The following is a 114,145-nucleotide window of genomic DNA, read 5'->3' as shown; positions in this document are numbered from 1 at the left end:
GTTAACTAAATGCCTAAGACATTTTTGCTATAACCGAAACGCATTTATATGCATTGGCTATATCAAAGCGTTTTTTGCTCAGTTTCTGACCATTTGCCTACATTGGCGCATAAATACGGCACCTTGCGCTGATGTAAGCAGGCTACTCTGAAGCCGCCCGCAGCCCTTTCGACACGCTGTCTGACATAAAAAGTGAGCCCGGCATGACTCAGCCTCTTTTATCCAAGCGGCTTGCTCTGCGTTTAATCTGTTTGCTGGTGATCATGTTCATCTGCGGATTTGCATTGCCGTCGCTCTATGCTTTGCTGACCGGGCATGACAGAAACGGCGACCAGGACGCTTCGCGGCAGAACGAGGTGCAGTTCACCGCGACAAACTCTGCCGGAATGGTCTGGGCGTTCTACCCGCGCGCCAGCCAGATGCAAATCAACCCTGGTGCGGTCAACGAGATGATTTTCGTGGCGCAGAACCCTACTGACAAACCGATGAAAGCCCAGGCTGTACCGGGCATTTCGCCGGGGAAGGCGGCAGAGTGGTTTCACAAGACCGAATGTTTCTGCTTCACCCAACAGACCTTACAGCCGGGTGAGCGTATCGAGATGCCCGTGCGCTTCATCGTTGATCGCGACCTGCCCGCAGAGGTGAAACGCCTGACGCTGGCCTATACGCTGTTCGATGTCACTGCGCCCTAGGCGCTCGAAGCCATATAGGCCATCATCCCTGGCCGCATGCCGATCACTACTCGCGTTGATGCCATGACCCGTACCCAGAAAACAGTTTTTATCGCTGCCGCCATTGTTGCCCTCGTTCTGGGCCTGATCCTCAGCCAGTTGCTGCCGGGCAGCGGGTCTGAGGATCAGGCGGCACTTAACGATGCAGGTATTGTGCTGCTACCGAAAAGTCGCCAGTTGCCAGCCTTGAGCATGTCGGACCAGAACGGCGCAGCGGTGGCCCTTGATGACTTGAAAGGCAAATGGACGCTGATGTTCTTCGGCTACACCTTCTGCCCGGACATCTGCCCCACTACCCTGGCGCAGATAAAGCAGATCAGGACCGAGCTGCCTGAAAAGGTGGTCGAGCGCATGCGTGTGGTGCTGGTCAGCGTCGACCCTGACCGCGACACGCCGCAGCAGCTCAAGCAATATCTGGGTTATTTCGACAAGCAGTACATCGGCCTCACGTCACCTGTCGCTGATATCCAGAAGCTGGCCAACGCAGTGAGCATCCCGTTCATTCCGGCCGATACCAGCAAACCGAACTACTTTGTCGACCACAGCGGCAACCTGGCTTTGATCGGGCCGGACGGCACCCAGCGAGGCTTTATCCGCGCGCCGCTGAACAACCAGAAGCTGGTGAAGCAATTGCCTGGGTTGCTGGAGAGGGATTAGTCAGTGCACTGACACGAAGTCGCCGAGGACGCGGAGCGTACTGAAGGGCGCTACCACGCGATAGGGTTGTGTCTGGCGCGGGAATGCAGCCCCCAATGCTCTGCGTCGCAAGGGACACAGAGCATAGGCTCGAGAACCACAAGGTGCGATCAGATCAGAACGCCGGAACCACAGCGCCTTTGTATTTCTCGGCCAGGAAGGTTTTCACTTCAGGACTCTGCAGGGCCGCTACCAGCTTTTTCATTGCGTCTGAATCCTTGTTGTCCGGGCGGGCAACCAGAATGTTCGCGTAGGGCGAATCGGCACCTTCGATGATCAGTGCGTCCTTGGTCGGCTCAAGCTTGGCGCTCAAGGCATAATTGGTATTGATCAGCGCCAGATCGACCTGAGTCAGTACGCGCGGCAACGTAGCTGCTTCCAGCTCACGGAACTTGAGGTCTTTCGGGTTATTCACGACATCCGAAGGCTTGGACAGGATATTGGTCGGATCCTTCAAGGTAATCAGACCTGCCTTGGCCAGCAGCAGCAAGGCACGGCCTTCATTGGTGGCGTCGTTTGGCAGGGCAACGTTGGCACCATTGGGCAGTTCTTCCAGCTTCTTGAACTTGTCCGAGTACGCACCGAACGGTTCTACGTGAACTTTGGCTACGGCCACCAGATCTGTGCCCTTGCCCTTGTTGAACTCATCCAGATACGGCTGGTGCTGGAAGAAGTTCGCGTCCATACGGTTCTGCGACACCTGCACGTTAGGCTGAATGTAGTCATTGAACACCTTGATGTTCAAATCCACGCCTTCTTTGGCCAGGGTCGGTTTGACGAACTCGAGGATCTCGGCGTGCGGCACGGCAGAGGCCGCGACGGTCAGGGTTTCGTTGGCTTGCGCGGACAAGGCGGTGACAGCGGCGAATATGGCCAATAGCTTCTTCATGCAACAACTCCTTCGGGCCCGCACAGGCGGGCCAATACCAACGGATTCGATCAACGATGTGTGAAATGCGCGACCAGTCTGTCGCCGATGGTCTGCAGAATCTGCACCAGCACCAGCAACAATACGACCGTCACGAACATCACATCGTTCTGGAAGCGTTGATAACCATAACGAATCGCCAGGTCGCCCAGCCCGCCAGCGCCTACCGCACCGGCCATGGCCGTGAACGATACCAGCGCAATGGCGGTCACCGTGATCGCCGCCAGAATGCCGGGGCGCGCCTCAGGCAGCAGCGCCTTGACGATGATCTGCCGGGTCGTCGCGCCCATGGCCTGCGTGGCTTCGATGATGCCGCGATCCACTTCGCGCAATGCTGTCTCTACCAGACGCGCAAAGAACGGCGTGGCGCCAGCGATCAGCGGCGGCAACGTGCCGAGAATGCCCAGTGACGTGCCGGTAATGATTTCTGTGAGCGGCATCATCACGATCAGCAGGATGATGAACGGCAACGCACGCAGCATGTTCACAATCAACCCGACCGTGGCGTACAGCTGCTTGTGTTCCAGCAACTGCCGCGGCGAAGTGAGGAACATCAGCACACCCAGCGGCAGGCCAAGCAGGATGGTGAAGCCCAGCGAAACACCGAGCATGATCAACGTGTCGCCGGTGGCGACCCAGATCTCGTACCAGTCGACATTGGAAAACAGGTTCAGAAAAGCGTCCATCAGCGCAGCACCTCCATATGAACGTCGGCGGCGGTGAAGCGCGCAAAAGCAGCGTCCATATCGCCGCCCGTGATGGCCAGCGTCAACTGCCCGTAAGGGGTGTCCTTGATGCGGTCGATGCGTCCGGCAAGGATGCTGTAGTCGACGCCGGTTTCGCGGGCCACGGTGCCCAGCAGAGGCGCATACGTCGCATCGCCCTGAAAGGTCAGGCGCACGATACGGCCTTGAACATGAGCGAAATCGTCACGCTGTTCATTTTCATCGATCTGGTCATCTTCCTGCACAAAACGCCTGGTCGTCGGGTGCTGCGGATGCAGAAACACATCGGCGACCTTGCCTTGCTCGACAATCACGCCAGCGTCCATGACCGCCACCTGGTCACAGACGCGACGAATCACGTCCATTTCATGGGTGATGAGCACGATGGTCAGCTTCAGTTCGCGATTGATCTCGGCCAACAATTGCAAAACCGACGCAGTGGTCTGCGGGTCCAGCGCGCTGGTGGCTTCATCGCACAGCAGGATTTTCGGCTTGGTGGCCAGGGCGCGGGCGATGCCGACGCGCTGCTTTTGGCCGCCGGACAATTGCGCCGGGTATTTTTTCGCATGATCGGACAATCCAACCCGCTTCAGCAGCTCAGCCACGCGCTGGTCGATCTGCTTGCGGGACATGTCACCCGCCAGCGTCAGCGGCATCGCAACATTGTCGGCCACGGTTTTGGAGGCCAGCAGATTGAAGTGCTGGAAGATCATCCCGACTTGTTGGCGGAAGCGGCGCAGGCCATTGGCATCAAGCGCCGTGACGTCTTCACCGTCAACCACGATCTGTCCACCGCTCGGGGTCTCCAGACGGTTGATCAGGCGCAGCAAGGTACTTTTGCCAGCGCCGGAATGGCCGATGATGCCGAACACCTGGCCGCCGTCGACGCGCAGGCTGGTAGGGTGCAGGGCCGGTATTTCCTTGCCTGCCACCCGATAGGTTTTGTGGACGTTATGAAACTCGATCACGGAGCGAACCTTGTGGGGCGCGTTAAAAAATCAGCGCAGTGGCAGGACGCCACCTGCTTCGTTACCTCGGCCGGGTAAAGCCGGGCGCGCATTTTAGCCTGTCCGGCCCGCTGTGCTTAGCATTTATTTGCAGGCTGCCCTGCGCAACAGGCATAACGCGACCGTTGGTAAAGATGTGCGACAAATAAAGGGAACGGCTGTTTTAGGCCTCGGTCACTTCTTGGATACCGTGATTTCCCGCTTACGCCAGGGAAGTCGTATTCAGCGAACCCAACTCAATGATTGGGGCGAGATAAGGAGTCTCTGATGGCTAGCAAGAACGCACCACCTGTAACCGCAACGCCCAAGAGCGAATTGGCAGGTACCGACACCCTGGACCGTGGCAATACCAACGACAAGCTGGAAAGCCTTGAGCAGTTCCGCTCGGACGCGACCCAGCAGGCCCTGCGCACCAATCACGGTGTCAAGATTTCCGATAACCAGAACACACTGAAAGTCGGCAGCCGCGGCCCATCGCTGCTCGAAGACTTCATCATGCGTGAAAAGATCACGCACTTTGACCATGAGCGTATTCCGGAGCGTATCGTTCACGCCCGCGGCACCGCGGCACATGGTTATTTCCAGACTTATGAAGACCATGGCGCGCTGAGTAAAGCGGGTTTCCTGCGTGATCCTGGCAAGAAGACCCCGGTGTTCGTGCGCTTCTCTACCGTTCAGGGCCCGCGCGGCTCGGGCGATACCGTGCGCGACGTGCGTGGCTTTGCGGTCAAGCTCTACACCGAAGAAGGCAACTTCGATCTGGTCGGCAACAACATGCCGATCTTTTTCATTCAGGACGCCATCAAGTTTCCTGACTTCGTGCACGCGGTAAAACCAGAGCCACATAACGAAATCCCGACCGGGGGCTCGGCTCACGACACCTTCTGGGACTTCGTTTCGCTGGTGCCGGAATCTGCACACATGGTGCTGTGGACCATGTCCGACCGTGCCATTCCGAAAAGCCTGCGCACCATGCAGGGCTTTGGTATCCACACCTTCCGCTTTATCAACACCGAAGGTAAGTCCAGCTTCGTGAAGTTTCACTGGAAGCCCAAGTTCGGCGTGTGCTCGCTGGTCTGGGACGAAGCGCAGAAGCTCGCTGGCAAGGACACCGATTTCCACCGCCGCGACCTGTGGGAATCCATCGAGATGGGCGACTACCCGGAATGGGAACTGGGCGTGCAGATCGTTGCCGAGGAAGACGAGCACAAGTTCGACTTCGACCTGCTCGATCCGACCAAGATCATTCCCGAAGAACTGGTACCGGTCACTCCGCTGGGCAAGATGGTCTTGAACCGTAACCCGGACAACTATTTCGCCGAGACTGAGCAGGTTGCCTTCTGCCCGGGCCACATCGTGCCAGGTATCGACTTCTCCAATGACCCGCTGCTGCAAGGTCGCCTGTTCTCCTACACCGACACGCAGATCAGCCGTCTGGGTGGGCCGAACTTCCACGAAATCCCGATCAACCGTCCGATTGCGCCGAACCACAACGGTCAGCGTGACGCACAGCATCGCACCACTATCGACAAGGGCCGCGCTTCTTACGAGCCGAACTCGATCGATGGCGGCTGGCCGAAAGAAACCCCTGCCGGCCCTGTAGATGGCGGCTTCGAGACCTACCCTGAGCGCGTTGAAGCGCACAAGGTTCGTGAGCGCAGCGAATCGTTTGGCGACCACTTCTCGCAGGCCACCCTGTTCTTCCAGAGCATGAGCCATCACGAGAAAGAGCACATCATCGCGGCCTATAGCTTCGAGTTGGGCAAGGTCGAGCGCGAGTACATTCGTGCCCGTCAGGTCAACGAGATTCTGGCCAATATCGACCTGGAACTGGCCAGCCGCGTAGCCGCCAATCTGGGCTTGCCAGCACCGACTGCCGGGACCGTGCCAGTGCGTCAGACTTCGGTAAAAGAGTCGCCGGCGCTGAGCCAGGTCAACCTGCTTTCTGGCGATATCGTTTCACGCAAGGTTGCCATTCTTGTGGCAGACGGCGTGGACGGCAAAGCGGTCGAAGCCATGAAAGCTGCACTGACTGCCGAAGGCGCACACGCCAAGGTATTGGGCCCGACCTCCGCACCGGTCAAGACCGCTGACGGCCAGAGCCTGCCAGTGGACGCATCGGCTGAAGGCCTGCCTTCGGTAGCGTTCGACGCAGTCTTCGTGCCGGGTGGCAAGGCTTCGATCGAAGCGCTGAAAGGCGACGGCGTGGCACTGCACTTCATCCTGGAAGCCTACAAGCACCTCAAGGCCATCTCCTTTGCCGGGGAGGCCAAAGAGCTGTTGAGCCTGCTACGCCTGGAAGAAGATGCGGGCCTGCTGGAGGTATCCGATAGCAAATCGTTCAAAGCGTTCTTCAACGCGATTGCTCAGCACCGTGTATGGGATCGTGAAGTGAAAGCCAAGGCTGTTCCGGCTTGATCTGACGTGCTAGATCGCTCCCACGCTCCGGCGTGGGAGCGCCTTTCTGAACCTTCTCGCCCCCCACATAGACTCCCCGACACTTCTCGTTCCTCACGCTCCGCGTGGGAATGCAGTTCTGTACGATCTGCGTCCGCTTTGAAGGATCGACTCAGGACTTCGCTGGCGTCAGGATGATCTGCGCTTTTTCATTGCGCTCGATCTCGCGACGCAATTGCAGCTCGAAATCCGGATTGGCCTTGACCACCCGTTTGGTCAGCAACGTGGCCAGCCACGGATAGTCTTCGGTGCGCGGCACTACCATCAGCACTTCACAGTTGAACGCTACGGTATCCGCTGCGATATCGTCCAGTTGACGACGCAATGCACGCATATCGCCGATCTTGAGTTCAATTGTCGTGCTTTCTGCCGACGGATCGATGAGCTTGGCAACCCTTCTGGCTTCGGCCGCCTTCAAATCAGCTTCGGCTTTCTCCAGCTCGGCCTTGCGCGCATGAGCGATAGCGCCGTTGACGCCACTGGTCAGTGCCGGTGCCTTGGGCATCAGCGCGCGCGCACGAGTGAGTGCGTTGGCCGCCGCATTCATATCACCCTTCTGCAGGCTGATCTGGCTGCGACTCAGATAGGCTTCGGCCAGACGACGCTGAAAAGGCTCGAGGCGGATATCGGCAGGATTGGCGGCCTGCAACGCGGCCAGTTGATCCTCGGCCGTCGCCAGCTCATTGCTGACGATGTTCTGCTCAAGCTGAGCGAACGCGTCAGGCTGAACGTCGGAGGCAGGCGTCTCGGCAGTGGGCGCACTTTGGCAGGCACCCAGCAGGATGGAAAATGCGACAAGCAGCAGATAGCGTGGGGCGAACGGCTTCATTCCTGCGATTCTCTAGTTTGCGCAAAAAACGAGCAAGTCTACACCGCTCGCCTGGGTAGAACAAAGCTGAGCAAAAACAACGCTGCAGCGGATACCACTATAGACGGTCCTGCCGGGGTGTCCTTGAACCATGACAATGATAGCCCGACACACACGGCTATCACGCCTAACAGGCTTGCACCCAGCGCCATCTGCTCCGGCGAGCGGGCGTGACGCTGCGCCGCAGCGGCGGGAATGATCAGCAGCGACGTGATCAGCAGAACGCCGACGATCTTCATCGCCACAGCGATCACCACGGCGATCAGCAGCATCAGCGCCATGCGCAATGCCGCGACGGGCAGGCCTTCGACCCGCGCCAGCTCTTCATGCACGGTGATTGCCAGCAGCGGGCGCCACAGCGCAACAATCAATACCAGCACCAGCGCGCTGCCGCCCAGGATCCAGGTCAGATCAGCCGGGCTGATGGCAAGCAGGTCGCCAAACAGATAAGCCATCAGGTCGATACGCACTTCATGCATGAAGCTGAGCACCACCAGGCCGAGCGACAGCGTGCTCGGTGCGAGGATCCCCAGTAGCGTGTCCGAGGCCAGCGGCTGGCGCTGTTGCAGCGTGACCAGCAGCACCGCCAGCAGCAGGCAGCCGACCGTCACTGCAATGGTCGGGCTGATATCCAGCAGGAAGCCAAGCGCCACACCGAGCAATGCTGCGTGGGAAAGCGTATCGCCAAAGTACGCCATGCGCCGCCAGACCACGAACGACCCGAGCGGGCCTGCGACGACAGCCAGAGCAACGCCTGCGAGCAAGGCATACAGTAAAAAATCAGCCATGCTTGCAGTGGTCTCCGTGAACATGAGTGTGAGTATGTGAGGAAGTCGCCGGTGCATCATTCACCACAGCGCCATGCAGATCGTGGGCGTGGTCGTGATGGTGGTGATAGATCGCCAGGCTTTGCGCGTTTTTGCCGAACAGCTCGACAAACGCCGGATCATGGCTGACGTGCTCGGGATGCCCGGAGCAGCAAACATGGCGGTTCAGACAGACCACCTGATCGGTCGTGCTCATGACCAGATGCAAATCATGAGACACCATCAGCACGCCGCACTGGTGGCGGTCGCGCAACCGGGTAATAAGGCCGTACAGCTCGGCCTGACCTGCCACGTCGACACCCTGCACCGGCTCATCGAGCACCAGCAATTCAGGCTTGCGCAACAAGGCTCGGGCCAGCAGAACGCGCTGCATCTCGCCACCGGAAATACCTTGAATCGGGCTATCGATGACCTTCTCGGCCCCGACTTCTTCCAGGGCAGACTCTGCAGCCATGCGGTCCACACCGGGCACCAGACGCAAAAAGCGCAGCACCGACAGCGGCAGCGTCTGATCCACATGCAGTTTTTGCGGCATGTAACCGACACGCAGCTTCGGCTTGCGCCAGACGGTTCCGGAGTCGGGCTTGAGCAGCCCCAGCACTGCACGCACCAGCGTGGTCTTGCCAGCGCCGTTAGGGCCGATCAGCGTAACGATTTCGCCCGGCTTTACGCTCAACTGGATGTTGTCCAGAACGCTTTGCCCGGACAGCGTTACAGCGACCTGCTCCAGACGTATCAATGCATCCGTCATCAAGCCGCCTTGCAGCCGGCGCATACACCAACGATCTCGACCGTCTGGCCTTCGACCGCGAAGCCAACGCCTGCAGCGGCATCGATGATGGCATTGCTGATGGCTGGGTGCTGCAGCTCGATCGCCGCGTGACACAGGCGGCAAATCAGAAACTGCCCCTGATGCGCATGAGTGGGGTGATTGCAGCCGGTGAACGCGTTAAGTGAGGCGATGCGGTGCACCAGACCGTTTTCCAGCAGGAAATCCAGTGCACGATAAACGGTTGGCGGCGCAGCGCGACGACCGTCTTCATCACTCAGCACCGCGAGGATGTCGTAGGCACCCAGCGGTTTGTGGCTTTGCCAGACCAGTTCCAGCACGCGACGGCGCAAGTTGGTCAGGCGCAGACCCTGTTTGGCGCACAGCGCATCGGCTTCAGCGAGGGCCGAATGCACGCAGTGAGAGTGGTCATGGGGGCGACTGGCCAGGGGAGTATTGGGCATGAGCAGCGACGATATTGGCTAGAGACGTTATTATGTTACCTGTTCCTGGCTTATATGAGTGATTCGAGTGCGCCGTCTTTTAAATCTTGTTGCTGTTTTGTGGGTCAGTCTGCTGGTCATTTCCCCTGTTCAGGCCGAGGTCCGGGTGCTGACCAGTATCAAGCCATTGCAGCTGATTGCAGCGGCTGTGCAGGATGGCGTCGGTACACCGGAAGTGCTTCTGCCACCGGGTGCCTCACCGCATAACTACGCGCTGCGTCCATCCGACGTACGGCGCGTGCAGGAAGTAGAGTTGCTCTACTGGATCGGCCCGGACATGGAAGCTTTCCTGCCACGCGTCATTCAGGGCCGCAAACTGCCTGCGGTTGCCGTGCAGTCGCTGCCGGGCATGCACTTGCGTCACTTTGGCGAAGACAATGCCTCGCATGATGACCACGAGCATGATCACGACAACGACGCAGACGAACATGACCACGACCACCGGCCCGGCAGCCTGGATTCACACCTGTGGCTGTCGACCGTCAACGCGCGGGTGATTGCCGCGAAAATGGCCACAGACCTGAGCGCTGCCGACCCTGCCAATGCAGCTCGTTATGCGAGTAACGCTGCCGCATTCAGCAAACGCCTTGACGCGCTGGATGCTCGTATCAAGGGTCGGGTCAGTGCAGTGGCAGGCAAGCCTTACTTCGTCTTCCACGAGGCCTTCGATTATTTCGAAGAGGCCTATGGGCTCAAACACGCCGGGGTATTCGCCATCGCCGCCGAGATCCAGCCCGGTGCGCAGCATGTCGCCGCCATGCGTGAACGCCTGAAGGCTGCGGGCAAAACCTGTGTATTCAGTGAACCACCACTGCGCCCGCGTCTGGCTGAAACCTTGAGCGCAGGCCTGCCGGTCAAGCTGGCGGAGCTGGATGGACTGGGCGGCTACACCCCGGCCACCGCGCAGGGTTACGAGCAGGTATTGCAGAAGCTGGCTGATGACCTGGCAGGTTGCCTGAGCAGTCTCTGACTGCCACCGCCCACATCGCAGCACTGCTGTGTGACGCTGAGCGTCACGAACTGCATTCCCACGCTGGAGCGTGAGGAACGATAGTCGTCAGGGATAACACTATCGTGCCCATGCTCCGCGTGGGCATGCCGGTCTGGACGCTTCGCGTCCTCTTGCGACGCGGAGCGTCACGCACTGCATTCCCACGCGGAGCATGGGAACGAGAGTCAACCGTCCGACTGGTTCAGACGCGCGGAGACAGGTCTGGTCTCAGAGCGCAAACGGCAAGGCTATGTGCGCTTCCTGGCGCTCAGCCAGACGGCGTTCGAACTCCGCGGGATCATGAATCAGCACGTCCTGACCGGCGAAGGTTTCGGCGGCGATCAGGCGAGACAGCCAGAAACGCACGCAGGCGATGCGCAACATGGTCGTCCAGAGCTTCGACTCCGCCGCAGTGAATGGTCGCAAACCTGCATAAGCCCCCAGCAGCGCACGAGCACGGACGGCATCGAGCTGGCCGTTTTCACGTGAGCACCAGTCATTGAGGGCAATCGCCAGGTCGTAGAGCATCGGCCCGGAACAGGCGTTATAGAAGTCGATCAGCCCGGTCAGGTGCGTGCCTTCAAACAACACGTTGTCACGAAACAGGTCCGCGTGCAGGTTGGCGCGCGGCAACGCCATGATCTGTGGCTTGAAGTCTTCGATCTCTTGAAGGCTCTTTTCCAGCAAGGCTCGCTGGGTTTCGCCCAGATGCGACAGAAAATTGCGCCCCTCACTCAGCATCCAGTCCAGACCTCGATCGGTCTTGCGCTCAAGCACCTGCTCACGGGTCGCCAGATGCAGGTTGGCCAATAGCTCGCCAATCTGCACGCAGTGCTGGGTATTGGGCTCGCTGATGTGCTTGCCTGGCAAACGTGGCTGCAGAAGCGCCGGTTTGTCCGCCAATTGCCGCAGGGCCTCACCGTCGGTGGTGCGCAATGCGTACGGCACCGGCAAATCGGCATCGTGCAGCACGTCGAGCAGCTCGATGAAGAATGGCATCTCCTGCACCGGGCCGCGTTCGACCAGCGTCAGAACGAATTCGCCCTGCTCCAGACTGATGAAGTAGTTGGTGTTTTCGCTACCGGCGGCAATGCCCTGATAGTCAAGCAAACGGCCGAGCCCATAAGGGGCGAGAAATGCTTCCAGCTCGGGCCGGGCCAACGGGGTAAAAACGGACATGTCAGAACTGCCAGCAATTAAAGTGAATGTAGGTGGCTACCATTCGAATATTTTCCACTCCGGGATCAGCATGTCCGGTTGGTCCGAACGGATAAAATTGGGACTTGTACCATCGGATCGCACCAGAAAATAGGGCTTGCCGTGTTTGGGGGTAATCTTCACAGCATACAGAAAGCCGTTCTGGCGGTATTCCTGAATGGTTTTGTCCCCGTCGGTGCGGATAGTAACGTCCGGTGCAGCCGAAGGTGGGTCCTCTGCTGAAACTGCGAGCAAAGGACAAAATGCCAACAGGCCGGTCAATATCAGTCGATTTACCTTGCACATGATAACCTTGTCCCTTTGTCGTCAATGGTCCGCGCATTCTAGCGCCGGCCCCGCCGAAAAGGTTGATTCTGCTCATGACCCAAGCGCCGCTCGTCCTGATAGACGGTTCCTCTTACCTCTATCGCGCCTTCCACGCACTGCCACCACTGACCACGTCCAAAGGATTGCCGACGGGTGCCGTCAAGGGCGTGCTCAACATGCTCAAAAGCCTGCGTCGCCAGTACCCGGACAGCCCGTTTGCGGTGGTCTTCGATGCCAAGGGCGGGACTTTCCGCGACGCGCTGTATACCGATTACAAAGCCAATCGGCCCAGCATGCCGGATGACCTGCGCGTGCAGGTCGATCTGCTGCATGCTTGCGTCAAGGGCATGGGCTATCCGCTGCTATGCGTGGAAGGCGTTGAAGCAGACGACGTGATCGGCACCCTGGCGCGCAGCAGCGCAGCGGCGGACCGTCCGGTGATCATCTCCACCGGTGACAAGGACATGGCGCAACTGGTCGACGGACACATCACCCTGGTCAACACCATGACCGGCAGCGCCCTGGACGTGGCTGGCGTGAAAGAGAAGTTCGGCGTCGGTCCGGAGCACATCATCGACTACCTCGCACTGATGGGCGACAAGGTCGACAACATACCTGGCGTCCCCGGCGTCGGCGAAAAGACTGCCGTCGGCTTGCTGGTTGGCGTGGGCGGCGGGATCAAGGAGCTTTACGAGCGCCTCGAAACGGTCGCGACCCTGCCTATTCGTGGGGCCAAGACCCTGGCGGCGAAGCTTGAAGAGCATCGTGCGATGGCCTTCCTGTCCTATGAACTGGCAACTATCAAGATCGACGTGCCACTGGACATCGAACTGGACCAGTTGCATTGCGGCGAGCCGGACCGCGACAAATTGATGGAGCTGTACGCCGAGCTGGAATTCAAAAGCTGGATCGAAGACCTGCAACGTGATGCCAAACGCGCCGGGCAGGAGCTGGCCGTCGAAGAGCCAACCGTCGAGGCAAAAGAAGCCGCCTATGAAGTCATTCTCGAGCAGAGCCAGTTCGACGCGTGGCTGAAGAAGCTCAACGCCGCGCCGCTGTTCGCCTTTGTGATCCAGAGCAACGGCACCGACGCCCAGCGCGCGCAACTGGTAGGTTTGTCTTTTGCCATTCAAACCCATGAAGCCGCCTACATTCCGCTGACCCACTCCTACATGGGGGTGCCGCAGCAACTGGACCGAGACACAGTACTCAAGGCGCTCAAGCCGCTGCTTGAAGACCCGGATAAAACCAAGGTCGGTCAACACGCCAAGTTCGCTATCAACCTGCTTGCCAACTGCGCGCTCGACGGCGATCAGACACAAGGCATCGACCTGCAGGGCGTCAGGTTCGACACCATTCTGGAATCCTACGTTCTGGATTCCACTGCCACCCGCCACGACCGTGACAGCCTGGTGGCCAAGTACCTGACGCACACGCCGATCAACTTCCAGGAGATCGCCGGCAAAGGTGCCAAGCAGCTGACCTTCGACCAGATCGCCATCGAGCAGGCTGGTGATTATGCTGCCGAAGAAGCCGACCTGACCCTGCGCCTGCATGAAGTCTTCGAAGCGCGTCTGGCCGCAATTCCAACCTTGCAGCCGGTCTTGAACGACATCGAGATGCCGCTGGTGCCCGTCCTTGCAGGCATCGAACGCCAGGGCGCACTGGTCGATGCCAACCTGCTGGGCATCCAGAGCGTCGAACTGGGCGACAAGATGACCGCGCTGGAGCGCGAAGCCTTTGCTATTGCCGGTGAAGAGTTCAACCTGGGCTCGCCCAAGCAGCTCGGCGTGATTCTCTACGAAAAGCTCGGTATGCCGATCCTCAGCAAGACCGCTACCGGCCAGGCATCGACTGCCGAGGCCGTGCTGGCCGAACTCGCCGAGCAGGACTTCCCGCTGCCCAAGGTACTGATGCAATACCGCTCGATGAGCAAGCTCAAGAGCACTTACACCGACCGCCTGCCGGAGCAGATCAACCCGCGCACCGGACGCATTCACACCTCCTATCACCAGGCAGTGGCGGTGACCGGGCGCTTGTCATCCAGCGATCCGAACCTGCAGAACATCCCGATCCGTACTGCTGAAGGCCGACGCATCCGTCAGGCGTTCGTGGCCCCCAAGGGCTACAAGCTGCTGGCGGCAGACTATTCGCAGATCGAACTGCGCATCATGGCGCATCTGGCACAGGACGAAGGCTTGCTGCATGCCTTCCGCAACGACCTGGACGTTCACCGCGCGACGGCAGCGGAAGTCTTCGGCGTCGAGCTGGAAAACGTCACCACGGACATGCGCCGCAGCGCCAAGGCGATCAACTTCGGCCTGATCTACGGCATGAGCGCGTTTGGCCTGGCCAAACAGATTGGCGTGGACCGCAAGCAGTCACAGGCTTATGTCGACCGTTACTTCGCCCGCTACCCCGGCGTGCTGGATTACATGGAGCGCACACGTGCGCAGGCCGCCGAGCAGGGTTTTGTCGAGACCATTTTCGGCCGTCGCCTGTACTTGCCGGACATCAACGCCAAGAACCAGTCCCTGCGCAAAGGTGCCGAACGCATGGCGATCAACGCGCCGATGCAAGGCACTGCGGCGGACATCATCAAGAAAGCCATGGTGGCCGTGAATGGCTGGCTGGAAGAATCCGGTCTGGATGCGCGGGTCATTCTGCAGGTGCATGACGAACTGGTGCTGGAGGTGCGCGAAGACCTGGTCGATCAGATCAGTGAACAGATCCGCCCACACATGAGTGGCGCAGCAGAATTGGCAGTGCCGCTGCTGGTGGAAGTCGGGGTCGGCAACAACTGGGACGAGGCGCACTGACTCTGAAAGGGCGAACCTGTCAGCAGGTTCGTCAAACATTGTAGGAAATGTGAACTTTTCTTCATTGCTGGAACTTAACCGTTTGGATAGGAGTCAGAGGTCTCGATTGGTTGAAAAATCGATCGTGCTCCTAGTTGTGTTAAGTGTTGGCAGTTATCCAGATCCCACCCTAAGGTCTGGACCTTAAGCCCCGGAACTTCCCCCTCCCCATGCGAAGTCCGGGGTCTTTTTTGCCTGCGATTTACTCCGCAGGCGCCTTGTCTTCCAGTTCCATCCAGTCGGCCAGCACGGTGTAAGCCTCCTCCAGCCCCATGCGCTTGGGAGCCGAGAACAACTGGATGCTCACTGCATCGCCCCAGCCTTTGCGAATTTCGGTCTGAACCTTGAGCAGCGTGTTCTTCGCAGCGCCATAGGTCAGCTTGTCGGCCTTGGTCAGCAGAATGTGCATCGGCATGTTGCTGGCGATGGCCCAGTCCAGCATCAACAGGTCGAAATCGGTCATTGGATGACGGATATCCATCATCAGGATCAGACCCTTCAGGCTTTCGCGGCTGCCCAGATAGGCTTCAAGGTGGCGCTGCCAGTGCAGTTTGAGCGGGATAGGCACTTTGGCGTAGCCGTAGCCTGGCAAGTCGACCAGACGTCGATCTTCATCAAGCCCGAAGAAGTTCAGCAGTTGAGTGCGCCCCGGTGTCTTGGAGGTGCGCGCCAGGCTGGCATGGGTCAGCGTGTTCAGCGCGCTCGATTTGCCTGCATTGGAACGACCGGCAAAAGCGACTTCAAACCCTTCGTCGTCGGGGCATTGGTCGACCTTGGCGGCGCTGAGCATGAACGTGGCCTGTTGGCACAGACCGAGGATGGGGTTTTTGAGTTGCATGTGATTTCCGGTGAAGGCCCTGCCTGCAAAGGGAGCGGCAAGAGGTGTCGGTTTCGTTTGAATGCGTAGGCATATAATGACACACCTGTCCCCCGGCCCACACTGGCACTGTATCGGGCCGCTCTGGCTGGCGGCTGGAACATTCAGACATGACCTGCTTCACTACTTATGCAAAAAGGCCGTCCGTGGTCACCCATTTTTACAACCTCAGCGTTACACTAACGAACTCAGGCTTTCGCGTTCGGTCGAAACCACCGTCGCTTGAAGGCGATTCAATCTGCTTAGGAGTAAAGCATGCGTAATCTGATCATCAGCGCCGCTCTGGTTGCCGCCAGTCTGTTCGGTATGTCCGCCCAGGCTGCCACGCCCATCGAGGCAGGCAAGCAATACGTCGAGCTGGCGAGCGCTGTGCCTGTTGCCGAGCCAGGCAAGATCGAAGTCGTCGAGCTGTTCTGGTATGGCTGCCCGCACTGCTACGCGTTCGAGCCAACGATCAATCCGTGGATTGAAAAACTGCCGTCCGACGTCAAGTTCGTACGCATCCCTGCCATGTTCGGCGGCCCGTGGGATGCACACGGCCAGCTGTTCATCACCCTCGACACCATGGGCGTCGAGCACAAGGTTCACGCGGCCGTATTCGAAGCCATCCAGAAAGGCGGCAAGCGTCTGACCGACAAGAATGACATGGCTGACTTCGTCGCCACACAGGGCGTGAACAAGGAAGACTTCCTGAAAACGTTCGACTCTTTCGCAGTCAAGGGCAAGATCGCCCAGTACAAGGAACTGGCCAAGAAGTATGAGGTGACTGGCGTTCCGACCATGATCGTCAATGGCAAGTACCGCTTTGACCTGGGCTCTGCCGGCGGTCCGGAAAAGACTCTGGAAGTTGCCGATCAATTGATTGCCAAAGAGCGAGCGGCTGCTACAGCCGCCAAGTAAGCGCCCGCCATGCGCCGCTGGGGCAAGGGCAGCACCCGTATCGTTGGCCTGCATGATCCGCAGGTCAACGAACATCATCTGACGCAAAACGGCCTGCCGGAAGACGGCAGGCTGCGTTTGCTCAGTTTCAATATCCAGGTGGGTATCAGTACCCAACGCTACCACCACTACCTGACGCGCAGCTGGCAGCATCTGCTGCCACATGGCGGCAGGGCAGGCAACCTGCAGAAAATCGGCGATCTGATCAACGATTTCGATCTGGTGGCGTTGCAGGAAGTCGATGGCGGCAGCATGCGCTCCGGCTTCGTCAATCAGGTCGAGCACCTTGCTCAACTGGGTGGCTTTCCGTACTGGTATCAACAGCTCAATCGCAATCTCGGTCGCCTCGCCCAGCACAGCAATGGTGTGCTAAGTCGCTTGCGCCCGACCAAGATCGAGGATCATCCGCTGCCGGGTCCGGCCGGGCGCGGGGCAATTCTTGTCCGCTTCGGCGAAGGCGAAGATGCGCTTGTGGTGGTCATGATGCACCTGGCTCTGGGCACTCGTACCAGAACCCGGCAACTGGCTTACATTCGCGACCTGATCGGCGGTTATCGCCATCAGGTGCTGATGGGCGACATGAATACCCACGCCAATGACCTGCTGGAGCACTCGCCGCTACGCGATCTGGGCCTTTTGGCACCGCAAATCGAAGCGACCTTTCCAAGCTGGCGACCACAACGCTGCCTTGACCACATTCTGCTCAGCCCGACCCTCACACTTGAACGCGTACAGGTACTGGCGCAGCCCATTTCCGATCACCTGCCGGTTGCTGTCGAGATTCGCCTGCCAGACTCACTGCGTGGGGACTCACTGCCTGTGCCCTCTGGTGGAAGCCTTGCATGAGCGACGACGCGGAGCGTTGGAAAGAGAAGTACCTCAAGGGAATCGAGCAACAGGATAAGCTCGAAAAGCGCTGGGATGCGCGGCTCGACTTGCTGCGCCGCGGTCTGGTGCGCAGCAGCCTGGCAGCAGAAGGCTCTGACCGCGCCGTCGATGAATGCATGAAGGAAATGCGCGAAATTGTCCGCAAGGACGATATGGACGCCGGTCTGGCAGCCTTGATTCCGCGCCTCGAAAAAGCCGTACTGGACTCCGAGCATCGCCGTGAAGTACGGGTCGGGCAAATTGGCTCGGCACTGACCGCACTGGTTGCACAACTGCAAGCGCTACCGTTGCCACGAGAGGTACGCAAGCCACTCAAGCGCTTTGCCAAGGACCTTGAAGAACGTGCATCGCAGGCGCGCGAGCTGCCTTTGCTGCTCAGCGAGTTGAGTGGTTTGCAGGGCCAGGCCCTGACCCTGCTCGAAAAGCACGAAGAGGGCCCACGCCAAGGGCTTCTGCAGCGTTTGTTCGGTTCGCGGGACGAACATGGCAATGAGCGCCCTCCCGAGGCTGCCCACCCCGAAAACGCCCCTTCTGCTCAGGAAACGCATGAGACGCACGTGCAACCTGAGGCCGCGAACGCTCAAGCGCCGATAGACGTTGCCGCAGCGGAAGTAGAAGCTGCCATTGCCCCCGACATCGTCAACCAGAAGACAAAGGACGCACACACACTGCCGCCACAGGTTTCAGAAGCCGAAACCGCTATCGTTACGGCACCTGAAACACCTGTGCCATCGCCAGCCGCAGCAGCCCTTGCTCCAGCCCTGGCCGAAACAGTCACCGAACCTGCGGTTGTCCCTGTCGAGCCTATCGATTTCACTGACCTGCTGGGCCCCGTTCCTTCAGTGCCCTACCAGCAACGGCCTGCTCCAATCATCCAGGCACTGGAACAGCCGCAAGAGGATGCCGAATCAGAAACCGAAACGGTGGAAGGCGAAGAGGGTTATTCGCTGCCCTCCTCGCCAGAACCCAGCTACAGCTCGGTGGCGGCACACATTGAGGAAACCCTGCTGGGCCTGCTCGATGACCTGACCTTGTCGGAGCACTTCCGCCCGCAGGTCGAGGACATGCAGTTACGCTTGAAACATGGGCTCAACTGGTACGAACTGCTACCGATCCTCGACGATCTGGCAGTTCTGATGCTGGCAATCAACAACGGCGGCCAACAGGAATTCAGCACCTACCTCAAACAACTCAATGAGCGGCTCGAATCGTTTCAGAGCCATTTGCAGGCTGCCAGTGAAGATCATGCCGAGGATCAGTCCACAGCCCGCGACCTGAACGAGCAGTTGCGCGAACAGGTGGGCGGCCTGCAGATCAGCGTTCAGGACGCTTCCGACCTGACCAGTCTCAAGCAGGTGCTCGACAACCGCTTTGAAGGCTTGCTCAGCACCATGGACCACTACCAGCTCAAGCGTGACGCACGCGAGCGGGAAGTTGCCTCGCGGCTGCAAGGCCTTTCGGCCCGCGTTGCGAGCATGGAGCAGGAAGCGCTGGGTTTCAGGACTCACCTGGAAGAACAGCGCCAAAAGGCCTTGATCGACCCGCTCACCGGCCTGCCCAATCGCGCAGCCTGGGGCGAGCGCCTCGAACAGGAGATGAGCAAGTGGCAACACGAGAAAAACAGCCTGCTGGTGTGCATTCTGGACTTGGACCACTTCAAGCGCATCAATGACGGATATGGCCACCTGGCAGGCGATAAAGTGCTGAAGATCGTCGCCAACGTTTTCAGGAAACGCCTGCGCAGCGACGATTTTCTCGCCCGGTTTGGCGGTGAGGAATTTGTCATGCTGTTGCCTGCTACGCCTCCCGGCACCGGGCTGACGTTGCTCGACGAACTTCGAGCTGCGGTGGAGTCATGCCCGTTTCACTTCAAGGGCGAGCGCGTGACGATCACCGTATCTATTGGAGTGACGGCTTTTCGAACGGCTGAACGCAGTGACACTGCGATCAAGCGCGCCGATCAGGCGCTGTACAGGGCCAAGGAAAATGGCCGAAACAGGGTCGAACAAGGCTGACTGAAATATTTTGACCTGAACGAGCACGTCAATGCCGAAGCTATTTGTACGCATGTTGTTATGATATTGCATTTCCCGCTGACGCTGCCGATCCCATGAAACTGTATTTCTCTGCCTTTCTGCTGCTCATCCTCACTGCCTGCGCCAGTGGCCCCAGGCTGGACACCAGCCATCCATCGGTGAATTTCGATGGCCGGGTTCAGTACGTGATCATGCATTACACCTCCACCTCGATGGAGAAATCCCTCCAGCTTCTGACCCATGGCGAGGTCAGCAGCCACTATCTGATTGGCGATGACAGCAAGGCCACTATCTACAAGCTGGTCGATGAAAGCGCCCGCGCCTGGCATGCTGGCGAAAGCGAATGGGAAGGCCGTACCTGGCTTAATTCCAGCTCGATCGGCATCGAGATCGTCAACCCCGGCTTCAAGGACACACCGGCAGGCCGGTTGTGGTACCCCTACACCGAAGCACAGATCCAGTCGATCACAGTACTGCTCAAAGACATTGTCAAACGCAACAAAATCGATCCAAAACACATCATCGGCCACAGCGACATAGCGCCGACGCGCAAACAGGACCCTGGCCCGCTGTTCCCCTGGAAGCGCCTTGCTGCCGAAGGGCTCGGCATCTGGCCTGACGAACGTCTCGTTGCCCAGCATCAGGCATTGCTGGCAACCAACCTGCCAAGTATTAGCTGGTTCCAGCAACAACTGGCACGTCTGGGTTACAGCACCCCGCAGACCGGAGAGCTCGACACCGCCACGCGTCAGGTGCTGGCGGCATTCCAGATGCACTACCGCCCCGCGCGCTTCGACGGCGAACCCGATGCACAGAGCGCAGCCATCTTGCAGGTGCTTAACCGCGTCAATTAATCAGGGCACAACCTGATATTTGATGCTCTTATGAAGGGTATACAGGCAGCACTTTCAAGGCAGTGCCGTCAAAGCGGCAACGCCATATAGAACTGCGTGCCCTGCCCCGGCCTTGAATAGACCCCCATGCGCCCGCCGTGCAGCTGGACGATCTCCTTGCACAGCGCCAGCCCGAGTCCGGCACCGCCTTTTTTGCGACCGACCTGCACGAAGGGTTCGAAGATTCGTCCCTGCTGCCCGTAGGCAATGCCCTCACCGTTGTCTTCAACGCTGATGATCGCCCGCTCGCCATGACGCCTGGCCTGCAGACGAATCAGACCGTTCTGCGGCGTGTGCCGCAGCGCATTGTCCAGCAGGTTGTCCAGCACCCGCTCCAGCTGGGACTGATCGGCATGCAGGCGCGGCATGGGTTCCTGCATATCCAGCATCAGTACGATGTCCTGCTCAAGGGCCTTGTCCTCGAATCGCGCTCTGGCTTCTTCGAGCAAGGTTTCGATGGAGCACGGTGCCAGTTTGAGTTTCTGCAGACCGTTCTGGTAACGCGAGAAATTCAGCAGGTCATTGATGAGCTGCATAAGGCGCTGCATTTCTTCGGTGACCGTATTGAGCAGATCGGCCTCACGGGTTTCGGGGGCGAAATGCAGGCGCTCCTGGAGAAGACCGAATGCCATGTGCATACCCGTGACAGGCGTACGCAGCTCATGCGACGCGCGCAGGACGAACTCACTGCGCACCCTCTCGAAAGCACGCTGTTCGGTGACGTCATGCAGCACCATCACCGCGCCGAGGATATGGCCTTTGGTATGACTGACCGGCGTCATGCTGTAGGTCAGCAGGCGCGATTCACCGTCGATTTCGATGGCCAGGTCTTCCGGCGCACGCTCCAGCGTCCCGCCACGCAGTACCAGATGCAATTGCTCATCCAGCTCAGGTCGGCCCAACGCATCTCCAAGGCTCTGCCCGAGGCGACTCTCGTCCCAGCCGAGTTGACGCTGGGCCACCGGGTTCAAGTGCTCCAGATGCCCTTGGCGATCAATCATCAGCAGGCCATCGTCGATACTGTCGAGAACCGCTTGCAGACGCTGCTGGCCAGCCAGTAATTCATCAATATTGGTCGCCTGATGCTGACGCAGGGCTTCGGCCATGATGCCGAATCGCCGGGTCAGCAGGTTCATCTCGGCGGCCGACGAAATAGGCAGCGTGACTTCGTAGTCCCCTTCTCCGATGCGATCGGCAGCCTTGGCCAGCGCCTCGATCGGCGCACCGAAACGCCGGGCGATACCGTGCGCAGTCACAAAGCCGATACATAGCACCGCCAGCCCGACCAGCCCCAGCAAACCCGCGATCCATAGTGCACGATCACGGGAGTTGATTTCGGCGCTGCTGATGTTCTCCAGCGCCTTGCGATGTACAGCCAGCAAGCCATTACGCAGGTTGTCGAAGCTGTCACTCAGCTGCGGTACGCCGCGTATGCCTCGCGCATCGTTGCCGTATTGCTTCCAGGTATCGATGAATTGCCGGTAATCGCCCTTGGTCTTTTCGAAACCATTGCGTACGTTTTGCTGGGTATCCTGTACCGAGCCCTCCTCCAGCAGCTCTTCAAACTGACTCTGGATTCTTTCCAGCTCAGCCTGATCGCGCTTGGCACCTGTCATCAACACCAGTTGATCACCCAGGTTCTGGCGCAGCTTCAAGCCCAGATCCAGAATGGCGAAGTTATGCTGGATCAGTGATTCCTGGGTCCGGGCCATTTGCATGACGCTGACGAGCCCCAGCAGCAGTCCGAGCAAAGCAACGGTGATCAGTGCCGAGATACTCAGAAAGAGGCGGGTGCGCAGTTTCATGGCCAGCTTCATTTGAGGCCTTTCACAGGTTGTACTGTTTACGTTTGCGGTAAAGCGTCGACGCATCGATACCCAGCGTCTTGGCGGCCTGGTCAAGTGTTTCGCTGGTCGCCAGCACGGCTCCGATGTGTGCTTTTTCAAGCTCGTCCAGGCTCAAGGCGGCGCCGACACGCGGCGCATTGTTCGTCGGCTGCTCGGCCATACCCAAGTGGCTGATCTCCACACGTTCCTGCGGACAAATGATGCTGGCACGCTCGATGACGTTGCGCAGTTCACGAATGTTGCCAGGCCAGCGGTAGTTGAGCAGCGCTGCACGGGCCTCTTCACTGAACCCTCGAGCCGGGCGAGCGTACTCCTTGACGAAGCGCGCCAAAAACCGGTCCGCCAGGGTCAGGATGTCTTCGCTGCGCTCACGCAGGGCTGGCAGGTGCAGAGTGATCACGTTCAGGCGGTACAGCAAATCCTCACGGAAGCGCCCGCTGCGCACCATGTCTTCCAGATTCAGGTTGGTGGCGGCCAGGATACGTACATCGGCACGTCGGGTAACCGGGTCACCCACACGCTCGTATTCCTTGTCCTGAATGAAGCGCAGCAGCTTGGGTTGCAGCGTCAGCGGGAAATCGCCGATCTCGTCGAGGAACAGTGTGCCGCCGTCCGCCTGATTCACACGGCCCAGAGTGCTCTCACTGGCACCCGTGAAGGCCCCGCGACTGTGGCCGAACAGTTCGCTTTCCATCAGTTCTGCGGTGAGCGATGGGCAGTTGATCGTGACGCAGGACTTCTTTGCCCGCTTGCTCCAGCCGTGAATCGCCCGTGCCAGCTCGCCTTTACCGGTCCCCGATTCACCCAGAATCAGAATGTTGGCATCGGTCACGGCAACCTGGCGGGCAGTTTCCAGAATGGCCATCATCGAAGGACTGTGGGAATCCAGTCCGTCTTTGGGCTTGCGAACCTCGCCTTCCAGTGCCTCAAGGCGAGCAGACAGTTGGCGCACTTCAAGCTGTTTGGCGGTAGCAAGACGCAGCTGATCGGGGCTGCACGGCTTTACCAGATAGTCGGCTGCGCCCGCCTGAATGGCATCAACAGCCGTATCGACCGCAGAGTGTGCAGTCACGATGACCACACGCATCCACGGTGCCTGAATACGCATCTGCGCCAGTACATCCAGGCCGTTATCTTCACCCAGACGCAAATCGAGAAAGCACAGGTCGAAAACCTGGCGCTGCATGAGCGTGTCAGCCTGGGCTGCGCTGTTGGCAGTGGCGACACTGTAACCTTCGTCTTCCAGACAGTACCGGAAAGTGCGGAGGATGGCGGACTCATCGTCCACAAGCAGAATACGGCCCTGATTCTCAGTGGCTGCTTCCATTTTTCCTACGCTCCTTAATGAATTGTCTCAGTTAGTCTCGGAATCATCGGGCAAGTTGCATGGTCAATTCTGATTGATTCTTCGGCATGCATGGTAGCTTTCTGAACGCCCAATGGCGAACAGCCTGATTAATCCGCGTTTATGTCGTTAAAGCCGTCCACTCGGAGACGAAATCCCATCGCAAAAGGAACGCTCATATGTTTTCACTGAAAAAGATTGCTCTGATCACCGCCGCCGCTGCGCTGCTTGGCAGCGGCCCGGTACTCGCCCAACCTGATTTGCCCACCCAACTCGCCGAGGCGCGTCAGGAAGGTTCGATCTGGACAGCTTTCGCGCTGAACAAACATCTGAGCCCGTTCAAGATCGATGTAAACGTCGACCAGGGCACTGCGACTCTAAAGGGCAAGGTTGAAAACGAGGTTGATCGTGAGCTGGCCGAACGCATTGCGCTGGATACCAAAGGCATCGAAAAGGTCGACAACCAGCTGGAGGTAGACCCTGCCGTTGCCAGCGAGCCTGGTACGCGAACCAACATGGCCCAGCGTTTCGAAGATGCCACGCTGGTCGCGACGGTGAAATCCAAATTGCTGTGGAGCAGCGTGACTGAAGCGCTGACCATCGATGTTGATAGCAAAGATGGCGTGGTCACCCTCAAAGGCCGCGCGCAAAGCCCCGAGGCCAAAGAGCTGGCTGGCAGCCTGGCAAGCAATACTGACGGGGTGATCAGCGTCAACAACCTGATCAGCCTGAGCGCAGCCGACTCGATCGCTGCCAAGACCCAGCCCCAGACATTGACCCCAACCGAGGAAATGAGCGACGCCTGGATCACCAGCAAGGTGAAGGCGAGCCTGATTTACAGCCGGACGCTGGACGGACTCAACATCAAAGTGGATACCAAAGCCGGTGTGGTAAGCCTGAACGGCGTGGTTGCCAACTTTGCAGAGAAGGAACTGGCTGTGGAAATCGCGCGCAACATTCGTGGCGTCAAGGGAGTGAATGGCGACGCTCTGAAGGTCATGGCGCGTAGCGCAGGCTGATCGCCCAGGCGCACAACGCTGAACGCTTCGTGCAGAACGCACGATTACAAAGGTGTAATCGTGCAGCTTGCTGGTAGGACGTCTCTGCAAAACTCCGCAGGCCATTGATTTTAAAGGATTTAAATTACATCAACAAACTGGCATGCAGTCTGCAATAACCCATTCAACAAGGTCGATATACAACGACCCATCAGATTGAATGCCCACTCAGGCCAGGGGAGTTTGCAGATGAACAGCCAGCGTATTGCACAATTGCGTATCTCCCCTCTGCACATTCAGCAAGGTCTTTTTCTACTCCTTGCGCTGCTTGTCACTCTGATCGCCATTCAGCAGTTCCAGCGTTGGAATCAAGCCAACGAAGCAACTCAAGCCAGACAGCAATTCATCCAGACCAGCAGCATTTCTTACCGCGGCGTAAGCGCCCCAGCGGTCAAGGATGCCTCCTCGAGCCTTCGCCCTGTCGATGGCCTGGTGTCTGTAGATGAAGTCGCACCGCAGCAAAAATGGGTTTTCTGACCCGACCTGAAAAATCGCAGTATTCACATTAAAACGGCACCAAAAAGGAGTATCACCATGTTGAGTTGGGCAATCACGTTTCTGATCATCGCCATTGTCGCTGCAGTACTGGGCTTCGGTGGTATCGCGGGCACGGCTACCGGTATCGCCAAGATCCTGTTCGTCGTCTTCCTCGTGATGTTCGTTGTGTCGTTCTTCTTCGGTCGTCGCGGTCGAGGCTGATAATGCACACGTCATTTCGCACACTGGCCGCCGCCCTGTTGATGGGCGGCAGCGCCATGGTCATGGCAGCCAATGATAGACAGTCTCGGGTCAACGAGCTTTTAAGCTCCGCTCCCGAGTACCGCACAACCTGGGCGAAGGTCGTCAAGAAGGAAGAGCGGTTGCCGGATTGGGTGATTAACCTGTCCGGGGCTTCCGAGCAGCAGATGACAGCGGCCACCGAAGACGGTGACAAGTATCTTGTCGGGCCGCTTTGCGAAACTGCCGATACGTGCAAAAGCAAACGCCTGATCGTGGCTTTCAGCCTCGACATGGAAGATGCTTACGCCATGTTGGTTGAAGTACCTGCGGGCTTGCCTGCAGATAAATCACCAACTCGTCACGCGACTTACCGCTACCTGGGTAAGCCTGACGAGGGTATGCAAAAGCTCTTGAATGAAGAGCTGCGCAAAGACCCGAACTGGTATTGATTCAGAAGAAGGTATCGGCTTCAGAAGCCGATACCTCTCTTCTTGTTTGTGCGGCCTGAGGAAGGTGCGCGCATGACCAAGGGGCCGGGATGCGTTGATCGAATGGATCGGCGTGACCTAGGGGTACAGGGAGTACCTCCGCCAAGGGCCGGGTCAGGCAAGCTGCCGTGCAAGTCCTCAAGAATGCGTCGACCTGTCGAACATCCTCCATGACCCGCACGGCGCTTTATGACCTTTACGATTCTTTCTAGATAGCGTCCCTCGGCAGCATCAGCCCTAAAGGCAAACGCACTCGCGCCTCCAGGCCTCCCCCCGAACGATTTCTCAACTCGACGTTGCCGCCGTGCATGGCAGCGATGCGCTTGACGATAGCCAGCCCCAGGCCGGTCCCCTTGCCACTGCGGGCGCGATCACCGCGAATGAACGGGTTGAAGATGGTATCAAGCTCGGATGGATCGATGCCTGCGCCTCTGTCCAGTACGCTCAACACTACGTACGGCGCATTTCTGTCACCGGATACATAAGCGGCCACTTCGATACCGTTACCGGCATGATGCCTGGCGTTGCCGATAAGGTTGGTCAGCAGACGCTTCATCGATACGCGCCTCAGCGGGAAGGGCGGGATCGGTTCCAGACACAGACGGATACTGTCTTCATCGTTATTGAAGGGTGCAACCACGTCGCGCACCAGATGCCCCAGATCGACTTCTTCAATCTCTTCGTCACGCCCATCGCGAATGAACGCCAGGAACTGGTCAAGAATGGCATCCATGTCCTCGATATCCCGCACCATGCCTTCGGAGAACTCATTGTCGTTCATCAGCTCCAGAGACAGGCGCAGACGCGTCAGTGGTGTACGCAAGTCATGGGAGACGCCGGCCAGCATCAGTTCGCGCTCCTGCCCTGCCTGCTCGACGTCTTCGGCCATCTGATTGAAGGCCCGATAGACTTCGGTCATCTCACTGGGTGTGTCACTGACCGGCAAGCGTACGCTGCGCCCCTGCCCCAGCTGTCGAGCCGCAAAGACCAGACGCTTGAGCGGCTGATTCAATTGACGCACAAAAATCCACGCCGACGCCGTGGAGAGCAACCCGATGGCCAGGAACCAGCCCAGCACACTCCAGATTTTCTGGCCGCGTAACGGGTGCGGATAAAGCGGTACTTTCAGCCAGCCATCCCCAAGGCTCGGCGCCCTGACCCAGAGCGCGGGCGGTGCGTGCACACGCAGACGCACTTCCGTATCGGCACCCAGCTCGGCCTGCATCTGCCGCTGGTAGATCTCACTGTACGGCCAGTGCTGCTCACCTTCCGGCACGCCACCGCCTACGACCCGAATCAGACCGGCCGCTTCGGCAATCGCCTCACGATCGTTTTCATCGGCAGCCCAATACGCGCGCAGCGTCAGCGCAACGCCGTGGCTGTACTGCCTGTCGACCAGCACGTCTTCGTTCATCAGCAGATAAACCAGCGTCAGGGCCTTGGAAAACAGCACGACGATGAGCACCAGCCAGAGCGTGCGAGAGAAAAAGCTTTGCGGAAACCAGAGCGGAGTCTTCATAACTGCAGCCATACACTTTGCAAGGCGAGCGAGGCTCGCAGGTTTGCCGAACGCGGGCCGGACCCGATGGACGAACGCAAAAAACCAGTACGCCGATAACCTTGAAAGAGATTATCGACGTAACTGGCGGGAACGACGGACTTCTGTGCTGACAACCGGCTTATCAGCGATTACCAGCACCATCCGGAACGAATACATAGCCTACGCCCCAGACGGTCTGGATATAGCGGGGCTTGGAAGGATCCGGCTCGATCAGGCGACGCAGACGGGAGATCTGTACGTCGATGGATCGCTCCAGCGCATCCCACTCCCGGCCGCGGGCCAGGTTCATCAGCTTGTCACGGGTCAGCGGCTCGCGAGCGTGCATGACCAGAGCCTTGAGTACCGCGAATTCACCCGTGGTCAGCATGTGCACCACGTCGCCACGCTTGAGTTCGCGGGTTGCCAGGGACAGCTCGTAGTCGCCGAAACTGACCGACTCGTCTTCACTGCCGGGCGCGCCGGGTACAGGCGCAGCCTGACGACGCAGAACAGCCTTGACCCGCGCCATCAACTCGTCCGGGTTGAACGGCTTGGCCAGGTAATCGTCAGCACCCAGTTCGAGCCCCTTGATGCGGCTCAGCTCATCGCCCTTGGCGGTCAGCATGATGATCGGCACCTGATTGTTCGCGGCTCGCAGACGACGGCAGGCTGAAAGGCCGTCTTCTCCGGGCAGCATCAAGTCCAGCACCACAAGGTTGAACACCTCGCGGGCCAATAGTCGGTCCATTTGCTCCACGTTTGCCACGGCGCGGGCCCGGTAGCCCTTGCTGGTGAAAAAACGTTCCAGGAGACTGCTCAGCCCCGGATCGTCATCGACAATAAGGATTTTTTCGCCTTCAGCATTTTGTGCGGTGCTGCTCATCGGATGCTCCTCTGATCTCGGGGCGCATTATGGCGTAGCTGCGGTGATGCGCACCTTGTGCATTGTTAGCAGATTTTACTGAAGGCGGCACTTGTGCAGGCTTTTTCGCCGAAAAAAGACCACATTTGTCGGCCGATCCCCTAATCCGCCTTCGCCGGGTATAATGCGCCGCCCTCAAAGTCAGGCAACGCTGGCCTTGTGGCGGTTCGCCAGCGCTGAAAATAAATGCTGGCGGATGATATTCAGGCAAGGCAATTCGTACATAGCCCAGTTTTTTGCTCACAACTCCAGGTGGTTTTATGGACAGCATCAACAGCCGCATCGCCGAAGAACTCGGCGTACGCCCACAACAGGTCGCAGCGGCCGTAGCACTACTGGATGAAGGCTCGACCGTGCCCTTCATTTCCCGCTACCGCAAGGAAGTGACCGGCAGTCTTGATGACACGCAATTGCGCCATCTGGAAGAACGCCTGCGCTATCTGCGTGAGCTGGATGACCGGCGTGTCAGCATTCTTGCCAGCATTGAAGAGCAAGGCAAGCTGACCCCGGAGCTGGCTCGCGACATCAAGCTGGCCGACACCAAGACCCGCCTTGAAGATTTGTACCTGCCTTATAAGCAGAAACGTCGCACCAAGGGCCAGATCGCCCTTGAAGCCGGTCTGGGCGAGCTGGCTGACGGCCTGTTCAACGACCCGAGCCTCGCTCCTGAAACCGAAGCAGCCCGTTTTGTCGACGCCGAGAAAGGCGTGGCCGATGTCAAGGCTGCGCTGGAAGGCGCCAAGTGCATCCTGATGGAACGCTTCGCCGAAGACGCATCGTTGCTCGACAAGTTGCGCAGCTTCCTCAAACAGGAAGCAGTAATCAGCGCACGCGTGGTGCCGGGCAAGGAAGAGGAGGGTGCCAAGTTCCGCGATTATTTCGAACACGACGAGCCACTCAAGAGCATGCCTTCGCACCGTGCACTGGCGATTTTCCGCGGCCGCAACGAAGGTTTTCTCAGCTCCGCACTGAAAGTCGGTGAAGAACTGCCGGGTGCCATGCACCCTTGCGAACTGATGATCGGTGAACGCTTCGGCATCCAGAACCAGAACCGCCCCGCAGACAAATGGCTGGCAGAGGTGGTGCGCTGGACCTGGAAGGTCAAGTTGTACAGCCACCTGGAAACCGACCTGCTGGGCGAGCTGCGCGACGGCGCGGAGACCGAAGCCATCAACGTTTTCGCCCACAACCTGCACGACCTGCTGCTCGCCGCCCCGGCTGGCCAGCGCGCCACACTGGGTCTGGACCCGGGCCTGCGCACCGGCTGCAAGGTCGCTGTGGTGGACGCAACCGGCAAGCTGCTCGACTACGCGACCGTTTACCCGCATGTGCCGAAGAACCAGTGGGATCAGACCATTGCTGTGCTGGCTGCCCTGTGTGCCAAGCACTCGGTCGACCTGATCGCTATCGGCAACGGCACCGCCAGCCGCGAAACCGACAAGCTCGCCGCTGACCTGATCAAAAAATACCCAGGTCTGAAAATGACCAAGGTCATGGTTTCCGAAGCAGGCGCATCGGTTTATTCCGCGTCGGAACTGGCCGCCAAGGAATTCCCGGACCTCGACGTATCGATCCGTGGCGCGGTCTCGATTGCCCGTCGCTTGCAGGACCCGCTCGCCGAACTGGTGAAAATCGATCCCAAGTCCATCGGTGTCGGTCAGTATCAGCATGACGTCTCGCAGCTGAAACTGGCGCGCGGCCTGGACGCGGTGGTTGAAGACTGCGTGAACGCTGTGGGCGTGGACGTGAACACCGCTTCGGTGGCGTTGCTGGCGCGGATTTCCGGGCTTAACACCACACTGGCGCAGAACATCGTTGCGCATCGCGATGAAAACGGCGCGTTCAAGACGCGTGCAGCGCTGAAGAAAGTCAGCCGTCTGGGCGAAAAGACCTTTGAACAGGCAGCAGGCTTCCTGCGCGTGATGACCGGTGACAACCCGCTGGACTCTTCTGCCGTTCACCCGGAAGCCTATCCACTGGTGCAGCGTATTGCGGCAGAAACCGACCGCGATATTCGCTCGTTGATTGGCGATGCGAGCTTTCTCAAACGCCTGGACCCGAAGAAATTCACCGACGAGACCTTTGGTCTGCCAACTGTGACCGACATTCTGCAGGAACTCGAAAAACCGGGTCGCGACCCGCGTCCGGAGTTCAAGACGGCAGAGTTTCAGGACGGTGTCGAAGAACTCAAGGACCTGCAACCGGGCATGATTCTCGAAGGCGTGGTCACCAACGTCACCAATTTCGGTGCGTTCGTCGATATCGGCGTGCATCAGGACGGTCTGGTACACATCTCGGCATTGTCCGAGAAGTTCATCAAGGACCCGCGTGAGGCGGTCAAGGCCGGTGATGTGGTGAAAGTGAAGGTCATGGAAGTCGACATTCCGCGCAAACGCGTCGGCCTGTCGATGCGCATGAGCGACACGCCCGGCGAGAAGGTCGACGGTGCACGCGGTGCACGCCCAGGTTCCTCGCCTCGCCAGCAGAACAGCGCTCCACGCAAGGAAACCACAGCACCCGCGCCCATCAACAACGCAATGGCTTCGCTGTTTGCCAATGCCAAGCAGTTGAAGAAGCGCTGATGGATATTCCTGAAGATCTGACCCAAAGTGCCTACTTCAAGATGCTCGGCTGCGAACTGCGGCGTCTGGACGAGGGCGTGGCGGAGGTTGCGTTGCCGCTGGAGGCGCATCTGCGCAATCGCGGCAACGTGATGCACGGCGGGGCAATCTTCAGTCTGGTCGATATCGCCATGGGGCTGGCCTGCTCCAGCTCCCACGGTTTCGACCAGCGCAGTGTCACCATCGAGTGCAAGATCAACTATGTGCGCGGCGTCTCCGATGGCGAGGTGTTATGCATCGCCAAGGTGCTGCACGCGGGCCGCAGGACGCTGGTCGTCGAGGCGGAAGTCGTTCAGGGCGATAAACTCGTCGCCAAAGCCCAGGGCACATTCGCAGTCATCTAGACTGCAATAAAGGCTGATGAAAGCAATCACTGTGAACAGAACCTAGCCGTATCGACATCATTTAGGTTAATTTCGGCACCATTAGCGTGGTGCCGAGTCCATTTGGGTGGTACGACATAGAGCAGTGATTGTGAACAGGCGCTACAGACCAACCAGGCGACTACGCCAGTTCCTTTCTTCACCCTTGTAGACCGTCAAGTCCACCCCCATATCGGGGCGACCGATGCGTGAAGGATTACACCTTGAGCGAACTTTTAAACCGTCGTCTTGCATTGCTCGGCGAGCGCAACAACCTCTCTCTGCTGGAGCAGTGCCTGCACGGTATCGAGCGCGAGTGCCTGCGCGTTACCGCAACCGCAGAACTGGCACAGACGCCTCACCCGCAAGCTCTGGGTGCTGCACTGACCAACGGTCAGGTCACGACCGACTATTCCGAATCGCTGCTGGAGTTCATCACGCCTGCGCTGAAGAACCCGGCCGAGACCATCGATAGCCTGGACAAGATCCATCGCTTCGCCTACAGCAAGCTGGGCGACGAGTTGCTCTGGAGCCCGTCGATGCCATGCCCGCTGCCCGATGAAGAGCACACACCGATTGCCTATTACGGCACGTCGAACATCGGCAAGCTCAAATACGTGTACCGCAAGGGCCTGGCGCTGCGTTACGGCAAGACCATGCAGTGCATCGCTGGCATTCATTACAATTTCTCGTTGCCGGAAGACGCCTGGGCGCTGCTCAAGCAGACCGAAGACTTCGCTGGCGACGCGCGCGACTACCAATCGCATTCCTACATCGCGCTGATCCGCAACTTCCGCCGCTACAGCTGGCTGCTGATGTACCTGTTCGGTGCTTCACCAGCGCTGGATGCGGGTTTCCTGCGCGGCCGCAAACATCAGTTGGAACAACATTTCGACGCCGACACCCTGTATCTGCCGTACGCCACCAGCCTGCGTATGAGCGATCTGGGCTATCAAAGCGACGCCCAGGCCGACCTGACCCCTTGCTACAACGACTTGGTCAGCTACACCGACAGCCTGCGCAAGGCCGTGGCCACGCCTTATAAGCCTTACGTCGATGTCGGCACTCATGACCAGAACGGCGAGTGGGTTCAGCTGAACACCAACGTTTTGCAGATCGAGAACGAGTACTACTCCAACATTCGCCCCAAGCGTGCGACCTATAGCGGCGAGCGCCCTATTCAGGCGCTTGTGGCCCGTGGTGTGCAGTACGTTGAAGTGCGCTGCCTGGACATCAACCCGTTCCTGCCTACCGGCATCAGCCTGGAGCAATCACGCTTCATCGATGCGTTCGTGCTGTACTGCGCGCTTGAGGAAAGCCAGCAACTGGCAAGCCATGAGTGTTCCAATGCAAGCTCGAACTTCCTGGCAGTGGTAAAGGAAGGTCGCCGTCCGGGCCTGAGCCTGCAGCGCAACAACAGCCCTGTTGATCTCAAGACCTGGGCAACCGAGCTGCTGGAAAAAATCACACCGATTGCCCGACTGCTGGATCAGGCCCAGGGCATCGATGAGCACATCAAGTCGATTGCCGTGCAACAGGCAAAGATCGACGATGCGTCGCTTACACCTTCCGCCCAGGTGCTGGCCAGCATGAAAGCGCATAACGAGGGCTTTACCGCTTTCTCTTTGCGCCAGAGTCAGGCACACGCCGAATACTTCCGCACTCACCCGCTGAGCGCTCAGGAACAGGCAGACTTCGAAGCCCAGGCCAAAACCTCGATCGAAGAACAGGCCGAGCTGGAAGCAACCGAGGAAGTGGTGGATTTCGACACATTCGTGGGGTCGTATCAGGCGAGCATTCTGTCGATCAGCAATTGATACGCGCAATTACTGTGTGAGCAAGCAAGCTCACTCCCACAAAATACTTATCGTGCGACGCTCCGCGCCGCATGCCGTTCTGGATGCTCTGCGTCCACCCTCAGGCTTAAATCGCCTTTTCGAAGATCTTCGAATTACGCTGGTAGTTGTACAGCGACGCGCGGGCGCTTGGCAGGCGGTCGACGCTGCTGGGCTCGAAGCCACGCTCACGGAACCAGTGCGCGGTACGGGTGGTGAGGACGAACAGGGTCTTGATACCCAGCGCTCTGGCGCGGTTTTCAATGCGTTCCAGCAACTCGTCCCCGCGCCCACCGTGGCGATATTCCGGATTGACGGCCAGACATGCCAATTCGCCTGACTCCGAGTCCGCAATCGGGTACAGCGCCGCGCAGGCAATGATCAGCCCTTCCCGCTCGACCACGCTGAACTGAGTGATCTCGCGCTCCAGCACTTCGCGGGAACGACGTACCAGAATGCCCTGCTCTTCCAGCGGCGTGATCAGGTCCATCAAGCCGCCGACGTCCTCAATGACCGCTTCGCGCACCAGTTCGAACTGCTCCTGCGCAACCAGCGTACCGCCACCGTCGCGGGTAAACAGCTCGGTCAGCAGTGCGCCATTCTCGGCATAGCTGACAATATGGCTGCGCGCCACGCCACCGCGGCAGGCCTCGGCCGCTGCATCGAGCAATTCAGCCTGATAGTTGGTGCCCAGACGCTGCAAGTGCGCAGGCACCTGTTGCGGACGCAGCTCGCGCACCAGTCGGCCCTGCTCGTCCAGCAACCCGGTTTCGGCACCGAACAGCAGCAGTTTGTCGGCAGCCAGATCGATGGCGGCACGCGTGGCGACGTCTTCACAGGCCAGATTGAAAATCTCGCCGGTCGGTGAATAGCCCAGCGGCGACAGCAGCACAATATGACGCTCATCCAGCAGGCGATTGATGCCCTTGCGGTCAACCCGACGCACTTCGCCGGTGTGCTGATAATCGACCCCTTCCAGCACGCCGATAGGCCGTGCAGTTACCACGTTGCCACTGGTCACCCGCAGCCGCGAGCCCTGCATCGGTGAAGCAGCCATGTCCATCGACAGGCGCGCCTCGATCGAAATGCGTAGTTGACCCACAGCATCGATCACGCACTCCAGCGTCTCGGTATCGGTGATGCGCATGTCGCGATGGTAACGCGGCGTAATGCCGCACTGGGCCAGGCGGCTTTCGATCTGTGGACGCGAGCCGTGCACCAGCACCAGACGCACGCCCAGGCTGTGCAGCAGCACCAGGTCGTGGACGATATTGCCGAAGTTAGGGTGCGCAACGCCGTCGCCGGGCAGCATGACGACGAAGGTGCAATCACGGTGAGCATTGATGTACGGAGACGCGTGGCGAAGCCAGTTGACGTATTCGGGCATGACAACAAGAGCCTGTAGAGAAAATGGACGAAGAGAAAAAGCACGCACAACGGTGTGGTGGTTATCGTCGGAACAGGCTTGGCAACACGCGCAATCTCCTTTTATTCAACGTTGGTAGTACCGGGCTCACTGGGGAGTCAGGCAGTAATGTTCGATCAATTGACGTAACAGACGCACTGTAGGGTCCAGACGTGACATTTCGAGGTATTCCCCCGGCTGATGCGCACAGGCGATATCGCCCGGGCCGAGCACCAGCGTTTCACAGCCAAGGCGCTGAAGATAAGGCGCTTCGGTGCCGAATGCTACTGCTGCAGCCGTATGACCGGTCAGTCGTTCAGCAACGCGCACAAGTTCAGCGTCAGCAGCCTGTTCGAAGGGTGCACACTCGGGGAACAGCGGAGCATAGTCGATCTTTACCTGGTGCAGCTCGGCCAGCGGCTCAAGCTTGTGGCGAATGGCTGCCCGCAGCACCTCAGGGTCCATGCCCGGCAGTGGGCGCAGGTCAAATTCCAGCGAGCACTGGCCACAAATCCGGTTCGGGTTATCGCCACCATGAATGCAGCCCAGATTCAGCGTCGGTTGCGGCACAGTGAACTGCGGGTTGCGGTATTGCGCCTGCCATTGCGTACGCAGGCCCTTGAGTTCGCTGATCGCGTCGTGCATGGCCTCCAGCGCGCTGTGGCCCAGGCTCGGGTCGGACGAATGGCCGCTGCGCCCGAGGATGTGGATGCGCTCCATCATTACGCCTTTGTGCAGGCGAATCGGCTTGAGCCCGGTCGGCTCTCCGATAACTGCTGCGCGGCCCAGCGGACGTCCGGCCTCTGCCAGTGCGCGAGCCCCGGCCATCGAGCTTTCTTCATCGCAGGTGGCGAGGATCAGCAGCGGCTGTTTGAAGGGTTGACCAATAAGCCCACGCACCGCCTCGATGATCAGCGCAAAGAAGCCCTTCATGTCGCAGCTGCCCAGCCCGACCCAGCGGCCATCGACTTCGGTGAGTTTCAACGGGTCGGTTTTCCACAGCGCCTCGTCGAACGGTACGGTGTCGCTGTGGCCCGCCAGCACCAGGCCGCCCGGGCCTGTGCCATAAGTTGCCAACAGATTGAACTTGCCGGGGGAAACCTGCTGGATGTCGCAGGCAAAACCCAGATCCCCGAGCCATCCGGCGAGCAGATCGATGACAGGCCGGTTGGTCTGGTCCAGAGAAGGCTGCGTGCAGCTCACCGATGGCGCAGCGATCAAGGCGGCGAACTGGTCTTTCATGGACGGCAACGGCATGGGCGCTTCCTGTAATCAAGACGAAACACGGCCCATCATAGGGCCATAGCAACCCAGGAATAAACCGTTTCGGGCCATGTCCTGTACACTGACGGCCTTAGCAGCCGTTCAGTCATGGGCTGCGCTCCCGTTTATCAGTATCAGCGTTTGGATTCCCCCGGCCATGCAAAAAGAAACAGAAATCAAACTCCGCGTCAGCCGCGAGACCCTCGCTGCACTGCGCGAACATCCGTTGCTCAAGAAGCGCAACAAGAGTGGCTGGGAGCGCCTTGAACTGTCGAATCAGTATTTCGATACCCCAGAGGGCGAGCTGGCACAGGCCAAAGTCGCCCTGCGCATCCGTCGCGATGGCGATCAGATCATCCAGACCATGAAGACGCGCGGGCAAAGTGTTGCCGGCCTGTCCGAGCGCAATGAATACAACTGGGACCTGAGCAAAGCCAAGCTCGACCTGAAAAAGCTCGAAGGCGATTGCTGGCCCGAGCAACTGGCCGGGCTGGACAAGAAAACCATCAAGCCGTTGTTCACCACCGATTTCATCCGTGAAAAGGCCGAAATTGCCTGGGGTCGTGGCAAGACCAAAGTGGTGATCGAAGCCGCGCTGGACCTGGGCCAAGTGGTTGCAGGCAAGCAAAAGGAAGAAATCTGCGAGCTGGAGCTTGAGCTGCGCGAAGGCGAACCTGCCGCGCTGCTGGAACTGGCCGCCGAGCTGGCTGCAACGCTGCCGTTGATGCCGTGCGATATCAGCAAGGCAGAGCGCGGTTATCGCCTGCTTGATGCCGGCAGCTACTCGCTGAGCCTGCCAGCACCCGCACTGAATGCAGAAACTCCGCTCGACGAAGCCTACTCCGCGCTGGCCTGGCACCTGCTGGGCAGCAGCCAGCGTCTGGCCGAGCAATACCGTTTCAACGGTCACTGGCGTCTGCTGCAGGACTGGGTCGAGATGCTCGCCGAGTTGCGTGCCCTGACCAGCAGCCTTGGCCAGGCCGCCCCACGGGCCTCGACCGCGCAACTGCGTACCTCGCTGGACGCCTTGCTGGAAGACTGGCGACCGCTGGTTCAGGCCGGGCAGGAAGATGCCGATGTACGCGGTGCCGCCCACGAGCAGTTTCTGGAAGAATTGCAGGACACCCGTTGGGGCGAGTTCTCGCTGAACACTTCGCGTTGGTTGCTGGCGCGCAGCTGGACCACAGAGCGCAACACCCGTGGCAATCGTCAGGGCGCTGCGCTGTTGAGCAGCTGGCTGCCACGCCTGCTGGGTGAAGAAGCGACGTCGCTGCAACTGAGCCGCTATCAGCAGCAGCCAGAAGACCTGGCCGAACAACTACCGCGCATCGAGCGCATCCAGGCCTGGCTGCACTGGGCACGCGGCGCACTGGACCTGCCGGAGCTGGACCGCCTGTACGGCGAACTACGCAAGCTGGAAGAACTGGCCAATCTGGACATCAGCGATGAAGTCCTTGATGCACGCGTGCAACAGGCAATCACTGTATTCCAGAGCCGCGCGTGGAAAACCCTGTTGCGTTTGTAACGGCTGGATTTCGTGGCGTTGATTATCGTCCCCACGCTCCGCGTCCGATCTTGAACGTGTGGTGCGGCGCAAATTTGTGACGCAGAGCGTCACGAACTGCATGCCAACGCGGAGCATTGGCACGATAGTCATCTTGATGCGTAGGTTAACTATCGTCCCCACGCTCCGCGTGGGGACGCCGTTCTGGACGCTCTGCGTCCGATCTTGGGTATTCGGTGCGGCACAAACTTGTGACGCAGAGCGTCACGAACTGCATGCCAACGCGGAGCATTGGCACGATAGTCATCTTGATGCGTAGGTTAACTATCGTTCCCACGCTCCGCGTGGAGACGCCGTTCTGGACGCTCCGCGTTCGATCTTGAGTATTCGGTGCGGCGCAAACTTGTGACGCAGAGCGTCACGAACTGCATGCCAACGCGGAGCATTGGCACGATAGTCATCTTGATGCGTAGGTTAACTATCGTCCCCACGCTCCGCGTGGGGACGCCGTTCTGGACGCTCTGCGTCCGATCTTGGGTATTCGGTGCGGCGCAAACTTGTGACGCAGAGCGTCACGAACTGCATGCCAACGCGGAGCATTGGCACGATAGTCATCTTGATGCGTAGATTAACTATCGTCCCCACGCTCCGCGTGGGGACGCCGTTCTGGACGCTCTGCGTCCGATCTTGGGTATTCGGTGCGGCGCAAACTTGTGACGCAGAGCGTCATGAACTGCATGCCAACGCGGAGCATTGGCACGATAGTCATCTTGATGCGTAGGTTAACTATCGTTCCCACGCTCCGCGTGGAGACGCCGTTCTGGACGCTCCGCGTTCGATCTTGAGTATTCGGTGCGGCGCAAACTTGTGACGCAGAGCGTCACGAACTGCATGCCAACGCGGAGCATTGGCACGATAGTCATCTTGATGCGTAGGTTAACTATCGTTCCCACGCTCCGCGTGGAGACGCCGTTCTGGACGCTCTGCGTCCGATCTTGAGTATTCGGTGCGGCGCAAACTTGTGACGCAGAGCGTCACGAACTGCATGCCAACGCGGAGCATTGGCACGATAGTCATCTTGATGCGTAGGTTAACTATCGTTCCCACGCTCCGCGTGGGGACGCCGTTCTGGACGCTCTGCGTCCGATCTTGAGCATGCGGGATGGTCAAAAGCGCACGTTCAGCCACCCTGGCGCAGCAGCGGCAGGCTGGTGGTGGATTTGATCTCGGACAGCGCCACTGTCGAGTTCACTTCCTGAATGCCGGGCACCAGCGACAGCTTTTCGAAGAAGAACCGCTCGTATGCCTCGATATCCGGCGTCACGATACGCAGCAGAAAATCCACCGACCCCATCAGCACATAGCACTCCAGCACTTCCGGGAAGCCACGAATCGAGTCGGTGAACTCGGTGAGGTTGGAGCGCCCGTGGGCGTTGAGTTTCACCTCGGCGAAAATCTGTGTGTTCAGGCCGATTTTCTTGCGATCCAGCAACGCAACCTGACGACGAATGACCCCTTCATCCTTGAGCCGCTGAATGCGCCGCCAACAAGGCGATTGCGAGAGGCCGACCTGCTCGGCAATCTGCGCGCTGGAGAGCGACGCGTCCTCTTGTAGCAGCGCCAGAATCTTGCGGTCGTAAACGTCCAGCTCGGTTTGCATAATTAATTTTCCGCATTGGCTTTTTACGCATTAACAAGTCCAATCAAGCCTAATCCAGATGATGATGGACCAGAAATTTCTTTTTTGGCATGTAAAGATTCTCCCACTGTTCTGGAGTATCCACATGCCTGACCTGGAAGCCGTTACCGCCACCTTGCAGCGTCCCGACAACTGGTCATCCAGCAATGCGGCATGCTGTGCGCGCTACCAAATTGTTGCTGCAGCCGAGCCTGCATTGCTTTGTCAGGTGCTGAACCTGTTTGCAATGCAGTACCTGATTCCCGACCAGCTCAGTGTGGCGCGACAAGAGAAGACGCTGCTCATCGGCCTGCAAGTTGCCAGCCTGAGCTGGCACAGAGCGCAGGTGATCGGCGAAAAAATGCGTAACCTGATCGATGTATGCTCCGTGGAAGTCGAACAGATCGACGCGCAGAACAGCCCACAAACGCACGTGGTCCTGGCGACCGGCTGAATCAATTTAGCCGCTTCGGCAATTCCCGGTCGCATAGAACGAGTAACGCTGTCACGCTTGGCGTCTACTCTTGTTCATCGCCCAATGACGAATTGCCTCAAGGAGCGCACATGGCAGCCCTGGCCCCCTCTTCACAGGATCGCTGGCTTGACCTGAATGATGTGCTGCGAGATCTGGTTGCCGAAGGCTATCTCGGCCAGGACGACGCAGAAACGGCACTCACACAGCGTCGCAGTGCGGTGAACATCCAGCTGCATCCTCTCGAATTTCTCGCTTCGCTTCAGTTTGACGACTTGAAGCGGCCTGGCAAGAAGCTGGACCTGGAAACCCTGACCGCTTGGCTGGCCAAAGCCTGTGGCCAGCCCTACATGCGCATCGACCCGCTGAAAATCAACGTGGCAGCCGTCACGCCATTGATGTCCTACGCCTTTGCCCAGCGCCACAAGATTCTGGCTGTGGCGGTTGACCGCGAGTCGGTGACCATCGCCAGCGCCCAACCCTACGTGCGCTCCTGGGAAGGCGATCTTGCGCATGTGCTCAAGCTGCAGATCAAGCGTGTGGTCGCCAACCCGACAGACATTCAACGCATGGCGATGGAGTTTTTCAGGCTGGCCAAGTCGGTCAGCGGTGCCAGCGCCTCTGAGCAAAAAATGAGCAACATGGGCAATTTCGAACAGTTGCTCAAGCTAGGCGCCAGTGATCAGGAGCCGGACGCCAACGACGCGCACATCGTCAATATCGTCGACTGGCTGTTCCAGTACGCATTTCAGCAGCGCGCCAGCGATATTCATATCGAGCCACGCCGCGAACAGGGCACCGTGCGGTTTCGCATCGACGGCGTGCTGCATAACGTTTACCAGTTTCCGGCGCAGGTGATCATGGCAATTGTCAGCCGCCTGAAAAGCCTCGGCCGGATGAACGTCGCCGAAAAACGCAAACCACAGGACGGGCGGGTCAAGACCACCACACCCGAGAATCGCGAAGTGGAGTTGCGCCTGTCGACGCTGCCGACGGCGTTCGGCGAAAAAATGGTGATGCGGATCTTCGACCCCGAGGTGCTGCTCAAGGACTTCGACCAGCTGGGTTTTTCCAGTGATGACCTGCGTCGCTGGCAGGAAATGACCCGCCAGCCCAACGGCATCATTCTGGTCACCGGCCCGACCGGTTCGGGTAAAACCACCACGCTGTACACCACCCTCAAGAAACTGGCGACCTCCGAGGTCAACCTGTGCACCATCGAAGACCCCATCGAGATGGTCGAGCCGGCCTTCAACCAGATGCAGGTGCAGCACAACATCGAACTGAGCTTTGCCGCCGGCGTGCGCGCGCTGATGCGACAGGACCCGGATATCATCATGATCGGCGAGATTCGCGACCTGGAGACCGCTGAAATGGCCATTCAGGCGGCACTCACCGGGCATTTGGTGCTGTCGACGCTGCACACCAACGACGCACCCAGCGCCATCAGCCGTATGCTCGAGCTGGGTGTGCCGCATTACCTGCTCAAGGCGACCATCCTTGGCGTCATGGCCCAGCGTCTGGTGCGGACCCTGTGTCCGCACTGCAAGGCACCGATCAATCTGAACGAAACCGACTGGCAAACCCTGACCCGCCCGTGGCAGGCACCCGTACCGCCCGGCGCGCATCAGGCGGTCGGTTGTGTGGAATGTCGCGATACCGGCTATAGGGGACGGGCCGGGGTTTACGAGATCATGGTCATGTCCGACAACATCAAGGCATTGATTTCTGCGGACCTGGACCTGACCGCCATGCGTCGCCAGGCCTTCAAGGAAGGGACGCGCAGTTTGCGTCTGTCCGGTGCTCAGAAAGTCTCGGCAGGGCTGACTACACTTGAGGAAGTGCTGCGAGTGACACCGCAGAGCGAACAACGTTGATCAGGGTGAAAGCGTTGTTCCAGAAGGCCGCGCGGCATGGCGAGCCAGCTAAAGTGAACTACGCGGTACACCTTGATTGAACTAGTTCGTGGCTTTGGCTATCCAACCCCTCAGAACAACCACAGCTGGAGTAATTCATCATGCGTCTCAAGTTCGCTGTCGCCACCGTAGCCTTGCTTTCCATCCCAATGGGTTCAGCGATGGCTGACACCTTCTGGCGTAATGTGCTGTCTTCCGGTGCAACCACCGGCTCGACTTACCTGACCTTCAAGGATCACAAGCTGATCGTTGCCGCCCAAGACGACGCAGGCAGCTTCGTCGCCAGCGACGGTGGCATTCGCGGTCCGTTTCTGGAAGCGGCCATCGAGCAAGTGCGCAAAGACAATCCAGGCCTGAAAGCCACCGACATGGAACTGGCCAACGCGATCCTGGATAAGAATCTGGTCGCTGAAAACCAGTAAGTCTTGCCGATTAGCTTCGCGCATAAAAAATGCCGCCCATGAGCGGCATTTTTGTGAGCGGAAATCGGTTATTCGCCGATAGCGCTCTTGTACCCGGCTGCATCCAGCAGCTTGGCCAGATGACCGCTGGCGTCGCTTGGCTTGAGCTTGAAGATCCATGCACTACCGTACGGATCCCTGTTGAGCGACTCGGGCGAATCGCCCAGTGCTTCATTGACCTCGACCACCTCGCCAGCAACCGGCGAGTAGATATCCGAAGCAGCCTTTACCGACTCGACGACACCGGCGGGGTCACGGGCAGCGAACACTTTGCCGATTTCCGGCAGCTCGACGAAGACCACATCGCCCAGTGCTTCCTGTGCATGGTCCGAGATGCCGACGGTCACGGTGCCATCTGCTTCAAGACGTGCCCATTCATGACTTTCGGCGAAACGCAGCTCGGCGGGAATATTGCTCATTTAGTCATCCTCAACATCGGGTCAGCGGAAAACCCGCCATAGGTTAAATCAGGGTCTTGCCGTGGCGCACAAACGCTGGCTGCACCACCCGCACCGGATACCACTTGCCGCGGATTTCCACCTCGGCCCGGTCAGCGGTTGCCATCGGAACGCGCGCCAGAGCAATGGATTTGCTCAGCGTAGGAGAGAAACTACCACTGGTGATCTCTCCTTCGCCAATTTCTGCGACACGTACCACCTGATGCGCCCGTAAAACGCCGCGCTCTTCGAGCACCAATCCCACGAGCTTGAAGGCGGTTCCTTCAGCCCGTTCGCTCTCCAGCGCCTCGCGACCGATAAAATCACGGTCGGCAGGTTCCCAGGCAATGCTCCAGGCCATATTCGACGCCAGCGGTGAAACATGCTCGCCGATGTCCTGACCATACAGGTTCATGCCTGCTTCCAGACGCAACGTATCGCGAGCGCCCAGACCGATCGGTGAGATACCCGCGCCGACCAGTTCATTGAAAAAACGCTGGGCCTCTTCGGCAGGCAGCATGATTTCCAGGCCGTCTTCACCGGTATAACCGGTGCGCGCGATGAACCAGTCGCCATCATCAAGACCTTCAAACGGCTTGAGCTGGTGGATCAGTTCGGCGCGGGCGCTTGAAACCAGCTCGGCGATACGGGTTCTGGCCTTTGGCCCTTGAATCGCGAGCATCGCCATTTCGCTGCGCGCGATCAGTTGTACATCGAAGTCGCCCAGCTGCGACTGCATCCAGGCAAGATCCTTGACCCCGGTCGCGGCATTGACCACCAGCCGATAACCTTCGGGCGTGAGGTAGACGATCATGTCATCGATGACCCCGCCTCTTTCGTCCAGCATGGCGCTGTACAAGGCTCGACCTGGGGTCTTCAGTTTTTCCACATCGTTGGCCAGCAGGTAACGCAGCCAGGTTCTGGCTTGACGGCCAACCACATCAATCACGTTCATGTGTGAGACATCGAAGACCCCACAGTCGCGACGCACCTGATGGTGTTCCTCGACCTGCGATCCGTAATGCAACGGCATGTCCCAGCCACCAAAATCGACCATTTTCGCGCCAAGGGCGAGGTGCAGGTCGAACAGGGGGGTACGCTGTCCCATGGGTTTCTCCTTCCGGGCGTGGCGAAGGTGCGGGCAGAAAGGATCGGCAAGCCCCCAATAAACCGGAGTTTGCAGCACTTACAGCTGGCCGAATTTTCTGACAGACCGCACCAATTGCGGCGCATTGTAGCGGCAAGGTGAAGGGCCCGCACCTAGCCAATCTGACGGGCAGAGCGACGAATCAACCCGATGACGGGTAATAATCCTACAAGCACCAGCGACAAAGCTGGCAATGCCGCTCGTGCCCACTCACCCTCGCTGGTCATTTCAAACACGCGTACCGCCAGCGTATCCCAGCCAAACGGGCGCATCAGCAGGGTCGCAGGCATCTCTTTGAGTACATCGACGAACACCAGCAACGCAGCGCTCAAGGCTCCCGGAACCAAAAGCGGCAGATACACGTTGAGAAACAACTTTGGTCCGCTGACCCCCAGACTGCGTGCGGCTTCAGGCAATGAGGGACGGATACGCGACAGGCTGTGCTCCAGCGGGCCGAAGGCGACCGCGATGAAACGTACAAGGTAAGCCAGCAGCAGCGCCGAAAGGCTGCCCAGCAACAACGGCTTGCCTGCACCGCCCAGCCAGCCGGAAAGCGGAACGACCAGCTCACGGTCCAGATAACTGAACGCCAGCATGATTGAAACGGCCAGTACCGAACCCGGCAGCGCGTAACCGAGGTTGGCAAGGCTGACGCCAGAGCGGATCGCAGGTGTGGGTGCCATGCGCCGCGCGAAGGCCAGAATCAGTGCCACGCTGACAGTGATCAACGCCGCCATACCGCCCAGATAAAGCGTGTGCAGAATCAGGCCTGTATAGCGCTCGTCGAGGTCGAATCGGCCGCGCTGCCAGACCCAGACAATCAATTGCAGCACCGGCACGACGAAGGCACAGAGAAAAACCAGCCCGCACCATAAACTGGCTCCCCAGGCCTTGATACCGCTAAGCGGATAAAGCGCAGCGCCACGCGGCCGTTCATTGGTCGGTCGGCTTGCACCGCGGGCACGACGTTCGCCATACAGCAGCACCAGCACTGCCAACAGCAGCAGGCTGGCCAGTTGCGCGGCGCTGGACAGGCTGAAGAAGCCGTACCAGGTCTTGTAGATTGCGGTGGTGAACGTGTCGAAATTGAACACCGATACCGCACCGAAATCGGCCAGGGTCTCCATCAGCGCCAAAGCTACGCCCGCACCGATGGCTGGACGCGCCATTGGCAGCGCCACACGCCAGAACGCCTGCAAGGGCGTGTTGCCCAACACTCGTGCAGCTTCCATCAGCCCCTTGCCCTGCGCCAGAAACGCCGTGCGCGCCAACAGGTAGACATAGGGATAGAAGACCAGCACCAGCACGATGATCACCCCACCGGTGGAGCGCACCCGAGGCAGGCGCAGGCCGGAGCCGAACCATTCACGCATCAGGGTTTGCACCGGGCCGGAAAAATCCAGCAGCCCGACAAATACAAACGCCAGCACATAGGCGGGGATAGCGAAAGGCAGCATCAGCGCCCAGTCCAGCCAGCGCCGACCAGGGAATTCACACAGGCTGGTCAGCCACGCCAGACTCACCCCCAGCAGCGTTACACCCAAACCGACACCCAGCACCAGAATCAACGTGTTGCCCAGCAGACGGGACATCTGGGTTTCCAGCAGGTGTGACCATATCTGTTGGTCAATGGTCTCCCACGACAGCAGCAGCACGCTCAGCGGCAATAACACCAGCGCAGCGATGGCGAAGACCAGTGGGTACCAGCGGCGTTGGACAGGATGGGCCAAGGAGGTTCTCGAAATGAGGGGGTTCAAGAGGGTAAGCAGAGCGTGCGCACAGGTCTGCCTCTGATTCTGGCTGAAAGCCGTAGGAGCGGACTTGTCCGCGAAGCCGTCAGTTCAGATAGTGCATTTTCTGAGAATGTACCGGCCCTTTCGCGGACAAGTCCGCTCCTACGCCCTGCGGGCAGAAGCCTGAAAGCCACGCTTTTCGGGCTATTCAAGATTTGTGTAATGAGCGCGAAGCGTATCAACGAGAGTCAGGCGGTGCGTATTAAATCAATTCCAGCCCGCGCGATCCATCATGCGGATCGCTTCTGCCTGACGCTTGCCTGCCACTTCGACCGGAATGGTGTCGGCCTTGAACTGGCCCCAGCTCGCCACTTCTTCTGACGGCGCCACGTTCGGGTTGGCCGGGAACTCCTGATTGACGCTGGAGAAGATCTTCTGTGCATCGGGACCGGTCATCCACTCGACCAGCGCCTTGGCAGCCTCAGGGTGCGGTGCGTACTTGGTCAGGCCGATACCCGACAGGTTTACGTGTACACCCCGGTCCGCCTGATTCGGCCAGAACAGCTTCACCGCCAGGTCAGGTTTTTCCTTGTGCAGGCGACCGTAATAGTAGGAATTGACGATGCCCACATCGCACTGCCCGGCGTTGATCGCCTCAAGCACTGCGATGTCGTCGGAAAAAACATCGGTGGAAAGGTTGTTCACCCATCCCTTGAGGATTTTCTCGGACGCTTCGGTGCCATGGGTTTCGATCAATGTGGCGGTCAGCGACTGGTTGTAGACCTTCTTCGCGGTGCGCAGGCACAGGCGCCCTTCCCAGTTCTTGTCGGCCAGCGCTTCATACGTGGTCAGCTCGACAGGTTTCACCCGGTCAGTGGAGTAGGCGATGGTTCGTGCGCGAAGGCTCAGGCCGGTCCACCCGTGAGTGGATGAGCGGTATTGCGGCGGAATGTTGGCTTCTATCACCGGTGAGGTGAATGGCTGCAGAATGCCCATCTGTTCGGCTTGCCAGAGGTTACCGGCATCGACCGTCAGCAACAGGTCGGCAGTGGCATTCTCGCCCTCGGCCTTGATGCGCTGCATCAATGGCGCTTCCTTGTCGGTGATGAACTTTATCTTCACCCCGGTCTTGGCCGTATATGCATCGAACACCGGCTTGATCAACTCGTCGATCCGGGACGAATACACCACCACTTCATCGGTAGCCTGAACGGTACTGCCCAGTAAAGTCAGTGTCAGAGCAGCCAGAAGACGCTTGCTTGCCTGCATCGGGGTATCTCGCGTTCGCAAATGAGGCGAAATGGTAGTGAATCCCATTTGCTATCTCAATCGAAGAGGCAGCGGAGCCGTTACCGGATGTTTCTGGCTGACAGCCTGATCAGCAAACGGCCCTGGCTTTGGAAAAGTTCGCAACCCTGCGCAGCTTGTCCACATCGAACACTTCCAGCTGCCCTTCTCCCAGGCGCACGATCTTGCGCTCATGCAGATCCTGAAGCACTTCCAGCAAGGCCGGCGGGGAAAGCGCGAGGCACTCCACGGCCTGAATGTCCTCCAGCACAATCAGGCGGCGTGCATGGCTCAACGGGCCATAACCCTCACTGAGCATCAACAGACGCCATGCGACCCTCGCTCTGGGAGGCAGTCGGCGCATTTTCTCGGGGTTCTGCAGCGGCAAACCGATTTTCTGGCTGAGTAACGCGGCAAACCAGCGCCAATATTCCGGGTGCCTGTCGAGCAACTCGAGCAGAAATTGCTGAGGGACATGCAGAAAGATACTTTGCTCCAGTGAGCAGACCTCGAAACGGCGCGGCAACCCGTCGAACAGCGACACTTCGCCAAACCACATAGGCGCACGCATCGGCTCCACACCCGAAAGCCGCTGCTCATGGGCAGCGCCGATACGCACACAGCCCTCCAGCAACACATAAAGACCGCAAGGCAGATCGCCTTTCTCGAACAGCGTCCTGCCAGGCGTCCTGCGCTGCTGGCGAGCAGCGTCCAGCAGGCTATCCTGCAAACCGGCAGGTAAATGAGAAAACCAGTAATCGGATAGCAGTCGTGACCGCCACGACACTCCATTTGTCATTTTTGCTCCCTTTTATTTCAGGCATGCGTGTTGTACAACAATCCTGGCTCAAGCCGATCATCGTCTCAGGCAGGAATAATAATGAAAACCCTTGTCGATCATCTCAGCCAATACGCTGCGTATCACCGTGATTCACGCAATATCGTGACGCACTTCGTGGGCATTCCATTGATTGTACTGGCCGTGGCGGTACTTCTGTCGCGTCCGGGCTGGGCTGTAAGCGGCTTGTGGGTTTCGCCCGCGGCCCTGCTTGCTCTGGGTTCGACGATTTTCTATCTGCGGCTGGATCGTGCACTGGGCGTGGTCATGGCAGTGCTGCTGGCACTGTGCATCTGGGCCGGGGCCAACCTTGCGCAACAGGCGACCATGGTCTGGCTGAGCGCGGGCGTCGGGCTCTTTGTGATCGGCTGGATCATCCAGTTCATCGGCCATTACTACGAAGGGCGCAAACCGGCGTTTATCGATGACGTGACCGGCCTGATCATCGGCCCGCTGTTCGTGATCGCGGAGCTGGCGTTCCTGATGGGCCTGCGCAAACCGCTGCAACACGCCATCGAAGAACGCTCCGGCCCGGAGGGGCGCAATACCCGCAAGGCTGCGATTTAGCGACCGTTAACGATCAGTCTCCGCGCCTTAGCTCGTCAGTCCGCTGGTCCCGCTGGTGTTGTGCAGCCCGGCCAGCAGCAGCCGCTGATACAACTCTTCGCGCAAGCCCTGAGGCTGGTCGAGTTGCATTCGTTGCAAGTGCTCCGGGAAGGCTTCGGGGTCGGGAGCGTCCAAAGTGGCCTTGCCCAACTCGAGGATTTCGGTGAGTTTGAGCTTGCTCTTCAGCCAGTTCAGCGCACGCATCAGGTCGCGCTCTTCACCTGTAAAATCGCATCCCAGTGGGTATTCAGTAAACAGCGACGGATAGCGCGATGCCGTGTCCTTGAGGCGTTTCGGGGTGTTTTCTGTGAAGCGTGGATCAAGGCGGAATTCCTTGGGCAGCTTTCCGGCCTTTTGCGCCTGCTCGATCAAGCCGGGCTGAAAGCGCGAGTCAGTGATGTTGAGGATGCGCTCGATCACCGTGGCGTCGGTCTGACCACGCAGATCGGCGATGCCGTATTCGGTCACGACAATATCGCGCAGGTGCCGGGGGATCGTGGTGTGGCCGTACTGCCAGACGATATTGGAGCTGACCTCGCCACCTGACTCACGCCAGCTGCGCAGCATCAGGATCGAACGAGCGCCCTCCAGGGCGTGAGCCTGCGCCACAAAGTTGTATTGGCCACCCACACCGCTGAGCACTCGGCCATCTTCCAATTGATCGGCCACGGCTGCGCCCATCAGGGTGACGGTGAACGCACTGTTGATGAAGCGCGCATCGCGGCGTTGCAGGCGTTTGAGTTCTTCCTGACCGTAAAGCTCGTTGATATAGCTGATGGCAGTCATGTTGAACTGCGCCAGTCGCTCGGCGGGCAGCTCGCGCAATCGCTCGTAGAAACTGCTCGGACCGAGGAAAAAACCGCCGTGCACCACCACGCCATCAGGATGGGCGTCTTCATCCAGAGTGCCCAGGTTGGCCAGCCGTTGCAGCTCTGCGTCGGCATACACCTTGCGTCGCACGATCCCGGCATCGGCCAGTACCAAAAGACCGTTGACGAACATTTCGCTGCAACCGTAAAGGCCGCTGGCGAACGGCTGAACGCCGCCTTCGCGGTCGATCAGGGTCTGCCAGTTACTCATGTTCAACTCAGCCAGCAGACTGCGCCAGGTTTCATTGTCGGCTTGCCTGGCCAGCAGTGCGCCGGTCAGCGCATCGCCCATCGAGCCGATGCCGATCTGTAGCGTGCCGCCGTCGCGCACCAGTGTACTGGCATGCAGACCAATCAAATGGTCTTGATAACCCACCGGCATGTTCGGGGTGGAAAACAGCGTACTGCGCTCATCTTCGTTGATCAGCAGGTCAAACGCTTCGACATCCAGCTCCGAGTCGCCCGGCATGTAAGGAAGGTCGGCGTGGACCTGACCCAGCATGAGGATGGTTTCTCCGGCGGCGCGGCGTTTGGCGATCATGGGCAGCAGGTCGAGGGTCACATCCGGGTTGCAACTCAGGCTCAGCTTGCCAAGGTGCTGATCGTCACGGGCCACCAGTTGCGCGACCAGATTCAGGCCGTTGGCATTGATATCGCGGGCGGCATGACTGTAATTGCTGCTGACGTAGTCTTGCTGGGCTGACTCGCTGTTCAGCAGGCTGCCCGGCTGCATGAAGAATTGCTGCACGCGAATGTTGTGTGGAAGTTTGTCGCGACGCAGCGCAGCTAGAAACTCCAGCTCCGGATAGTCACCGAAGACCCGCTCCAGAAACGGTTCCAGAAACCGCGCCTGCAAACCCTCTCCCGGCGTTGGCCGCCCGAGTGTCAGCGCGGTGTAGATCGTCAGCCGTCGCTCGGGCAACTGGCTGATGCGCTGGTACAGCGCATTGACGAACCGATTGGGCTTACCCAGCCCGAGCGGCATGCCGAGGTGAATATGCTCGGGCAACTGCGCCAGAACGTGATCGACAGCGTGCTCGATGGAACAGGAATACGGCATCCCAGCTCTCCTGAATTGTTATTGGTGCAGCTTGGACCGGTGGCAATCTGAAATTGCTGCATGCTCGCTGCGCAACTATCGTTCCCACGCGCCAGCGTGAGAACGGAGTGCACCTCACTTCAGCCCGGATATGCTCTGAATGGCGCTCTTCAGTTCGTCGTCAGTGCAATCGCCGCAGGTGCCTTTCGGCGGCATGATGCCAATGCCTTTGATGGTGCTGGCCAGCAGGCCGTCAAGGCCGCCTTTTTGTCTGGCCCGTTCTTCCCAGGCGGCCGTGTCACCAGTTTTCGGCGCATTGAGCAGACCGACGCTGTGACACGCGACGCAATGGGCGGCGATGATGTCGTCAGGGGCTCGGGCGGTATCGGCGGCTTGCACATTGAACACCCACAACGTCAGAACGCCTGCGGTGCTCAGAATCTTCCGGGTCAGCTTCACGCGTCACTCACTGAAAGGGGCGGGTCAGAAATTGGCTGGCGTTGCCGCACTGATCAATCGTGCCGGTACGTCGAACGGGTTGCGGAAGCGATGCGGCCGGGTGCTTTCAAAATAATAGCTGTCACCGGCCTCCAGCACGTAGGTGTCGAGACCCACTACCAGCTCCAGTCGCCCCTCGACGAGAATTCCGGTTTCTTCACCGTCGTGGACGAGCATTTCTTCACCGGTATCGGCACCCGGCGGGTAGGTTTCGGTAAGAAAGGCGATGGCACGGCCCTGGTGCGACTTGCCGACCAGCTTCATGGTCACGGCACCGTCCGAGATATCAATCAACTCGCTGGCCTTGTACACCACCTGCGCTGCGTTTTCCGGAACGGTTTCTTCCGAGAAAAACTCGACCATGGACATGGGAATGCCGCCGAGCACTTTGCGCAGCGAGCTGATCGAAGGGCTTACGCTGTTTTTTTCGATCATGGAGATGGTGCTGTTGGTCACGCCTGCGCGCTTGGCGAGTTCACGCTGGGACAGGCCCTTGAGCTTGCGGATCGATTGCAGTCGTTCACCCACGTCCAATGCGATATTCCCCCAGGTTTTGTCAGGTCCAGTCGAGATGAACGCCATCATGGCAACAGCGTTCAATATTTACAACGCTTCGACAGACACCAGGCATACAGCGGCCTGACGGACAAGGGCTCGATCAGTCTTGGGAATAGATACGCGGAACGCGACGCAGATTGCAGAAGATTTCGTAGGGAATCGTTTCTGCCCGTGTGGCCACTTCACTGGCGAGCACGTGCTTGCCCCATAACTCGACCCGGCTGCCAAGCCCGGCCTGCGGTACGCCGGTCAAGTCTACGCAAAGCATGTCCATGGACACTCGCCCGAGCAGCCGGGAGGGCTGACCGTCGATCTGCACAGGCGTGCCGGTCGGCGCATGACGCGGATAGCCGTCGGCGTACCCCATCGCCACCACGCCAATACGCAATGGCCGATCACAGACAAACGTCGCGCCATAGCCCACGGCTTCACCGGCAGGCAGTTCACGCACGCTGATGATCTTCGATTCCAGGGTCATGACCGGTTGCAGGCGGTCAGCCAGCGGGTGCGCCTGACCAAACGGCGTAGCGCCGTAGAGCATGATGCCGGGGCGCGACCAGTCGCTTGGAATATGCGGCCAGCCCAGAACGGCCGGGGAGTTTTTCAGGCTGATTTCTGCGGCCAGGCCTTTGCGAAAGCTCTCGAATACAGCGAACTGTTCATCACTGCATCCACTGTTCAGTTCATCGGCGCGGGCGAAGTGGCTCATCAGGACGATTCTGGCCACTTTGCCGGTTACCAGCAGGCGTTGATAGGCGGCCTGATATTCATGCGGGTACAGGCCGACGCGGTGCATGCCCGTGTCAATCTTGAGCCAGACCGTTAAAGGTTTGGCAAGCTGCGCCTGCTCGATGGCCTCCAGCTGCCAGGTCGAATGCACGACCGTCCAGAAGTTGTGCTCGACAATCAGCGCCAGTTCATCGGCTTCGAAAAAACCTTCAAGCAGCAGAACAGGTGCGCGGATGCCTGCCGCGCGTAGCTCGAGCGCTTCTTCGATGCAGGCCACTGCGAAACCGTCGGCCTGGGCTTCCAGTGCCTGGGCGACGCGTACCGCACCGTGACCATAGGCATCGGCCTTGATCACCGCGAGCGCTTTGCCGCCGCGGTGTTCACGAGCCAGTTGGTAGTTGTGACGCAGTGCCTGAAGATCAATTAAGGCGCGGGCTGGACGCATGATGACGTTTCTTGCCTGAAGGGTGAAAAGGGTCAGAAAAACCCCGACGCAGAGATGCGTCGGGCACAACAGTATGAAGACAGCAGACTCAAGGCAGCGCGGCGACAACCGACAGTTCGACGAGGATTTCCGGCTCGCACAGCTTGGCCTCGACGGTTGCACGCGCAGGCGCGACACCCTTGGGCAGCCATTTGTCCCAGACGCTGTTCATGCCGGCAAAATGAGCATCGATGTCTTTCAGATAGATCGTGACCGACAGAATGCGAGTCTTGTCAGTGCCGGCCAGGTCGAGCAGGCGCTCGATACTGTTCAAAACCTCGCGGGTCTGTTGCTCGACACCTGCAGTCATGTCATCGCCGACCTGGCCCGACAGATAGACGGTGCCGTTGTGGACAACGACCTGACTCATGCGCTCATTGGTGAGCTGGCGCTGGATTGACATGCTGTGCATTCTCCTGAGTGTTGCCGTAACGAGAGATATCGAGGCCTTCGGCACTGATACGGGGTGTCTTGCGGGCAATGAGGTCTGCCAGCAAGCGACCGGAACCACACGCCATCGTCCAGCCCAATGTGCCATGGCCGGTATTGAGGAACAGGTTGCGGAACGGTGTTGCACCCACAATCGGTGTGCCATCGGGAGTGGTCGGACGCAACCCGGTCCAGAAACTGGCCTGGGTCAGGTCGCCACCCTGAGGATAGAGGTCACCGACGATCATCTCCAGTGTTTCGCGTCGACGAGGATTGAGCGACAGGTCGAAACCGGCGATTTCCGCCATGCCGCCGACCCGGATGCGGTTGTCGAAGCGGGTGATGGCGACCTTGTAGGTTTCATCGAGAATGGTCGAGGTCGGAGCCATGGCCGGGTTAGTGATCGGCACCGTCAGCGAATAACCCTTCAGCGGGTAAACCGGAGCCTTGATACCCAGCGGTTTGAGCAGTTGCGGAGAATAGCTGCCCAGCGCCAGCACGTAGCGGTCGGCTGTTTCCAGCTTACCGTCGATCCACACACCATTGATGCGGTCGCCAGCGTGGTCGAGGCGCTCGATGTTCTGTCCGTAGCGGAACTCGACACCCAGCTCTACGGCCATTTCTGCAAGGCGCGTGGTGAACAACTGGCAATCGCCGGTCTGGTCATTCGGCAAGCGCAGTGCACCGCTGAGAATGCCGGTCACACCGGCCAGTGCGGGCTCGACACGGGCGATGCCGTCGCGATCGAGCAGCTCGTACGGAACACCGGACTGCTCGAGCACGGCAATATCCTTGGCAGCGTTGTCCAGTTGCGCCTGAGTGCGGAACAGCTGAGTAGTACCCAGGCTGCGCCCTTCGTAGGCAATACCTGTTTCCAGGCGCAGTTCATCGAGACAATCGCGGCTGTATTCGGACAGGCGCACCATGCGCTCTTTATTCACGGTATAGCGGCTGGCGGTGCAGTTGCGCAGCATTTGCGCCATCCACAGGTATTGATCGATATCTGCCGTGGCCTTGATCGCCAATGGCGCGTGGCGCTGCAGCAACCACTTGATCGCCTTCAGCGGAACACCCGGCGCGGCCCATGGCGAGGCATAGCCTGGCGAGACCTGGCCGGCATTGGCAAAGCTGGTCTCCATGGCGGCGGCTGGCTGGCGGTCTACCACGGTCACCTGAAAACCGGCACGCGCCAGATAATAAGCACTGGTTGTACCGATTACACCACTTCCAAGGACCAGAACGCGCATGTAGATGACCTCATCGCGGATATCCGCTGACGTTTTGAAGTTTTAAGCAAGAATGTGCGCAGTATATTGAGCAATGGGCAGTGCTTCTCACTGTATAAACATCTATATTTGGCGTTTATTCCCGGCGATAAACGCTTTGGTAGAGGGGAAATAACCCATGCGCACTCAACACCAGTCAAATCGTGAACTGGACAAGATCGACCGCAATATCCTGCGCATCCTCCAGGCAGATGGGCGTATCTCGTTTACCGAACTGGGCGAGCGCGTCGGCCTCTCGACCACTCCGTGTACCGAGCGGGTTCGCAGGCTGGAACGCGAGGGCATCATCATGGGCTACAACGCCCGCCTGAACCCGCAAAGCCTGAAGGCCAGCCTGCTGGTGTTTGTGGAAATCAGTCTGGACTACAAGTCTGGCGACACCTTCGAGGAGTTCCGCCGTGCCGTGTTGAAGCTTCCGCATGTGCTGGAGTGCCACTTGGTATCAGGCGACTTTGACTATCTGGTCAAGGCGCGCATTTCCGAGATGGCGTCCTACCGCAAACTGCTGGGCGATATCCTGCTCAAGCTGCCGCACGTGCGTGAGTCCAAGAGCTATATCGTGATGGAAGAAGTGAAAGAGAGCCTGAACCTGCCGATTGCCGACTGATTGCGCTAGACCAGCACTTGTCGGGTGGAAGCCATATATTCGTGTATCTGCTTCTCTACCCGCGGGTGAATCAGTTCGACCGGGCGACGGCCATTCGGGCATGGCAGGCTGTCGGTGGTGCCAAACAGGCGGCAGATCAACGGGCGTTCGTCATACACGGTGCAGCCCTGCGGGCCAAGGTGCACGCAATTGAGCTCATCGAGCGCGGCGTCCTGTTCGGCGGCAGTCTTGCGCGGCAGGCGCGACATTTCTTCGGGCGACGTGGTAACCGGGCCGCAGCAGTCGTGGCAGCCAGGTACACACTCGAACGAGGGAATCTGGCGGCGCAGATCACTTATTTTCTGACGGTTGCAGCTCATTGAATCAACCATTCCTACACAATGCGCTGAGTTTGCCCCAGTTGGCAGGCTCATGACAGCGGCTTATCCTCCCCACACGCAAACCGCCACCGACAGGACCCGCTCATGAACGCCCGCGTTCAGCACCCGACTCTTCACGACGACCAGCATGTTGCCTCCTACTACGCCGCCAGCAGCCATCCGCAACCGGATTACCCTGCGCTGCAAGGCGAGGTGAAGGTTGATGTGTGCGTGGTGGGCGGCGGATTTTCCGGCCTCAACACCGCCATCGAACTGGCCGAGCGCGGGCTGAGTGTCGCGTTGCTTGAGGCACGCAGGATTGGCTGGGGTGCCAGCGGACGCAATGGCGGCCAGCTGATTCGCGGGGTCGGCCACGGTGTCGAGCAGTTCGCCAATGTCATCGGCAGCGAGGGTGTGCGGCAGCTGAAGCTGCTGGGCATTGAGGCGGTCAATATCGTGCGTCAGCGCATCGAGCGGCACGCTATCGATTGCGACCTGAAATGGGGTTATTGCGACCTGGCCAACAAGCCGCGCGACCTGCACAGCCTTGCCGAAGATGCCGATGAACTGCGCAGCCTGGGTTACCGTCATGAGCTTAAGTTGCTGCAAGCCGATCAGATGCGCAGTGTCGTAGGCTCCGACCGTTACGTCGGCGGTTTGATCGACATGGGTTCCGGACATCTGCACCCGTTGAATCTGGCTTTGGGAGAAGCTGCCGTAGCGCAGTCATTGGGCGTTCGGTTGTTCGAACATTCTGCAGTGACGAGAATCGACTACGGCCCGCAGGTCAAAGTGCATACGGCTCAGGGGGCGGTGCTGGCGAAAACGCTGGTGCTGGGCTGCAACGCTTACCTCAACGATCTGAATCCGGAAATAAGCGGCAAGGTATTGCCCGCGGGCAGTTACATCATCGCGACCGAACCCTTGAGCGAGGCTCAGGCCCGGGAAGTGTTGCCGCAGGACATGGCGGTCTGTGATCAGCGCGTGACTGTAGATTACTACCGGCTGTCAGCGGATCGGCGTTTGCTGTTCGGGGGCGCCTGTCACTATTCGGGCCGCGACCCACGGGACATCGCCGCTTACATGCGGCCGAAGATGCTCGATGTGTTTGCGCAACTGGCTTCAGTGAAGATCGATTACCAGTGGGGTGGGATGATCGGCATCGGTGCCAATCGCCTGCCGCAAATTGGCCAGCTCAAGCAGCACCCCAACGTGTTTTATGCTCAGGCTTACTCGGGGCATGGTCTGAACGCGACACATCTTGCAGGTCGCTTGCTGGCCGAAGCCATCGCCGGGCAACACAGCGATGGCTTCGAGTTATTCGCCAAAGTGCCACACATGACCTTTCCGGGCGGTAAACACTTGCGCTCGCCGTTACTGGCATTGGGCATGCTCTGGCACCGGCTCAAAGAGCTGCGCTGAAAGGCTCAGGGCCTCCAGAACGGTTTCATCGCTTCGACCCGCGCCTGCTGGAAATCCAGCCCGATGTCGCGCAACTGATCGTCCGTCAGCTCCAGCAAGGTGCGGCGAGAGGCCCAGCGGTGACGATACAGCGCCCAGCGACCCATGCCCGCCAACAGATCGGCCTTGTTTGAGCGGACCGTTCTGACCGCAGTTGGCCGATAGTCATTCAATTCCTGGCTGTGAAGCGCAAGGCGTACATCGCTGAACCCGTTCATTTCCGTTTCCCTCATCCTGGGTGGGTGTGGGTCTATGATGAAACGAACGGCCAAACCATTACAGATTCAAAAACAGGTTATATTTTCCATACAGATGAGGCGAAAACAGCACTGAATGCTATATTTTTGCCCAATCTGTATTGCTATACCACGCTCACCATCCTGAGAGTACGTCATGACGCTTTACGTCAACCTCGCCGAACTGCTCGGCTCGCGGATCGAAAACGGCTTCTACCGCCCTGGCGACCGCCTGCCATCGGTGCGCGCGTTAAGTGTCGAACATGGCGTCAGCCTGAGCACCGTGCAGCAAGCGTATCGGGTGCTGGAGGACAACGGCCTGGCAGCGCCGAAACCCAAATCCGGCTATTTCGTATCGGTCAGTCGAGCGGCACCTGCACTGCCTGCTGTCGGGCGACCCGTCCAGCGGCCTGTGGATATCTCTCAATGGGATCAGGTGCTGGACCTGATTCGGGTGGCACCTCTCGAAGCGGTCACGCAACTGGGGCGCGGCATGCCCGATGCCACCAGCCCTACCCTGAAACCGTTGATGCGTGCGCTGAGTCAGTTGAGTCGCCACCAAGACATGCCGGGACTGTATTACGACAACATCTACGGCGTGCGCAGGCTGCGTGAGCAAATCGCCCGGCTGATGCTCGACTCGGGCTGCAACCTGACCGCCAATGACCAGATCGTCACCAATGGCTGCCATGAAGCGCTGTCAGCGAGCGTCCGTGCCATTTGCTCGCCGGGTGACATCGTTGCGGTGGACTCGCCCAGTTTCTTCGGCGCCATGCAGACGCTCAAGGGTGTGGGCATGAAGGCCCTCGAAATCCCCACCGACCCATTGACCGGCATTAGCCTCGAGGCGCTGGAACTGGCCCTTGAGCAATGGCCGATCAAGGTCATTCAGCTGACGCCCAATTGCAACAACCCGCTGGGTTACGTCATGCCCGAAGCCCGCAAACGTGCGTTGCTGACGCTGGCGCAACGTTTCGATGTGGCGATCATCGAGGACGATGTGTATGGCGATCTTGCTTACAACTACCCTCGCCCGCGCACCATCAAATCCTTCGATGAAGACGGTCGTGTCCTGCTGTGCAGCTCGTTTTCCAAGACCCTGGCACCCGGCCTGCGGATTGGCTGGGTAGCGCCGGGGCGGTATCTGGAGCAGGTGCTGCACATGAAATACATCGGCACCGGCTCGACTGCACCGCAGCCCCAGTTGGCCATCGCCGACTTCATCGAAGGCGGCCATTACGAGCCGCATGTACGGCGCATGAGAACCCAATACCAGCGCAGTCGCGACCAGATGATCGACTGGGTGATGCGCTACTTTCCCGAAGGCACCCGCGCCAGCCGCCCGCAAGGCGGTTTCATGCTGTGGGTGGAACTGGCCGAAGGCTTCGACACGCTGCGCCTGAACCGCGCGCTGTTGGACAAGGGTGTACAGATCGCGGTGGGCAGTATTTTTTCCGCCTCGGGCAAGTACCGTAACTGCATGCGCATGAACTTCGCGGCCAAACCGAGCCGCGAAATCGAGAACGCTGTGCGTATCGTGGGCGAGACAATTGCACTACTGAATGCGCAAACTGACTGACGCTGGCAAATCTTTCCCGGTTTTTCGGGTCATAACGCCAAGTCGAGCCATGTACAGACGCGGAAGATCAATTTGAATAACTCATGGGCCTTGCCCTTTTGCCTGCTGGTTGCACTGTGCGTCAGCGGTTGCGCACATCAGCAACTTGCCAGCGAGCCAAGCCAGGCCATGCCGCCCTCGAGTTCTGCTTTCGGCCGCTCTATTCAAGCCATGGCGATGCCCCACGACGGGCGTTCCGGCTTTCGCCTGCTGCCCGACAGCAGCGATGCATTCAAGGCGCGCGCCGAGCTGATCCGTAACGCCAAAAGCAGCCTCGACCTGCAGTATTACATCGTCCATGACGGCCTGAGCACGCGCGCTCTGATCGACGAACTGCTCAAAGCGGCAGACCGTGGCGTGCGGGTGCGCATCCTGCTGGACGACACCACCAGCGACGGGCTGGATCAGGCCATCGCCACCCTCGCCGCGCACCCGAACATTCAGATTCGCCTGTTCAACCCGCAAAATCTGGGGCGCGAGACCGGCATCACGCGCAGCCTGGGGCGTTTGATGAACCTGTCGCGTCAGCACCGGCGCATGCACAACAAACTGTGGCTGGCCGACGGCAGTGTGGCCATCGTTGGCGGGCGCAATCTGGGCGATGAATACTTCGACGCCGAGCCGAACCTGAACTTCACCGATATCGACATGCTAAGCGTGGGACCGGTCGCCGAACAGCTCGGCCACAGCTTCGATCAATACTGGAACAGCACGCTCAGCAAGCCCATTGATGCGTTCATGTACTTCCTGCCCGACGGTGAGGATCTGGCCCAGGCGCGGCAGCGACTGGACGATTCACTGGAGCAGGCGCATCAGCAACACAAGGCTCTGTATGAGCGATTGATGGCCTACAAGACTCAGCCACGCATGAAGACCTGGCTCAACGAGCTGGTCTGGGCGCACAACCAGGCATTGTGGGACGCGCCGACCAAGGTACTGGCGCAGGGAGACCCGGATCCGCACCTGCTACTGACCACGCAACTGGCCCCCGAGCTGCTGAACACTCGCAAGGAACTGATGCTGATTTCGGCGTACTTTGTACCGGGTCAGGAAGGTTTGCTGTACCTGACCGGCCGTGCCGATGCCGGCGTCAACGTCAGCCTGCTGACCAATTCACTGGAAGCCACCGACGTTCCTGCCGTGCATGGCGGCTACGCGCCTTACCGCAAGGCGCTGCTGGAGCATGGCGTGAAGCTGTTCGAACTGCGCCGCCAGCCTGGCGATACCGAAACCATGCGCGGCAGCGGCCCGCATTTGTTCAAGAAAAGCAGCTCATTGGCCAGTTCGGAATCAAGCCTGCACAGCAAGGCGATGATCTTCGATCGGCAGAAAGTCTTTGTCGGCTCATTCAATTTTGACCCGCGTTCTGTGCTATGGAACACTGAAGTCGGCGTGCTGGTCGACAGTCCGCAACTGGCCGAAGAGCTGCGCGAACTGACGCTTCAGGGTATGGCTCCCTCGCTCACTTACCAGGCAAAGCTGGAGGATGGCAAAGTGGTGTGGGTGACCGAAGACAATGGCCAGATCCACACGCTGCATACCGAACCCGGTGACTGGTGGCGGCGTTTCAACGCGTGGATGAGCCGTGCCATCGGCCTGGAAAGAATGCTTTAGGCGGGCGCAGCCTGGGCAACCCCGAACGCTCCACGTCGCCTGATCAGAATCAGCAGGCCAAAGGCACCTGCCGCCATCAGCAACGGCAAGGCCTCACCGCTGACCCACTGACTGCCCGCGCCCGCTATCAGGGGCCCGATCAGACAACCGATGCCCCACAGTTGAGCGACATGCGCATTGGCGCGGACCAGTGAATCATCTCGGTAACGCTCGCCGATCAGGATCAGCGACAGGGTAAACAGCCCGCCAGCACTGGCGCCGAACACTGTCCAGAGCGGCCAGATCAGAACGGTATCGATCAGTAACGGCACCAGCAGACTGGACGCCAGCAACAAAACGGCGCATCCGGTAAACATTGCGCGGCGCGAAACGCGATCAGCGAGCATGCCGATCGGCAGCTGCAGTAACGCGTCACCTATCACCACCACACTGACCATGATCAGGGCGACTTCCGGGGTGAACCCGTGGCGTATGCAGTAGAGCGGCAGCAGCGTGAGGATCAAGGCTTCGAATGCAGCGAATAGCGCCACTGCCCAGGCGATAGCGGGCATGCCGCGACAGAAGCCCGCCAGATCAGTGAAGGTCACGTTGCAGGATTCAGTCGATGGCGCACCCGTGCGACCCAGCAGCAGGAACGGAGAGCCGACCAGTAGCAGCACGCCAATCCAGAAGCCGTAGTCGGCCTGAGTGCCGATAACGCCCAGTAACAGCGGGCCAGCCAGTTGGCTCAAGGCGTAAGTGCTGCCATACAGCGCTACCAGCCGTCCGCGCAGACGCTCGATCACCAGTTGGTTGATCCAGCTTTCACCCAGCACGAAGACGATGGTCAGAATCACCCCGAGCGCCAAGCGCAAGACCAGCCAGACTCCGTAATACGGCAGCAGCGCCAGTGCGCCGACCGAAACGGCGCCGCCCCACAGGCACAGGCGCATCAGCTTGGCGGTACCGAAGCGCGCGGCGAGACGACTGGCCAGCGCCGCACCCACCAGCACACCCACCGCAGGCATCGCCGCCATGATGCCAATGGCAAACGAGCCGTAGCCCCAGTCTGCCAGACGCAATGAAACCAGCGGCATGCTGACGCCCATTGCCAGCCCGACGCCCAACACGGACGCCAGCACGGCAAAATAAGTACCCCAACGCATTATCAAGCTCCTGCTGCCCTAACGGCGCAATCAAGACCGGACGCAGAGCGTCCAGAACGGCATGCGACGCGGAGCGTCGCACGATAGTTGAGGTTATCGCTCCTCACGCTCCAGCGTGGGAATGCCGTGCGTGACGCTCCGCGTCACAAATCTGCGCCACGCCGCTAACGCAAGCCAGGACGCGGAGCGTCGCACGATAGTTAAGGTTATCGTTCCTCACGCTCCAGCGTGGGAATGCCTTGCGTGACGCTCTGCGTCACAAATCTGCGCCACGCCGCAAACGCAAGCCAGGACACGGAGCGTCGCACGATAGTTAAGGTTATCGTTCCTCACGCTTCAGCGTGGGAATGCCTTGCGTGACGCTCCGCGTCACAAATCTGCGCCACGCCGCAAACGCAAGCCAGGACGCGGAGCGTCGCACGATAGTTAAGGTTATCGTTCCTCACGCTCCAGCGTGGGAATGCCTTGCGTGACGCTCCGCGTCACAAATCTACGCCGCGCCGCAAACGCAAGACCGGACGCCGAACGTCCAGAACGGCGTACCGACGCTGGAGCGTCGGCACGATAGGTGTCGCGCTCCTGACTTACAGCTTGATCCAGGTGGATTTCAGCTCGGTGTATTTGTCGAAGGCATGCAGCGATTTATCACGACCGTTGCCTGACTGCTTGAAGCCACCGAACGGGGCAGTCATATCGCCGCCGTCGTATTGGTTGACCCATACGCTGCCCGCGCGCAGTGCCTTGGCGGTCAGGTGTGCTCTGGAGATATTGGCGGTCCACACGGCAGCAGCCAGGCCATAAGGCGTGTCGTTGGCTATCTGTATCGCCTCTTCGTCGCTGTCGAACGTCAGCACTGAAAGTACCGGGCCGAAGATCTCCTCTTGGGCGATCTTCATGGCGTTGTTCACGCCGTCGAAAATGGTCGGTTCGACGTACGTGCCGCCGGTCTCCTGCAGAATGCGCTTGCCGCCTGCAACCAGTCTGGCACCCTCGGCGTGACCGGCTTCGATGTAAGACAGCACTGTGTTCATCTGCTGGGTGTCGACCAGCGCGCCCACGTTGGTCGCAGGGTCCAGCGGATTGCCGGGCTTCCAGGTGGCCAATGCCTCAAGCACCATCGGCAGGAAGCGTTCCTTGATAGAGCGCTCGACCAGCAGCCGAGAACCGGCAGTGCAGACTTCGCCCTGATTGAAAGCAATTGCGCTGGCGGCTGCTTCGGCGGCGGCCTGCAAATCCGGCGCGTCGGCAAAGACGATATTCGGGCTTTTGCCACCGGCTTCCAGCCAGACGCGTTTCATGTTCGACTCGCCTGCGTAAATCATCAGTTGTTTGGCGATTTTGCTCGAACCGGTAAACACCACGGTATCCACGTCCATATGCAGCGCCAGCGCCTTGCCGACGGTATGACCGTAACCCGGCAATACGTTGAGCACGCCCGCAGGTATGCCTGCCTCGATGGCCAGTTGCGCAATACGAATGGCGGTCAGCGGAGACTTCTCCGACGGCTTCAGGATCACGGAATTGCCGGTGGACAGTGCAGGACCAAGCTTCCAGCAAGCCATCATCAACGGGAAGTTCCACGGCACGATGGCGGCGACGACGCCGACCGGCTCTCGGGTAACCAGGCCCAATTGGTCATGAGGCGTTGCGGCGACCTCGTCATACAGCTTGTCGATGGCTTCGCCGCTCCAGCTCAGGGCTCTGGCAGCACCGGGGATGTCGACACCGAACGAGTCGCCAATCGGTTTGCCCATGTCCAGAGTCTCAAGCAGGGCCAGCTCTTCGGCATTTTGCTTGAGCAGCCCGGCGAAACGGATCATGGTTTCCTTGCGTTTGGCCGGAGCCAGTCGCGACCAGGCACCCGAGTTGAAGGCGCTGCGCGCACTGTCGACAGCGCGTTGCGCGTCAGCGGTGTCGCAACTGGCGACCTTGGCAAGCATCCGGCCATCGACCGGGCTGATGCAATCAAACGTCTCGCCGGAGGAGGCTGCGGTGTATTCACCTTGAATGAAGGCACGGCCTTCGATCTTCAAATGCTGGGCGCGTTGCTCCCAGTCAGCACGAGTCAGGGTGGTCATTTGCATGTCCTCCTCTTGTTGAATGTGGGTGTGTCATGGTTGATTAAAGACACAATCTGAAATTTTTCAGGAAGGCCGTTACCCTAAACCAGCGGCCCGACAAAACCAATATATTTGACATAAATAGCCGCTACGGTGCTTTTATGTTGATTTTATTAAACAGCTCCGCACGCGCGCCGAGGCACTAACGCACAGCACGCACGTCAAACCCTCAACGCATTCAGGACAAGGGGCCCATCATGAGCATCGAAAGCATCGTCGACTTCAGTGAAGCGAGCACCGCCGCCGAGCACTATCGCCCTGCACCGGAAAAGGTCTTTAAGGGCGATCCGGCACAAACCCTCTACAACCACTACAACAGCCCCTGCGGACAGATGAGCGCGGGGGTCTGGAATGGCGAGCCCGGGCAGTGGCAGGTGAATTACTCGGAGCATGAGTATTGCGAGATTGTGCAGGGTGTTTCAGTCCTGCGCGACGAGCAGGGCAACGCGAAAACCCTGCGCGCAGGCGACCGTTTCGTGATTCCAGCCGGCTTCAAGGGCACTTGGGAGGTGCTGGAAACATGCCGCAAGATTTATGTGGTGTTTGAAGCCGCTGCGGATAAATAAGTACTGCTCTTGCAGCTATGCCAGGAGCGCAGACACAAAAAAACCCGCCGAGGCGGGTTTTTTTGTAGCTGACAGAATCAATTACTTGATTTTGCCTTCTTTGTAGATCACGTGCTTGCGTACAACCGGATCGAATTTTTTGATTTCGATTTTATCCGGGGTAGTACGTTTGTTCTTGTCGGTGGTGTAGAAATGGCCTGTACCAGCGCTCGACACCAAACGGATCAATTCACGCATGATTCTCTCCCTTAAATTTTGCCGTCGCGACGCAGTTCAGCGAGCACAACTTCAATGCCACGCTTGTCGATGATACGCATGCCTTTAGCAGATACGCGCAGACGAACAAAACGCTTCTCGCCTTCAACCCAGAAGCGGTGATGCTGCAGGTTTGGCAGGAAACGACGACGGGTTTTGTTGTTTGCGTGGGAAATGTTATTCCCAGTCACCGGACCCTTACCGGTAACTTGACATACTCTCGACATGCCTCAGCCCTCTAAAACCACATGCCCAACCCGGCATGGGTTGGCCGCTTAATCTCTCAGTCATTTGGCGCCAGGCGCCGCGTTTCTTTAAGGGTCTTACCGGCTACACCTACAGTGAAGGAACCGGGCCCCTAGAAAAGAGCGCTGTTTTATACCAGAAACCCTTGGACGCAACAACAGGCAAAGCACTTTGACCCGAATGAATCCGCTCTGCGCGGCGGTATGCTCAAGCAATGCGGGGGCACAGGCAAATCGACCGCTCGTCGCGCCGAGACGATTGTTCTACGCCAGTACATGGTCTAGGGTTAGTCCCTCACCAGACTGCGCCGGCAGATGGGGCCCTTTCTGAACAGGAAATAACGCCATGCGCCTAGCTGCACTCCCTTTTTTGCTTGTTCCGTTGCTGCTTCCGATTGCCGCCCAGGCGTCGAGCCTTGTGGTCTGTACCGAAGCCAGTCCCGAAGGCTTCGACGTTGTGCAGTACAACTCCCTGACCACCACCAACGCATCGGCCGACGTGCTGATGAACCGTCTGGTGGACTTCGATGCCCAGAGCGGCAAGCTGGTACCGAGCCTGGCAGAAAGCTGGACCGTATCCAAAGACGGCCTGACTTACGACTTCAAGCTGCGCTCCGGAGTGAAATTTCATACCACAGACTATTTCAAGCCGAGCCGCGAGCTGAGCGCCGATGACGTGCTGTTCAGCTTCCAGCGCATGCTCGACCCGCAGAACCCGTGGCACAAGATTGCCCAGAGCGGCTTCCCGCATGCGCAATCCATGCAGTTGCCCGCGCTGATCAAGAGCATCGAAGCGCCTGACGCGCACTCCGTCCGCTTTACACTCAATCGGGCGGACTCGACCTTCCTGGCCACGCTGAGCATGGGTTTTGCGTCGATCTACTCGGCCGAATATACCGCGCAACTCCTGAAAGCCGGCACGCCGGAAAAACTCAACAGCCAGCCGATCGGCACCGGGCCGTTCGTGTTCAAGCGCTTCCAGAAAGATGCCGTGGTGCGTTATGAGGCGTTCAAGGATTACTTCGCCGGCAAGTCTGATGTCGACACCTTGGTGTATGCCATCACAGCGGACGCCAATGTGCGCCTGCAGAAAGTCCGTCAGAACGAGTGCCAGATAGCGCTTTCGCCAAAGCCTCTGGATATTCAGGCGGCCAGCGAGGATGACTCGCTCAAGGTCGAGAAGACTGAAGCATTCATGACCGCGTTTGTCGCGATCAACAGTCAGCACCCACCATTCGACAAGCCTGAAGTTCGTCAGGCCATCAACCTGGCGTTCGACAAGGCCAATTACCTGAAGGCCGTGTTCGAAGGTACCGCCGAGGCGGCCAATGGCCCTTATCCGCCCAACACCTGGAGCTACGCCAAAGACCTGCCCGGCTATCATCACGATGTCGCCAAGGCCAAGACTTTGCTGGCCAAAGCCGGTCTGAAGGATGGTTTCAAGACCACTATCTGGACCCGGCCTTCCGGCAGCCTGCTGAACCCGAATCCGAGTCTGGGCGCTCAACTGCTGCAGTCTGACTTGAAACAGATAGGTATTGATGCCGAGATCAAGATCATTGAATGGGGCGAGCTGATTCGACGCGCCAAGGCCGGTGAACATGACCTGCTGTTCATGGGCTGGGCGGGCGACAACGGCGACCCGGATAACTTCCTGACGCCGCAGTTTTCCTGCGCTGCCGTGCAGTCAGGCACCAACTTTGCCCGCTATTGCGACAAGACGCTGGACAAGCTCATCACCGACGGTAAGTCCGTCAGCGATCAGGGCGAACGCAGCAAGCTGTACCATTCGGCGCAACAACAGATCCAACAGCAGGCACTGTGGATACCCCTCGCCCACCCGACCGCAGCAGCCTTGGTACGCAAGGACGTCACGGGTTATCAGGTCAGCCCGTTTGGCAGGCAGGATTTCTACAAGGTGCAGGTCAAGTAAATCGCCAGACCTAGGCCCGTCTGCGTAACTGGCGTGCCAATGCCCTGCATTGGCACGCCCCACCACAAGACCGGACGCAGAGCGTCCAGAACGGCATTACCACGCAGAGAGCGGGAACGATAAGCCGAATCCCGCCCTATCGTTCCCGCGTGAGCGCTACATCAACCCGCGCTCGACCATCGACAGTGGCTCGCCGTCGCCCACGATCACGTGGTCCAGCACATGAACATCCACCAGCATCAGTGCTTCCTTGAGGCGCTTGGTCAGGTCTATGTCGGAACGGCTGGGCGTGGTGATGCCGGAAGGATGGTTGTGGCAGAGGATCAGGCTGGCGGCGTTGTGAGCCATCGCTCGCTTCACCACCTGGCGCGGATGCACATAGGAGGCGTTGATCGTCCCGCGAAACAGTATCTCGAAGGTCATGACCCGGTGTTTGTTGTCCAGAAACAGGCAGGCGAAAACTTCATGCTGTTCATGTCTGAGCTGAGCCTTCAGGTAGTTGCGCACCTGAGTGGGGTTTTCCAGCGCTGAGTCACGGCGCAAGGACTCGGCCATGTGCCGGCGCGCCATCTCCATGACAGCCTGCAACTGAGCAAATTTGGCAGGCCCCAGCCCGAGTTGGGAGGTAAACGTGGACAGGTCAGCATCCAGTAACGATCTGAGCCCGTCGAATTGATTCAGAAGATGACGGGCAAGGTCTACGGCGCTTTTTCCGGCCACCCCAGTGCGTAAAAAGATAGCCAGCAACTCGGCGTCGGAAAGGCTCCCCGCTCCCAACTCCAACAAGCGTTCCCGCGGGCGTTCGGCCGCGGGCCAACTGCGAATACTCATAGCACCTCCATGTGATTGGGCACCGCTGTTGCGGTGCAGTCGCTGTGCTATCTTAGCCCATCTTTTTTGCGCGACGGCCTGGCCTGGGGAGGCGTCATGGGCGTCGCGTATTCACTCGACCAAAAAGGCAGGTCTATGCAGCGGCTGTATCGAAAACGCATCGTTCTTGGCGTCGGCGGCGGCATCGCGGCCTACAAGAGCGCCGAGCTGGTCCGCCGCCTGCGCGATCAGGGCGCTGAAGTGCGTGTCGTCATGACCAAAGGCGGAGCAGAGTTCATTACGCCGCTGACCATGCAGGCCCTGTCCGGGCACCCTGTGCACCTGGACCTTCTCGACCCGGCCGCAGAGGCCGCGATGGGCCATATCGAACTGGCCAAATGGGCCGACCTGATCCTGATCGCTCCGGCCACCGCCGACCTGATCGCGCGCCTGGCGCAAGGCATCGCCAACGACTTGCTGACCACCATCGTGCTGGCAACCGATGCCACCGTCGCCATCGCACCGGCGATGAATCAGGCAATGTGGCGTGACGCCTCAGTGCAAGCCAATACCCGGCAGCTTGAAGAGCGTGACTTTCGTGTGTTTGGGCCAGCGTCCGGCAGTCAGGCCTGCGGCGATGTCGGCTTCGGTCGCATGCTGGAGGCCGACGATCTGACCCAGTGCGCAGCGGACTGTTTCCAGCGCCTGAGCCTGACCGGCAAGCATGTGCTGATCACCGCTGGCCCGACCCAGGAAAACATCGATCCGGTGCGTTACATCACCAACCACAGCTCCGGAAAAATGGGCTTTGCCCTGGCCGAAGCGGCTGTGGAAGCCGGTGCGCGCGTCACGCTGATCACCGGGCCAGTCAATCTGCCGACGCCGGATCGCGTCTCGCGCATCGACGTGGTCAGCGCCCGCGACATGCTGGCGGCGTGCGAGGCTGCCATCCCCTGTGACCTGTTCGTCGCCTCGGCAGCGGTGGCTGACTACCGTCCGGAAGTTGTCGCCCCGCACAAATTGAAGAAAGATCCCTCAAACGGTGACGGCTTGCTGCTGCAGATGGTCCGCAATCCGGATATTCTGGCGACCATCGCAACCCGCCCGGATCGCCCTTTCAGCGTCGGCTTCGCCGCCGAGACCGAACACCTGCTCGACTATGCTGCCCGCAAGCTCAAGGACAAGAACCTGGACCTGATTGTCGCCAACGATGTCGCCAACCCCAGCATCGGCTTCAACAGTGAAGAGAACGCTTGCAGCGTGATTGACCGGGCGTTGCACGCAACGCTTTTTGCCCAGACCAGCAAGGCCAAGATTGCCCGCCAGCTGATCACTTTTATCGCCGACCGCATGAATCAGGTTTAACTACGAATGCACGCTCTACAAGCCAAGATCCTCGACCCTCGCATTGGCAACGAATTTCCACTCCCGGCCTACGCCACTGTTGGCTCGGCAGGCCTGGACCTGCGTGCCATGCTCAAGGAGGATACCGTCCTCGAGCCCGGCCAGACCCTGCTGATCCCTACCGGCCTGTCGATTTACATCGGCGATCCGGGCCTTGCCGCGTTGATCCTGCCGCGCTCCGGCCTGGGTCACAAACATGGCATCGTGCTGGGTAACCTGGTGGGTCTGATCGACTCCGATTATCAGGGAGAATTGATGGTGTCGTGCTGGAACCGTGGCCAGACTGCATTCAACATCGCGGTGGGCGAGCGTATTGCGCAACTGGTGCTGGTGCCTGTGGTGCAGGCGCACTTCGAGCTGGTTGAAGCATTCGACGAAAGTCAGCGTGGCGCAGGCGGCTTCGGCCACTCCGGCAGCCATTAATCGTCATTCGGCAAATAATCCGGGTTTGGAAAAAGGCTCAGGGAGAGGTCGGTGAAAGGCAGTCAGCACAGCGCTCCAAAACATGCTATTGCGGCCGATAACTCTCCCCCTGCAGCGGGCCTGAAAGGGCTTGCTCCAGGCCTTGTGCCTGCGACAATCGGCCTGATAATCGCCGCGGCGCTGGTCTGGGTTGCGCTGATATCCAGCCCCCAGCAGCAGGATCAGCTTGTTCAGGCATGGGGCGGCAGTCAGGCGGCAGCCATTGGCCTGGCGCTGCGGCAGATCAATGCCGACACTCAATCGGCCGCCTCCGGCGCAACACTTGTACAGACGCTTCAGAGCAATGATGCCTACGCATTGCTGGCAGCACAGGATCGCTTCACTCGCTGGGACGGCCTGGCAGGCGCGCGGCTTTACCCCAAAGGCCTGGCTGACGTCGATACGCAGGGCGCGTTGCCGGTAAGTTTTGCCACGCTGGATATGCTCAACAAGGCTGCACAAGGCGAGGTCGTCGCCCCGGAGGCTCGCAAGGTGGGCGAGCGCTGGTTGATCTACAGTGCTGCGCCGGTACGTGCCGCGCCAACTCAGCCGGTGGTGGGCACATTGCTGCTGGCCTTTGACCTGCAGCGCTTGCTCAATGCCTTGCCGGCACTGCCTGCCGAGGCCGGGCAGGTGGTGCTCAGCCAGCAGTTTGGCAACGGACCTGCACAGGTTTTCCTGCAGCGCGGTCAGGCCGACGGCGGCAAACAGCAGGTGTTCGATACCGGCTATTCAGGCTGGAAACTCGAATTCACGCCCGGCCCCGGCCTGAAAACTTCGCCTTCCGTCGTACTTTTGCTGCTGGCGCTGGTTATCGCTGCAGCGGGCGTGCTGCTTGGCTTGCATCGCAGCGAGAGAGCTCTGCAACGGCGTATTTGCGCCGACGCACGACAACTGGATCAGTTGCTCCAAGAACTCTCACGCGGAAAAGCCGTCAAACCCTTCGGTTTGAGCCTCCCGGCCCTGAGTGGTCTGGCGCAGGCCCTTGCTCGTGTCTCGCTTCGCAGTCAACCCCAGGCAGTGCCTGCGTTGGTTGCAGGTGAGCAGCGCGATGCAGATATTGTCAAAGGCAGTGCTCCGTCCACAGTGGCTGCATCACGCACCGACTGGACCGATCCACTGTTTCAAGATACCGATATCCTTGATATCGACCTTCTCGATGAAAACCAGGACTTCCTGAGATCGGAGCATCCCCTCGCTATGAACAGCCCAGCATCCGTGGCACCCAACCTTCCCGAGACTATTTTCCGCGCCTACGACATCCGTGGCGTGGTCGGGGACACTCTCAACGCTGAAACGGCTTACTGGATCGGCCGCGCCATCGGCTCCGAAAGCCTGGCGCAGAACGAACCCAACGTCAGCGTCGGTCGCGATGGTCGCCTTTCCGGCCCGGAACTGGTGCAGCAACTGATTCAAGGCCTGCACGACAGCGGCTGCCATGTCAGCGATGTGGGCCTGGTGCCGACGCCTGCACTGTATTACGCCGCTAACGTGCTGGCAGGCAAGACCGGTGTGATGCTGACCGGCAGCCACAACCCCAAGGACTACAACGGCTTCAAGATCGTCATCGCCGGCGACACCCTCGCCAACGAGCAGATCCAGGCGCTGCACGAGCGTATCAAGACCAACAACCTGACTTCGCAGAAAGGCAGCATCACTAAAGTCGACATCCTCGATCGCTACTTCAAGCAGATCAAGGACGACATCGTCATGGCCCGCAAGCTGAAGGTCGTGGTCGACTGCGGCAACGGCGCGGCAGGCGTGATCGCCCCGCAGCTGATCGAAGCGCTGGGTTGTGAAGTGATCTCGCTGTTCGCGGAAGTGGACGGCAACTTCCCCAACCACCACCCGGACCCGGGCAAGCTGGAAAACCTGCAGGATCTGATCGCCAAGGTCAAGGAAACCGGTGCCGATCTGGGCCTGGCGTTCGACGGTGACGGCGACCGTGTCGGTGTCGTGACCAACAAGGGTAATGTGGTTTACCCGGATCGCCTGTTGATGCTGTTCGCGCTGGACGTGCTCAAGCGCAACCCGGGTGCCGACATCATTTTCGACGTCAAATGCACACGTCGCCTGACTCCGCTGATCAGCGAACATGGCGGTCGTCCGGTGATGTGGAAAACCGGCCACTCGCTGATCAAGAAAGAAATGAAAAAGAGTGGCGCGCTGCTCGCAGGTGAAATGAGCGGCCACATCTTCTTCAAGGAGCGCTGGTTCGGTTTTGACGACGGCATCTACAGTGCGGCACGTCTGCTGGAGATCCTCAGCCAGGAGTCAGCCAATGCCGAAGACCTGTTCGAAACCTTCCCGAACGATATTTCGACGCCTGAAATCAACGTCAAGGTGACGGATGTCACCAAGTTCAGCATCATCAAGGCCCTTGAAACCGACGCGCAGTGGGGCGACGCCAAACTGACCACCATCGACGGTGTCCGCGTGGACTATCCGAAGGGTTGGGGTCTGGTCCGTGCGTCCAATACCACGCCGGTACTGGTGCTGCGTTTCGAGGCCGAAACCGAGGCTGAGTTGCAGCGCATCAAGGACGTGTTCCACGCTGAGCTGAAAAAAGTTGCACCGGATCTCGACCTGCCATTTTGATTGTTTTTCCTTTTGACTGGAGCCCTGAATGACCCTCGAACGTGATGCCGCCTCTAATGTAGCCAAGGTCCTTTCCGAAGCGCTGCCTTACATTCGCCGCTTTGTCGGCAAGACGCTGGTTATCAAGTACGGCGGCAACGCCATGGAGAGCGAAGAGCTGAAAACCGGCTTTGCGCGCGACATCGTGTTGATGAAAGCGGTGGGTATCAACCCGGTGGTGGTTCACGGCGGCGGGCCGCAGATCGGTGATCTGCTCAAGCGCCTGTCCATCGAGAGCCACTTCATCGATGGCATGCGCGTGACCGATGCGCAGACTATGGATGTGGTGGAGATGGTGCTGGGTGGCCAGGTCAACAAGGACATCGTCAACCTGATCAACCGTCACGGCGGCAGCGCGATCGGCCTGACCGGCAAGGACGCTGAGCTGATTCGTGCGAAGAAACTCACCGTCACGCGCCAGACGCCGGAAATGACCAAGCCCGAAATCATCGACATCGGTCAGGTCGGTGAAGTGGTCGGGGTCAACACCGGGCTGCTCAACATGCTGGTCAAAGGGGATTTCATTCCGGTCATAGCGCCTATCGGCGTGGGCCCGGACGGCGAGTCGTACAACATCAACGCCGACCTGGTCGCAGGCAAGGTTGCCGAAGCCCTCAAGGCCGAGAAGCTGATTCTGCTGACCAACATCGCCGGCCTGATGAACAAGCAGGGCGAAGTCCTGACTGGGCTGACCACCGAGCAGGTCGACGGCCTGATCGCCGACGGCACGATCTACGGCGGCATGCTGCCGAAGATCCGTTGCGCGCTGGAAGCGGTTCAGGGTGGGGTCAATAGCTCGCACATCATCGATGGACGAGTGCCCAATGCGGTCCTGCTGGAAATCTTCACCGACAGCGGTGTCGGCACCCAGATCACCAACCGCAAGCGGCATTGATTCAGGCGTAACACCCAAAGGCCCCGTGAGCTGACGCTGACGGGGCCTTTTTGTTGGCTGATGATGATCGCTGATTATCGTTCCCACGCTGGAGCGTGAGGAACGACAGGTGTCTGGCTTCGACCCCTTTCGCGAACAAGTTCGCTCCTACGGCCTTCGGCCAGAATCAAAAACAGGCGTGGGCATGCGCTTCTGGACGCTCTGCGTCCGGTCATTGAGTCAGCCGCTGTACGCGCAGGCGATCTTCGGCGAAACCGGCTTCGGCTTTCACCCGTGCGGCCTGATACCCGGCGATATCGGTTTGCAGCTTCTGCTGCTGATCGCGCAAGTCATTCAACTGATCGACCAGCCCCTGCTGAACAGGACGCCCCGCACGCTCCAGGTCGGCTGCCTGGCCTTGCAGATTGCGCTGCTGAGCCGCCAGCCCCTGAATATTGCCCTGAGCAACGCCAATCAGCGCATCCAGCTCGGCCAGTTTACGGACCTTGACGCGGTCCACCTCATCGACACTGCTGTAAAGGCTTAACAGCTGTGCATCCGCAGCGGCCTGGCGCTTGTCTGCTTCGGACTGGCGAATCTGCTCGGCAGTCGGCGCGGGCGGTACGACCTGTATCACCCGGCCACGACCATTGAGCACTTCATAGCCTTTGGCAACGTAGTCGGGCGGCACGCCTTGCGTATCGATCACGGTCACGCCACGGCTGTCGACGTAGCGATAAAGTCGAGCTTCAGGCGCATCAGCCGCTTGAGCGAGCAAGGGCGCAAGCATGCCAAGAGCCAGCCAGAACCCCAAAACGCTCAGTACGCCTGAAACCGAAGCCCGCTCCGTGCCGCTGACTGCCATAGGCTCGTCCTCAGATTCCGTATTGCATGCGATAGGCTTCGACGGCAGGCAGATGCTGCTTGAGCTGCGGATCGTCGGCCAGGAACTCAAGCACCTGATTCAGCGACACGATACTCACCACCGGAATTCCGAAGTCACGCTCGACTTCCTGAATCGCCGACAGCTCGCCATTGCCGCGCTCCTGGCGATTGAGGGCAATCAGGACACCTGCCGCAGTCGCGCTCTGGTCCTTGATGATCTGCATAACCTCGCGAATCGCCGTGCCCGCAGTAATGACGTCGTCGATAATCAGCACGTTGCCCGCCAGCGGGGAGCCCACCAGGCTGCCACCTTCGCCGTGCGCTTTGGCTTCCTTGCGGTTGAAACACCACGGCAGATCACGGTCATGATGCTCGGCCAGCGCCACGGCAGTTGCCGAGGCGAGCGGAATACCCTTGTAGGCGGGCCCGAACAGAACGTCGAAGGCAATACCGCTTTCAACCACGGCTGCTGCGTAGAAACGCCCCAGTTGTGCCAGTGCGGAACCGGTGTTGAACAGCCCCGCATTGAAGAAGTACGGGCTGGTGCGCCCGGACTTGAGAGTGAACTCACCGAAGCGCAGAACACCGCGATCGATGGCAAAACGAATGAAATCGCGCTGATACGCTTGCATGGAAAAAGCTCCGGATACCACGGATTTAGCTAATTAGGTAGAGCTCGGGTATCATACACGCACGTGATTTTTGGGGCCATTTATGCGGATCATCAGTGTGAACGTAAATGGCATTCAGGCTGCGGTCGAGCGTGGTTTGCTCAGCTGGCTGCAAGCTCAGAATGCCGACGTCATCTGCTTACAGGACACCCGCGCCTCCACCTTTGAACTGGATGATCCAGCCTTTCAGCTGGACGGTTACTTCCTCTATGCCTGCGAAGCCGAGGTTCCCGCTCAGGGTGGTGTGGCGCTTTATTCGCGGTTGCAACCGAAGGCGGTAATCAGCGGTCTCGGTTTCGAGACAGCCGACCGCTACGGGCGCTACCTGCAAGCAGATTTCGACAAGGTCAGTATCGCTACCCTGCTCTTTCCGTCAGGGATGAATGGCGATGAAGACCTGAATCAGAAATTCAAGCTCATGGACGATTTCGGCAAGTACATGGACAAGCAACGCCGCAAGCGTCGCGAATACATCTATTGCGGATCGCTCTATGTCGCGCAGCAGAAGCTCGACATCAAAAACTGGCGTGACAGCCAGCAGTCTCCTGGCTTCCTGGCGCCTGAACGCGCCTGGATGGACGAGATTGTCGGCACCATGGGCTATGTCGATGCCCTGCGTGAAGTCAGCCGCGAAGGTGATCAGTACAGCTGGTGGCCGGATAACGAACAGGCCGAGATGCTGAATCTGGGCTGGCGCTTCGATTATCAGATACTGACCCCAGGCTTGCGCCGCTTCGTACGCAGCGCTCGCCTGCCGCGTCAGCCGCGCTTCTCGCAGCACGCGCCATTGATCGTGGACTACGACTGGACCCTGACTATCTGATCGTCAGGCGAACAGTGCACACGAAAAAGCCGACTTCAAGTCGGCTTTTTGCGTTGCCCGAAGTGATGCTACTTGATCAGGCGCAAAGTGAACGGATAGCGATAATCGACGCCGTCATTGGCTTTTATCCCGGCAATGATCGCAAGCACTGCGGCTCCGATCCCCACCAGCGTCAGTAATGCAAAGCCGATGATCAGCAGCACCAGCAGCATGCTGACGGTGGCCGCAATGGCGACTGTGATCTGAAAGTTCAGCGCCTCCTTGCCTTGCGCGTCGATAAACGGATCGGAGTCTTTCTTCAACTGCCAGATAATCAGTGGGCCCAGCAGATTGCCGAACGGAAACATCAGTCCGGCAAACGCCGACAAGTGACAGAACATCGCCCACTGGCGAGCGCTTTGGGGCGGTTTGCTGAACGGTTGCAAGCTGTCACTCATTATCGGACCCCTTCTGGATATCAGTCGGCCAACGCGGCGCGCTGCAATTCAAACAGCTCGGTCATGCCTTTCTGCGCCAGGGCGAGCATCGCGTTCAGCTCTTCAGGCTGGAACGGTGCGCCTTCGGCTGTGCCCTGTACTTCAATGAAGCCGCCTGCACTGGTCATGACCACGTTCAGGTCGGTTTCGGCAGCCGAGTCTTCGGGGTAGTCCAGGTCGAGCACTGGCTCACCCTGGTACATGCCGACCGAAACGGCCGCGATCATCTGCTTGAGCGGGTCGCCGCCTTTCAGGCCGCCGCGCTTCTTGATCACCTTCAGCGCATCTGCCAGAGCAACCATTGCGCCGGTGATGGACGCGGTGCGAGTGCCGCCGTCCGCTTGAATGACATCGCAATCGACGTACAGGGTCACGTCGCCCAGCTTGGACATGTCCAGCGCAGCGCGCAGCGAACGACCGATCAGGCGCTGGATTTCGAGTGTACGACCACCCTGCTTGCCGCGACTGGCTTCACGCTGGTTACGCTCGCCGGTCGCGCGCGGCAGCATGCCGTACTCGGCAGTCAGCCAACCCTGGCCCTGCCCCTTGAGGAAGCGTGGTACGCCGTTTTCGACGCTGACGGTGCAGATCACCTTGGTATCACCAAACTCGACCAGTACAGAACCCTCGGCGTGTTTGGTGTAGTTGCGGGTGATGCGGATCGAGCGGAGCTGATCGGCGGCGCGACCACTTGGACGTTTCATCTGGGATACCTGTACTGAGACGGAAAACTGCTGGGCATTATAGAGGTCACAGCTGCCGCTGGGCATCTCTAAAAGCCGCCAATGCCGATTTGCTACGAACAGCAGGCTCTGGATCAATGCTTTCGACGCTCTGGCGTGATCGCAAGGAACGCCTTGCGTCACTTGTAACGCTGCCGGATTGGGAGCCTGCGCCGCACTGCGCTACAATCCTGCGCCTCTGCAGCCAGTCGGCTTTCACAACACCCATGAACGCCGATCCTGTGCACTCATGGGTTGAATCACGCTCCTGAATCGATAAGAGGTACTTCCCATGGTGCACAGCATGACTGCCTTTGCCCGCGTAGAGCGAGCCGGTGCCCAAGGCACACTGAGCTGGGAACTGCGCTCGGTCAATCACCGCTATCTGGAGCCGCACCTGCGCCTGCCTGAGTCATTCCGTGATCTGGAAGGTGCGATTCGCGAAGCGCTACGCCAGGGGCTGTCGCGTGGCAAAGTTGAATGCACACTGCGTTTTGTCGAGGAAACCGCCGGCAAACCGCTGCAAGTGGATCTTGAGCGTGCAGGCCAGTTGATCGCTGCAGCCGAATCGGTTGCCGGCCTGATCAAACAGCCTGCCGCCCTGAATCCCCTGGAAGTTCTGGCATGGCCCGGCGTACTGGTGGCCGACGCCAGCGATCCACAGGTATTGAACACCGAGGCGCTGAAGCTGTTCAATGATGCGCTGACTGAATTGAAGAGCGGGCGCGGACGCGAAGGTGCAGACCTGGCCAGACTGCTTGATGACCGGTTGTCTTCCATCGTCGAGGAGGTTGCCACCCTGCGCACCCTGGTGCCGCAGATGCTGGCAACTCAGCGCCAGAAAGTACTGGATCGCTTTGCCGACATGAAAGCCGAACTGGATCCGCAGCGCCTTGAGCAGGAAATGGTTCTGTTGGCACAGAAAAGCGATGTTGCCGAAGAGCTGGACCGCCTCAGCACACACGTCACCGAGGTCCGTCGCGTGCTCAAGGCTGGCGGTCAGGCAGGCCGGCGCCTTGATTTCCTGATGCAAGAGCTTAACCGTGAAGCGAATACACTGGGCTCCAAGGCCTTTGACCCACGCAGCACGCAGGCTGCCGTCAACCTTAAAGTGTTGATCGAGCAAATGCGCGAGCAAGTGCAGAATATTGAGTAAGGCTGAACCTGACATGACCCATATCACTGGCACCCTGTATATCATTTCCGCCCCGTCCGGCGCGGGCAAGACCAGTCTGGTCAAGGCCCTGATGGACGCCCAGCAAGAGCCTCAGCACGGCGCGCAGGCGAAGATTCGCGTCTCGGTCTCGCACACCACCCGGGCCATGCGCCCCGGCGAAGTGAACGGCGTGAACTACAACTTCGTCGATCGTGCCGAGTTCGTGCGCATGATCGAGCACGGTGACTTTCTTGAGCAGGCCGAAGTCTTCGGCAATCTGTACGGCACCTCGCAGAGCCACCTGCAGCAGACCCTGGACGAAGGCCACGACCTGATTCTGGAAATCGACTGGCAGGGTGCCCGGCAGGTTCGTGCACAAATGCCGCAGGCCCGGTCGATTTTCATTCTGCCGCCTACCCAGCAGGCATTGCGTCAGCGTCTGACCAATCGTGGCCAGGACAGTGACGAGATCATTGAAGCGCGAATGCGTGAGGCGGTCAGCGAAATGAGCCACTACAACGAGTACGAATACGTTGTGGTCAATGACGATTTTGCCGGTGCACTGGAAGACCTCAAGGCAATATTCCGCGCCAATCGCCTGACTCAGCAGCATCAGCAAGAGCAATACAGCGAGCTTTTTCAGGAGTTGCTGGCTTGATCGAGTCGTTTCCAGACATCAGGCAACAGGTTAAAAGCATGCCGTTGGTGGCTTGCCGCTTGATGCCTGGTGCTGTCCGCTTGTAAACTATCGAGTCCGCTCGCCCATCCGGGCATCGCGTATCCGCATTTGCTACGAGGAATACCCATGGCCCGCGTAACCGTTGAAGACTGCCTAGAACACGTGGATAACCGCTTTGAGCTGGTCATGCTCTCTACCAAGCGTGCCCGTCAACTGGCAACCGGCGGCAAAGAACCAAAGCTGGCCTGGGAAAATGACAAGCCTACCGTTATGGCACTGCGTGAAATCGCGGCTGGCCTGATGGATTACGCTGTAATCGCAGAAGCCGAAATCGTTGAAGATGAACCATTGTTCGCAGCGTTCGAGGACGAGTCCAACGAGGCCGTCTAAGCCTATGCCAGGTCGACGTAGTACGGCGCAGGGTAAAAGCCATTGGCAAGGGGTAGCGCCTTGCCGAGCATAGACGCCCTCGCCGAAAGACTGTCGGCCTACCTCGGCAAGGACCAGGTCAACCTGGTGCGCCGAGCGTATTTCTATGCCGAACAAGCCCACGATGGCCAACGCCGTCGCAGTGGTGAAGCCTACGTCACGCATCCTCTTGCGGTGGCGAACATTCTTGCCGACATGCACATGGACCATCAGAGCCTGATGGCTGCGATGCTGCATGACGTCATCGAAGACACCGGGATTGCCAAGGAAGCGCTCAGCGCGCAGTTTGGCGAGACTGTCGCGGAACTGGTCGACGGGGTCAGCAAACTGACCCAGATGAACTTCGAGACCAAGGCCGAAGCACAGGCGGAGAACTTCCAGAAAATGGCCATGGCCATGGCGCGCGACATTCGCGTGATCCTGGTCAAACTCGCCGATCGCCTGCACAACATGCGCACGCTGGAAGTGCTGTCGGGCGAAAAGCGTCGGCGCATCGCCAAGGAAACCCTCGAAATCTATGCACCCATCGCCAATCGATTGGGTATGCACAGTGTGCGCATCGAATTCGAAGACCTCGGTTTCAAGGCGATGTACCCGATGCGCTCCTCGCGCATCAACCAGGCGGTCAAGCGCGCCAGGGGCAATCGCAAGGAACTGGTCAACAAGATCGAAGAATCCCTCAGTCATTGCCTGGCCGTTGACGGCATCGAAGGCGACGTGAGCGGGCGGCAAAAGCATCTTTATGGCATCTACAAGAAGATGCGCGGCAAGCGTCGCGCCTTCAACGAGATCATGGATGTCTACGCATTCCGCATCATCGTCGACAAGGTCGATACCTGTTATCGCGTACTGGGCGCTGTACATAATTTGTACAAGCCGCTGCCCGGCCGCTTCAAGGACTACATCGCGATCCCCAAGGCCAACGGCTACCAGTCCCTGCATACGACCTTGTTCGGTATGCATGGCGTGCCGATCGAAATCCAGATTCGCACCCGCGAAATGGAAGAGATGGCCAACAACGGCATCGCTGCACACTGGCTGTACAAATCCAGCGACGACGAGCAGCCAAAAGGCACTCATGCCCGTGCCCGGCAGTGGGTCAAGGGTGTGCTGGAAATGCAGCAGCGTGCGGGCAACTCTCTGGAGTTCATTGAAAGCGTCAAGATCGACCTGTTCCCGGACGAAGTCTACGTTTTCACCCCCAAAGGCCGGATCATGGAGCTGCCCAAAGGCTCCACGGCGGTGGATTTCGCCTATGCGGTACACACCGACGTCGGCAACAGCTGCATTGCCTGCCGGATCAACCGCCGCTTGGCACCGCTTTCCGAACCGCTGCAAAGTGGCTCGACGGTCGAGATTGTCAGTGCGCCCGGCGCACGTCCGAACCCGGCATGGCTGAACTTCGTAGTCACCGGCAAGGCGCGTACGCATATTCGTCACGCGCTCAAGCTGCAACGCCGCTCCGAGTCGATCAACCTCGGCGAGCGCCTGCTGAACAAGGTGCTCAACGGCTTTGAATGCAGCCTCGACAAGATCACCCAGGAACGCATTCAACTGGTGCTCAACGAATACCGGGTTGAAGTACTGGAAGACCTGCTCGAAGACATCGGGCTGGGCAATCGCATGGCCTATGTCGTCGCTCGCCGCCTGCTGGGCGAGGGCGAGCAGTTGCCAAGCCCTGAAGGTCCGCTGGCGATTCGTGGTACCGAAGGCCTGGTGCTCAGCTACGCCAAATGCTGCACGCCAATCCCTGGCGACCCTATTGTCGGCCACCTGTCTGCAGGCAAGGGCATGGTTGTGCATCTGGATAACTGTCGCAACATCAGTGAAATCCGTCACAACCCGGAAAAATGCATCCAGTTGTCCTGGGCCAAGGATGTCACCGGCGAATTCAACGTCGAATTGCGTGTCGAACTCGAACATCAGCGCGGCCTGATCGCCCTGCTGGCCAGCAGCGTCAACGCGGCCGACGGCAATATCGAAAAAATCAGCATGGACGAACGCGATGGTCGCATCAGCGTGGTCCAACTGGTGGTCAGCGTGCACGACCGTGTGCATCTGGCTCGTGTGATCAAGAAACTGCGCGCCCTGACCGGTGTCACACGCATCACCCGGATGCGCGCGTAGTCCATCCCATCATCAGGAGTTCTCATGACCAAGACTGTCATCACCAGCGATAAAGCCCCTGCGGCCATCGGCCCGTACTCTCAGGCCATTAAAGCTGGCAATACCGTCTACATGTCCGGACAGATCCCGCTGGACCCGAGCAGCATGGAGCTGGTCGAAGGCATCGAAGCACAGATTACCCAAGTCTTCGAAAACCTGAAGTCTGTTGCCGAAGCGGCGGGCGGATCCTTCAAGGACATCGTCAAACTGAACATCTTTCTGACCGATCTGGGCCACTTCGCCAAGGTCAACGAGATCATGGGTACCTATTTCACCCAGCCTTATCCGGCTCGCGCAGCCATCGGCGTTGCGGCATTGCCGCGCGGCGCTCAGGTTGAAATGGACGCGATTCTCGTCATCGAATAATCCCCCGACGGAGCGTGCCTTGCGCTCCGTTCTCCCTGAAGGAAGGAATCCGTTATGCGCTCCGCGCTCGCCATCTCGCTGCTCGCCGTCATTCTGGGCGGCTGCGCCAGCCACGCCGACCGCAATCCGGACGGCACCTGGATCAACCAGACCGCCATCGACGCCGCCGTCAAACAAGGCAACCTGCGTCAGGCACTGCTCGCCAACAGCCCCAATCTGGAGTGGAAAATCAACTCCAAAGCCAATCAGGCCATCTATTCCAACGGTTTCGAGCTGGGTGAAGGCAAGATTGTCAGCGCCGCTGAAGGCAAGCTGCACATCGACTTCTACGGCAACTTCTTCGAAGACCTGAGCGTGAAAGGTGATGAGCTGGTTCAAGCTGCCAGCGAGTCAGGTCCTGAGCAGCATTTCCAGAAGCCCGAGAACCCTGCACCGGAAGGCGCTCAGCCTGGCACCAGTTTCGAGAAAGCCTTGTATGGTGCCTACATGGGCGGCAAATGGACCATCGTAGAAGGCGACGGCCAAGGCAGCACCGTGCAATTCATGCCTGACGGCAGTGTGCAGGGGCTTCCCGAAAACGATCGCTACGCACTATGCCTGGCGGGCGATTGCGCAGCCATGAGCGGCGAATACGACAGCATGTGGCTGGAGAAAGCCGAAAAAGGCAACCCGTGGATCTTTGCTCGCAAAGGCAAGCAGCTGGAGATATTCCAGGCTATGAACAATGCCGGTGCTGACCAGATGCCCGAGCTGCGTCCAGGCCCACGTCGCTGGTTGCTCGAACAGCAGTAAGCAACTCAAGCCTCGGGAGCGCCCTTCAAGGCGCTCCTGACTGCGACGTTTCTACCCCAACAAAGCCGCATAGCCAGCCCGATAATCCGGGTACATTGGCGTCCATCCCAGTGCGCGCGCCCTGGCATTGCTGCAACGCTTGCTGCCCACGCGCTGCACGCTGACCTCCTCCGACCATTCGGTCACCCCCAGATATTCACGTATCCACGCCACCACATCGGCCAGCGCGGCCGGATCGTCGTCAACGCCCAGATAGCAACTCTCCAGTGCCACACCTCGTTGATCCGCCTGCAGCAGATGCTCCAGCAAACTGGCGGCATCGTCGGCATGAATGCGATTGGCATAGACCGGCGGATCAATTCTGACACTGTGCCCCTGACGCACACGGTTCGACAGGTCACTGCGTCCGGGTCCGTAGATACCGGTCAGCCTCACCGCCGTGGCTGGCAGTCCGCTGTTCAGCGCGAGCTGCTCGGCTTCCAGCATCACAGTACCGGTGTAGTTGGCCGGTTCGGTGATGGAGTCTTCATCAACCCACTCCCCGTTCTGCTGACCGTACACACCGCTGCTTGAGACAAAGATCAACCGCTTTGGACGCTGCCCGGTCTGCTCAAGCCAACTCAATACATTGCGCAAGCCCTCGACATAGGCCATCCGGTAACCCGCCTCGTCACGTTTCGAAGGAGTTGCGCAATACACCACATAGTCCAGTGCCGCAGCGGGCCACAGGGCAGGCTTGCGGGTATCGAACAAATCGCCCGCCACACCGTGAACACCGGCAGGCAGCTCGGAAACAGTGCGCCGTAGCCCATGCACGGTCCAGCCGTGAGGCAGCAGGCGGGTAGCGAGTCGCGAACCGATGTCGCCACAGCCGGCGATTAGAAGCGAAGGGGCAGTCATTCGGTATCTCCATAACAGGTGGTGTCAGCGCCGTACAAAATGATCATCGGCAGGCGAAATTTCGGGCGAATATGTAAAAAAGATACTGTATTACTTTTGTTAACAAGAACGATTTGCAATAATGGCAGCCCATTTGTTCCCTGTGAGCGTCGAAAGCACTGAACGACGCACTGGAACCATCCCCTATTTTTCTCTCAGGTCCGGCCAGCATGACACGCATTCAATCAATCGCTTCGCCTACCCGGATGCCTCGCCTGCCTCGTGCATGGCGCGGTGTCGCAGCCCTCGTCTTGAGCCTGATGTTCGTACCTATGGCCCTTGCAGATCAATCGGCACCGACTGCAGCCTCTGCCGCACCTGCGGCGACAGCTCCTGTCGTGCCTGATGCCGCTGCCCCGGTGCAGGCCATGGAGCCTGCAGCCGAAGACAACAGCCTGGGCATGGCCCATGACCTGTCGCCATGGGGCATGTACCAGAACGCCGAAGTCGTGGTCAAAGCGGTCATGATCGGTCTGGCCATCGCATCGATCATTACGTGGACCATCTGGATCTCCAAGGGTTTCGAACTGCTGGGTGCCAAGCGCCGGTTGCGTGGTGAAATCGTCAACCTGAAAAAAGCCCGCTCCCTGAACGAAGCGAGCTCGACCGCCAGCAAGGAAGGCACCCTCGCCCACCTGCTGGTGCATGACGCTCTTGAAGAGATGCGCCTGTCGGCCAACAGCCGTGAGCGCGAAGGGATCAAGGAGCGTGTCAGCTTCCGCCTTGAGCGCCTGGTCGCAGCCTGCGGCCGCAACATGAGCATGGGAACCGGCGTACTGGCGACCATCGGCTCTACCGCACCGTTCGTGGGTTTGTTCGGTACGGTATGGGGCATCATGAACAGCTTCATCGGCATCGCCAAGACCCAGACCACCAACCTCGCTGTCGTGGCACCGGGTATCGCCGAGGCCCTGCTGGCCACGGCACTGGGTCTGGTTGCCGCAATTCCTGCGGTAGTGATCTACAACGTGTTCGCCCGCTCCATCGCCGGTTACAAGGCTCAGGTTTCAGATGCTTCGGCCCACGTTCTGCTGCTGGTCAGCCGCGACCTGGATCATCTGCCAGAACCGACCGAGCGCAATCAACAACAACCGCACATGGTCAAGGTGGGCTAACACGTGGGCCTGCATCTTAACGAAGGCGGCGATGATCTCGCCGAGAACCATGAAATCAACGTGACGCCGTTCATCGACGTCATGCTGGTGCTGCTGATCATCTTCATGGTGGCTGCACCGTTGGCGACCGTGGACATCAAGGTCGACCTGCCGGCATCCACTGCCACGCCACAGCCCAGGCCCGAGAAGCCGATCTTCCTCAGCGTCAAGACCGACAAGAGCCTGTATCTGGGTGAAGAGAAGGTTGCCCGCGAGCAGATCGGTCAGGTGCTGGACGCCCGGACCAAAGGCAAGAAGGACACCACGATCTTCTTCCAGGCCGACAAGGGCGTGGATTACGGCGATCTGATGGAAGTCATGAACACGCTTCGGGGTGCGGGTTACCTCAAGGTTGGTCTGGTGGGTCTTCAGACGGCTGGTAAGAAATGATCAGTACGCGCCAAAAACTGACGCGCTATAGCGGTAGTCTGTTGTTGGTGCTGGCCGTGCACGCTATCGCGATTATCATCGCCGTTCGCTGGCCCGCCTCTCAGGCGATTGAGCTACCGCCAGCGGCCATGATGGTCGAGCTTGCGCCTCTGCCTGAGCCCGCACCGCCGCCACCACCAAAAGTCGTTCAGCCACCTCCGCCGCCAGCCCCTGAAGAACCAGAGCCCATGCCGGAAGTCGCGCAAGCGCCGAAGCCGGAAATCGTGGTGCCCAAAAAGGTTGAAAAGCCCAAGCCAAAACCGCAGCCGCCAAAGCCGCAGAAGAAGCCTGAGCCACCTCAGGAAAAACCTGCTGACGAAAAACCGGTCGACACGCCGCCTACGACTGCCAAACCGGAAAAAGCAGCTGCTCCGAAGCCCGCTCCTGCGCCTGCGCCGCCCAGCAATGCGCTGCCAAGCTGGCAGGGTGACCTGTTAAGTCATCTGAGCAAGTACAAGAAGTATCCCGAGGATGCGCGTCGTCGTGGCATGCAGGGTGTTGCACGCCTGCGCTTCGTTGTCGATGCTGACGGCAACGTGCTGTCTTACTCGATTGCCAACAGTTCAGGCAGCCCGGCGCTGGATCGAGCGACCATGGAAATGATCCGTCGCGCTCAGCCACTGCCCAAGCCGCCCAAGGAAATCCTCAACAACGGCACCATTGAAATCCTCGCACCGTTCGTTTATTCACTGGATAAACGCTGAATTGTACTTTTGTTACTTGTGAGTGCTTCTGATAACGTGCGTCTATCGATCGCACCCGCTATGCTGGGGTCGCAACTTCATGGACGCACGTTATGACTCTTACAGAATTACGCTACATCGTCACGCTTGCCCAAGAGCAGCACTTTGGCCATGCGGCTGAGCGCTGCCACGTCAGCCAGCCAACGCTGTCGGTGGGCGTCAAGAAACTAGAAGACGAACTCGGTGTGCTCATTTTCGAGCGCAGCAAGAGCGCCGTGCGCCTGACACCGGTCGGTGAAGGCATCGTTGCGCAAGCGCAGAAAGTGCTGGAGCAGGCTCAAGGTATTCGTGAGCTGGCCCAGGCAGGCAAGAATCAGCTGACCGCGCCGCTGAAAGTCGGCGCTATTTATACCGTCGGCCCTTACCTGTTCCCTCACCTGATTCCACAACTGCACCGGGTTGCGCCGCAGATGCCGTTGTACATCGAAGAAAACTTCACGCATGTGCTGCGCGACAAGCTGCGCAACGGTGAGCTGGATGCCGTCATCATTGCCTTGCCGTTCAATGAAGCCGACGTGCTGACCCTGCCACTTTACGACGAGCCGTTCTCCGTCCTGATGCCGGCCGATCACCCATGGACTCAGAAAGAGACCATCGACGCCTCGGCACTCAACGACAAGAGCCTGTTACTGCTGGGCGAAGGTCACTGCTTCCGTGATCAGGTTCTGGAAGCCTGCCCTACCCTGGGCAAAGGCAATGAAGGCGCCAAGCACACGACAGTAGAATCCAGCTCGCTGGAAACCATTCGGCACATGGTCGCTTCCGGGCTGGGTATTTCGATCCTGCCGCTTTCGGCCGTTGACAGCCACCACTACGCGCCCGGCGTGATCGAAGTCCGCCCGCTGACGCCGCCTGTGCCTTTCCGCACGGTCGCCATCGCCTGGCGCGCAAGCTTCCCGAGACCCAAAGCCATCGAAATTCTCGCTGACTCTGCTCGCCTGTGCTCGGTGGCACGTCCGAAAACAGTCGCAAGTTAGGCAGAAAAGAAATGAGCGAGCTTTCCAGGGTCTCGGTCACGGCGCTCAAGGGCGTCGGTGAAGCGATGGCAGAAAAGCTGGCCAGGGTCGGGCTGGAAACCCTGCAGGACGTGCTGTTCCATCTGCCGTTGCGTTACCAGGACCGGACCCGCGTCGTACCGATTGGTGCATTGCGTCCCGGCCAGGATGCCGTGATCGAAGGCGTGGTCAGCGGTGCCGATGTGGTAATGGGCAAGCGTCGCAGCTTGCTGATAAGGCTTGGCGACGGCACAGGTGTCGTCAGCCTGCGCTTCTACCACTTCAGCAACGCGCAGAAAGAAAGCATGAAGCGTGGCACGCACCTGCGTTGCTTCGGCGAAGCGCGTCCCGGTGCTTCCGGCCTGGAAATCTATCACCCGGAATATCGGGCGATCACCGGTGATGAGCCCGCGCCCGTTGAACAGACCCTCACGCCGATCTATCCCACGACTGAAGGCCTTACCCAGCAGCGCCTGCGTCAGCTATGTCAGCAAAGCCTGGCGATGCTCGGCCCCAAAAGCCTGCCGGACTGGCTGCCGGATGAGCTGGCCCGCGACTATCAGCTGGCCCCTCTGGATGATGCGATCCGCTATCTGCATCACCCGCCCGCCGATGCCGATGTGGAGGAACTGGCCCTCGGGCATCACTGGGCGCAGCACCGGCTGGCTTTCGAGGAATTGCTTACCCACCAGCTTTACCAGCAGCGCCTGCGCGAAAGTCTGCGCTCACAGCGCGCACCGGCGTTGCCTGTTGCGAAAAAACTGCCGAAACAATTTCTCGCCAACCTCGGCTTCGCGCCCACGGGTGCCCAGCAGCGGGTCGGCAAGGAAGTCGCCTACGACCTGAGCCAGCCTGAGCCGATGCTGCGGTTGATCCAGGGTGACGTTGGTTCGGGCAAGACCGTGGTCGCCGCTCTGGCTGCCTTGCAAGCGCTGGAAGCAGGTTATCAAGTGGCGCTGATGGCCCCCACCGAGATTCTCGCCGAGCAGCACTACATCAACTTCCAGCGCTGGTTAGAGCCGCTGGGCGTTGGCGTGGCCTGGCTGGCGGGCAAGCTCAAGGGCAAGGCGCGCGCGACGTCCCTGGAGCAGATCGCCAGTGGCACCCCTATGGTAGTGGGCACCCATGCGCTGTTTCAGGACGAAGTGCAGTTCAAGAACCTCGCGCTGGTGATCATCGACGAGCAGCACCGGTTCGGTGTTCAGCAACGTTTGGCGCTGCGTAAAAAGGGCGTCGGCGGCCTGATGTGTCCGCATCAATTGATCATGACCGCCACACCGATTCCACGCACGCTGGCGATGAGCGCCTACGCCGATCTGGACACGTCGATTCTGGACGAACTACCGCCCGGAAGGACACCGGTCAATACCGTGCTGGTTGCCGACAGTCGCCGTCTGGAAGTCGTGGAGCGTGTGCGCGCAGCTTGCGCCGAAGGTCGCCAGGCCTATTGGGTGTGCACGCTGATCGAAGAATCCGAAGAGCTGACCTGCAAAGCGGCTGAAACCACCTACGAAGAACTGAGCAGTGCCCTGGGTGAGGTTCGCGTCGGGTTGATACACGGGCGCATGAAGCCCGCAGAAAAGGCCGCGATCATGGCCGAATTCAAGCAGGGTGCGCTGCAATTGCTGGTGGCAACTACAGTGATCGAAGTTGGGGTCGACGTGCCGAACTCCAGCCTGATGATCATCGAAAACCCCGAGCGCCTCGGTCTGGCTCAATTGCACCAGTTGCGCGGGCGCGTCGGTCGCGGCAGTGCGGTCAGCCATTGTGTGCTGCTCTACCACCCGCCGCTTTCACAGATCGGACGGCAGCGGCTGGGCATCATGCGCGAAACCAACGACGGCTTTGTCATCGCCGAAAAGGACCTTGAACTGCGTGGTCCCGGTGAAATGCTGGGAACCCGACAAACGGGCCTTCTGCAATTCAAGGTCGCCGACCTTATGCGTGACGCAGACCTGCTACCGGCCGTACGCGACGCGGCTCAGGCCCTGTTGGAGCGCTGGCCCCAACATGTCAGCCCACTGCTCGACAGATGGCTGCGTCATGGCCAGCAGTATGGCCAGGTGTGATGCACGCTACGCTTTGAACACCACGTGCGACCGAAAACGAATAACGTGATTATACTTCAAAAAATGTAGGAATTTGGACATAGCTCATGACAGAAGTCGCCCACGTCAATGATCCGCAGCATGCGCCGTCGGTAATCCGGCAGTTGCTTGAAAAATTGGCTATCAGCTACAACGAAGTCATGGACAACAAAAGCTTGCCCCCGGCGCGCAAGGTTCAGGCTGTGCTGGTCGAGGACGCTGTCGGTGCGCTGCTTATCCTGTTCCCGCAGAGCCAGTTGCTCGACCTCAGCCGAATCACCGAGCTGACCGGGCGCCAGTTGACCGCTGTGCCGCATGATCGCTTGCAACGCATGCTCACCAAGCACAACCTGCAAGTGCTGCCGGGGCTCCCAGCACTGACCAGCTCACCGTGCCTTTACGATGATCGCCTGCTGCAAGAGCCGACACTGCTGGTGGGCTCGGGCGAAAAGGGCCTGTTGCTGGAAATCAGCAGTGACGACTTCAAAGGCATGCTGAGCAAGGCCAGTGCCGCGCACTTCGGCCAGTCGGTCGCAGCCATTCGTCCGAACCTGGATCGTCCTGACGACGATCCGGCAGAAATCACCCAGGCCATGCATGTTTTCACGGCGCGTCGCATCCAGCAGCGTCTGGAAGCGACCCTGGAAATACCACCACTGGCCGGAACTGCACAGAAAATCATCAAGCTGCGGGTCGACCCCGATGCGACCATCGATGACATCACCGGCGTAGTCGAAACCGACCCTGCGCTGGCGGCACAGGTCGTGAGCTGGGCGGCATCGCCCTATTACGCGTCGACCGGCAAGATCCGCTCGGTAGAAGATGCAATCGTCCGCGTGCTGGGCTTTGATCTGGTGATCAATCTGGCGCTGGGCCTCGCGCTGGGAAAAACCCTGAGTCTGCCCAAGGACCAGCCGCAACAGACCACGCCGTATTGGCAGCAATCGATCTACACCGCTGCAGTGATCGAAGGCCTGACCCGCGCCATTCCCCGCGCCAGTCGCCCGGAAGCTGGCTTGAGCTACCTCGCCGGTTTGCTGCACAACTTCGGCTACCTGCTGCTGGCCCATGTATTTCCGCCACACTTCACCCTGATTTGCCGCCAGCTGGAAGTTAACCCGCACCTGCACCACAGCTTTATTGAGCAGCATTTGCTGGGTATCAGCCGCGAGCAGATCGGTGCCTGGCTGATGCGCTATTGGGACATGCCGGATGAACTCGCCATCGCGCTGCGCTTCCAGCACGACCCGCACTACAAGGGCGAACATCACGTCTACGCCAACCTGGTTTATCTGGCCGTACGTCTGTTGCGGGTGAACGGCATTGGTGCCGGGCCAGAGCAGGAGATTCCTGACGAGTTGTTCGAACGCTTGGGCCTGTCCCGCGAAAAAGCCAACGAGTCAGTGAAAAAAGTGCTGGAGGCCGAGGTACTTCTGCGCGAACTGGCTTCGCAGTTCAGCAAGTAATGCGCTGATGTAATGTGCGAACAGTGCCTAAGGCTCTGACTCAGGCACTATTTACCTCCTCAAAGCTCAGAAAGGCTCGCCCTCTACCCCTGGCAGGTGCTCATCCAGGCGTAGCCAGGGAAGCCGGTTCTCTATCCAGATGTGTCGTGAGGGCGTTGCCAGCTCCGGTTGGTCAAGTGTCGCAATGGTGACGTCGATCTCGTCCGGGCTGTTGCGCGTGAACAACGCCAGGTGAGCGCCGCACTTGCCGCAGAAATAGCGTACGCAGCTGGGTGAGGAGTCATACGCACAGGGGCTGCCTGTCAGCCACGTGAACGAAGCCAGCGGCACACTTATCCAGGTTACAACCGTTGCACCCGAGGTGCGTCGACAGATGGAGCAATGACAGTGAGCGATGTCCCGCAACGGCGCATCGAACTGGTAACGCAGCCCGCCGCAATGGCAGCCACCCGAGTGTATCTCGCTCATCCATGCTTCTCCTTCATGCCCATAATCCGTGTGACAATAAAATTTCCACAATAGCTGATTGAAAGGGCGGTGAAAGCTTGGCCAATTAGCATCGCCTCACTTCCGGCAAAAAGACCGGCTAGCCAGGAACGGATTCCAACGTGTTTCAGGCCCAATTAACAACAATAATGGTGATTCCGATGCTTGCTGACTTCTCGTTCCACACCCTCCTTGCGCCTCCACTCCACGTACCGATCTGCTGAGCTGACTCGTTCATTTCACGTTCTGTAGCCGTATTACGTCTGGAGTATTCCCATGCTGACTTTCCTTGGCTTTGCCATGGTTATTGCGTTCATGTACCTGATCATGAGCAAGCGCCTGACTGCGCTGATCGCCCTGATTCTGGTTCCAATCATCTTCGCCCTGTTCGGTGGCTTCGCGGCCCAGATCGGCCCGATGATGCTGGCAGGTATCACCAAGCTGGCGCCAACCGGCGTGATGCTGATGTTCGCCATCCTTTATTTTGCGCTGATGATCGACTCCGGCCTGTTCGACCCGGCCGTGCGCAAGATCCTGAAAATGGTCAAGGGCGACCCGATGCGCATTTCGGTCGGCACCGCCGTGCTGGCGCTGGTGGTGTCCCTCGACGGTGACGGCGCGACCACCTACATGATCTGCGTCGCCGCCATGCTGCCGCTGTACAGCCGCGTCGGCATGAGCCCGCGCATCATGGCCGGCCTGATCATTCTGGCGGGTGGCGTGATGAACATGACTCCGTGGGGTGGCCCGACCGCTCGTGCGGCCAGTGCCCTGCATGTCGATGCATCCGACATTTTCGTACCGATGATCCCGGCAATGCTGGCTGGCGTGGTTGCGATCCTGGCAATTGCCTACTTCTACGGCAAACGCGAACGCGCTCGTCTGGGTGAACTGCACCTTAAGGGTGATGAAGTCGATCACAGCGAAATCAGCGTCTCGCAATTCCCGGATGCACGTCGTCCAAAGCTGATCTGGTTCAACGGCGCGCTGACCTTCGCACTGATGGTTGCCCTGATCATGGGCCTGCTGCCGCTGCCGGTACTGTTCATGATCGCGTTCAGTATCGCGATGATCATCAACTACCCGAACCTGCAGGACCAGAAGGACCGCGTATCAGCCCACGCCGGTAGCGTTCTGGCAGTGGTCGGCCTGATCTTCGCCGCAGGTATCTTCACCGGTATTCTGTCCGGCACCGGCATGGTCGACGCCATGTCGAAAAGCCTGCTGGCAGTGATCCCGGATGCGCTCGGCCCGTACCTCGCCGTGATCACCGCGCTGGTGAGCATGCCGTTCACCTTCTTCATGTCCAACGACGCGTTCTACTACGGCGTACTGCCGGTGCTGTCCGAAGCCGCTGCCCACTACGGCATCAGCCCGGTTGAAATGGCCCGCGCCTCGATCGTCGGTCAGCCGGTCCACTTGCTCAGCCCGCTGGTGCCATCGACCTACCTGCTGGTTGCCTTGGCCGGTATCGAGTTCGGCGACCACCAGCGCTTCACCCTGAAATGGGCGATTCTGGTGTGCATGTGCATCCTGGTTGCCGCGCTGCTGATGGGGATCTTCCCGTTCTATAGCAGCATGTAAAACGCAGTACCTGTCACAAAGGCTCGCCGTCGACTTGATCGTTGACGGCGAGTTTTTGCGTTTGGGCGGTCAATTGGTCGAAGGCCGATACTGCAACGCCTCGGCCAGATGGCTACGAGCGATCGCGTCCACTTGCTCCAGATCCGCCAGCGTCCGTGCCACTTTCAGCAGTCGATGCGCCGAACGTAATGAGAGAGTCAGGCGCTCGCAGGCCGTCTCCAGCCAGCGTTCATCGACACTGGACAGCGCGCAGTGCTCGCGCAGCCCCGGTAGGTCGAGAAAGGCATTGGCACAGCCCTGACGACGTTGCTGCCGTTCTCTGGCCTGCGCAACCACCGCTGCCGCGCTTGCAGTGTTCTCACTGGTGGTCGGGTCGGGGTTGAGGGCGGTGGCTTCGCGGGCAACGGTCAGGTGCAGATCAATCCGGTCCAGCAGCGGGCCGGACAACTTGTTGCGATAGCGCTGCACCTGCTCGGTGGAACAACGGCAGCGCCCGGTCGGCTCACCCAGATATCCACAGGGGCATGGGTTCATCGCCGCCACCAGTTGGAACCGCGCCGGAAAGCGCACGCGATCCCGCGCCCGGGAAATCACGATATGCCCGGACTCCAGCGGCTCACGCAAAACCTCCAGCACGCGGCGGTCGAACTCCGGCAACTCATCAAGGAATAGAACGCCGTGATGCGCCAACGTGATCTCGCCAGGTTGCGGACGACTGCCACTGTCGGCTTCCGAAATAGCTGCAAACCCGCTACGCTCAGAGCCTTAAAGCTTCGTTCTGAGTTTCTTAAATAATTGCGAAATATTTTTGAATTAGATGCTACGGGATCGAAAATGAGCGGAAATAGCTGCAACCAGATTCAGCAGGTTCGACGCATCAAACCAACTCGACGTAGCGTCTCGGGAGTCATGCCCTTTCGCGGGGCCGGAGGGGTGCCCTTCGAGTCGTTGCTAGAGCGTGATTTCCTGAAGCGAATGAGGTTTTCCCACCGTGTTTTCTCGGTGGTGGCCCAGCCTTGTCAGATCGACTTCATTGACACATCCGGTCGTGACCAGATCTACACCCCGGATTACCTTGTTTACTTCCATCAACGTAACGTGAGTGCCAGCCAATTCATCCGGCCAATGTTGGTGGAAGTGAAGCCTGCCTAAATCCAGAGTTGAAGAGCGCGCTAAAGAGATCGGTGTGGATTACACCACGCTATACCGGTGGATCGAACGGTACCGCGATTGGAATGAGGTGTTGGCCTTGGTACCTCGTAAGCGCGGGTGGAGCTCGGGCAACAGCCGGATTTCATACGAGGCGGAACAGCTCGTTCGAGAGGTTATCGATCAGCATTACCTGACTATCCAGCGCCCCTCGATTCAATCAACAATCCGAGAAATCGAGCGGCGAGCGAGAACCAAAGGCATTACTCCTCCTGGTGCGTCTGCGATCCGTGCTCGTATCAAGCGAATTCCCGAAAAGCACGTGCTCCGCCAACGCGGTTAAGCATGCGGCGCTAACGATGGAAGATTTTGAGGAGTGGTTGGTGCGCTCAATCCTGCGTTACCACCAACAGCTCCATACCGGCCTCTACATGAGTCCCGCACGTAAGTGGCAATTGGGCTTTTTTGGAAATCGTGAGCTTAATCCGTTGGTTAGCATTCCTCCTAGGCCTGCAGATCCCCTCACTGTTCAGCTGGACTTCATGCCTTCCTTCCGCAGGACCATACAGGCGTACGGTGTCCAGATTGACGTCTTCTACTACTCGGAGGCGTTGAGGCACTGGATAAACACTAAAGACCCCGAGACCGGGCTGGCGCGAAAGTTCGTTTTCAGGCGTGATCCTCGCGACATCAGTGTCGTTTGGTTCTACGACCCAGTGTTGAAACAGTATTTTCGGGTTCCTGTGGCGTACCAGGCCTTTCCTGCTGCAACGCTATGGGAGTTCAAGGCGGCCAAGCGCAAAGCTGTTAGCGACGGTCGAGCCAATGTGGATGATGCGTTGATAGCAAAACTGATTCTTGAGAACCGTGAGCTGGTGGAGCGTGCGGCAGTGAATACCAAGACCGCACGCAGAGCTGCTCAACGAGCCAAGGTACACTCCAAAAACTCCACGCCGGCGGCGCCCCAAAAAGTCGCCACTGTTGCCTTAGTGTCTGCACCATCTGAAGACGGCTTGTTGCTTGATGACATTGATCTGATCGGGGATATTCAATGACTGATTACTCGCACCTGCATGTCGATTTCAAGCCTGTCCTTATGCTGTCTGACAAGGAACGCATCCGGTTCATGGGCGAGCCCAGATGGATTGGTTATCAGGCCGCACACAACATCCTAGATACTCTGGAATCCCTTCTCGACGCACCTAAGCGCCCACGAATGCCTAACCTGTTGATCGTCGGTGACTCCAACAATGGTAAAACCACAATCGTCCGTCATTTTGTGAAAAATCACGGTGAGGGCTACATCGATGAGCATTCCGAAGCGGTCAGGCCTGTCATTTTGGCGCAGGCTCCCCCCTCGGCAGACGAGAAAGATCTTTATGCTGCGATTCTTGAAACGTTCTGGATGCCTTATCGACGTACGGACTCGAAGCTGGTTCTGCGATACCAAGTTATTCATACCATGCGTGAATTAAAGGTGCGGATGCTGATCATCGACGAGATTCACTCGATGCTCACCGGTGCTGTCGCAAAGCAACGGGAAGTCATGAATGCTCTCAAGATGCTGTGTAATGAACTGGCCATTCCTATCGTCGGCGTAGGCACTCCGGATGCTGTTCAGGTCCTGCACCATACCGTTACCGTAAAGCACGAGGCGCTGTGTTCCACCGAGGTCAGCCATGAGTGAATCCTTCCAGGAATCGCGCATTGCCCGAGCAGTAACCTCTGCCTGACGCTCAGATTCCAATTGGGTTTGGCGCTCCGAAGGTTTGAGCTCAGGGAGCATCTTCATGGCCTGTAGTCCGTCGAGATACTGCTTCAACTGGCTAACTGCTGCATTTGCAGTCCAGTTCGCTGGATCGGTTGGGTCTGCTGCGATCGCATCAAAATTGCTTTCTGCAAGACTTGGATAGTTTAAAAGCACTGGGTCGAAAATCAGTGCGGCGAGCTCACTGCTACGCTGCCCGGCAGTAGAGCGTGCCAATGACGCCAGGAAGCTTGCCAAGGTGCCGGGCTGATAAAAGAAGGTGGCCACCGCCTTACGTGCGACGAATCCCGTTTCCCAATCATCGAGGGCTGCTGGGCTGAAATCAGTGGAGAAGGCATGATCCACGCCGAGACTGTCAGAAATTTTGTGTTCGGGCATAACATGTAGCTAGAGGTGCATGTATGCCGACCAAAAAGAAGTCCGCCAATGCAACAGCGAGGGAGTTGCCCTCGATTCCCCAAGAGCTGATCGAGCAGTTTGTTAAAGGCCCGATGAGCGCCGAAGCCATTCAAGACGCGTCCATGGCGTTCAAGAAGGCTCTGATCGAGCGTGCGCTAGGCGCCGAGCTGGGTCACCACCTTGGTTATCCTCAGGGCGCGGAGCGCCCTGAGGAGTCGACCAATCAGCGCAATGGCAAAAGCAGCAAGACGGTTCTGACCGACGACGGGCCGCTTCGCCTGGATATCCCCAGAGACCGCGATGGTAGCTTCGCCCCGATCCTGATTCCCAAGCACGAACGACGTTTTACAGGCTTCGACGACAAGATAATTGCCATGTACGCCCGGGGCATGACGGTGCGTGAGATCCGCGCTTTTCTATCTGAGCAGTATGGAACTGACGTGTCCCATGACTTCATCAGCTCAGTCACCGATGCGGTCATGGAAGAGGTGGGCGCTTGGCAGCAACGACCCTTGGAACCGATGTATCCGGTGATCTTCTTCGATGCGTTACGGGTCAAAATCCGGGACGAGGGGTTAGTGTGCAACAAGGCTATTTATCTGGCGCTGGGGGTATTACCTGATGGCACGCGCGACATTCTGGGTATATGGATCGAGAGCACCGAGGGTGCCAAGTTTTGGATGAAGGTGTTCAACGACCTCAAGACTCGTGGCGTTGAAGATGTTCTGATCGCCGTCACGGATGGCCTCAAAGGAATACCGGAGGCGTTGGGGGCGGTTTTTCCTGCCACGACGCTGCAAACCTGCATCGTGCATCTGATCCGCAACAGCTTGGACTATGCCGCTTGGGATAAACGTCGGGCACTGGCCAAAGCACTCAAGCCGATCTACCAGGCGATCAATGCCGATGTGGCTGAGCAAGAGCTTAACGCCTTTGAAGCGGGCCCCTGGGGCAAGCAGTATCCGACTGTAGTTGCTGCATGGCGTCGCGCCTGGGATCGGGTTATACCGTTTTTTGTTTTTCCGGCGGGCATTCGCAAAGTGGTTTACACGACCAATGCCATCGAGAGCATCAATGCCCAGTTACGCAAGATCATCAAGACTCGAGGGCACTTCCCGACCGATGAGGCTGCGACGAAACTGATATGGCTTGGGTTGCGCAACATCACCGCCAACTGGGGTCATGCGGCACACGACTGGAAAGTGGCAATGAATCAATTTGCGATCCTGTACGGAGACCGATTTACCAGCCCGAACACAAAAAAACTGATACTCCCTCCACGCCCGCTTCAAACAGACTCTCTTTGAGCTCATGACACAGTCGGGAATCTCCCCTGCGCAACCATGAGATCACCCACTGGTCCAGCACCTCCTGCGGAGCTTTTCTCAATGACTGAACCAACATTTGAAAGTGCCCTAACTGCTGTGGTTCTGTAGGCCTGAGTATCAAGGCCTCCAGGATCGGACGGGCTCTTTCTCCCCCGCAACGTTTCACGCTATTGCCCAACGCAATGTCCAGCAGCCCGATCGTTTCAGGCGTCAAAGGCGCTTTCAGGATGCAGCCATAAAGATGATCAACGATGTGCAGGCCCTGCGCTGGTAAATCGAACGCAAGCGCATAGGCAGCGGTGTACGCGATCTGAGCGGAGACAGGGGCGCAAGCCGATTTGATCAGTTGCTCGACTTCTGACTGAGGCCTGTCGCTGCTGGCCAGCCACGACAAGCCAGTTTTCAGTATAGCCGAGCGTAAGCCCTCGGCATCAGTCCCCAGCAACGCCTCATTCATGGCGTCGACAACGGCAGGCCAAAGCTCTCCATTCTTGAATGAGCAATCGCAGAGCGCCTGTATTGCCGCTATCCGCTGCGTTTCGTTATCGCCCTCAAGGTACCCTAGCGCACATTGGGTGAACCGAGCTTCGTCAACGGCAAGCCCGCATCGAATAGCAATAGCAAGCGTCTGGTATCTGTCTGCATGTCCGGGATTCTGGTGAGTCAGGGCAAGCAGTTCGACAGGCCTGGAAGCTGAGGCACGGCACCACTCAGTCAGAGCGGTGGATGCAGCGCAAGAATTCAGTGTATCGCCGTAAATGGCATCGAACGCTTTCAGGACGTGTAGCGCTGGGACGTTGAGTTTGCCCAGAACCCGCTCAAAAATTTGCACACCATGGATGCCGCGATACCCGGGGTATTTCTGCACGAGAGCCTCATCAAGAGGCGCCAGCAAGTCGACCAAGCCATCGTTATGCATCTGCGCCAGCAGCCGAGCGAACGTTTCTTGCTCGCTAAAATCGCAAGGAAAGCGGGCCGAGAAGATGATGTCTGGCAGCGTCTCGGTCTGGCCCAATCTGGCGATTTCATCGATTGTCGGTAAAGCCATCTCGGCACTCCCTGGCGTTGTCAGTCCTAGCGTGTGAATGTGTAAATACTAATCACGAAACCTTATTCTACGATCCTCTACCGCCCCATCAAGGCTACCGCCCTCTGACTGTCTTAACCATGCTTCTGGACACCCAGCCTTCAATGTCAATTCCCTCGTGCTTGTAGTACACATGCAACCACGTCCGATCATCATAAGCGCCCGGTTAAGTCGCCTTGACGAGGAGCTGGGAGGTAGCTACGAGATCGCAAGCTTGAGCATTGGCCAAGCCTTCAGCCAGCCTTTGGACTTGAAGCAGTCTTGATAGATAGCAGTTTTCTCCGAGCCAAATCTCCCGGCTGGCCGGATAACCAAGTCGAAAAGATCTTCAAGCCCCAGCGGCGCAGCAATTTCGCATGTGTCGTCTTCTCGCAGTCTTACCGCTACCGCTGTTGCGGTTTCCGGCCAGTAGCACATCGCATCAGTCGAAGATATCGCTCGTGGATTGAGTAGACATGATCGCCGACAAACCTGAATATTATGATGTCTCCAGACCAGACGTTGCCTTTGGCGTCTAGTACACCCAGGCTTGCGTTGTTCTGCCCGTAAACCTCGAGCGTGGTTGTGGTGCATTCCATGACCGCTAATCTCCTTTACGCTGCTTAGTTTTTTCTGGTTAAGCGAACCATAGCCGATTACGGGCATGCGACCAGTCGTATTTTTTTCGGAAACTTCCCATTAATTTCAAGAGCCTACACAAGCCTCGTTCTGCTATTCAGTCACTCGGGTTGGGGCGGGCTAGCGGGAATATCACGAAAAACGGTATGGCCATCTTCGCCCTCATATCGTTGTAAGCGCAGCGCACACTCCATCAGAGCGATTCGTGCCAACTCAGCACCGACTGAGCGCATCTCTGTAAAAGATTGCAGTCGGTCAAAGACGTTGCCGTGCAGGATTTTGGAGCGGCAGTGGTCGTACAGTTCTTTCACCAGTGATCGGAGTGTGCGAGGGTAGGGACCGACCTGGAATTCTTTCTCCTCACTCCAGCCAGTCAGATGGGTCAGCATGTCCAGAATCTTTCCAAATTTCCCACCCTCTGTTAGGACATCTAGGCTGGTGCCGATTTTCGCGAGGGCGATAGCTTCGTTTACCTCGCGCGTTCCTTCAGCTAGCCAATCTAGGGCTGTTGCCCAACGCATTGCCAGTAGGGGATGGCGGTGCGAGTCGGGCGTAACCAGACCATGCAGGATGTTGGCAAGCGCGTCTTGAGGGGCGCGGTATCGATCTTTCTCGAGCTCTTTCTTCACTCGAGGACCATTCCAGATGGGAATTTGTGGAGTTAAACCAAAGCCTGGCGAGAGGAGGAAGCCATTTTCTTCAATGATCGTGTGGTGCGAGACTGGCGCCATTCGCTCATCGGCCAGGGTCTGTATGTGAAAGTTGGAGTTACCACCCAAGATCAATGACAGCCCATCCAGCGCCGTTTTGCAGATATGTCTGGCTGCCTTTGATGACAGAGATCTTTCATAGCCAGTCAGGGTGACCCGCACCATAGAGCGGCCGCTTTTGAGAGGACCGTACATTGATGCGGCCAGCGACGGCATTGGCTCAGCGTCTGTTGATGCAGGGCTTTTTCTTGGCGATAGCTCTTGAAGCACAGCCTCTTTCCAGCCTCGATTTGCCTCTTCGCCGTCGATGGTGTACTGCTTGGTTCCACTACTGAAATCTACTGTATCGAGCCATTGCTCTCGGGTCATGATAGTGACCGGTCCAATGACGAACGGCTCGATGTACTCCATCTCGGCTGTACGCGCCGGGAACGAGTGAGCGAAATTGGTTGTTGTCTGCTTGAGGATCTGCTGGACGTACTCATCGATTGCTAGCAAATTTTGCTTAGCATCCTCGCCTAGTTTGCCGGCGGCATGAAAGTCAGCCACCGTTTGACGCAGTAAAGTCACCAACTCTTTGGTTTCCACCTTTATTGCAAGTCGAGGTACCTCTTTCTGCCAAGCTTGCGCTAGTGCCAACAGAGCCCGATTGGCAGCAGAGTTAAAGTGCCTTTGGTGTCCATCCCGAACGGTCACGAAGTCGAAGGGCCCAGTTTTTTCAATATTGGTCTCGGCCCCTGGAGAGGGTGGCAGGTGAAGCCGGTCCAATTCCTCAACCAGCTTCGCAAGGGCGTTTTTTCTGTTCAATTCATTCATGATTTTGGCTATTTAAACGTGATGCGAAAAAGCTGCCTATGGTGTAGTTGGTGGTCAAATGGGCGCACTCACCAAGCCGTGACCAAAGTCGCTGGCATCAAACCCAGGACTGAAACAGTCCCTACGATCAGTGCCAGTGTCGAGCACCGCCACTCTGACGCCGGAGCCGGTGTATGTTGAGAGATGGGCATTAACCGCTGCAACGCCCCATGCATCACCAGCGTGTTCAGGTTCTGCAGCCGAAATCAGCGGCCTGATCAGCTTGATTTTCATGGGTCTAGAGATCGCGAGAATTCCAGGATCTCTACTCAGTTCAGCAGCTTCGTGACGCTGCAAGCGCTCGATAACCAGTGACGGTCTCTCCCTACCTGCCTCCACAATGTTTCGTTTCATCGAACTAGCTGAAGAGAGCGGCTTTTTCAGGATGATGTACTTATCCATTTGCTTTCCTTGCAAACTATATTGGGCACATTAAGCGTTGGTGGAGCATGAAGTCCTGTGATGAGCGCTTATACCCTGACAGGGAGCGCGACCTGTGGCTGTATTTCAACCAAGGCCGAGTAGGCTTCTAGAATTTCATTAAACAGGTTGGGGTGCTTGGGTGCTTCCAAGGTGATAATCATGGCATACCTGATCTTATCCGCCTTATCTGCCGTGCGGCCATTGTGTCGTGCGTTGTAATGGATGTCGAAGGTTGCATCCTTGAGGCTTGAGCCATACATCGACTTGGAGTCGTGAAGTACGGTCTCCCATTTCCCAGCATCTGAGCGCAGCTCTTCCTCCGTCGCAAACGTCCTTTTCAGAAAGAACGACTTAGACTTGGCATTGGCTGCACCGTCTTCGATCTTGCCCTTGTGGGGGCGGAAGGTCACTTCAAGCCCTGCTCGCGTATACGAGGCGGAGTCTTGAGGATCCGTTGTCGAAGCGAATGAGAAGGTGGCTTTGACTTTTACTTTGCCTGTGAGCGCTTCCGGAGGAAGGGGGATTGGGGCCCGGATGTATTTACCAGGCTTCAGCTCTCCTTGATACACGATGCGGGCCACACCTGATGGGCAAGTGATCACCTGCATGAGGTCTTCGGGGATTTTTCCCCAGCCAACATCGATCGTATCGTGGCCATTGCGATCAGCTGCATGGATCAGCAATGCCTTGATCGCGAGCGGCGACAAGTCCGGCCCCAAAATAGCCCGTACACCCACCGCTGCACGAAGTACGTAAGGCGCTGCGAAGCTGGTCCCTAGCAGCGGCACTAGGTTATGTTTAATGCCTGGAGCAAGCGCGTGGAAGTATTGTTTCCCGCCTCCGAAAGCCATGAGGTCTGGCTTAATGACGCCGGGGCTACGCCCCGGACCGCGTGCGCTGTAGGAAGCCCGTGCCCAAGCACTACTAGTGCAGTTTGCGGCGCCTACGGTGACCGCGTTAACGCAGTCTGAGGGTACCTGCACCCTATCCAATTGGACTATTGAGTCACGAGTGCCGTTGTTCCCTGCGGCGATGGTCATGAATGTGCTGCCATCGCTTAGCAGGTGGTCAATCACCGAGGTCCACGCGTGAACATCATCATCTTCGATGGCGACATCGGGGCCAATGCTCAGATTGATGAACTCGTACTGTCGAGATAGTAGAACTTCCTCGACATGACCCAACGTGCGATACAGCTCCAGTGGATTTTCGAGACTGGCTCCCTCATCTAGGACGCGCAGATGATCCACAAATGAGTAGGGCCGATTTGCGCTACCTTCGGGTTCGATTGGACCAAAGAGAAACGCTGACGTTGCCGCCAGGCCATGCTCCGGTCCTTCTGGATCGTCACCGGCTTTTTCATCAAGGACTCGATAGTTGTTCAGCCATCTGCCGATGGAGTGTTCCTGTGGAAGCCCCGCATCGAGAATCGCAACTCGTGGATCAGAAGACAAAGGTCCTTGTGTTGGAAGCATGCACCCAACAGACGGCCCGCTACGTTTTGTGGTCGGCAACAATCCTCGCATCTTGGGAACTGGCCTAATCACTCGTAGGAAGACAAATTCCGCTAGCAAAAGTGTGCTTGTTTGCTTCCCTTGCACCGGAACGAACCACAGATTCCCGACTTCGAATCCCAAATCGCTATGAACGGTCACACCTCGCTCAGTAGCGAACGCTACGAATGCCTGCTGAATAAAGGTGCTGTCTTGGGCGGGCAGCATGTGGAGGCCGCATTCAAAATACGTGTCTTGGGCTGAACCAGGGTTCACGATCCGGCCTTCAGGCTCGAATGCGAGGATGCTTTCGATCCTAGTCAGCTCGAGGGCTTCATCTGACTCGCGCTCGACGGTTTCCATCCACTGACTGAAGGCCCTAAAGGCTCTACGCTTACCAGCAACAAAAATCTCGGTGGTCGTCGTTTCTCTTGGTGCTGTCTTCCTCGTCCAGCTTTCAGGAGTGACCTTGACCTTCCGGCTTCCGATAGATTCAAGGCCCACCGCCCGCAACATGTTTGCCGGGTAGAGCGACTTAGCGATATAGCTCGGGTTCAGGACTAGCCTAGCAACACCGAAATCCTGAGGGCATGCGGCCGGAGAAAGATTGTCGAGCGAGGCTGCTGCTTCGTTCGCTTGCTCAGAAAGTCGTTCCTTCGCTCGCTTGAAGGTGTACGCATCGGCCTTATCAATTTTCCTTCCAACACCCTTAATGCTTTGGGTAAGGAGCTCACCCCGTCCAATGAGGAAGTTCGTTTGGCTCATACAGTGGTACTCGTCCGTGATGATCGTTTAACAGGAGTTGAGGTAACAGAGCGGTGCTTGCGAATTGTGTCCCGGCTCACGCCAGTTATTTCGTGGATAGCGCGTTGCGAGAGAGATGTTTCGTTATCAAGTAGCAGGGCAAACTCAATCTGTTCTGCGCGCTCTAGATGCGGCGTCTTCAGGCGTACGATGTCTTCCACCAGCTTCTCCGCATTACTGCTGCCTAGCGCTAGGGACCGACGAAAGCGCTGCATATCACGCTCAATATCACTGAAAGAGTGTTTCTGGTAGGCATACGAAAGTACCCCTATCCATTTTTCAAAGCGTGGAAGGTCCGTCCCTAGGAAGCGCTTGATCGCTACTGCCACCGCCTCGGCATCTGGCGTTTTGAACTCAATCACTAGGTCAAATCGGCGCCATAGGGCAGGGTCAATAAGCTCAGGGTGATTCGTCGCTGCGAGCAGCAGGCTCGAAGAAGGCCAGTCATCAACTTCTTGAAGGATGACGGTGACCAGGCGCTTTAATTCGCCGATGTCGCTGTCGTCGCTACGCCGCTTCGCAATCGCATCAATTTCATCAAGGAACAAAACCGATGGCGTTCGCTTGGCATAATCAAGGGCGGCTCTAATATTCGCACCGCTTTTGCCAAGGAGGCTGCTCATCACCGCAGTCAGATCAAGCACGAATAGCGGCACGCCAAGTTGCGCTGCTATCCAGCGCGCCGTGATGGTTTTTCCTACGCCTGGAGCGCCCACAAACACCGATGATCTGGTGGGCTGCAGGCCAAGAGAAAGCAGTTTACTGGTCTGTTTTCTCTCCTTAATCAGCTGCGCTAGGCTGGCTTGCACAACGTTGTCCAGCATGGGCGCCGGAAACTCGGGTCCATCATTGAAGACCTTGAGGAGCGATAGCTTCGACTCATTGTCTACCGGCAACACTCCCCCTTCGATTTTCGATGGGGCTTCTCGGCGCATGAAGTGCCCATTACCGCTGGGAGCGATGGTGCGAAGGAAGGTTTCCAACTGCTCAGCTAGCTCTGGCTCCATTCCGCGATACTGCCTGACAAGACGTGCAACAAAGAGTCGTACATCCTCGTTTTTTTCGCTAAGGGCTAGCCTGGCCACCTGGACTAAATCCGATTTTACTTTGTTCAACTCGTCCGCTTTCATCTGAATGGTCTGATTTTAGGGGCCTTTAGGCCGCGCATTGAGTGGACTACATGGTAGCAGGTTGCGCGACATTCGTCCTGTTGGCAAGAGCTGGTTAAGCCCCTGAGCTACAGGGAGCCGACGACCGGCAGAGGGGGCTAGTATTGAAGTTGGCGAAATACGCAAAATCAGTCAGTCGCAGCTATTTCGATTTTTTTGCATTTAATTCGATAACCTACAGCCACCGCCCACCAATGCCGGCCCGGACGCCGAGTGATGCGGCTGTCGAAACGGCCGCTGCGGCCAACTGGTCAGCGGCACTTGGCTGGCAACCGACTGAATCGCCGCCACCTCCAGCGCTTCGTGCTCGTCCAGCGGCGGCAACAAACCCGGTAGGCGGCTGGCGAGCAGCGTCTTGCCGGTGCCAGGCGGCCCACTGAACAACAGGTTGTGCGCCCCGGCAGCGGCAATCACCAACGCACGCTTTGCGGCAGTCTGCCCCTGCACTTCGCTGAGGTCCGGATACGGCTTGGGCTGATGCAGCAAGCCGCTGGACTGATACGGCGCAATCACCGTGCGCCCGTTGAAATGCGCAACCAGCTCCAGCAAGTGATTCACCGCAATCACCCGCAGCCCCGACGCCAAACACGCTTCCTCGGCGTTCACCGCAGGAATGATCAGCGTCCTCTCCGCAGCACGTGCCGCGAGCGCAGCAGGCAGCACCCCCTGAATCGGCCGAATCGCCCCCGACAGCGCCAACTCGCCCAGGCATTCAACATCCTGCAACGCAACCAGCGGCACCTGCCCGCTGGCGGCCAGCAAACCCAGCGCAATCGCCAGATCAAACCGCCCGCCATCCTTGGGCAAATCAGCCGGCGCAAGGTTGAGCGTGATCCGCCGCGCCGGAAAATCCAGCCCGGAGTTGAGAATGGCACTGCGCACCCGGTCCTTGCTCTCCTTGACCGCCCCTTCCGGCAGCCCCACCAGCGTCAGGGCCGGCAGGCCGTTGGCCAGATGCGCTTCAACAGTAACCGCCGGGGCTTCCACCCCGACCTGGGCACGACTATGGACGATAGCCAGCGACATGGATCATTCCTTGATATGAGCGATGGGCGGGTATCGTGCTTTATTTAAGTGATGGGGGTGAGTGGGGAATGGATACAGGGTGTGAGTGGGGAATTGCCCCTTATAAGGGACCGCCTCTGCCTGGAACAGAAACATCGTTTTTCCTTCGAACAACACCTTTCCAAGGCGCTTTTTCGCACCACAGGCGCATCTCTGCCTCATCAGGCGTCTCGACAGTTGAGATCAGCTATAGCGCCAAATTTAGAGGTCTTTTCAGAGTTTTCTTAAGTAAAATAGTCAGCATTCCGCGACTGAATTAGCAATACGAAGTGCAGCTAAGGAAATTATATAGCCCACACCTTGGTATCAGCTAAATTCGTCCATGAGAAATCCGATAAATGCTTTCAACTTGAAAGGCATAAGGGAGTTCTTACGATACACCAGGCTCATCGGCCGGGATGGAATCTGGTAATCCGGAAGCAGTTCAATCAATCGACCTTCTGTCAGGTGGGCGCTTACGATTATCTCTGGAAGCAAGGCGATGCCTTGCCCACTCAACACCATGATGCAGACCCCTTGCGCATCATTGACTTGCATTCTTGCAGGGACTGAAACCTTAATGAATTCGCCATCGGCGCATAAAAACTCCCACGTGTTCTGCAACGTATTCCAAGCCGTCCTGTACTCATCAAAATACGTCGCGATACAATCATGCACGATCAGATCCTTGGGGGTGGCTGGCCGACCTTTTCTAGCCAAATATGCCGGGGAGGCACACAAAACCAGTTTGTAAGGCCTGAGAGGGCGTGCCACGAGAGAGGAGTCGGACAGTACGCCCAAACGCACAGCTGCATCGAAACGGTTCTCGGAAAAGTCCACCAGTGAGTCGCTGATCGACACGTCTACTCTTATTTTCGGGTGGATCCGATAAAATTTTTCGAGTGTTGGCAGGAAGCCAAAGATACCAAACGAGCGCGGCATGGAAATATTCAGAACCCCCTCAGGATTATGAATAACATTCGACGCTACCTCTGCACTTTCATGTAGCAGATCGAAAATGCTGCGGCAGGTCTTGTAATAATAAACCCCATAGTCCGTAATGGATATCTTCCGTGTGGTACGCATAAGCAATACCGCGCCTAACTCTCCCTCTAGGAGGGTGTAGACAAAATCATGTAGTGAGTCGGCGCGCGAGTATTCGAGCCTCGGCCAACCAAACCCATGCCTCGCTTACCGCAAAAAGGCGATCATGATGCATGATCAGTCGCCGAGCTCTCTCATTCCAGGCATGAGTTCGCTCCACTACCCATCGCTTGGGCATGACCACAAATCCAGTCTGAACAGGCTCCACGGAAAATAGATCGCCTTGTTCAGAGTGCCATTGCCCTGTTCTTCTGTTATTCGGGCCACGGATCACTTGAACATCGATAGCGTGCAGTTGATGGGTGCGCTGTGCCCATTTTCCTGCGTACGCACTATCAACAAAAAGCGTGCTCAGTGACGGATATTTTTCCTTCGAGTACGCCACCGCATCATCCGCCGCGTCACGATCCTGCACGCTTGCAGCACTGATACTGACAGCCAGCAGCAGGCCCAATGTATCGACAATCAGACTTCGTTTACGCCCCTTCACTTTTTTGCCTGCGTCGTAGCCGCTGTCACCGCCTTGAGGAGAACTGCGGGTCGACTGTGAATCCAGGATCGCTGCTGACGGGCTGTCAGCGCGTTCTTCCCGCTCACGCCATTGAGCTCGCAAGCGATCATGCATTTGCTCGAACTTGCCTTGAGCGCTCCACCGGCGGAACGTTTTGTAGACATTGTCCCAATGAGGAAAATCGCGGGGTAGCATTCGCCATGAGCACCCCGTGCGTACGACATAGCAACAGGCTTCCAGCAACGTGCGCCGAGAGTGAAGCGGTGGCACTCCTCGTCCGCCCTGGCTTTCAAACAGGTCGGCGACCAGTGCCCACTCGGTATCTGTCAAGCAACTCGGATATAGCTGCTCCGGCAGTTGGCGGCGGTGGGTTTCATTGTAGCCATAGGCTTTATTAGGTTCAGGTGACTGAAAACTTCCCTTGGCCCGCTGCTTTACACGCGTAATCCCTGCCATTTTCAACGCTTTTGCAAAGGTGTCGGGATGCGCAGTGATACCGGTTTCGGCGAAGAATACGAGCGCCAATTCGGCCTGGCTGGAATAGGGCTGTGCATGAGCGAGTTTCACCAGCACGGGATAGTGCTCGGCGGCAATCGAGCGAGGACGTCCGGTTTTAGGCATGGCTTGAGGGCTATTCAGACAAGGGAGTGAAAGTTTAATTTATTTTGTCTACACCCTCTAGGGAAGGTCTGAAGTAGCCGGATGTTTTCCGGCTACCGAGTCCTCAGCACTTTTCAAAAAACGATGCATGTCGAAATTTGCTCAATTATCTTCGCTTTTTAGCTCTTTCGGCCGCTGCAAAGCCTTTTGCGGTAACCATTTCCTGCATTACACGCGCACCTCTCCTGCGCTCGCCAACAAATGTCGGCCGGCCATCCACAGGTTTGACAGGGCGAACAACGTCACCATCTGCGCGGTGTTCTTGGCCAAGCCCCGAAAGCGCACTTTTTCATAGCCAAACTGGCGTTTGATGACCCCAAACGGATGCTCGACCTTGGCGCGAACCTGGGCCTTGGCCTTCTCGATTTTGCGGATCGCCTTGTACAAAATACTGCGTTTTCCGTGCTTTTTGTAAGTGCTGTGGCGGGCGGCAATCTGCCAAATGACCTTGCGCCCAGCGTGTTCTTCGCGCTTCTCGACCCCGGTGTAACCTGCGTCGGCGCAGACTACGTTTTCCTCGCCGTGCAGCAGTTTGGCAACCCGCCTATTGCATACCATTGGATAAGGAAGGATTGAAGATTGCCTTGGCCGCAGCACAACGGCAGTGTGAGTTACCCCAAGGATCGTGGCGCCACTGACTCGCGCACAGTTGCATTGGCAGAGGTCTTGTGAGCGAAGGCAATTCTGCTAGATGACTTGGTCGAACGGTTACGAGCATTCAGGCACGTAACCTATTCATCACGGGTGTGGCTTTATTTGAAGGCAAGTGAGAGTGAAAAGCTCAGATTTGATCTGACAGTTACCGGATTTGCGGTCGTGGCTGTCAGGTCTATCTGCAATCAGCGTCCGGGCACTACCAACCGCGCATACTGGTCCTGACCAATCCACCCGAAAAAGGAGCGATCATCCGCATTGATGAACTAGACCTGAGCCGCGCCATCCTTGAATGCCAGAACCCCGACAACATCACCTTTGACGATGTAAGCGCCACGAGTGGCCTTGGCATTTGGCGTCTTCTGTAGCCACGCCTTGTCGGCTTTGACTTTCACCAGACTTATCCACTGTTTGCTGGCCGTTTGGGTCAGGTCCAGGCCGGTGGCGATGTCGGGCATCAGCACATTCAGGCAGCCAGAGTGTTGCTGGCCTTGTTCGATGGTCAGCGTTACGCCGTCAGTCGAGGGCTTTAGTGTTCCCGGATAGGCTCCGTCGGACCATGAGGATACCGCCACGTCTTTGCCAGCCTCGACATTGCCTTTTAGATAGAACGCGCAACTGAAGGGCGGATCTTCGCCTCGTTCTTCCGCGTAGTAGCCTTCGACTTGATGATCAGGCGTCACGGCCAGCATCAACTGCTCGTATTTGCCGGAATGCAGTGCCGAGTCCTGAGCGAACGCCGACGTGCCAACACACAGCAATAGAGTTGCGGCCAGGGACCAGCGAGTAAGGGGACGTTTGTCAGTCATGCTTCCATCCATAGAACGTTCGAATAGCCGGGAAGAGTGGCCAGTCCATGACTGGCGCGCCGAGACGTTAGCGTATTTCGGCGCGCAACTGTATCACTGAAATCCGCGGCGATTCATGGCCGCGACGCGAACGCCAGTACACGTTTGAGCATCTCGTCACAGGCGTCAAGTTGCGCGACGCTGATGAACTCGTCCGGCTTGTGCCCCTGCTCCATGCTACCCGGCCCGCAGACCACTGCCGGGATGCCTGACTGGTCGAACAACCCGCCTTCGGTTCCGAACGCCACCGTGCCAAACGCTCGGGAGCCGCAAAAACCGGCAATCAATTCCGCCGCCTGGCTGTGCAGGGGAATATCCAGCCCCGGATAGCTCGACAGTTCAGTGAACCGGATCTCGCTCCGGGCACTGACCGCCTGCATGGCCGGCAACAGTTTTTGCGCGGCGTAGGCGTGCATGGCAGTGACGATCTGCTGCGGGTCCAGGGTGGGGAGCGCACGCACTTCGAAATCGAAACGGCACTGTTCGGGCACGATGTTCAACGCCGTGCCGCCGCTGATCACGCCGGTCTGAATGGTCGAAAACGGCGGATCAAAGCGCTCGTCAAGGGCATCAGCCACCCGTAACGCCTCGCCCAGGCGACCCAGCTCGCCGATCAACTGCGCCGCATATTCAATGGCGTTAACGCCAATGGGCGCGTGGGCCGAGTGGCAGGCGGCACCCTGTACATCGCAGCGCATCGCGACCTTGCCTTTGTGGCCCAGCACCGGCTGCAACTCCGTCGGCTCGCCGATCACACACAGCATCGGTTTCACCGGCCGCGACTGAAGCGATGCCAGTAACGAGCGTACGCCCAGGCAACCCACTTCCTCGTCGTAGGACAGCGCGATATGCACCGGCATGTGCAGCGATGCCTGGGTAAACGCCGGAACCAGCGCCAGCACGCAGGCAATGTAGCCTTTCATGTCCGCAGTGCCACGGCCGTAGAGTTTGCCATCCGCTTCGCTCAGTTCGATGGAGGAATTTTAGTCGCATTAATTTCGAAAACCTACAAAAAGCGCCGCAACTGAAGACCGGCGATCTGTAGGAGCGACGTGGCATCAAGCACCTGCGGGTGCATGGCAAAGGCAGCAAGACCCGCTTTCTGCACCTTTATCCATTGGCAGCTGAGCGCATTTATGCGTACCTGGAAAGGATGTTGAACGTGCTGCCGTGCCAGGTCCGCTTTTTCGCTCGATGCGTGGCACAACCACCGGCACCGGTGCCACTGCGAATGGTCTTTACACCATTGTTGCGCAGTGGGCACGCGTGGCAGGCATCGAGGTCGAGCGGTTGGGTGTGCATGGTTTGCGAGCAACGGCGGCGACCAATGCTCTGGAGCATGACGCCGATATCGAAGGTGCAGATGTGGCTAGGGTACGCGAACATCAGTACCACCCGCCTCTACGACCGGCGCGGCCAGCGGCCTGAGGATTCAACGACCGTCAAAGTAAAAGACTGACTCACTGCCTGTATAAATTAACAGATTTAATTGGCGGGCTTGACCGATACCAGCTCCACGTACCTGTATTTCTTGCGTGCAATCTTCATTGCATCTACTTCAGCCTGAAGGCGGCTGAGCGTGTCGGCTTCGTGTGTGATCAACTCCGTCGTGCCTTCATACTCGTTACCTACACGTAACATTACCACGAGCTTTGGTACGAAATTCCTGGCCATCTTTCGCTTGGCGGCGGCTTTCGCAGATTGGTTGTTGCCTGTATTTGGATGAGCTTGTGGAGCGGCTAAGCGCACTGTTGGCCCGCCCGAGCCAAACAATGCTTGACGCATTTCTTCTTCGGTCATGGTCATTCTTTTCCTGGCGGCAGTTGGTGTCGGTCATTTAGCCATAGGTCGTGGACGTAAAGTTCGTCTGTTTAGGCATCTGGTAGACCTTCTGAGGCTGCTGGATGGTTTGTTAAGCATTTAGCTCCTCCCGCGGGGACTCATTTTCCACCAAAAAACGATGCTGTGATCACTGCGCCGATTAAGGTTGCAGGTACGACAATGAAGAGTCCAATGATGCCAAGGCCAAAGTCATCTGCCAGCTTAGCTCTTGATTTCGCTCCCATGCTTGCCATTTTAAACATCACTGCCGCTTCGCCGAGCAACCAGTAGATTGGATGGGAATGCGATGAAAAAGACCAACATTTTAATCGCAGCGCGCTTAATTATTCCTCTTTTCCTACCTAGTGTCGGTCACACCAGATGCGACCAGTAAGTTCGCGTCCGTGGTACCGCGTGGTAACTGAAGTAACCGCTTACCGTACTTTTGAGCCATTGCCCTTGAACCCGGATAACCCCAGCAAGCCTCCACCGTGATATAGACTGCATACCGCCAGTGTTTCTTGGACATCGAGATGCAACTCACTCAGCGACACCTGATTGAAGATTTTACTCGTTGCAATGGAACTGAAAAAGAGCGGCGAACCACCTACTCTTCTATAGGCAAACTTAATAACCCGTATCAACGGACTGTCCTGCTCTGCTTTATCTACGTTTTGAGGCACTATGAATATCAATAACTTTACCAAGGTAATTAAATCGTTGGCCGAAGACCTGCGGTTACCCGCTCCGACCCAGACAGGTACTCAGTTTGAGTTAATCACGGCCTCGGGATTAAACTTGGTACTTGATTTGGTTGTTCCTGACACGCTACTGATCTCTTTCTCGCAAAACTGTTTGCAAAAAGGCACTACGGAATTTTTATGGAATATCCTGCAAGGAAATTTAATCGACGACCAACATCCTGCAATAATTAATTCAGACTCATATACGAATAATTTAATTATTTCTTGGATGGCAATTGGACTGTCAGATAACGATCGCCACGCTGTCTTGTCCCATGCAGAGAGATTTGTTGGCTACGTCGAGTATCTGTATCGTTGGGTAAGAAACTTCATAAGTAATCCAGTAGTCAGCACTCGTGAAGACCTCGTTAAGATAATTGCATCTGAAGGGGTGTCTCGTATAAATAAGATGGTGTAAACAAAATAAATTAAGCTTTCACTCCCTTGTCTGAATAGCCTTCAAGCCATACCTAAAGGCCATCACTGCGGGCACTGCTTGCCTAACACTGTCCATAGTGGTGATGACCACGCTGGTGTGTTCGTACAGCTTGGACAGCAGGTGAAATAGCAGTGCGCCACCGCTTTGGCATAAAGGCAAATACCCCAGTTCATCAAGTATTACCAGATATGTGCGAAGCAGTCCTTGGGCGATTCGCCCTGCCTTGCCAAAGAGAACACGCCGGAGTGGTGGTCAGGCCAGACTCGTTGTGACATTTTGATGACGGTCGTGGGAACCGATCTGGCTGCACAGCCACTCAGTTACTGTCGTTTATTACCGCAACGAAGAAGACTCTAATCGGTAGAGCCCATAGTATTCCAGTCACGAGCTTGTAATGGAGATGTAGACCACCTCCTATTCGGCATGATGCCGTTGGTTCTTCGTGGGAAATAAACAGGACATATATTTTATATACAGGAGTTTAATAATAACGATGGTAAAGGTTACCTCTTCCGGATTTACTGCCAACCCTCTCCCTCATCATGCAGACAGTGTCTCGCCTGCTAACAGCCCGCCTCAGCTACCTGAACCATTGCCCTTGGTTGATGAAAGCCCGTCGTCTCACAAGGGCGGCATGCGAAATCGGGCTCATGCAAGTTTGAATAGTCAGGTGCTCGGACTGCAAGCGGTGCCGTTGCAACGCGGAAGGCATGTTCGTATCAGAAGTCATACAGATGGGGTGAGCGTCATTAATGACTGGCTGGCAAAGCGACCGTCGGTTCAAAGCGAAACCAGCCTTGATAACAATGGCAAGCTAGTGCGCTATACCGCCATGCATCACGAGCCGCTAGCGCCGCGTAATGAGGCGTTTTTCACCTCCGTACCAGGCATGTTGATGGCCGTTTTGACGGTCCACCCTGACATTGAATACGGCATCAGCGGAGAAATAACTGCCGATGCTGTGGCTGCCCGGCTTGCCGAACCGCCGATAGGATTATTAACAGGAGTCTGGCAGTCCTCCCATGATCGAGCATACATAGAGCGCGGCGGTGTGGTTCATACCGCAAATATGGAAGAGCGCTGGACGTCATTGACGCTGCCTGGCGCGGATCCCCGAGAGCCCCTGCGGATGATTGGTTTGCAGGCCGATGGCGATGTCTATCTACACAACGGCAGGCAACTCTGGCGCGCAACCGACACGTCTGCCGAGTCCGTGCCGACCGAACGGCTTCCCGAAGGCGCGGCGGTGCGCATTGGCGCCGGTCGCGAGGTGCAATGGCTACATGAGGGCGCGGTTCATTCAAATGGCATTTCCCGTCCTGTCGAGCTTTTGCGGCCAGAAGCCAGCGGCCTGGGGGTCGAGCAGAGTCCGGCCCGCCCCGTTGATTTACTGCCATTGCCGCGCGGCAACGCTGCGCTGATCCTCGATGATAAAGGACGTATTTATCAGGCCGATCTGAAAGGCATCGGGCCTGTTGAAGCCCACCGGCTGAAATTACCTGGCGATTTTGCGCAGGGCAAAGGTTGGGCCGTGACCACCATGGGGTTGTCCAGGGACAACACTGTTCATCTCATGTTGCAGGATCAAAACGGGCGGCGCATGAGCTTGCAGCGAGCGCAGAACGAGGTGCTGTTTCGGCCGGCGTATCTGCTGGATCGCCCGTTGCTGCTGCTCTACACCGAGGGGCTGCATGTTCCGTCGGAGACGGCTGTGCAGTCGCACGTTCAGCTTGATGGTCATGCTCAGGTGGGGCATATCGACGGCGTGCTGCATTATCAACCGGCTCCTGACCAGCCATGGGAGCGGTTAAGACAGCCGGGCGGCGAACCGCTGACGGGTGTGACCGCTCTCTATTCCTCTGCGTTGGGATTTATCGACAGGAAACCGGTTTTTGCTTTATTGGGGGATGCACGGCAGGTCGTCGAACTGAAACTGGAGGGCCGTACCTCTTGGTTGCCGACTGATGCCGAACTGCCGCGTCATCCTGCGGGGGGACCTTTGGCGGTTATCCCGGATACAGTGGAGTTACGCGCCAGGCTTATCGCGCAGTTTGACGAGCCAGTGCAGGCGCTGGCAGTTCACAACAATCGCCAGAGCGTCGCGCTGATGGAATCAGGTCTGCTGATCGCCGCCGACGCGGATGGCAAAGTCCGCCGACTTCCCCTGTTGCAGCGCCCCATCGCCCTCGCCATAGGGCTCAACGATCAGTTGCTCGTGTTGCATCATCCTCGTAACCAGCGACCTCAGTTGAAACGTTTGAGCGCGAAAGATGACTGGGAGCCGGTGCCGATAATTCTGCCGGGGATTGATCACCCTTCGAATCTTCGCGCCACTCGAACTGGGCAAATACAATTGCAGTTGGGTGATAACTGGCACACGTTGCTGCCTGCAATGACGTCGCACGACAATCGTCCCTTGCCAGCACGCGTAAAGCCCGAACCGGAGGCAGACGAACTGCCGTCGGAGAACTTCCTTGCAGGCACCAACGCCCGCGTCAACCAGCAGCAAGCCAGTCGTATCAGCACACCGCATCATGATGCATCTGCGGTTACGACGCTGATGGGGACAGCAGCGAACAACCCGTTGACGATGACGTCGAGCGTACAGGCAGTGGTTGATACGACGCGCGCTCAGGTTGGCGCATTGGCGAGAGATGTGTTGGGCGGAGTGACGAAAAACACGATGCGGGCAATGGCGCACAAGCTTGGCGTCGTACTGCCGCCGACAACCCAGGAGAGGCGTCTGGCCAGTTTCCATTATGAGGCGAAGCAGGCGTATACGTCAGGTAAAACGCTGTTCGAACAGTTGCCGACGCTCGCGCAAGTACGCGTCGCTTCAGCCGTAGGACCGTCCGACGGAGAAAAGTTCGGGCTGTCACATCAGCAAACGCAACGCTTGTTGAACCTGCGGGAAGAGAAGCTGGAAGCGCTGTTACGCGACTTGCGCAAGATAGGCTTCCATGAAGGCGTGATCATGGGCGATATGGGGGACGGCGAGAGTGCTGGCGATCTGACGTCTACCACCTCTACGCCAACGTTCCGGCTGGCCGAGCTATGGCGGCGGCAGCATTCGCAAGTGAATAAAGCGCTGTCTTCGGTCGGCTTGTCCAGATCAGAAGATATTTTGCCGAACCTGAACCAGAGTATTAAAGCCTTGGCGGGTGGCGCGGCGCTGCACGCTGATCGTATGGGCGAACGTGAGGCTGAGCTGTTGAGCGTCTTGTGCGAGG

General features: G+C 58.3%; 102 protein-coding genes and 9 pseudogenes (1 of these 111 running past the window's edge). 54 read left to right on the top strand and 57 right to left on the bottom strand.

The genetic code is table 11. The features are described 5' to 3' along the window. Positions 1-203: 203 nt before the first annotated feature. Both FFH21_RS01150 and FFH21_RS01145 read left to right on the top strand, forming a co-directional pair. The gene (locus FFH21_RS01150; RefSeq protein ID WP_011167414.1) at positions 204-692 is read left to right on the top strand and encodes a cytochrome c oxidase assembly protein; all 489 of its coding nucleotides are present in this window, start codon (positions 204-206) and stop codon (positions 690-692) included. 63 nt (positions 693-755) lie between these two features. Continuing rightward, entirely contained in the window at positions 756-1,388 is a 633-nt protein-coding gene (locus tag FFH21_RS01145) for an SCO family protein (RefSeq protein ID WP_041924702.1), read from the top strand. A gap of 154 nt (positions 1,389-1,542) precedes the next feature. Here the strand turns inward: FFH21_RS01145 and FFH21_RS01140 are convergent, their stop codons facing one another. Genes FFH21_RS01140 through FFH21_RS01130 form a run of 3 tightly spaced genes read right to left on the bottom strand, consistent with a single transcriptional unit; the run spans position 1,543 to position 4,048 of the window. Continuing rightward, complete coding sequence (locus tag FFH21_RS01140) at positions 1,543-2,316, bottom strand: MetQ/NlpA family ABC transporter substrate-binding protein (protein WP_002551542.1); 774 nt, start codon at positions 2,314-2,316, stop codon at positions 1,543-1,545. Between the two features lie 50 nt (positions 2,317-2,366). Continuing rightward, on the bottom strand, positions 2,367-3,041 hold the full coding sequence (locus tag FFH21_RS01135; RefSeq protein WP_004666537.1) for a methionine ABC transporter permease: 675 nt from the start codon (positions 3,039-3,041) through the stop codon (positions 2,367-2,369). Continuing rightward, on the bottom strand, positions 3,041-4,048 hold the full coding sequence (locus FFH21_RS01130; RefSeq protein WP_011167412.1) for a methionine ABC transporter ATP-binding protein: 1,008 nt from the start codon (positions 4,046-4,048) through the stop codon (positions 3,041-3,043). The genes FFH21_RS01135 and FFH21_RS01130 overlap by 1 nt, the downstream gene beginning before the upstream one ends. Before the next feature lie 306 nt (positions 4,049-4,354). On the opposite strand from FFH21_RS01130, the gene katE reads away from it, so the two are divergent. After that, a complete protein-coding gene (gene katE / locus FFH21_RS01125; protein ID WP_004655224.1) occupies positions 4,355-6,505 on the top strand; it encodes a catalase HPII in 2,151 nt (716 codons plus the stop codon). Between the two features lie 151 nt (positions 6,506-6,656). Here katE and FFH21_RS01120 read toward each other — a convergent pair whose 3' ends face one another. Genes FFH21_RS01120 through FFH21_RS01105 form a run of 4 tightly spaced genes read right to left on the bottom strand, consistent with a single transcriptional unit; the run spans position 6,657 to position 9,472 of the window. Continuing rightward, positions 6,657-7,373, bottom strand: coding sequence for a PA5502 family lipoprotein (locus FFH21_RS01120; protein ID WP_004655225.1), 717 nt, complete (start codon positions 7,371-7,373; stop codon positions 6,657-6,659). 38 nt (positions 7,374-7,411) lie between these two features. Continuing rightward, positions 7,412-8,200 carry a zinc ABC transporter permease subunit ZnuB gene (gene znuB / locus FFH21_RS01115; protein ID WP_005731662.1) on the bottom strand — a complete coding sequence of 263 codons (789 nt, stop codon included), beginning with the start codon at positions 8,198-8,200 and terminating at the stop codon, positions 7,412-7,414. Continuing rightward, complete coding sequence (znuC, locus tag FFH21_RS01110; RefSeq protein WP_004655231.1) at positions 8,193-8,990, bottom strand: zinc ABC transporter ATP-binding protein ZnuC; 798 nt, start codon at positions 8,988-8,990, stop codon at positions 8,193-8,195. Before znuC ends, znuB begins: the two co-directional genes overlap by 8 nt. After that, positions 8,990-9,472, bottom strand: a complete 483-nt coding sequence (locus tag FFH21_RS01105; protein ID WP_011167411.1) for a Fur family transcriptional regulator — start codon at positions 9,470-9,472, stop codon at positions 8,990-8,992. The genes znuC and FFH21_RS01105 overlap by 1 nt, the downstream gene beginning before the upstream one ends. Before the next feature lie 67 nt (positions 9,473-9,539). Here FFH21_RS01105 and znuA point away from each other — a divergent pair, with 67 nt between their 5' ends. Further along, positions 9,540-10,481, top strand: a complete 942-nt coding sequence (znuA, locus tag FFH21_RS01100; RefSeq protein ID WP_004666540.1) for a zinc ABC transporter substrate-binding protein ZnuA — start codon at positions 9,540-9,542, stop codon at positions 10,479-10,481. A 249-nt stretch (positions 10,482-10,730) separates the two neighbouring features. Here the strand turns inward: znuA and FFH21_RS01090 are convergent, their stop codons facing one another. Together FFH21_RS01090 and FFH21_RS01085 are read right to left on the bottom strand one after the other, a co-directional pair. Further along, positions 10,731-11,681 carry a homoserine kinase gene (locus FFH21_RS01090; RefSeq protein ID WP_002555690.1) on the bottom strand — a complete coding sequence of 317 codons (951 nt, stop codon included), beginning with the start codon at positions 11,679-11,681 and terminating at the stop codon, positions 10,731-10,733. Positions 11,682-11,717: 36 nt separating this feature from the next. Continuing rightward, the gene (locus FFH21_RS01085; protein WP_004655238.1) at positions 11,718-12,005 is read right to left on the bottom strand and encodes a DUF2782 domain-containing protein; all 288 of its coding nucleotides are present in this window, start codon (positions 12,003-12,005) and stop codon (positions 11,718-11,720) included. Between the two features lie 74 nt (positions 12,006-12,079). On the opposite strand from FFH21_RS01085, the gene polA reads away from it, so the two are divergent. Next, positions 12,080-14,845 (top strand): DNA polymerase I, encoded by a 2,766-nt coding sequence (gene polA / locus FFH21_RS01080; RefSeq protein ID WP_011167410.1) that lies wholly within the window; start codon positions 12,080-12,082, stop codon positions 14,843-14,845. Positions 14,846-15,086: 241 nt separating this feature from the next. Here polA and yihA read toward each other — a convergent pair whose 3' ends face one another. Continuing rightward, complete coding sequence (yihA, locus tag FFH21_RS01075; RefSeq protein WP_004655245.1) at positions 15,087-15,722, bottom strand: ribosome biogenesis GTP-binding protein YihA/YsxC; 636 nt, start codon at positions 15,720-15,722, stop codon at positions 15,087-15,089. A 294-nt stretch (positions 15,723-16,016) separates the two neighbouring features. Between yihA and FFH21_RS01065 the strand changes: the two genes are divergently transcribed. From FFH21_RS01065 to FFH21_RS01050, 4 genes are all read left to right on the top strand, one after another. Then, on the top strand, positions 16,017-16,661 hold the full coding sequence (locus FFH21_RS01065) for a thiol:disulfide interchange protein DsbA/DsbL (RefSeq protein ID WP_002555687.1): 645 nt from the start codon (positions 16,017-16,019) through the stop codon (positions 16,659-16,661). A gap of 9 nt (positions 16,662-16,670) precedes the next feature. Further along, positions 16,671-17,546: an endonuclease/exonuclease/phosphatase family protein gene (locus FFH21_RS01060; RefSeq protein WP_002555686.1), complete on the top strand. Its 876-nt coding sequence runs from the start codon at positions 16,671-16,673 to the stop codon at positions 17,544-17,546. After that, entirely contained in the window at positions 17,543-19,603 is a 2,061-nt protein-coding gene (locus FFH21_RS01055) for a GGDEF domain-containing protein (protein WP_004655248.1), read from the top strand. The genes FFH21_RS01060 and FFH21_RS01055 overlap by 4 nt, the downstream gene beginning before the upstream one ends. Before the next feature lie 95 nt (positions 19,604-19,698). Further along, the gene (locus FFH21_RS01050) at positions 19,699-20,478 is read left to right on the top strand and encodes an N-acetylmuramoyl-L-alanine amidase (protein ID WP_004666542.1); all 780 of its coding nucleotides are present in this window, start codon (positions 19,699-19,701) and stop codon (positions 20,476-20,478) included. A 68-nt stretch (positions 20,479-20,546) separates the two neighbouring features. On the opposite strand, the gene FFH21_RS01045 is transcribed toward FFH21_RS01050, so the two are convergent. Together FFH21_RS01045 and algB are read right to left on the bottom strand one after the other, a co-directional pair. Beyond that, entirely contained in the window at positions 20,547-22,334 is a 1,788-nt protein-coding gene (locus FFH21_RS01045; RefSeq protein WP_005744815.1) for a KinB sensor domain-containing domain, read from the bottom strand. A gap of 10 nt (positions 22,335-22,344) precedes the next feature. After that, complete coding sequence (gene algB, locus FFH21_RS01040; protein ID WP_002555682.1) at positions 22,345-23,691, bottom strand: sigma-54-dependent response regulator transcription factor AlgB; 1,347 nt, start codon at positions 23,689-23,691, stop codon at positions 22,345-22,347. A 197-nt stretch (positions 23,692-23,888) separates the two neighbouring features. On the opposite strand from algB, the gene FFH21_RS01035 reads away from it, so the two are divergent. The 4 genes from FFH21_RS01035 to FFH21_RS01020 all read left to right on the top strand — a co-directional run bounded on the left by FFH21_RS01035 (position 23,889) and on the right by FFH21_RS01020 (position 25,936). Next, positions 23,889-24,728 (top strand): BON domain-containing protein, encoded by an 840-nt coding sequence (locus FFH21_RS01035; protein WP_005731654.1) that lies wholly within the window; start codon positions 23,889-23,891, stop codon positions 24,726-24,728. A 228-nt stretch (positions 24,729-24,956) separates the two neighbouring features. Then, complete coding sequence (locus FFH21_RS01030; protein ID WP_002555680.1) at positions 24,957-25,244, top strand: hypothetical protein; 288 nt, start codon at positions 24,957-24,959, stop codon at positions 25,242-25,244. A gap of 57 nt (positions 25,245-25,301) precedes the next feature. Then, on the top strand, positions 25,302-25,466 hold the full coding sequence (locus FFH21_RS01025; RefSeq protein WP_002555679.1) for a DUF1328 domain-containing protein: 165 nt from the start codon (positions 25,302-25,304) through the stop codon (positions 25,464-25,466). A gap of 2 nt (positions 25,467-25,468) precedes the next feature. Further along, entirely contained in the window at positions 25,469-25,936 is a 468-nt protein-coding gene (locus FFH21_RS01020) for an inhibitor of vertebrate lysozyme family protein (RefSeq protein ID WP_011167408.1), read from the top strand. A gap of 247 nt (positions 25,937-26,183) precedes the next feature. Here the strand turns inward: FFH21_RS01020 and FFH21_RS01015 are convergent, their stop codons facing one another. Both FFH21_RS01015 and ompR read right to left on the bottom strand, forming a co-directional pair. Further along, on the bottom strand, positions 26,184-27,494 hold the full coding sequence (locus tag FFH21_RS01015; protein WP_004655259.1) for an ATP-binding protein: 1,311 nt from the start codon (positions 27,492-27,494) through the stop codon (positions 26,184-26,186). A 163-nt stretch (positions 27,495-27,657) separates the two neighbouring features. Then, positions 27,658-28,398: a two-component system response regulator OmpR gene (gene ompR, locus FFH21_RS01010; RefSeq protein WP_002555676.1), complete on the bottom strand. Its 741-nt coding sequence runs from the start codon at positions 28,396-28,398 to the stop codon at positions 27,658-27,660. A gap of 299 nt (positions 28,399-28,697) precedes the next feature. On the opposite strand from ompR, the gene FFH21_RS01005 reads away from it, so the two are divergent. The 3 genes from FFH21_RS01005 to gshA all read left to right on the top strand — a co-directional run bounded on the left by FFH21_RS01005 (position 28,698) and on the right by gshA (position 33,237). Beyond that, positions 28,698-31,019 carry a Tex family protein gene (locus tag FFH21_RS01005; RefSeq protein WP_011167406.1) on the top strand — a complete coding sequence of 774 codons (2,322 nt, stop codon included), beginning with the start codon at positions 28,698-28,700 and terminating at the stop codon, positions 31,017-31,019. Further along, on the top strand, positions 31,019-31,402 hold the full coding sequence (locus FFH21_RS01000; protein WP_004655264.1) for a PaaI family thioesterase: 384 nt from the start codon (positions 31,019-31,021) through the stop codon (positions 31,400-31,402). Before FFH21_RS01005 ends, FFH21_RS01000 begins: the two co-directional genes overlap by 1 nt. Before the next feature lie 242 nt (positions 31,403-31,644). Beyond that, positions 31,645-33,237: a glutamate--cysteine ligase gene (gene gshA, locus FFH21_RS00995; RefSeq protein WP_041924392.1), complete on the top strand. Its 1,593-nt coding sequence runs from the start codon at positions 31,645-31,647 to the stop codon at positions 33,235-33,237. A gap of 106 nt (positions 33,238-33,343) precedes the next feature. Here the strand turns inward: gshA and argA are convergent, their stop codons facing one another. Both argA and argE read right to left on the bottom strand, forming a co-directional pair. Next, complete coding sequence (argA, locus tag FFH21_RS00990; RefSeq protein WP_041924391.1) at positions 33,344-34,642, bottom strand: amino-acid N-acetyltransferase; 1,299 nt, start codon at positions 34,640-34,642, stop codon at positions 33,344-33,346. Between the two features lie 126 nt (positions 34,643-34,768). Further along, positions 34,769-35,917: an acetylornithine deacetylase gene (gene argE, locus FFH21_RS00985; protein ID WP_004655269.1), complete on the bottom strand. Its 1,149-nt coding sequence runs from the start codon at positions 35,915-35,917 to the stop codon at positions 34,769-34,771. 163 nt (positions 35,918-36,080) lie between these two features. Here argE and FFH21_RS00980 point away from each other — a divergent pair, with 163 nt between their 5' ends. Then, the gene (locus FFH21_RS00980; RefSeq protein ID WP_004666548.1) at positions 36,081-37,448 is read left to right on the top strand and encodes an inorganic triphosphatase; all 1,368 of its coding nucleotides are present in this window, start codon (positions 36,081-36,083) and stop codon (positions 37,446-37,448) included. Positions 37,449-38,607: 1,159 nt separating this feature from the next. Here FFH21_RS00980 and FFH21_RS00940 read toward each other — a convergent pair. Then, positions 38,608-39,087 (bottom strand): Lrp/AsnC family transcriptional regulator, encoded by a 480-nt coding sequence (locus FFH21_RS00940; protein ID WP_011167402.1) that lies wholly within the window; start codon positions 39,085-39,087, stop codon positions 38,608-38,610. Positions 39,088-39,211: 124 nt separating this feature from the next. Between FFH21_RS00940 and FFH21_RS00935 the strand changes: the two genes are divergently transcribed. From FFH21_RS00935 to FFH21_RS00925, 3 genes are all read left to right on the top strand, one after another. Then, entirely contained in the window at positions 39,212-39,559 is a 348-nt protein-coding gene (locus tag FFH21_RS00935) for a hypothetical protein (protein ID WP_011167401.1), read from the top strand. Positions 39,560-39,669: 110 nt separating this feature from the next. Continuing rightward, on the top strand, positions 39,670-41,454 hold the full coding sequence (locus FFH21_RS00930) for a GspE/PulE family protein (RefSeq protein WP_004666547.1): 1,785 nt from the start codon (positions 39,670-39,672) through the stop codon (positions 41,452-41,454). A gap of 140 nt (positions 41,455-41,594) precedes the next feature. After that, positions 41,595-41,915 (top strand): DUF2388 domain-containing protein, encoded by a 321-nt coding sequence (locus FFH21_RS00925; RefSeq protein ID WP_002551535.1) that lies wholly within the window; start codon positions 41,595-41,597, stop codon positions 41,913-41,915. Between the two features lie 68 nt (positions 41,916-41,983). On the opposite strand, the gene gcvH is transcribed toward FFH21_RS00925, so the two are convergent. The 5 genes from gcvH to FFH21_RS00900 form a co-directional block, all read right to left on the bottom strand. Further along, positions 41,984-42,373: a glycine cleavage system protein GcvH gene (gene gcvH / locus FFH21_RS00920; protein ID WP_004655292.1), complete on the bottom strand. Its 390-nt coding sequence runs from the start codon at positions 42,371-42,373 to the stop codon at positions 41,984-41,986. A gap of 43 nt (positions 42,374-42,416) precedes the next feature. Beyond that, positions 42,417-43,499, bottom strand: a complete 1,083-nt coding sequence (gene gcvT, locus FFH21_RS00915) for a glycine cleavage system aminomethyltransferase GcvT (RefSeq protein WP_004655293.1) — start codon at positions 43,497-43,499, stop codon at positions 42,417-42,419. Positions 43,500-43,651: 152 nt separating this feature from the next. After that, a complete protein-coding gene (locus FFH21_RS00910) occupies positions 43,652-45,268 on the bottom strand; it encodes an iron ABC transporter permease (protein ID WP_011167400.1) in 1,617 nt (538 codons plus the stop codon). Positions 45,269-45,538: 270 nt separating this feature from the next. Then, positions 45,539-46,540 carry an extracellular solute-binding protein gene (locus tag FFH21_RS00905; protein ID WP_011167399.1) on the bottom strand — a complete coding sequence of 334 codons (1,002 nt, stop codon included), beginning with the start codon at positions 46,538-46,540 and terminating at the stop codon, positions 45,539-45,541. A 109-nt stretch (positions 46,541-46,649) separates the two neighbouring features. Beyond that, positions 46,650-47,357, bottom strand: a complete 708-nt coding sequence (locus FFH21_RS00900; RefSeq protein WP_005778512.1) for a Crp/Fnr family transcriptional regulator — start codon at positions 47,355-47,357, stop codon at positions 46,650-46,652. Positions 47,358-47,438: 81 nt separating this feature from the next. Here FFH21_RS00900 and FFH21_RS00895 point away from each other — a divergent pair, with 81 nt between their 5' ends. Next, on the top strand, positions 47,439-47,963 hold the full coding sequence (locus tag FFH21_RS00895; RefSeq protein WP_011167398.1) for a DUF962 domain-containing protein: 525 nt from the start codon (positions 47,439-47,441) through the stop codon (positions 47,961-47,963). A gap of 27 nt (positions 47,964-47,990) precedes the next feature. Here FFH21_RS00895 and FFH21_RS00890 read toward each other — a convergent pair whose 3' ends face one another. From FFH21_RS00890 to dadA, 6 genes are all read right to left on the bottom strand, one after another. Beyond that, a complete protein-coding gene (locus FFH21_RS00890) occupies positions 47,991-49,931 on the bottom strand; it encodes an acetyl-CoA hydrolase/transferase C-terminal domain-containing protein (protein ID WP_004655311.1) in 1,941 nt (646 codons plus the stop codon). Between the two features lie 114 nt (positions 49,932-50,045). Next, on the bottom strand, positions 50,046-50,369 hold the full coding sequence (locus tag FFH21_RS00885) for a cytochrome c5 family protein (protein ID WP_011167395.1): 324 nt from the start codon (positions 50,367-50,369) through the stop codon (positions 50,046-50,048). A gap of 24 nt (positions 50,370-50,393) precedes the next feature. Then, entirely contained in the window at positions 50,394-50,942 is a 549-nt protein-coding gene (locus FFH21_RS00880) for a cupin domain-containing protein (protein ID WP_004655316.1), read from the bottom strand. A gap of 124 nt (positions 50,943-51,066) precedes the next feature. Beyond that, positions 51,067-52,140, bottom strand: coding sequence for an alanine racemase (gene alr, locus FFH21_RS00875; protein WP_011167394.1), 1,074 nt, complete (start codon positions 52,138-52,140; stop codon positions 51,067-51,069). 88 nt (positions 52,141-52,228) lie between these two features. Then, positions 52,229-52,582, bottom strand: a complete 354-nt coding sequence (locus tag FFH21_RS00870; RefSeq protein ID WP_002551525.1) for a RidA family protein — start codon at positions 52,580-52,582, stop codon at positions 52,229-52,231. Next, positions 52,554-53,855, bottom strand: a complete 1,302-nt coding sequence (dadA, locus tag FFH21_RS00865; RefSeq protein ID WP_004655320.1) for a D-amino acid dehydrogenase — start codon at positions 53,853-53,855, stop codon at positions 52,554-52,556. Before dadA ends, FFH21_RS00870 begins: the two co-directional genes overlap by 29 nt. 157 nt (positions 53,856-54,012) lie before the next feature. Here dadA and FFH21_RS00860 point away from each other — a divergent pair, with 157 nt between their 5' ends. Next, complete coding sequence (locus FFH21_RS00860; RefSeq protein ID WP_004655323.1) at positions 54,013-54,501, top strand: Lrp/AsnC ligand binding domain-containing protein; 489 nt, start codon at positions 54,013-54,015, stop codon at positions 54,499-54,501. 5 nt (positions 54,502-54,506) lie between these two features. On the opposite strand, the gene FFH21_RS00855 is transcribed toward FFH21_RS00860, so the two are convergent. Beyond that, positions 54,507-54,860 carry a YkgJ family cysteine cluster protein gene (locus FFH21_RS00855; RefSeq protein WP_004655325.1) on the bottom strand — a complete coding sequence of 118 codons (354 nt, stop codon included), beginning with the start codon at positions 54,858-54,860 and terminating at the stop codon, positions 54,507-54,509. Between the two features lie 105 nt (positions 54,861-54,965). Between FFH21_RS00855 and FFH21_RS00850 the strand changes: the two genes are divergently transcribed. Then, on the top strand, positions 54,966-56,282 hold the full coding sequence (locus FFH21_RS00850; protein ID WP_011167392.1) for an FAD-binding oxidoreductase: 1,317 nt from the start codon (positions 54,966-54,968) through the stop codon (positions 56,280-56,282). A 5-nt stretch (positions 56,283-56,287) separates the two neighbouring features. On the opposite strand, the gene FFH21_RS00845 is transcribed toward FFH21_RS00850, so the two are convergent. Then, the gene (locus tag FFH21_RS00845) at positions 56,288-56,539 is read right to left on the bottom strand and encodes a DUF1127 domain-containing protein (protein ID WP_004655331.1); all 252 of its coding nucleotides are present in this window, start codon (positions 56,537-56,539) and stop codon (positions 56,288-56,290) included. Positions 56,540-56,714: 175 nt separating this feature from the next. On the opposite strand from FFH21_RS00845, the gene FFH21_RS00840 reads away from it, so the two are divergent. Together FFH21_RS00840 and FFH21_RS00835 are read left to right on the top strand one after the other, a co-directional pair. After that, positions 56,715-58,136, top strand: a complete 1,422-nt coding sequence (locus FFH21_RS00840; protein WP_011167390.1) for a PLP-dependent aminotransferase family protein — start codon at positions 56,715-56,717, stop codon at positions 58,134-58,136. A 72-nt stretch (positions 58,137-58,208) separates the two neighbouring features. Next, complete coding sequence (locus FFH21_RS00835) at positions 58,209-59,789, top strand: phospholipase D family protein (protein WP_011167389.1); 1,581 nt, start codon at positions 58,209-58,211, stop codon at positions 59,787-59,789. Here the strand turns inward: FFH21_RS00835 and FFH21_RS00830 are convergent. Together FFH21_RS00830 and FFH21_RS00820 are read right to left on the bottom strand one after the other, a co-directional pair. Further along, on the bottom strand, positions 59,786-60,934 hold the full coding sequence (locus FFH21_RS00830; protein ID WP_004666555.1) for an MFS transporter: 1,149 nt from the start codon (positions 60,932-60,934) through the stop codon (positions 59,786-59,788). The genes FFH21_RS00835 and FFH21_RS00830 overlap by 4 nt on opposite strands. A 584-nt stretch (positions 60,935-61,518) precedes the next feature. Next, positions 61,519-63,012: an aldehyde dehydrogenase gene (locus FFH21_RS00820; protein ID WP_004666556.1), complete on the bottom strand. Its 1,494-nt coding sequence runs from the start codon at positions 63,010-63,012 to the stop codon at positions 61,519-61,521. A 239-nt stretch (positions 63,013-63,251) separates the two neighbouring features. Here FFH21_RS00820 and FFH21_RS00815 point away from each other — a divergent pair, with 239 nt between their 5' ends. Further along, positions 63,252-63,620 carry a cupin domain-containing protein gene (locus FFH21_RS00815; RefSeq protein ID WP_004666557.1) on the top strand — a complete coding sequence of 123 codons (369 nt, stop codon included), beginning with the start codon at positions 63,252-63,254 and terminating at the stop codon, positions 63,618-63,620. 81 nt (positions 63,621-63,701) lie between these two features. Here FFH21_RS00815 and rpmG read toward each other — a convergent pair whose 3' ends face one another. Together rpmG and rpmB are read right to left on the bottom strand one after the other, a co-directional pair. After that, positions 63,702-63,857, bottom strand: coding sequence for a 50S ribosomal protein L33 (rpmG, locus tag FFH21_RS00810; RefSeq protein WP_002551515.1), 156 nt, complete (start codon positions 63,855-63,857; stop codon positions 63,702-63,704). Between the two features lie 11 nt (positions 63,858-63,868). Beyond that, the gene (gene rpmB, locus FFH21_RS00805; RefSeq protein ID WP_002551514.1) at positions 63,869-64,102 is read right to left on the bottom strand and encodes a 50S ribosomal protein L28; all 234 of its coding nucleotides are present in this window, start codon (positions 64,100-64,102) and stop codon (positions 63,869-63,871) included. Between the two features lie 364 nt (positions 64,103-64,466). Between rpmB and FFH21_RS00795 the strand changes: the two genes are divergently transcribed. Further along, positions 64,467-66,053, top strand: coding sequence for an ABC transporter substrate-binding protein (locus FFH21_RS00795; protein WP_011167388.1), 1,587 nt, complete (start codon positions 64,467-64,469; stop codon positions 66,051-66,053). A gap of 156 nt (positions 66,054-66,209) precedes the next feature. Here the strand turns inward: FFH21_RS00795 and radC are convergent, their stop codons facing one another. After that, the gene (gene radC / locus FFH21_RS00790; RefSeq protein WP_002551512.1) at positions 66,210-66,884 is read right to left on the bottom strand and encodes a DNA repair protein RadC; all 675 of its coding nucleotides are present in this window, start codon (positions 66,882-66,884) and stop codon (positions 66,210-66,212) included. Positions 66,885-67,019: 135 nt separating this feature from the next. Here radC and coaBC point away from each other — a divergent pair, with 135 nt between their 5' ends. From coaBC to argB, 4 genes are read left to right on the top strand one after another with little or no spacing between them, the layout of a single operon-like run. Then, positions 67,020-68,228: a bifunctional phosphopantothenoylcysteine decarboxylase/phosphopantothenate--cysteine ligase CoaBC gene (gene coaBC, locus FFH21_RS00785; RefSeq protein ID WP_004655348.1), complete on the top strand. Its 1,209-nt coding sequence runs from the start codon at positions 67,020-67,022 to the stop codon at positions 68,226-68,228. A gap of 6 nt (positions 68,229-68,234) precedes the next feature. Beyond that, positions 68,235-68,690, top strand: a complete 456-nt coding sequence (gene dut / locus FFH21_RS00780) for a dUTP diphosphatase (RefSeq protein ID WP_005731629.1) — start codon at positions 68,235-68,237, stop codon at positions 68,688-68,690. 51 nt (positions 68,691-68,741) lie between these two features. Then, a complete protein-coding gene (locus FFH21_RS30815) occupies positions 68,742-71,327 on the top strand; it encodes a phosphomannomutase/phosphoglucomutase (protein WP_041924390.1) in 2,586 nt (861 codons plus the stop codon). Between the two features lie 28 nt (positions 71,328-71,355). Further along, complete coding sequence (gene argB / locus FFH21_RS00770; RefSeq protein ID WP_002551508.1) at positions 71,356-72,261, top strand: acetylglutamate kinase; 906 nt, start codon at positions 71,356-71,358, stop codon at positions 72,259-72,261. Between the two features lie 211 nt (positions 72,262-72,472). On the opposite strand, the gene FFH21_RS00765 is transcribed toward argB, so the two are convergent. Both FFH21_RS00765 and pyrE read right to left on the bottom strand, forming a co-directional pair. After that, entirely contained in the window at positions 72,473-73,105 is a 633-nt protein-coding gene (locus FFH21_RS00765; protein WP_004655357.1) for a hypothetical protein, read from the bottom strand. 10 nt (positions 73,106-73,115) lie between these two features. Further along, on the bottom strand, positions 73,116-73,757 hold the full coding sequence (gene pyrE, locus FFH21_RS00760) for an orotate phosphoribosyltransferase (protein WP_011167386.1): 642 nt from the start codon (positions 73,755-73,757) through the stop codon (positions 73,116-73,118). An 82-nt stretch (positions 73,758-73,839) separates the two neighbouring features. On the opposite strand from pyrE, the gene FFH21_RS00755 reads away from it, so the two are divergent. Beyond that, the gene (locus FFH21_RS00755; protein ID WP_002551505.1) at positions 73,840-74,619 is read left to right on the top strand and encodes an exodeoxyribonuclease III; all 780 of its coding nucleotides are present in this window, start codon (positions 73,840-73,842) and stop codon (positions 74,617-74,619) included. Positions 74,620-74,687: 68 nt separating this feature from the next. On the opposite strand, the gene FFH21_RS00750 is transcribed toward FFH21_RS00755, so the two are convergent. Together FFH21_RS00750 and rph are read right to left on the bottom strand one after the other, a co-directional pair. Continuing rightward, positions 74,688-75,056 (bottom strand): DUF4870 domain-containing protein, encoded by a 369-nt coding sequence (locus FFH21_RS00750; protein ID WP_003313990.1) that lies wholly within the window; start codon positions 75,054-75,056, stop codon positions 74,688-74,690. 20 nt (positions 75,057-75,076) lie between these two features. After that, positions 75,077-75,799 (bottom strand): ribonuclease PH, encoded by a 723-nt coding sequence (rph, locus tag FFH21_RS00745; protein ID WP_004655361.1) that lies wholly within the window; start codon positions 75,797-75,799, stop codon positions 75,077-75,079. Between the two features lie 310 nt (positions 75,800-76,109). On the opposite strand from rph, the gene FFH21_RS00740 reads away from it, so the two are divergent. The 6 genes from FFH21_RS00740 (at position 76,110) to FFH21_RS00715 (ending at position 81,405) form a co-directional block, all read left to right on the top strand. After that, complete coding sequence (locus FFH21_RS00740; RefSeq protein WP_002551502.1) at positions 76,110-76,973, top strand: YicC/YloC family endoribonuclease; 864 nt, start codon at positions 76,110-76,112, stop codon at positions 76,971-76,973. 13 nt (positions 76,974-76,986) lie between these two features. Further along, positions 76,987-77,631: a guanylate kinase gene (gmk, locus tag FFH21_RS00735; RefSeq protein ID WP_002551501.1), complete on the top strand. Its 645-nt coding sequence runs from the start codon at positions 76,987-76,989 to the stop codon at positions 77,629-77,631. A gap of 147 nt (positions 77,632-77,778) precedes the next feature. Then, positions 77,779-78,042 carry a DNA-directed RNA polymerase subunit omega gene (rpoZ, locus tag FFH21_RS00730; RefSeq protein ID WP_002551500.1) on the top strand — a complete coding sequence of 88 codons (264 nt, stop codon included), beginning with the start codon at positions 77,779-77,781 and terminating at the stop codon, positions 78,040-78,042. Positions 78,043-78,102: 60 nt separating this feature from the next. After that, positions 78,103-80,208: a bifunctional GTP diphosphokinase/guanosine-3',5'-bis pyrophosphate 3'-pyrophosphohydrolase gene (gene spoT / locus FFH21_RS00725; RefSeq protein ID WP_004655368.1), complete on the top strand. Its 2,106-nt coding sequence runs from the start codon at positions 78,103-78,105 to the stop codon at positions 80,206-80,208. A gap of 24 nt (positions 80,209-80,232) precedes the next feature. Continuing rightward, positions 80,233-80,613, top strand: a complete 381-nt coding sequence (locus FFH21_RS00720) for a RidA family protein (RefSeq protein WP_004655371.1) — start codon at positions 80,233-80,235, stop codon at positions 80,611-80,613. A 54-nt stretch (positions 80,614-80,667) separates the two neighbouring features. Then, on the top strand, positions 80,668-81,405 hold the full coding sequence (locus FFH21_RS00715; protein WP_011167383.1) for a hypothetical protein: 738 nt from the start codon (positions 80,668-80,670) through the stop codon (positions 81,403-81,405). Between the two features lie 51 nt (positions 81,406-81,456). Here FFH21_RS00715 and FFH21_RS00710 read toward each other — a convergent pair whose 3' ends face one another. Continuing rightward, complete coding sequence (locus tag FFH21_RS00710; RefSeq protein WP_011167382.1) at positions 81,457-82,305, bottom strand: SDR family oxidoreductase; 849 nt, start codon at positions 82,303-82,305, stop codon at positions 81,457-81,459. A 209-nt stretch (positions 82,306-82,514) separates the two neighbouring features. Between FFH21_RS00710 and exbB the strand changes: the two genes are divergently transcribed. From exbB to FFH21_RS00680, 6 genes are all read left to right on the top strand, one after another. Then, positions 82,515-83,459: a tonB-system energizer ExbB gene (exbB, locus tag FFH21_RS00705; RefSeq protein WP_011167381.1), complete on the top strand. Its 945-nt coding sequence runs from the start codon at positions 82,515-82,517 to the stop codon at positions 83,457-83,459. A gap of 3 nt (positions 83,460-83,462) precedes the next feature. Next, positions 83,463-83,888, top strand: a complete 426-nt coding sequence (gene exbD, locus FFH21_RS00700; RefSeq protein WP_004666562.1) for a TonB system transport protein ExbD — start codon at positions 83,463-83,465, stop codon at positions 83,886-83,888. Continuing rightward, positions 83,885-84,631, top strand: coding sequence for an energy transducer TonB (locus tag FFH21_RS00695; RefSeq protein ID WP_004655381.1), 747 nt, complete (start codon positions 83,885-83,887; stop codon positions 84,629-84,631). Before exbD ends, FFH21_RS00695 begins: the two co-directional genes overlap by 4 nt. A gap of 92 nt (positions 84,632-84,723) precedes the next feature. Next, positions 84,724-85,647 carry a hydrogen peroxide-inducible genes activator gene (locus tag FFH21_RS00690; protein ID WP_002551493.1) on the top strand — a complete coding sequence of 308 codons (924 nt, stop codon included), beginning with the start codon at positions 84,724-84,726 and terminating at the stop codon, positions 85,645-85,647. 11 nt (positions 85,648-85,658) lie between these two features. Next, on the top strand, positions 85,659-87,734 hold the full coding sequence (gene recG, locus FFH21_RS00685) for an ATP-dependent DNA helicase RecG (RefSeq protein WP_054073167.1): 2,076 nt from the start codon (positions 85,659-85,661) through the stop codon (positions 87,732-87,734). Positions 87,735-87,820: 86 nt separating this feature from the next. Then, positions 87,821-89,218 carry an aminoacyl-tRNA deacylase and HDOD domain-containing protein gene (locus FFH21_RS00680; RefSeq protein WP_002551491.1) on the top strand — a complete coding sequence of 466 codons (1,398 nt, stop codon included), beginning with the start codon at positions 87,821-87,823 and terminating at the stop codon, positions 89,216-89,218. 66 nt (positions 89,219-89,284) lie between these two features. Here FFH21_RS00680 and FFH21_RS00675 read toward each other — a convergent pair whose 3' ends face one another. Further along, a complete protein-coding gene (locus FFH21_RS00675; RefSeq protein ID WP_004655387.1) occupies positions 89,285-89,686 on the bottom strand; it encodes a GFA family protein in 402 nt (133 codons plus the stop codon). Positions 89,687-89,980: 294 nt separating this feature from the next. Here FFH21_RS00675 and FFH21_RS00670 point away from each other — a divergent pair, with 294 nt between their 5' ends. Continuing rightward, complete coding sequence (locus tag FFH21_RS00670) at positions 89,981-91,288, top strand: CitMHS family transporter (RefSeq protein ID WP_004655389.1); 1,308 nt, start codon at positions 89,981-89,983, stop codon at positions 91,286-91,288. Positions 91,289-91,357: 69 nt separating this feature from the next. Here FFH21_RS00670 and FFH21_RS00665 read toward each other — a convergent pair. Beyond that, positions 91,358-92,008 (bottom strand): annotated as a pseudogene (locus FFH21_RS00665) (ATP-binding protein); the annotation flags it as partial. A gap of 114 nt (positions 92,009-92,122) precedes the next feature. Here FFH21_RS00665 and FFH21_RS00660 point away from each other — a divergent pair. The 5 genes and pseudogenes from FFH21_RS00660 to FFH21_RS00645 all read left to right on the top strand — a co-directional run bounded on the left by FFH21_RS00660 (position 92,123) and on the right by FFH21_RS00645 (position 95,911). Continuing rightward, complete coding sequence (locus FFH21_RS00660; protein WP_178114223.1) at positions 92,123-92,440, top strand: hypothetical protein; 318 nt, start codon at positions 92,123-92,125, stop codon at positions 92,438-92,440. A gap of 34 nt (positions 92,441-92,474) precedes the next feature. Continuing rightward, complete coding sequence (locus FFH21_RS30400; protein ID WP_050772245.1) at positions 92,475-92,780, top strand: DNA-binding domain-containing protein; 306 nt, start codon at positions 92,475-92,477, stop codon at positions 92,778-92,780. Positions 92,781-92,796: 16 nt separating this feature from the next. After that, on the top strand, positions 92,797-93,492 hold the full coding sequence (locus FFH21_RS00655) for a Mu transposase C-terminal domain-containing protein (RefSeq protein ID WP_050772244.1): 696 nt from the start codon (positions 92,797-92,799) through the stop codon (positions 93,490-93,492). Continuing rightward, positions 93,489-94,067, top strand: a pseudogene (locus tag FFH21_RS00650) (TniB family NTP-binding protein); the annotation flags it as partial. The gene FFH21_RS00655 and the pseudogene FFH21_RS00650, both read left to right, overlap by 4 nt. A 539-nt stretch (positions 94,068-94,606) precedes the next feature. Further along, positions 94,607-95,911, top strand: coding sequence for an IS256-like element ISPsy17 family transposase (locus FFH21_RS00645; RefSeq protein WP_138858498.1), 1,305 nt, complete (start codon positions 94,607-94,609; stop codon positions 95,909-95,911). On the opposite strand, the gene FFH21_RS00640 is transcribed toward FFH21_RS00645, so the two are convergent. The 10 genes and pseudogenes from FFH21_RS00640 to FFH21_RS00595 all read right to left on the bottom strand — a co-directional run. Next, entirely contained in the window at positions 95,847-96,980 is a 1,134-nt protein-coding gene (locus FFH21_RS00640) for a hypothetical protein (protein ID WP_054088566.1), read from the bottom strand. The two genes, FFH21_RS00645 and FFH21_RS00640, sit on opposite strands and share 65 nt — an antisense overlap. 237 nt (positions 96,981-97,217) lie before the next feature. Continuing rightward, a complete protein-coding gene (locus tag FFH21_RS30395; protein WP_306110112.1) occupies positions 97,218-97,436 on the bottom strand; it encodes a nucleotidyltransferase family protein in 219 nt (72 codons plus the stop codon). Between the two features lie 302 nt (positions 97,437-97,738). Next, positions 97,739-99,163 carry a hypothetical protein gene (locus FFH21_RS00630; protein WP_011167377.1) on the bottom strand — a complete coding sequence of 475 codons (1,425 nt, stop codon included), beginning with the start codon at positions 99,161-99,163 and terminating at the stop codon, positions 97,739-97,741. Between the two features lie 54 nt (positions 99,164-99,217). Next, the gene (locus tag FFH21_RS00625) at positions 99,218-99,604 is read right to left on the bottom strand and encodes a hypothetical protein (RefSeq protein WP_041924387.1); all 387 of its coding nucleotides are present in this window, start codon (positions 99,602-99,604) and stop codon (positions 99,218-99,220) included. A 68-nt stretch (positions 99,605-99,672) separates the two neighbouring features. After that, positions 99,673-101,883 (bottom strand): S8 family peptidase, encoded by a 2,211-nt coding sequence (locus FFH21_RS00620; RefSeq protein WP_011167376.1) that lies wholly within the window; start codon positions 101,881-101,883, stop codon positions 99,673-99,675. After that, positions 101,880-103,052, bottom strand: coding sequence for an AAA family ATPase (locus tag FFH21_RS00615; protein ID WP_041924386.1), 1,173 nt, complete (start codon positions 103,050-103,052; stop codon positions 101,880-101,882). Before FFH21_RS00615 ends, FFH21_RS00620 begins: the two co-directional genes overlap by 4 nt. 213 nt (positions 103,053-103,265) lie before the next feature. Continuing rightward, positions 103,266-104,117, bottom strand: a pseudogene (locus FFH21_RS00610) (YifB family Mg chelatase-like AAA ATPase); the annotation flags it as partial. A 345-nt stretch (positions 104,118-104,462) separates the two neighbouring features. Further along, positions 104,463-105,221: a LysR substrate-binding domain-containing protein gene (locus FFH21_RS00605; protein ID WP_234704563.1), complete on the bottom strand. Its 759-nt coding sequence runs from the start codon at positions 105,219-105,221 to the stop codon at positions 104,463-104,465. A 46-nt stretch (positions 105,222-105,267) separates the two neighbouring features. Beyond that, positions 105,268-106,371 (bottom strand): IS5-like element ISPsy19 family transposase, encoded by a 1,104-nt coding sequence (locus tag FFH21_RS00600; protein WP_004663854.1) that lies wholly within the window; start codon positions 106,369-106,371, stop codon positions 105,268-105,270. A gap of 207 nt (positions 106,372-106,578) precedes the next feature. Beyond that, positions 106,579-106,953: pseudogene (locus FFH21_RS00595) on the bottom strand (IS5/IS1182 family transposase); the annotation flags it as partial. Here FFH21_RS00595 and FFH21_RS30385 point away from each other — a divergent pair. Then, positions 106,947-107,048: pseudogene (locus tag FFH21_RS30385) on the top strand (NADP oxidoreductase); the annotation flags it as partial. The pseudogenes FFH21_RS00595 and FFH21_RS30385 overlap by 7 nt on opposite strands. A 201-nt stretch (positions 107,049-107,249) precedes the next feature. Here the strand turns inward: FFH21_RS30385 and FFH21_RS00585 are convergent. Next, positions 107,250-107,873: pseudogene (locus FFH21_RS00585) on the bottom strand (hypothetical protein). Positions 107,874-107,986: 113 nt separating this feature from the next. Further along, positions 107,987-108,883: pseudogene (locus tag FFH21_RS00580) on the bottom strand (acetylornithine deacetylase); the annotation flags it as partial. Between the two features lie 38 nt (positions 108,884-108,921). On the opposite strand from FFH21_RS00580, the pseudogene FFH21_RS00575 reads away from it, so the two are divergent. After that, positions 108,922-109,371: pseudogene (locus FFH21_RS00575) on the top strand (tyrosine-type recombinase/integrase); the annotation flags it as partial. A gap of 26 nt (positions 109,372-109,397) precedes the next feature. Here the strand turns inward: FFH21_RS00575 and FFH21_RS00570 are convergent. Together FFH21_RS00570 and FFH21_RS30380 are read right to left on the bottom strand one after the other, a co-directional pair. After that, complete coding sequence (locus FFH21_RS00570; RefSeq protein ID WP_004662327.1) at positions 109,398-109,718, bottom strand: hypothetical protein; 321 nt, start codon at positions 109,716-109,718, stop codon at positions 109,398-109,400. A gap of 134 nt (positions 109,719-109,852) precedes the next feature. After that, complete coding sequence (locus FFH21_RS30380) at positions 109,853-109,996, bottom strand: hypothetical protein (RefSeq protein WP_223810060.1); 144 nt, start codon at positions 109,994-109,996, stop codon at positions 109,853-109,855. Positions 109,997-110,417: 421 nt separating this feature from the next. On the opposite strand from FFH21_RS30380, the gene FFH21_RS00560 reads away from it, so the two are divergent. Next, positions 110,418-110,894 carry a hypothetical protein gene (locus FFH21_RS00560; protein ID WP_004662330.1) on the top strand — a complete coding sequence of 159 codons (477 nt, stop codon included), beginning with the start codon at positions 110,418-110,420 and terminating at the stop codon, positions 110,892-110,894. Between the two features lie 96 nt (positions 110,895-110,990). On the opposite strand, the pseudogene FFH21_RS30375 reads toward FFH21_RS00560, so the two are convergent. Then, positions 110,991-111,143 (bottom strand): annotated as a pseudogene (locus FFH21_RS30375) (ATP-binding protein); the annotation flags it as partial. A gap of 406 nt (positions 111,144-111,549) precedes the next feature. Here FFH21_RS30375 and FFH21_RS00550 point away from each other — a divergent pair. Next, positions 111,550-114,145 carry the 5' portion of a hypothetical protein gene (locus FFH21_RS00550; protein WP_041924695.1) on the top strand. The gene runs 3,143 nt beyond the window's last position, so only the first 2,596 of its 5,739 coding nucleotides appear in the window; its start codon is at positions 111,550-111,552; its stop codon lies beyond the right edge, outside the window.

Source organism: Pseudomonas sp. KBS0707 (genome assembly GCF_005937945.2).
In the GTDB taxonomy this organism is placed as follows: Bacteria; Pseudomonadota; Gammaproteobacteria; order Pseudomonadales; family Pseudomonadaceae; genus Aquipseudomonas; species Aquipseudomonas amygdali.
The sequence above is the reverse complement of the archived record's forward strand: the minus strand, read 5'-3'. Positions and strand labels throughout refer to the sequence as shown.

Excerpts from the sequence above, each read along its gene's own strand:
- FFH21_RS00895 (WP_011167398.1), top strand. The coding sequence starts at position 47,439 with ATGAAAACCCTTGTCGATCATCTCAGCCAATACGCTGCGTATCACCGT.
- FFH21_RS00765 (WP_004655357.1), bottom strand. The coding sequence starts at position 73,105 with ATGGCAGTCAGCGGCACGGAGCGGGCTTCGGTTTCAGGCGTACTGAGC.
- FFH21_RS01015 (WP_004655259.1), bottom strand. The coding sequence starts at position 27,494 with ATGAAGACTCCGCTCTGGTTTCCGCAAAGCTTTTTCTCTCGCACGCTC.
- FFH21_RS01055 (WP_004655248.1), top strand. The coding sequence starts at position 17,543 with ATGAGCGACGACGCGGAGCGTTGGAAAGAGAAGTACCTCAAGGGAATC.
- FFH21_RS00670 (WP_004655389.1), top strand. The coding sequence starts at position 89,981 with ATGCTGACTTTCCTTGGCTTTGCCATGGTTATTGCGTTCATGTACCTG.
- FFH21_RS00930 (WP_004666547.1), top strand. The coding sequence starts at position 39,670 with ATGGCAGCCCTGGCCCCCTCTTCACAGGATCGCTGGCTTGACCTGAAT.
- FFH21_RS30395 (WP_306110112.1), bottom strand. The coding sequence starts at position 97,436 with ATGTGCTACTGGCCGGAAACCGCAACAGCGGTAGCGGTAAGACTGCGA.
- FFH21_RS00605 (WP_234704563.1), bottom strand. The coding sequence starts at position 105,221 with ATGCGTACCACACGGAAGATATCCATTACGGACTATGGGGTTTATTAT.
- FFH21_RS01090 (WP_002555690.1), bottom strand. The coding sequence starts at position 11,681 with ATGTCCGTTTTTACCCCGTTGGCCCGGCCCGAGCTGGAAGCATTTCTC.
- rph (WP_004655361.1), bottom strand. The coding sequence starts at position 75,799 with ATGAAACGTCCAAGTGGTCGCGCCGCCGATCAGCTCCGCTCGATCCGC.
- FFH21_RS00900 (WP_005778512.1), bottom strand. The coding sequence starts at position 47,357 with ATGACAAATGGAGTGTCGTGGCGGTCACGACTGCTATCCGATTACTGG.
- FFH21_RS00935 (WP_011167401.1), top strand. The coding sequence starts at position 39,212 with ATGCCTGACCTGGAAGCCGTTACCGCCACCTTGCAGCGTCCCGACAAC.
- dut (WP_005731629.1), top strand. The coding sequence starts at position 68,235 with ATGCACGCTCTACAAGCCAAGATCCTCGACCCTCGCATTGGCAACGAA.
- FFH21_RS00940 (WP_011167402.1), bottom strand. The coding sequence starts at position 39,087 with ATGCAAACCGAGCTGGACGTTTACGACCGCAAGATTCTGGCGCTGCTA.
- FFH21_RS00715 (WP_011167383.1), top strand. The coding sequence starts at position 80,668 with ATGCGCTCCGCGCTCGCCATCTCGCTGCTCGCCGTCATTCTGGGCGGC.
- FFH21_RS00675 (WP_004655387.1), bottom strand. The coding sequence starts at position 89,686 with ATGAGCGAGATACACTCGGGTGGCTGCCATTGCGGCGGGCTGCGTTAC.
- FFH21_RS00890 (WP_004655311.1), bottom strand. The coding sequence starts at position 49,931 with ATGCCGTATTCCTGTTCCATCGAGCACGCTGTCGATCACGTTCTGGCG.
- FFH21_RS01025 (WP_002555679.1), top strand. The coding sequence starts at position 25,302 with ATGTTGAGTTGGGCAATCACGTTTCTGATCATCGCCATTGTCGCTGCA.
- polA (WP_011167410.1), top strand. The coding sequence starts at position 12,080 with ATGACCCAAGCGCCGCTCGTCCTGATAGACGGTTCCTCTTACCTCTAT.
- FFH21_RS00695 (WP_004655381.1), top strand. The coding sequence starts at position 83,885 with ATGATCAGTACGCGCCAAAAACTGACGCGCTATAGCGGTAGTCTGTTG.
- FFH21_RS01050 (WP_004666542.1), top strand. The coding sequence starts at position 19,699 with ATGAAACTGTATTTCTCTGCCTTTCTGCTGCTCATCCTCACTGCCTGC.
- FFH21_RS01150 (WP_011167414.1), top strand. The coding sequence starts at position 204 with ATGACTCAGCCTCTTTTATCCAAGCGGCTTGCTCTGCGTTTAATCTGT.
- katE (WP_004655224.1), top strand. The coding sequence starts at position 4,355 with ATGGCTAGCAAGAACGCACCACCTGTAACCGCAACGCCCAAGAGCGAA.
- rpmB (WP_002551514.1), bottom strand. The coding sequence starts at position 64,102 with ATGTCGAGAGTATGTCAAGTTACCGGTAAGGGTCCGGTGACTGGGAAT.
- FFH21_RS00870 (WP_002551525.1), bottom strand. The coding sequence starts at position 52,582 with ATGTCAATCCAGCGCCAGCTCACCAATGAGCGCATGAGTCAGGTCGTT.
- argE (WP_004655269.1), bottom strand. The coding sequence starts at position 35,917 with ATGCCGTTGCCGTCCATGAAAGACCAGTTCGCCGCCTTGATCGCTGCG.
- FFH21_RS00620 (WP_011167376.1), bottom strand. The coding sequence starts at position 101,883 with ATGAGCCAAACGAACTTCCTCATTGGACGGGGTGAGCTCCTTACCCAA.
- FFH21_RS00850 (WP_011167392.1), top strand. The coding sequence starts at position 54,966 with ATGAACGCCCGCGTTCAGCACCCGACTCTTCACGACGACCAGCATGTT.
- yihA (WP_004655245.1), bottom strand. The coding sequence starts at position 15,722 with ATGCAACTCAAAAACCCCATCCTCGGTCTGTGCCAACAGGCCACGTTC.
- pyrE (WP_011167386.1), bottom strand. The coding sequence starts at position 73,757 with ATGCAAGCGTATCAGCGCGATTTCATTCGTTTTGCCATCGATCGCGGT.
- FFH21_RS00860 (WP_004655323.1), top strand. The coding sequence starts at position 54,013 with ATGCGCACTCAACACCAGTCAAATCGTGAACTGGACAAGATCGACCGC.
- recG (WP_054073167.1), top strand. The coding sequence starts at position 85,659 with ATGAGCGAGCTTTCCAGGGTCTCGGTCACGGCGCTCAAGGGCGTCGGT.
- znuC (WP_004655231.1), bottom strand. The coding sequence starts at position 8,990 with ATGACGGATGCATTGATACGTCTGGAGCAGGTCGCTGTAACGCTGTCC.
- dadA (WP_004655320.1), bottom strand. The coding sequence starts at position 53,855 with ATGCGCGTTCTGGTCCTTGGAAGTGGTGTAATCGGTACAACCAGTGCT.
- FFH21_RS01085 (WP_004655238.1), bottom strand. The coding sequence starts at position 12,005 with ATGTGCAAGGTAAATCGACTGATATTGACCGGCCTGTTGGCATTTTGT.
- FFH21_RS00855 (WP_004655325.1), bottom strand. The coding sequence starts at position 54,860 with ATGAGCTGCAACCGTCAGAAAATAAGTGATCTGCGCCGCCAGATTCCC.
- FFH21_RS01135 (WP_004666537.1), bottom strand. The coding sequence starts at position 3,041 with ATGGACGCTTTTCTGAACCTGTTTTCCAATGTCGACTGGTACGAGATC.
- coaBC (WP_004655348.1), top strand. The coding sequence starts at position 67,020 with ATGCAGCGGCTGTATCGAAAACGCATCGTTCTTGGCGTCGGCGGCGGC.
- argB (WP_002551508.1), top strand. The coding sequence starts at position 71,356 with ATGACCCTCGAACGTGATGCCGCCTCTAATGTAGCCAAGGTCCTTTCC.
- FFH21_RS00750 (WP_003313990.1), bottom strand. The coding sequence starts at position 75,056 with ATGAGTGACAGCTTGCAACCGTTCAGCAAACCGCCCCAAAGCGCTCGC.
- FFH21_RS00820 (WP_004666556.1), bottom strand. The coding sequence starts at position 63,012 with ATGACCACCCTGACTCGTGCTGACTGGGAGCAACGCGCCCAGCATTTG.
- argA (WP_041924391.1), bottom strand. The coding sequence starts at position 34,642 with ATGCCCGAATACGTCAACTGGCTTCGCCACGCGTCTCCGTACATCAAT.
- gcvT (WP_004655293.1), bottom strand. The coding sequence starts at position 43,499 with ATGGGACAGCGTACCCCCCTGTTCGACCTGCACCTCGCCCTTGGCGCG.
- FFH21_RS01145 (WP_041924702.1), top strand. The coding sequence starts at position 756 with ATGACCCGTACCCAGAAAACAGTTTTTATCGCTGCCGCCATTGTTGCC.
- FFH21_RS00630 (WP_011167377.1), bottom strand. The coding sequence starts at position 99,163 with ATGAATGAATTGAACAGAAAAAACGCCCTTGCGAAGCTGGTTGAGGAA.
- FFH21_RS00710 (WP_011167382.1), bottom strand. The coding sequence starts at position 82,305 with ATGACTGCCCCTTCGCTTCTAATCGCCGGCTGTGGCGACATCGGTTCG.
- FFH21_RS00680 (WP_002551491.1), top strand. The coding sequence starts at position 87,821 with ATGACAGAAGTCGCCCACGTCAATGATCCGCAGCATGCGCCGTCGGTA.
- alr (WP_011167394.1), bottom strand. The coding sequence starts at position 52,140 with ATGCGTCCAGCCCGCGCCTTAATTGATCTTCAGGCACTGCGTCACAAC.
- FFH21_RS01030 (WP_002555680.1), top strand. The coding sequence starts at position 24,957 with ATGAACAGCCAGCGTATTGCACAATTGCGTATCTCCCCTCTGCACATT.
- FFH21_RS01120 (WP_004655225.1), bottom strand. The coding sequence starts at position 7,373 with ATGAAGCCGTTCGCCCCACGCTATCTGCTGCTTGTCGCATTTTCCATC.
- FFH21_RS00740 (WP_002551502.1), top strand. The coding sequence starts at position 76,110 with ATGGTGCACAGCATGACTGCCTTTGCCCGCGTAGAGCGAGCCGGTGCC.
- radC (WP_002551512.1), bottom strand. The coding sequence starts at position 66,884 with ATGAGTATTCGCAGTTGGCCCGCGGCCGAACGCCCGCGGGAACGCTTG.
- FFH21_RS01000 (WP_004655264.1), top strand. The coding sequence starts at position 31,019 with ATGGATATTCCTGAAGATCTGACCCAAAGTGCCTACTTCAAGATGCTC.
- FFH21_RS00655 (WP_050772244.1), top strand. The coding sequence starts at position 92,797 with ATGGAAGATTTTGAGGAGTGGTTGGTGCGCTCAATCCTGCGTTACCAC.
- FFH21_RS00905 (WP_011167399.1), bottom strand. The coding sequence starts at position 46,540 with ATGCAGGCAAGCAAGCGTCTTCTGGCTGCTCTGACACTGACTTTACTG.
- FFH21_RS01005 (WP_011167406.1), top strand. The coding sequence starts at position 28,698 with ATGGACAGCATCAACAGCCGCATCGCCGAAGAACTCGGCGTACGCCCA.
- algB (WP_002555682.1), bottom strand. The coding sequence starts at position 23,691 with ATGGAAGCAGCCACTGAGAATCAGGGCCGTATTCTGCTTGTGGACGAT.
- gcvH (WP_004655292.1), bottom strand. The coding sequence starts at position 42,373 with ATGAGCAATATTCCCGCCGAGCTGCGTTTCGCCGAAAGTCATGAATGG.
- FFH21_RS00980 (WP_004666548.1), top strand. The coding sequence starts at position 36,081 with ATGCAAAAAGAAACAGAAATCAAACTCCGCGTCAGCCGCGAGACCCTC.
- FFH21_RS00815 (WP_004666557.1), top strand. The coding sequence starts at position 63,252 with ATGAGCATCGAAAGCATCGTCGACTTCAGTGAAGCGAGCACCGCCGCC.
- FFH21_RS00840 (WP_011167390.1), top strand. The coding sequence starts at position 56,715 with ATGACGCTTTACGTCAACCTCGCCGAACTGCTCGGCTCGCGGATCGAA.
- FFH21_RS01060 (WP_002555686.1), top strand. The coding sequence starts at position 16,671 with ATGCGCCGCTGGGGCAAGGGCAGCACCCGTATCGTTGGCCTGCATGAT.
- FFH21_RS01045 (WP_005744815.1), bottom strand. The coding sequence starts at position 22,334 with ATGAAGCTGGCCATGAAACTGCGCACCCGCCTCTTTCTGAGTATCTCG.
- znuB (WP_005731662.1), bottom strand. The coding sequence starts at position 8,200 with ATGGCTGATTTTTTACTGTATGCCTTGCTCGCAGGCGTTGCTCTGGCT.
- FFH21_RS00690 (WP_002551493.1), top strand. The coding sequence starts at position 84,724 with ATGACTCTTACAGAATTACGCTACATCGTCACGCTTGCCCAAGAGCAG.
- rpoZ (WP_002551500.1), top strand. The coding sequence starts at position 77,779 with ATGGCCCGCGTAACCGTTGAAGACTGCCTAGAACACGTGGATAACCGC.
- FFH21_RS01035 (WP_005731654.1), top strand. The coding sequence starts at position 23,889 with ATGTTTTCACTGAAAAAGATTGCTCTGATCACCGCCGCCGCTGCGCTG.
- FFH21_RS00570 (WP_004662327.1), bottom strand. The coding sequence starts at position 109,718 with ATGACCATGACCGAAGAAGAAATGCGTCAAGCATTGTTTGGCTCGGGC.
- ompR (WP_002555676.1), bottom strand. The coding sequence starts at position 28,398 with ATGAGCAGCACCGCACAAAATGCTGAAGGCGAAAAAATCCTTATTGTC.
- FFH21_RS00645 (WP_138858498.1), top strand. The coding sequence starts at position 94,607 with ATGCCGACCAAAAAGAAGTCCGCCAATGCAACAGCGAGGGAGTTGCCC.
- FFH21_RS00660 (WP_178114223.1), top strand. The coding sequence starts at position 92,123 with ATGAGCGGAAATAGCTGCAACCAGATTCAGCAGGTTCGACGCATCAAA.
- FFH21_RS00925 (WP_002551535.1), top strand. The coding sequence starts at position 41,595 with ATGCGTCTCAAGTTCGCTGTCGCCACCGTAGCCTTGCTTTCCATCCCA.
- gmk (WP_002551501.1), top strand. The coding sequence starts at position 76,987 with ATGACCCATATCACTGGCACCCTGTATATCATTTCCGCCCCGTCCGGC.
- FFH21_RS01140 (WP_002551542.1), bottom strand. The coding sequence starts at position 2,316 with ATGAAGAAGCTATTGGCCATATTCGCCGCTGTCACCGCCTTGTCCGCG.
- FFH21_RS01105 (WP_011167411.1), bottom strand. The coding sequence starts at position 9,472 with ATGCCCAATACTCCCCTGGCCAGTCGCCCCCATGACCACTCTCACTGC.
- FFH21_RS00615 (WP_041924386.1), bottom strand. The coding sequence starts at position 103,052 with ATGAAAGCGGACGAGTTGAACAAAGTAAAATCGGATTTAGTCCAGGTG.
- FFH21_RS00795 (WP_011167388.1), top strand. The coding sequence starts at position 64,467 with ATGCGCCTAGCTGCACTCCCTTTTTTGCTTGTTCCGTTGCTGCTTCCG.
- FFH21_RS00720 (WP_004655371.1), top strand. The coding sequence starts at position 80,233 with ATGACCAAGACTGTCATCACCAGCGATAAAGCCCCTGCGGCCATCGGC.
- FFH21_RS00755 (WP_002551505.1), top strand. The coding sequence starts at position 73,840 with ATGCGGATCATCAGTGTGAACGTAAATGGCATTCAGGCTGCGGTCGAG.
- exbB (WP_011167381.1), top strand. The coding sequence starts at position 82,515 with ATGACACGCATTCAATCAATCGCTTCGCCTACCCGGATGCCTCGCCTG.
- FFH21_RS01065 (WP_002555687.1), top strand. The coding sequence starts at position 16,017 with ATGCGTAATCTGATCATCAGCGCCGCTCTGGTTGCCGCCAGTCTGTTC.
- FFH21_RS00640 (WP_054088566.1), bottom strand. The coding sequence starts at position 96,980 with ATGGCTTTACCGACAATCGATGAAATCGCCAGATTGGGCCAGACCGAG.
- FFH21_RS00845 (WP_004655331.1), bottom strand. The coding sequence starts at position 56,539 with ATGAACGGGTTCAGCGATGTACGCCTTGCGCTTCACAGCCAGGAATTG.
- FFH21_RS00625 (WP_041924387.1), bottom strand. The coding sequence starts at position 99,604 with ATGGATAAGTACATCATCCTGAAAAAGCCGCTCTCTTCAGCTAGTTCG.
- FFH21_RS00600 (WP_004663854.1), bottom strand. The coding sequence starts at position 106,371 with ATGCCTAAAACCGGACGTCCTCGCTCGATTGCCGCCGAGCACTATCCC.
- FFH21_RS00560 (WP_004662330.1), top strand. The coding sequence starts at position 110,418 with ATGAATATCAATAACTTTACCAAGGTAATTAAATCGTTGGCCGAAGAC.
- rpmG (WP_002551515.1), bottom strand. The coding sequence starts at position 63,857 with ATGCGTGAATTGATCCGTTTGGTGTCGAGCGCTGGTACAGGCCATTTC.
- FFH21_RS00830 (WP_004666555.1), bottom strand. The coding sequence starts at position 60,934 with ATGCGTTGGGGTACTTATTTTGCCGTGCTGGCGTCCGTGTTGGGCGTC.
- FFH21_RS01020 (WP_011167408.1), top strand. The coding sequence starts at position 25,469 with ATGCACACGTCATTTCGCACACTGGCCGCCGCCCTGTTGATGGGCGGC.
- FFH21_RS30380 (WP_223810060.1), bottom strand. The coding sequence starts at position 109,996 with ATGTTTAAAATGGCAAGCATGGGAGCGAAATCAAGAGCTAAGCTGGCA.